Raw genomic sequence first — 115,343 nt, 5'->3', positions numbered from 1 at the left:
TCGTCTTTCTCCGTCCAGACCCCATAGAGTGTCACCTTCGGCAGCCGTACCACCCCGAACTGCATCGCCAGGGAGTACAACGCCTCAGCCACCGTACGCCAGGAGACGCTCGTCCGGTGGGGCAGCGTGGATTTAAACGCCAGGCGTTGGGCTGCAAGACCGGCCTCCGTTGCCTGGTTGATGAAGCCGCGATCGTTGCTGAGCAGGAGTGGCTCCTTGTAGTGAGCCTCGTCGTAGCGGACATACCCATCGACGATCGCGCTGTCACCCTTCTCACTATGGACGAGATCGACGTTCCGGGTCGCGATGAGTGACTGATACGCGCGGATTCCGAGTCGCCCAGCTCGCTTTGCCCCACCCGGCTGCTCCGCGAGCCGCTCGAACTCGTCGCCAAACGCGGCGACTAACGCATCCGCGTGGTGTTGGGTGTACTGCCAGCGGAGTTCCTCTACGACGCCATTCGAGAGTGCGTAGCCGTTTGTCGGGGTTCGGCCCTTGGCATCTTCCGCGCCAGTTACGTGGTCGATTCCCAACTGCTCGGGAAACCCCCAGGGGAAGATATTCGCGTCAATACCGATCATCAATGGCGCGTCGCCGGCCTCGATCGCCGGGTAGCAAACCTGCTCAAGGTATTCATCAACCGCTTCGCGATTGGCGAGCTCAACCAGCCCACAGCCGGTGAGCGCGGCCACGAACTCGTGCGGGTCGGGCAGATCGCTGTATGGAGCATCCCCATGCTCCAGTTGGATCTGTTCGCGTGTCTCGCGATACTCATCCAACGGTGTCGGGAACCGGACCGTTGCGGTCGCGTCATCGCCCAGGTCGATCCGGAGTAACGTGTCGATCTGGGGGCTCGGATGCTCGACTGTGAGTGTAGTGACGCCCTCGCTGTAAAGCGCGTTCAGCAAGGTCATGAGGTGCTGGCGACGGAGATGCATGGGTTAGTCGAACAGCTCCTGGAAGTCGATGAGGTCGGTTGCTGAGCGGGGGATCGTTGAGTAGACCTGCCCGAAGTAGTCGCCCGAATCGAGGTGGAGATAATAGACGTGATCAGCGCCGAACTGGATGCCGGCCTGAAACGCGATGGCCGACATGAATTTCCGGCCTGGTGTGACGTCCACGGCGACAGTCGGGCCGTCGTCATCCTCGTCGGGGATTGGGTCGCGAAAATGGTCGACGATCCGTTTGAAATCAGTCTCTGTTTCGAGCTCAGTGATCGCTATGTCCGTGTTTTGACGGCCGTAAGCAGTCGTGACGGCTGCAAACAGCTCACGAACAGTCGCAACATAGCCTTCGACACTGGGGTTTGAGAGCAATCGAATCTCGGTTGGAACGTAGCCGGCTTCGCAGGCAGCAATGAGTGGGTTGACCACTGACTCCGGGTGCGTACTCATCGTCGTTACCCAGAGTCGAGCCATGGTGATGCCACCGAGGCGTGTGTCAAGAAGGTTCGCTCTGTGGTGATGGATTTCCGATCTGGCCCCGGCGGATTCCAGGCAGTGCTCGAGGATCTCGTAGGTAGCTTCGCATCGACCCTAATTCTGCATGGGAGTGAATCACGGGCTATCTCCGAGTTTGCCCCGAACAACTCTTCGAAGAATGAGAGCGGAAGCAGTCCTCACCGGCGGGCGTCGATGAACCGTATCGTCAATGCCTAGAAGGCACCACGGTCACATACGGTAGTGAATGATTTTAAACGGTCTGTGGAGAAAATTATACCATGGCGAACGCCTGGGTGGTCCGACCCAAACCCCACGGAATCAACCGACTAGATGAGTTTCTCGATCAGGATATCGTCGCTATTGGCTGGAACTCGGTCGGCGATCTGAGTGAGGCCACAGAGGCTGAGATCCGGAGCCGGATCGAGGACGCCTACGATTGGAGCGTCTACAAAGAGGGCCAAGCTGTTGGTCAGGTCAACCGATTCGCCAACGAGATCTCAAAGGGCGATCACATCTTGGTTCCATCCGGTGGTGACGTGTATATCGGCCAGGTAACCAGCGAGTACCGGTGGGAACCGAGTCAGGAAGCGGGCAAGGGCTACCCTCATCAGCGAGATGTCGAGTGGCAGTTTGATGGCGGCGCCGTCAGTCGCTCCTCGCTTCCCGGACGGATCCACGACAGTCTGAAAGGCAGGCTAACAGTGTTTTCTGTGGATGGGGACCGTGTTGCTGACCTCGTTGAATCTGAGCTCGTCGTCCGCGAGCGGGACCGGTTCGGCGAGCTTCAGCAGGAGTATCTCGAACGACTTCAGGACGGAGCTATCCCTGGCATCAATGCAAATAGCTTCGAAGGAGCGGTCGTGAAGACGGTGCTGGACAACTACTTCCCCAGTATCTCACGCGAAGCGACGACCAGTGATGAGTCCGGGGATACTGACCTCCTCGCAGAGCTTCCTGGCGATGTCACGATCAGAGTCCAGGTGAAACATTTCTATCCGGATCGGGGCGAGCTGGGTGCTGGTGCTGTCGAGCAATTGGCTGCCTCGATGACTCCTGGAGATCATGGAATCGTCGTTACGAGCACCTCTGTCAGTGAGGGGGCGGAAGCGGCTGCTGCTGCGTCCGACCATCATATCGGTATCATTGACGGAGAGGAGTTCACCGAACTCCTGTTCGAAGATCTCCAGAACTACACTGAGCAGGAACTCAACCAGCTCGGCCTCGAAATACAGCCACCTGCTATCAAACCCGCCTGAAGCGACCGTCACCGAGAGCGGAGCGCGATGGGCCCGATATCACCTGGCGGTTATTTCTCCACGCGGAGGAACGAGAGCATACACTCCTGGGGCAGGAGCCCGCCATGGTAGTACCGCCGCGCATCATAGCCCTGCTTGCTGAAGTGCTGGCGTGGATCGGTCAGCAACCGGAGATTCGTGTCGAGGTAGTTCGCTCCCGGCGTACTCGCCTCGACTAGTACCCCGCTGCCACCGCTCTCGACGGCATCACCGGCGACCCGTCGGTACTTCACTTCCATCTCCGACTCGGCATTGGCATCGATCGATTCCATCGTGGGCTCATCGGGGAACAGGACGAAGCCGTGATCGGTGACAACGTAGATCCGGTCCCAGTTCTCTGTTTCCAGTTTGTGCTCGATGAGGTCGTGAAGATCGTCGATGTAGCCGCGGAAGTGGGCCTCGATATCGCCGATCTCCCCCTCGCCGACATCGTCGAGTTCCTTATCGTAGTAGGCGATGCGGTGGTGCTCCCAGCCGCCTTCGGCCTCGGTGGGGACTTCCCAGCCCTGCTCTTCGAGCGCTCGGACGCGGTTGGGCTTGAGCCCCAGCGACCGCCCACCGCGATCGACCGAGAGCGTCCCGTCATCCATGCCGACGCTGAATCGGAAGGCCTTCCCGGGAGTGAGTGCCGCCATCCCGAATCGCGTCTCGGACGGGAGCACCGAGAGGCGGGTCTCACGTCGGACTTCGTACTGATCGTCCAACCGGCCGGCGAGTTCCTGGGCCAGGTCATACCGCAGCGCATCGATGAGGAGGACCGCGACAGTCGCTGTCTCATCGAACTCCGGCGCCATATCGCTCCACCAGCGGAAGGCCAGCTGCTGGTCGTCCAACGGGTTGCCGAGTTGCATCGCCGTCTCGACCTGGTCACCAAGGGTCTCGAGGTAGTCCCGGTACCGCTCGTGAAGCAGGGTCGAGCGCGTCTCAGGGAGCCACTCAGTCGCCGGGTGCGAATCGTTGAGCCCGGCTTCGGGAGTGCCGGTGAGCTCGAGGCGGAGAATCTGGTCGTCGATCCGCCAGCTCCCATCCTCTGGATCGGCATAGGTTGCGAACGGGTCGGCACCGGTCGCGCGCTGCTCCCACTCATGCAGATACTGCTGCAGTTGAGCGAGATGTGCGGCTTGGTCCCAGAGGCCGACCCAGGCGCTTTCAGTGGAGTAGAGCGCTACCGCTGCCTGCCGTCGCTCCGCCGCCTCGATGCACTGCTCGAAGTCCTCGGCTTCGAACCACTCGACCCACTCCGTCCAGAGCGCCGCATCGAGCGCGCCATCGACCGGGCACTCAGCGTATGCCCAGGGATCGTCGAGTCCGTCGATGATCGCCGACCAGTACGGGCCCCCAAGGTAGATATCGGCGGCCGCGGGCGAGCCACGAGTCCGGAGCAGACTCTGCAGTGGGTTCGGGGCCTCGTCGGTGAGGGCCATGGCGTCCGGGAATCGAGCAGCCGGAACGCCGGCGTCGATGAGCCAGCAAGCCACTGCCCACCGACGGACAGTGTCCGTGATGGCTTCCGGAGCTGCATCAGCAGCGACCGGGATGCCGCTCTTTTGCAGCTGCTCGATGGCGGTCGCAATGGTATCCGCATCGCGGTCGATATCCGGCCAGCCCCGCCGGAGCAGATGGTCGAGCAGCTGGCCTTTCCCCTTGGTAAGAATCTCTCCGCGGAGGTCATCTAAACGCGGAATTCCCATGCCATCGAACCGGTCGAGGATGATGTTTGCAACCTCGTCACGATCGGCTGGATCGTGTCGCTCCGCGTCGAAGATATCCCACGGGTCGACGTCGTAGAGGGCCGCGGTCAGCCCCTCGATACTGGTCGTCACCTCGCCGCCCGTCTCCCGAATATCACGGAACCAATCCCGGCCCGCCTTGGCCTCGCCGATGTACCAGACCTGTGGTGTGGCCCCGTCGTGTTCCTCAGCGACGGCTCCTGTCCGAAGGTCTAACGGGAATTCCTCGGCAGCGCGGAATCCGATCTCGCCGCCGATTGCCTCGGTTGCCCGCCGGACGATCTCCTCGAGGTACCCACCATCGTCCCACCAGACAATCCGGACGGGGCCGGCATACTGATCGGGGAAGGCCTGTTCAATGCGCTGGGTCGCCAGTTCAGTCAGCGTGGTGTTCGGTTGCTGGTTCATCGAGCATCGTCCTCCGTGTCGATGACGACGATCGTTCCGTCGTCATGAGCCGCGACGGAGCGCCAGAGCTGCTCGTGCGGCGCCTCGTCGCCTGGTTCCTCGTCATCGCCCTCACTGTCGAGCAGTGACCGCGCCTGTGTCAGCAGCCGGCGTGCGCGTTCCGGCGCTGGAATGGCGGCCCCGGTGAGTGCGCGTTCGAGTTGGCTGGTGGCGAAGGCATCCGGGTGTGATTCCACAAGGTCGTCATAGACGGTCTGCAGCTCTGCGTAGAGTGAGCCCTCCGTGCCATCAGCCCTGAGTAGCTGCCGGGCGGCCGCCAGGGTTGCAGCCTCGGAATGAACCTCCTCAGCCGCCAGTGTGGCCTCTGTGAGGGCATCTTCGGCATCGCGAGCCTGCGCCGCAAGCGACCGAAGGGCTTCGAATGAAACCGTCTCGTATCGCTCGGCGATGGTATCGAGCGTGCTCGGCAGGTCTGAGTCGGCGAGCGCGGTGGTTACCTCCGCTCGGAGGGTGTCGAGATCGGCCGTGTTCGTCTCCGTGCCGGTCAGCTGCCGGTAGCGGTCCTGGAGCTTTTCGACCCGAAGTTCGGCGACGGCAGCCAGTTGGGATTCGACCGTCTCGACGTCCGGGACCTTGTTGCCAACCGCGTAGGGGCGCATCTGCTTGACCTCTGTCGCCGTCGGATAGAGATCCTCGACCGTCTCGTAGGTTGCCTGATACTGTTCCCAGAGCGTATCGCCCCCGGTCTCGGTCGTGAACAGCGGGGCGACCGTTGCGTAGAGGTTGGCCTGGTCGACGATGGTCGGATTGCTCAGGAGATCCGCATCGAGCTCCTCGCCGGAGAGGGCCGGCTCAAGTGCGGTCTCGAGATTGCCCAGGGAGGTGCCGGCGCCGAATGCCATGTTCGTCCGGGCAACGACCGATCGTATTGTCGACCCGTTGGCTGCGGCCCAGTCTGCGATCTCTGAGCAGAGCACGGCTGTATCGTCCGTCGACGGTGACGTGCCGAGCAGGGCCGTGTAGACCTCGTCTAATCCTTCGGCTGGTGGCTCAGGATCGAAGGTGATGAGCGCATCTCTGAGTCGCCCGCGCGCCATCAGGGTCTCGCCGATGGTCTGCGTGTCGGTCAGTCGCTCGCCGTCGACCCGGACTGCGATGCGATCGGCCGCGACGAGCACGAACAACAGCGCGTGCAGGGCGTTCTCTGGGGTGCCGAGGAACGCTCCCCGACGGCCTTCGATGGTCTCGAGGATACGATCACCGTGCACCCGGTCTTCGTCGGCGAACAGATCGAGGAAGGTAGCGGCCCAGCCCTCATCAGCGATCGCGTGGGTGACGGTCTGAATCCCGAGTTCCTCAGCATCAGCGCTGCTGAGCGGCCAGCCCCCATTCTGGTCGAAGAACTGGCTGAGGGCTTCAAGATCCTCACGCTGAATGGGGGTCTCGATACTCCGACGATTGGGGAACTTCTCCTCGACCCGTCCGGCGACGGCATCATCGAACGATTCCAGATAGGTGCCGTAGGGCTCTGCGCGGTTCGGAAGATACACTGCTGCGGTCTCGAGCTGTTCGGCGAGCTTGTCCTCGATGGACTCTTCTTGGGTCTGGCGCTCGAGTCGGAGCTCTGGCCGAGGATCAGCCATCGTCCCCAGAACCTCTCGCATTCCCATGAGGCGTCGGATTTGTCGCCGGGTTCCTTCGGGGAGCTCGACGGCGACCAGGAGTTCTTCGGTCCCTTGTGGACCGCCATGGGTCTCTTGCCACCGCTGCCGATCAGTGCCGATATCATCGCCATCCGCCACGAGCAGTCGCGCGACAATGGCATCGTACCGCTCGGTCGTTGAGTCGGGGATCGACTGGTCAATGGTGTACCGGACGGTGTATGGGACCTCATCATAGTCGCCGAAGTCACGGATTACCGTCGAATCATCCCCGGTCAACCGATCATCCCCGAGCTCACGGAGGTACTCTCTGACCTGGGCACGGAACTGGGGGTGGGGGATATCGGCCGCTGCCTCACCGACCTGCTGCCAGAACTGGATATCCTCCTCCGAGAGAATCGTGTATTGTGTGGGCTCGGTGTCGACATCCGAGCGGATGAGGTTCCGGTCCTCCAGCTCCTCCAGTTGCGCCTCGACGTCGTCGGTGAATGCGTCGAGATCGGTCGTTACATCAGCGACGAGGAGCCGCGCGACGGTCTCGGCGGTCCGGGTGAGCTCCTCGACTTGACTCAGCAGGAACAGCGCCTTGGCCGTCCGGACGGCGAGGGCGTCCTCAAGACTGCTTTCGACCCGTTTGATGAGATCACGGGCCCAGCTCGGGATGAGCCCGGTATCCGAATCAAGGACATCGTAGAGCACGTCCCATGGGACGATAGCCCCCGGGGCCCGTTCGGCCCAGCCATGAGTGGCGAACACTGAGCGAACCCGGACCAGGAGGGCGCGGCCCTGGACGTACTCCCGGTCGGCAGTTCGATCGCCTTCGATGAGGCCCTGCATCGCTGCCCGAAGCAACCAGAGATCTCGGTCACGGAACGGATAGGCCTCGGCCGGGTTGTCATGGACGGTGATATCCGCGTCATCGGGAAGCGGCGGTTCGAGCGACGGCGCCTCGGCAAGCAATTCCGAGTCGATATACTCCGCCCCGGCGGTGGATTTCTGGAGCCACCGCTTCCGGACGATCGTCTCGGTGTCTGCCCCCTCGAGCTGGACCTCGTTGGTGTACCAGGCATCCTCGTCGACGTCGCCGATGAAGTCTCGCTGCATGTCCCGCATCGGCCACTGCCCGGTTGCGATGATCGGTGCGCCAAGCTCCTCCAAGAGCGCCTCGATGGTCGCGACGACCTCGTCGTATCGACGGGGTTGGTCACCGACATAGATGGCGACTTCATCGAGCGCGATGAGGAACTCGTGCGTCGCCTCGGGCTGTTGCATCTGGGATCGAGTCCGGGCGAGGCGATCAACGATGTCGTCGGGGCCGAACGCGTCGGATGCGACCGCAGCGGTGGCCGTCTCAATGGCGGCATCGACATCGGCACCTGTCGCAAAGCCGGCGTCGGCCGCCCCATCGAGAGCGGGAATGACGGCTCGTAGCCAGGCTCGCAGCGACGCCGGGCGATCAACGATGTCGTTGAAGCTCAACCCCTCATGGGTGGCCGCCTGGAGTGGCTCCCACAGGTCATGCACGATATCCAGCCGCCAGCAAAACTCAAGCAACCAGGGTCGATCGGTCGGGTATTCTCGTCGACGACCGAGCTCCTCGAACAGGAGGAGGGGAAGCCCAGCATCCGGCCGATCGCGGTCGAGGAGGTTCATCAACAGCGGGTGCAGCTGGTCGATGCCTGACTCCTCGAGCGTCTCTCTGAAGGCTCCAAAGCGTGGGATCTCGGTCGCGAGCTTATGCGTTGCGGCCTCGAGCCCGTCCATCGCCCCGGTCGCGACACCAATGAGTTTCAGGAGGTGTGACTTCCCGGAGCCGAACGTCGCATGGATGTACAGGAATCGCTCCTGGAGTCCGGGTGAGATGATCTCCTCGGTCGCCTCGAGGACGGCTCGGACGCTCGGTGTCTCATAGAATTCCTCGATGTCTCGTTCGATCTGATCGACTTGATCGACCTTCTGGATCGGTTCGAGCGGGCGAGTCGGGTGACGGCCGGCCGGGAAGAGGTCGGCGATCGTCTCGAACTCAGACATCGGTCAACACCCCCGCCACGATCTGTTCATCGATACGGTGCGCTGGATAGTAGTGCCGTGCATCTTCATTGAAGAAGCTGAGTCGGCCGCCGATGACCGAACCCGGGAAGGGGATGCCGACGGTTGTATTCACGTTCCGGCGGTCAAGCGCGTCTAGGAGCTCCGATGCCCGAGTGAAGGGGTAGAGCCCACCCAGCCCGAGCAGCACCAGCACGGAGGTCTGTTCGTTTACCACACCGTTGGCGCCGAGTTCGGTGCTGATGAGTTCGGAGACCAGCTCCGAGGCGAGATTCCGTTGGAGGGTCCGTTCTACCGCCTCCGTGTCGACGCTGTCGAGCGGCCCAAGGTCCGTACAGGTGCCGAATACCGATGTGTCCGGCAGGAGGCCATCGAGGCGGACGCTGGTCACGGTGATGGGAGTGCCACTAGCATCGGTGACTGCCTCCCAGTCAGCCAGTCTGCCGGGCTCACCATGCGCCGCCCAGCGCTCAAGCCGGGTGATGACACGTCGCTCGATCGGCGGGTCGACCGGGACCATCACGAACGGGTTCCGGATCCCGCGGCGCTCTCCACCGGCGAAATCGACCAGCTCCTGTGTGAATCGCGCTAACGGGTTCCCACTGGGCGCACTCATTGGATGAGCACCCCCTGGCCATCACCGACCGTTACGACCTCGGGGCGATCCTCGCTCAGATCGAGGCGCTCAAGCTGGGCTTCAAGCGCATCAGCATCAGTATGGAGCACCCCGATGCCGGTCACCTCGCTCGGTGTTCGCTCGCCGACGACCGATTCGAGCGTGGCTGCGAGCTCGCGCTGGGTGTCGGCGGTCGCCGTCGTCGCCGCTGCCCAGTCGAGATCATCGAGCCGGCCGAGGGCCTCAGTGAGGCGCTCCTCGTCATCGGCACGCGGCTCTCGCTCAGTGAGGGCCTCGATGGCGGCCTCGATACGCTCGAGGGCCGACCGGGTGTTTCGGAGCGGGTCGAGATACTGCACCCGGAAGCCGTCATGGACGCTCCGATCGGGCAGCTCCATCGGGTCAAGGAGCCACGGGTGGCCGGCCAGGGTCTGTCGTAGTGCCGGGAGCTCCGCGGCTTCCTGTTGGGCTGTCCAGGAGGCCTCAAGCGATTCAATGGCGGTTTCGCGGGCATCTAGACTCCGGACCAGTTCGCGCCAGCCCTCCTGGGTCCACCATTCAGTCTCGGCCTGCGATGTGAGCTGCTCGGTCAAAGCCTCGATCGCCTCGGTATAGGCGTCATCGAGCCACGCGATATCATGTCGACCAAGCCGGACGAGCCCCTCGAGCTGGAGGAGGTATGCCATCTGTTTCGTCCAGCGTTCCTGGGCGGTTTCGAGCCAGGCAGCGTCGTCAGTAGCGCCAGCAACGAGCTCCTCGAGCTCGGAGACATCAGCGGCCGATGCAGTGCTGCGCCGGGTTGCTGCCCGCTCACCGACGCCCTCCGCTGCCTCGGCCAGCGCCTCGACGAGCGTCGACAGGGTGTCGGTCTCGAAGGTCGTCTCTGCCTGGACCGTCACGTCCTCGGCCAGCGTCGCAGCGCGCCGCTCAGTCGTTTCGAGGAGGGTATCCAATTCGAGATAGCCACGATTCTCGCTGCCGGTCGGAGGGATGAGATCATGCTCGACGAAGACCTCCTTCGCCCGTCGCCCCGGCGTAACCGGGCGGAGTGCCAATTCGGGGTGTGTTCCGGTATCGAGCAGGTCATCGACCGATGCGGGGTCGCCCTCGATCGTCACGACGCGGAAGACGCCGGCGCGGCAGAGTCCCCAGAGCACGGCCAACAACGCGGGTGATGGGTGCTGTTGCCCGTTCGTTTCAACCGCGAACAGCGGCTCGGACGCCGTCACACGATCGAGCGTGGTTGCAAGGTCAATCTCTCCGGCAGCGCTCTGGAGCTCGCTCCCGACGAGCTTGCGGACCTGAAAGCCGATCTCGCTAATGTCAGCGATATCGGCCGACGCTGGAGGGATGCCGATTGTTCCCGCCCACTCCGGCAGGGCGTCATCATCATCGAGCCGTTCGAGTTCCCTGAGGTGGCTCTCGTCGATCCGGAGCAACTCGGGATGGAAGTAGTCGGGATAGGCCTCATCGATGTAGTCCTCGAGCGCCGCGTCGAAGCCGCTGAAACTGGAGGCTTCAACGCGGAACGTCGCTGCTTCGAGGGCAGCGACGAGCTTGCTGATGGCGCTGGTGGCCGCGTCATCGAGATCGCGCGCGACGGATTCCGGTGGCGTCGTCGCTTGGGTGGCCTCCCAGAGGGCCCACCAATCAACGAGCTGCGACCGGAGCTCATCGAGCCCATCCCCTTCAAGCAGCCAGTAAAGTGTCTCTTCGGCGATCGTATCGGTGTCGACATCGGGGCGCAATCCACGGATGACGACATCGACTGCGAAGACCGCGTCCTCGTCGGTCCTTGTCGAGAGTGGCTGCCCATCGATCGCAAAGCCGTAGCCGACCGGGTAGGCGCTCGCATCGGCCGCATCGTCATAGGTGTACGTCGAGGGGAGATCCAGCTCCGCGATGATCTCCGCCCATAACTCCTGGTCGACCGCCTCGATGATGGCGTCCCAGTCCGGGTCGGTTTCGCGCTCGCGGGCGTCGGCCAGCATCCGCTGTTCATCGGGCGTGCTGATACGGAGCTTGGCGCCGTCCGTCGCCGTATCGGGTCGGATATACCGCTCGAGCTCCCCATCCAGCGCCTCCCGCACCTGGGTCCGAACCTGCGCGCGTGGAGCGCCGTCGAGATCATCCATCACCGCGACAGCCAGGTTTGCCTCGTTTTGGGGGACGAGGTCCGGAACATACGACAACAGCAGGACCGCCTTCGCGACCTTCAGGTCGAACGCAGAGGTAGCGGGATCCTCAGCAATGGTCTCGATGACTTCGGTCTCATCGGGGATGATGTCTTCCAGCTCGTATCGAATGAGATCATAGAAGTCGACCAGGCTGACGATCGGCAGCTCGCGGTCCGTACGAGCCATCTCTTCGCGGAGCCCGGCGACGAGCGCGAGGATCGCGCGGGCGGTGCCGGAGAAGATGGACTTGCTGCGATCCGCCAGTTCGGTCCGGAGATTCGAGAGGATCTCCAGAAACAGCGCGGGCTGGTATGGGAGCAGCGGATAATAGTCGATGAAGTCCGCCTGATCGATGTCGTCCAGCGGCGGCGTCGTGTTCTGGTTCCCGTCGTTGTACACCAGCATCGTTCGTGGGCGGACCGTCGCCTCGAGAGCGTTCGTCCGGACCCAGTCCGCGCCCGCTGGCGACTTCGCCAGCAGTCGCTGCTGGACGATCTCCCCGACATGCCGGCTCGGCAGTGCGTACTGTTGTGGGAAGCGGTCTTTGAGCCAGCCGATCTCGTTGGTCTTCGTCGCTGTCCCGGGTTGGGCCTCCTCGATCGCTGACTGGGCGGTCACCACCGACAGGATGTCACCGCCAACGCTCTCGATGCTCTCTGCCAACGCGTTCAACTCCCCGATCCGGCGGTCGTCATCGCCCATGAACAGCGTCACCTCGTCCATCAGGAGAACGAGCTTCGTCGGCCGGTCGTACCGTGCTGCCAGCTCCTGCCGGTACTCCTCGAGCGTCCGCACCGCGAGCTCCTGGCCGATGTTTTTCGCCTGGATGTCGGCGAGGTTTTCGGTCATTCCAGTCGCTCGCTCGGTCATCCCCTCGAGGACGAGATCCGAGAGGATGCGATACCGCTGGACAGCTGCCCAGTCGTACTCCGGATCGGAGACCCCCGCCTCGCGGAGGATCTCGTTAACGAGCTGCTCGCGATCCTCCCAGACCGCCTGCGTATCGAAGAGGCCGCCGGGGCGCTGGAACTCCTCTTCGAAGAACGCGACATCGAGCCGATCGGAAAACCCGCGGCGCTGATAGATGGTCTGGAGGATGATCTCGCTGAAATTCTGCTCGCGGACGCCCTGATACCGCAATAGGTTGATCGGCACCGGGACGATGAGATACTCCTCGTGAAGCGACCGCCAGGTATCGGCCAGGCTGTCGCTCGCGTCGGCCCGGCTATCGAATCGATTCCAAACGGTCGCCATGTCCTCCTCGGCGAGGGCTGCCGAATCAAGGAGCAGATCAAGCGCGGTCAGCAGGTGGCTCTTGCCGCTGCCGAAGTAGCCGTAGAGCCAGTGATTGAGTTCCTCTGAATCCGGATTGTCGTCCTGGATGCGGGTGAACAGGTCTTCGAGGAAGTCGACCGACGCATCGGTGAGATGGTACGTATCGAGGTATCGCTCGTACCGGTATTCACGGCGCTCTGCGGGGGCCTCCGTGTCGAAATCGCGATCAATACGGATGGATTCCTCGAAGCCCGGATCGGGCTCGGCGAAGAGCTCAGTGTCCTCGATCATCCCTCGGCCCCCGCGAGCCGCGCGTGGAAGTCGTCGGCGGGCTCGTACCAGCGCCGGCCATGGGCCTGATGTGAGGTCCAGCGCGTTGAGCGAGTCAGTCGCTGACTCTGTGGCTCCCAGAAGGGTTCCGGCTGGAAGAGATACCGCCAGCCAGTGGGATGTACTAACCACTCATCACCGTGGGTCTGCCAGGACCAGTAAGCAGCCACTTCGAGCGGAATATCGCCGATGGAGGGGATTTCAGCAGTCATGCTCTGTTTGGACGGGATCACACCGATCGAGCGAAGGACGGATCGGTAGCCCTTCGCCCAGCGCCCCCGCGTCGATTCTGCGGCATCGAGGGGGGCGCCGGTATCGAATCGGAAGTCAGTGAGCAGGTCGTCGATGGCCGCATCAGCAAACTCCAGCTGCTCGATACTACCCCTCGCGAGCCGTCGGAGTTGCTCGTGGAGGACGTAGCGAAACAGGCCGTCATCAGCGACGAGATAGCAATAGAGTACCTGGTGTCGATCGCGGTCCTTCCGGCAGGCATCAAGGATTCCAGGGAGGTGCCGGAGCGGTGGTAGCCCACCGCCGGCCTGCTGCAGCCGTGAGCGGATGACGACGAACGTGCGGCGTGCACTCCCCCGTGTCGAGCGCTCGGCGTGTCGCTCCTCGAGCCAGACCTCCTCAACTCGATTCCAGTCTTCCTCCTGAAGATAGAGCTCCGCGATCGCGCGAGTCTGCTCGAGGAGGATCCCGGCCGCGTTGAGGTCGAGGGAAGCCTCACCCTCGGCGAGGCTTCCGTTTAGCGAGGGAAGCTCCTGGTCGAGCCCCCCGTTCCGACCAGCGGACATGGCCCGAATCCCGACGGGTGGCCACTTAGAGGTTCGCGTCGAACCCCAGATGGAATCGCAAGCGGGTGCCGGGACAAGGTTGATGTTGGCCCCCTTGGTGAGGGGCGGTATCGATATGTCTCTGGGGGATTCATCGCGGAAAGCGCAGCTCGATAAGGCAGAGCGAGAGCAGCTCGAGGACGTCGTCGTTGATCTTCGTGAAGCTGTCGAAGAGGAGATCGAATACGAACTGGAACACCGGTACGACCTGACCGACCGGGAGGGGGGCGAAGATCTCTCAGAGGAGATGCGAGCGACCCGGGCGCGGCTCGCCGAGGCGATTGATTATGAGGATCCAGGGGGCAAATCCTGGGCATGGTGTTATGAGCAGTACATTACTGGCGTCGGATATACCATCGTCAACCGACTGGCTGCCTTCCGGTGTATGGAGGTCCGTGATTTCATTGACCTGCCGGTCACGCAGGTCGGAGATTCCGGACTTACTCCCGCGGCAGAGCAGTCGCTGACCGACCGATTCGATTTGGGACGGGAGGAGGCCCTGATAGCGGCCTACCACGAAGAATGCGAGGCGATGGCCGAAGAGATTGAGATTCTCTTCGATCCCGAGTCACGCTACAGCGTCATCGACCCTGACCCCGACCTCTTTCGGGAACTTATCGCCAAGCTGGACGAGATTTCCGATGATGTCTGGCGGGCCGACGACGTCCTGGGGTGGGTATACGAGTACTACAACAGGCCGGTTGTAGAGCGGCTCGACGACAAGAATTCGCTTGAAGCCGAGGAAGTCGCACCAGCGAACCAGTTCTACACCCCTCACTGGGTTGTTCGGCTCCTGACCGACAACAGCCTCGGCCGACTCTACCTGGAGAAGAAAGAGGAGGTGGACGAAGTCGTCGAAGCGCAGTCTGGTTTAACTACCGACGAGCGGAAGAAACGCCCCACCACTTTCGCGGAGACAGACAGTATCGCGGACTTTTGCACGTACCTGTTGCCCGATCAGAAATCAGGAGAACCGACGGAATTCGACCATCCTGAGGAACTTCGAGTCTTTGACCCTGCCTGTGGGAGCGGTCACTTCCTTCTTTATGCCTTCGACATACTGGAGCGAATTTGGCACCGGGAATGTCCCGAATTAGATAGCGGAGAGATCCCACGGAAGATACTAGAGTACAATCTGTTCGGTGTTGATCTCGACCTCCGTGCCTGCCAACTAGCGACATTCAACCTCTATCTCAAAGCTCGTGGCCGCGCTGAAGCTGAGGGGAATACTGACTTTGATCTGCCACGGATGGGGATCGTCACGGCGGATGCCAAGGTAACTAACACAGACAATATTGGCGAGATTTTCGAGGAACTCTCTGGGGACCATGATGAGCTCGAGGAAGCTCTTCAGACTATCTTGGATTCGTTTGAGAATATCGAAGCACTTGGGACTCTGTTAGATGCCAAGGGTACCCTTGGGGAAGTGTTCGATACCGGAAAACAGCAAACGCTACTGGAGTCAATAAATGGGACCGGTGATTTGCATTCGGTCCTTGAGAATCTCCGCCAAAACGTTGATGATCGATTTGATGATGATTCGTTCGATGCGCAGGAGCTCAGGAGCTTCCTGCGGCTTCTGGTGATTCTCACTCAGGAATACGATGTTGCCCTGATGAACCCGCCGTATGGGGCCCAATCTAGAATGCCAGAGCCGGTGCGTGAATATGTGGACCGGCAATGGAAATACCCCGCAGAGTATTATATTAATTTCTTTGAAGTATGTAACCAGCTATCAAAAAGGAACGGCCGGGTGGGAATGTTGGTGAAAAGAGAGTTCATGTTCAAAAATAAACTCGCTCCCTTCAGAGAAGATTTCATAGGACAACAAGGTACATTCGATTTCCTAGCCGAATTTGGAGAAGGGGTACTGGATAAGGCAAAAGTCCGTAACGCAGGGACAGTGGTTCGGATTGATACAGAATCCGAGATAGAGACAGATGGTACGTTTATTCGCCTCCATGACGTAGAGAAAGACAAGAAAGAAAGTGTACTGTTGTCATCTCTATATGACCGAACGAGTAATGAAATAGAAAGAGTTTACAGCAAAAACCTTCGGCATTTTGATAAAATTCCGGGCAGTCATATGTCTTACTGGATGCCGGAGGAGATAAGAGACTTATTCGATTCGGATATTGTTTTTGATTCTGGGAATTGTAATGTTGACAAACCTGGGCAGGGTGTTGTTAAGCAAGGGCTCATAACTGGATACAATGATAGATTTACTAGGCAATTCTGGGAGACAGATTCAGATATTTGGGTTCCATTTGCAAAGGGGGGAGAGGATGCTTGGGCTGTTCCACCGGTGAACCTTGAGGTACTCTGGGAGGAAGATGGGAGGGAGATTAGGGCTACAGGCAAAGGTCGACCTCAGAATACGCAGTATTACTTTTCTGAGGCGCTGACTTATACCTATATGAAAAGTAGTGGAAAAAGATTCGGTTATCTTCATCCAGATTCGATATTTGGCCGTGCTGGAAGTGTTTTCATCCCTGAGTCAGATACGTGGTCAATTCTCAGTTATGGAAATTCTAATTTGGTAACATATTTGATGACTGGTCTTGACCCAGGTCGCCACTGGGAAGTCGGAAATGTCGCTAAATTACCCTGGTACCCCGAAATTACGAATGATTCCCGGCTAGAGGATCATGCTCGCGCAATTGTTGGTCTCGTGATCTATAGACGTATGTCTAACTTCGACTCTCCGTATTATGTAGCACCGCAGATACTACGCCTCGTCGTTGATGAGACTCCTTTGCCACACTATGCATCTCATCCCCACCGAGAATTGATTGCCGATTCTAGGGTGCCAGATTTCGATACAGAATTTGATCCTACCTCCACCCTATATGAATTGGCGTTAGGTGCCTCGAAAATCGATAACAAGATCGATTCAAAACTTGAGCGCCATGCCCACAACATTGATAGTATCATTTTCGATTATTTTGATCTCGATACTGAGATTCGAAAAGAAATATTAAAAGAGGTATCGCTCAGGACTAATGAGAACCCAGAGTTCGAGCCAAACTTCGATATAGAAGACCCTGATGAACCGAAGGAGTATGAAGGACTAATTAAAGACCTGATCCTTCATTTTGCATTACAATCTGTTCTGGAATCAGACCATGGTATCGCCCCTATACAGTCAAATCAAGAGGAATATGATTCATTAGTAGAACTCATAATACGCCACTTTGAGCGGGTTTGGGGCGGTCATGCCCACGAACGATTGGAAGAGGCTGACGACCAGCTTGGCGATCAGGAGGTAACAGATGTCGCGTATCCAAATCTGCGACGATGGATTCGGGAGGATCTGTTTGAGTATCACCTCGACCAGTTTGAGAACGTCCCTATACTATGGCGATTGACCAGCCAACGGTTGACCTCTGATGGTGACACAGAGGGGTTCGGCTGCTACATCGACTACCACCGGTTCGATCAATCAACCTTCGATCGTATTCAGTCCGACTACCTCGAAGAGCGTAAGAGCGTTCTAAACGACCTCCAGTCGTCTGCGAACCGGCGGCGGAATGATGAATCGCTGGCTAGCACCGAACGCGCCGCTGCTCAGGCAGAGTTTGACCGATATGAGAACGAGCGACGCCAAGTTGACGCGTTTGAGGACCGGCTGTTAGAACTTACCCGGTCACGAGAGCGGGAATGTAGCCCGGAAACTCAAGAGTTCGCGAGCGAACTATCAGAGGACATCGAACTCCTCAGGGCGCGACTGGCTGATCGAATGGAAGCATTCGAAGAGCTAGTCGAGATATCTGGTGAGGAATGGCTCGCTGACACGTTCACCGACACATTCACCGACTACGTAATAGACGAGCAAGAGGAGTGGTTCACGGCCCTCGATTGTGGTATTAAGGCAGCGGGGGGGTACGCAGAGAGTGTCGATACTCCTGTGGAACCCCATCTCTACGATTATCTCGGCTACTGCGAAGACAACATCGGCACCACTTCCTACCACCGGAACGGTCTGCTCTTCCTGCATTATTACTTCGGCGACGACGAGTTCCGAGGACTGGTCGAGGATGGTGAGCCACGGGAGGGGATGGACGAACAGGAGACGCTCCTGGCTCGCCTTGCCGCAGGTATTGACCGTGATGTGGAAATCGGCAACCGAGTCAAAGAGCAGTGTAAGGAACTCCAATCGATGGTCGAAGTCACCTGGGACGAAGGCTGCTCCTCGGACTGGGAGGGACGGGCACTGGATGAGATCATGACTGACGGGTACGATCCTGTCACGAAGCACGGCGTCGCAGTCAATATCCGCCCCCTCGCGGTGCAGAACATCGTCCCCGAAATCGTCGAGGAGGACGTGCTGCTGTAAGCTCATGGTGATGGACCTCGAACCGGGCCAGCAGGTCCGCATCGACGGTCAGCCGGCGGAGGTCATCCGCACGTACAGCGTCGGCGATATCGACTACCTCCGGGCGTATATCGAAGACACTGGCGTGAAGACGGTCTCACTGGCTGACGTGACCGTCGAGCCGGTGACCGATCAGGCCGATACGCTGGTCGCACAGGCCGAGGAACTCCACCCACGCCACGAGGCCGTCGCCGCCGACCGGTTCGACCTCCGGATGGAGGCCCTGAATCTCACCATCGCCCACGAGCAGGGCCAGCTCCTCTCGATCTCGAACTCGCTGGTCCGGTTGGAGCCCTACCAGCTGGATTGTGTGAACGAGGTGATGCAGTCACTGCGACAGCGCTACCTCATCGCCGATGACGTTGGGCTGGGCAAGACCATCGAAGCCGGGCTGATACTCAAAGAGCTCCGGGCGCGGAACCGCGCTGAGGGCGTCCTGTTCGTCGTCCCCGCCCACCTGCAGAAGAAGTGGATCCGGGACATGGACCGCTTCTTCGGCATCGACCTGACCGTTGCTGACCGGGCGTGGGTCGAGGGCGAGCGCCGACGGCTCGGCGAGGCGGCCAACATCTGGGCGCAGGACGACCTGCAGCTCGTCACGAGCATGGCCTTCCTCCGGCAGGACGAGTTCCAGCCCGCCCTCGAGGAGGCCTTCTGGGACATCGTCATCGTCGACGAGGCCCACAAGGCCGCCGGCCGGGGCGACGACAGCTCGAAGACCGCCCGGATGGCCGAACGGGTTGTCCAGAACTCAGAGTCACTGCTGCTGTTGAGTGCGACACCCCACGACGGCAAGGGTGAGGGCTTTCGCTCGCTGATCTCGTACGTCGACCCGTTCCTCGTCGCCGAGGACCAGGACCTCACCCGGGAGACCGTGGATCGGGTGATGATCCGTCGGGGAAAGACCACTATCTACGATGATGATGGCGAGCGGATCTTCCCCGACCGTGATGTCCAGACCGTTCCGGTATCGATGTCACCGGCCGAGCAGGAACTGTATGACGGCGTGACCGAGTACGTCCAGGAGGTGTACAACCGCTCCGCGGAGCTCAACAAACCTGCAGTCGGCTTCGCGATGGCACTGATGCAAAAGCGGCTGGTCTCCAGCGTCGGCGCCATTCGTGAAACGCTTCGCCGGCGCCTGCGCGCCCTGCTGGAGCAAGGGGGCGCCGATGGCGATCTAAGCCAGGATGCCCGGGCCTACCTCGATGGTGAAGATCTCGAAGAAGACGACCGCGAAGCTGCCGAGCACGAACTCGAGCGGCTCACCGTCACCGAGGGCGATGCGGAGCTCCAGCGGGAGATCGATACGCTACAGGACCTCGTCGCTCTTGCCGAGGACCTCCCGGTCGATACGAAGGCTCGGAAGGTGAAACGGTATATCCAGCAGCTGTTCGACGAGCATCCCGAGGAGAAGCTGCTACTGTTCACCGAGTACCGCGATACGCTGGAGTACCTGCGCGGGGAACTCGCCGATCAACCCTGGGCTGATGAGATCCTCGTCATCCATGGGGACGTCCCGAAAGACGAGCGCCAGGCCATCGAGGATGCGTTCAATCATGGCGAGGAACGACTCTTGCTCGCGACGGATGCCGCAAGCGAAGGGATTGACCTCCAGCACAGCTGCCACATCATGATCAACTACGAGCTGCCGTGGAATCCCAACCGCCTCGAGCAGCGGATCGGCCGTATCCATCGCTACGGGCAAGATCAAGAGGTGAAGGTGTGGAACTTCCAGTTTGACGGCACCCGGGAGAACGAGATCTTCGAGCTACTCCAAGAGAAGGTCGAGGCGATTCGGTCGAAGGTCGGCTCGACGGCGGACGTCCTCGGCATGCTCGACGATGTCGACCTGGATGGGCTCATCATGCGCTCGGTCCGGAACGACGAGCCGCCCGAGGCGACCGCCGATGAGCTCGAGGAGCTGCTCGCCGAGCGCGAGCAGACACTGATGGAGTGGTACGAACGGAGCCTTATCGACCCGAGCACGTTCGACGCGGAGAGCCGCCGGCGCATTCAGGAGGTGATCGACGATTCCGCCGACGTCTTCGGGACGCCCGCTGATATCCGTCGGTTCGTGGAGCGTGGGCTCGAGTCATTCGAAGGCCGCCTCGAGAAGACGGGCAATCAGCTCTATACCGCCCATTTGCCGGCGTCGTTCAGTGCATCCGGATCGGCGACCGAACGTGGCCCGGTCACCTTCGATCGCGAGTTCGCTATGGACCACGAGGGGATCGAGCATCTCTCGCCCGATGATCAGCTGGTCCGGCAGCTCCGCGAGCGACTCCTCGCCGACGATCAGGGGCGACTTGGTCTGAAGCTCGTCCCCAGCGTCGAGCAGCCGGGGATCACGTTCGTCTATCGTGCGGGATTCGAAGACGGGACCGGTGAGCTGATTCGCGAAGAGCGGATTCCCGTATTCGTCGACCAGGCACAGGCCAACCCACAGCGCCCGGTGGGTGAGCAGGTACTACAGGCCGAGAGCGTCCATGCTATGCCCGACGGTGCGACGGTTCGGCAGCTCCTCACGGATCGCGACCGGCTTGAGACTGCGGCCGAGCAGTATCTCGCCAACGTCATCGATGCCAGCCGCGCCGAGATCCGCGAGCGTCGGTTGGTTGATATCGAGCAGAAACGGAGTGACCTCGAGGCCTATGCCGCCGCTGAACGCGAGCGCATTGAGGCGTTCATCGAGGACTACCAGTCACAAGCCGCCAGTGGCCAGGACATGGATATTTCCATCCGGAATCAGCGCCAGCGCCTCGACCAGCTTGAATCGCGTAAAGAGCAGCGAATGGCCGAACTCGAGCGCCGTGGAAAGGTTATCTCGCTCGCACCGGAGCTGGCTGGCTGGTGTCTCACCCTCCCAGTTGGCGATGGCCAGTGAGGTGTTGCCAGCCACACTACGAAGGATGTTCTGAGAGGCGTGCCAGGGTCAGTGGCTCCGGTCAACGAACACCACAACCCCGTCATGATCGAAGCCTTCTGTCTGGAGTTGGCCGATTAGCTCTGGCAGGCCGTCAAGATGGACCGTTAGGTCAACCGCTCGACCGTCCGGTTCGACACCGACCAGCTTCCAGTCTCCCTGGTATCGGCGATTCGTGCCAGCAGCTTTGTCGAGGCAGACACTCTGATAGACCGCAATTTGATTCCCCGAAAGGTGGACCTTTACCGTATCTTCTCTCTCTGTTTGCCCTGGCAGGGCCTTGATCTCGTACCGAACGGCCATGATTTCATCTCCGTCCGACTCCAGTCCGAGGAGATCGTAGCCAGCACCATCCCAAACATTCGAGATATGTAATCCATCTGCGAGGGCATCTAAATCACGACTTTCCTCCCACCCTTGCCGGCCCCGTTTCAGGCTTTTTGCTGTCGCCCCATTCGACGGAATCGCAGCCTCCAGCTTTGCCCAGGCTTGCTCAACTCTGCCCTCTTCCTGAGCTGTCTCAAGACAGGTTGCTGTTTCCGTTGTCACCTTCTTCAGTGCGGCTTGTTCTGCTTCCTCTCCAACGGCGCTCTGTGCGTGCATCCTGCTGGCGACATCGGACGTGTCGACAGTTCCTGTTTCGTCTTCTGATGGCCCTGAATCGGCCAACCTTGGCTGATCCCATTCCAGATCTTCTGCTGAGTCGATCCTCTCGACGGGGTCGTACAGGGGAGAGTACTCACTAACCTCATCCAGGAGCATCTCCTGGGTCGGAAGTTCCTCGTTTGGAATTGGTTCGCTCTTCAACCACTCAACAACTGCCCCCTCTGGATCGAAGGCAAGACGTGGACACCGTCGATCTCGAACGTACACCTCGAGATCTTCAGCGAGATCGGATTGATCGGTATCCTCTTTCCCGTCGGATTTGTGGAGATGGAGTAGGTATGGGAGAAGTCGATCCTTGATTTGGTCGAACCAGGAGTGCCACTCAGCCAGATGCTTCTGCTTACATGAGAACTGCGGCCGAAACGAGTCTTGGGTCTCGCTGAGTTCGAGTTCTTGGAACGCCTGGTTGATGCGATTCTCTGTGAGGCTCGATGATGCATGTGGCGCTTCGATGTCGTCCGGCCCCAAATTACAGAGCTTGGTAAGGCTCATCGAGTCATCACGGAGCTCGAGCCCTAACTCATCAAGTGCCTCTGTGACTTGGCGGCGAAGGTCAGCTTCTTCAGCTTCATCAAGTGGCTTGAAGAGTCGGCGATACGGTTCAACGAGGCTCATCGCATCTTTTCGCTCAGTAAATCGTTGGAGGCGCCCTTCGCCGTCGCCCTCCTCGCCGCGAGCTCGCTCGTAGTCGCCTAGCATCCTCGCAAATAGTGACCCAGCGCTCTGGCTGTCATCATCGAGCAGCAACCGTGCCAGTGGCTCGCCAAACTCGGCCAATGGTGGGAGTTCATGCTGACCAGGGGGCGTATCAAAGATAATTGCTGGGGGCCTCTGACTCCGGAAAAACGCATCATTGTACATGCTCCGGAAGCGGGTTGCAGTTCGAGTCTCGCGACCCAGCTCAACCTGGAATTCGATCCATGCATCGTGCACGTGCTGCACGTCTGCCTGCCGCCATCGTCGAGCTGCCTTCGTCGGATCGACGTTTATCTGATGGGTTGTCCCGGCTACCGCCAACAAGTACGGAATTGCGGGCTCCAGTACCTCGGCAAACTCTGTAACGAGCGTTGATTCTCCGTCCTTGTCGACAACTTCGTCACGGCGGACAGTCGGGATGACCTCGACTCCGCGATCCGATAACGGTGCAAATCCGGAGATAGTTCCCGAGCCGACAACTGCCGTGATGAGGCGGACGTCCGGGAAATGTCGGCGAATTCGCTCACGAGTCGCGTTATTCGTGGGAAGCCACGCGTCACCGTGATCAGAGTCGACCCATTCGAGCTGCCGCTCTTCGAGGGCTATCGATTCGTGCGTCGGTGCATACGTCAACAAGGGTAGCCCAGTGGTCGGTGATTCGTCAGCGGATTCGCGGGCGATCGTATTGAGAAGCCGATTGAAGAGACTGATAAGCCCCTGCCTTGCCATCGGTGTTCTCTGGACGACGTCGAGATTGAGTTCCCGGAGTTGGCTCAGGAGGTGGATTGCAGGGGCTGCCCCATCCTGACTGAGCGTGTCCTCGTCAGTCCCCGGGATGGCTCCGAGAGCCTCAAGCAACTCTGTATCATCGGAGTCGCGCGGCACGGTCCAGAGAACCGCAGGGAACTGTTGCTGCCGGCGTGATACGATCGTCAGCCGGTTCGGTTCAATCCGACCACCTCCCTCGTTGCCTACTTTTGGCGGCCGTGCCTCCGTTTCATCCGTTCCAACAGGATACCACGGTCGCGTTTGTAGCGCCTCAAGGAGGTCCGTTCTGATCGCTTGCTCCCCGGTCTCTCTGGCGGCCTGTTCTGCGGCGACCAGTGGTGCCAGCCAGTCATCCCACGCTGCTCGGATTCCCGCACGCCACTGGTCTGCTGTATAGGTTGTGTGCGTTCGATCAGTAGCCGGAAGCTGTCCAAGCGTAGGCCGTTTCCCTCCACCCTGACCGGCCGCTGCTAATGCCGGTGGGGCGTCTCGTGGCGCGACCTTCCCTCGTTCGCCCCCTTCAATAAGGGTCAGTTTCGGCGCGTCAGCCGGCGTTTCAGGGGCGACTCCAAGGAACTGGAGGAAGTCATCGATATCGATCGAATCGGGAAGAGTTCCCAGCCGGTGATCGTCGATTTCCTCTCGGGACAGTTGCCGTGCCGGTGCCCACTGGTTATTCTCCGTGGGGAGGAATAACGTCGCAATCGAACGCCCGGCCCTCCGCGCATCCTGGGGATAGAGCTTTCCTTCGAGAACCCGCCACCCTGTCTTGTATCCATCTACGTCTGCGGGCGGGTTGCTATTCCCGCCGAAGTCGGCACGATACAGGTCCGCGGCGAATCGGATCAGGCCGCGCTGCTGTTCTGCAGCTACTTCCGGGTCGGAGGCTAACGGCTCGTATCTCCCTCCATCCAGCGAATCCGGGAGCTGCCGAAGCTCTGCGAGCACCTCCCATCGCCTGAATCTACTGGCGCCAAGCGGTTGTGGAGGTCGGTTTTTGAATGCCGACGGGAACTCGAACGCCGTGACTGCACGATCGGCTTCACGAAGTGCTGTTGGAAGTGTAAATGACGCAGTATCAGTATCACGGATGAATAGGGTCTCAGAGTGCCGCTGTGCTCCCCCACCTTCTGCCACGGTACTCCCTTGTGGTGCCAGCAGCACGGCTGGCACCTCCACTTCGGCGCCAGGATTACGCCGTTCAGTCACGGGAGCGACGTGGACTCCGTGCTCTCGAAGAGCATTACAAAGGGCCGTCGCAGTCTTTCGCCAATTCTGGCTACTGTCACTATAGGTAGCGAAGCGATCAACCCAGCCTTTCGAGGCACGCCAGAATTCGTTGTACGTCTCGATAGGCCAGCGGTCCCGAGATGAGAAATATGAATCCGCTAATGCCGCCCATCGATCGTACCGATCCGATGTCCGGCTGTGGGCATCCTTGAATAGCAGTGACGCGACGTGTTCGATTGCTACCTTTGCGGCGGCAGAGGTCCCGGAATGGGGGTTCAGAAACCTCCAGAGGTCTGCTCTGAGTGTCTCATCTGCTGAACCACCAGCACTCTGCGCAGTTTCACAGTCAACCCATTTCCAATCGATCGTTGCTGGCTCAATTTCGGGCGCCTGGATACCTTTCGTGTGGACGTGCTGCAGAAGTTTCAGCAGGTGCAGCTCAGCAGCCGCCTCCAATAGCGCTGTATTGTAGTCCCCGACAAGGTCATCATCCAGTTTCAGTCCCGTCCGATCAGTCCGTAACTGAAAGTCACCGTGGAGATCTACTCCGAACGGCCCGTCGACCAGCGTAGGCAAATACCCATATATCTGTCCACTCCGGGAACAGGCTGCGCGCTGCTGTGGCCCCCGCTCTGGGGGCCAAGCGACTGCTGCACCCGGTGCTGACAGCTCATGTTCAGCCTGTGCGGCCAGCGAGTACAGCTCCGGGGATTGCCAGTGAGTAAGCGACCATCCCTCATCGGCCTCTGCGGTCGAGGTTTCTGGCCAAGTCCCCCGCCGGAACGCATCATCTGGTGTCTCGAACTGCACGTCGAGGTTGCGTCGGTCAGGGAACAGTCCGACAAAGAGGAGATGGCTTGATTCGAACTGTTGGATGGAATCGATCAGGGACTGGTAGTGTTCGTCCCGGATGGGAACTACAACAGCAGTTTCAACATCGTCGAGTCCAGCGATCGGGGCCGGAGAATTCTCCGAATAGATCGGGAGCGGGAAATGAAAGCTCGGACGTTTCTCACCATCTTCGAGCAGTACTTCAGGTAGTTCCAGTAACTCTCGGAATCCCTCCCCAACAGCGGCTGTCTCCATCCGGCTCTTCCAGGTCGCACTACTGATCGGTGAGTGCATCTCCAGGCCCCACCACCCTGGCTCGTCGGCGAATCGACTCCAAACACGGACATGGTCGCCGAGCGAAAATACCGATCGGAATCCAACCCCCTTGTTGCCGACGCTCTCCTCAGGTGACTTATTCGACACGTGCAGGGTGCAGAGAGCATTGAAATCGGGTCGCTTCCCATCCGAAGTCTCAGGTGGATCCTGATAGTCATACTCTGGATCTGCGCGCAGAGGGTCGCCGTCATTCGTCACTACGAGCGCGGGCTGGTGGTCTGCGTCTTCCCCTCCGATAACTCGTACCCGTACCGTCGAATCGGCACGATCGAGGGCATTCTGGAGCAGTTCATACAGAACCCGGCCTGAGTACTGTCGCCGTATGGATGCTTCATCCTGCAGCTGTTGGTATGCCACTTCCCCGCTCGTTTCCTTGAAATGGCGGTAGTGGTTCCTGAAGACAGCCTTCAGATCCGTACTAGTGGGGACGCTACCTGGCGCACTCGACTCGCTGGTCTCTCTCACAGGTTCCCCCGTGCAGAATCCGGTGATAGTACTCCATTGACAGATAATCTCTTCAGATGCCGGCCATCACTCCAGTCCCAGTAGGTGCTAGGACTGATTACTTGATCGTTAGATGACACCTCCAATTTCGTGTCCCCCCGTAGACCCATTATCATCCTCTAGTAGTCAATGGGGAAAAGCGAAGTGGCAAGTCAGAACTGGATAATCGGGAAGTGGACGCCTCGATAGGGCTGATCGAATTGATGAACATCTGTAGCGTTGATCCCCTTCTGAGCTTCTTGTTACAGCACGCTTTCCCCATACTCTCGAGGACGGTCAAGCAATTGGGGTTCACTGGTCGTTACTCTCCATCTCCCGTCAACATATCATGCACATTCTGGTAGTGCCGAACGATGGCGTCGAACACTAACTCATCGTCGGCGATCTGAATCATCTCGCCGAACTCATGACATTCGGTCTCATCGGCGTCCGGGTCGACAAACGTTGAGACCGTCGTTGTTCGCCGCATTTTATTGACGATAGATATTCCTGGAAGATATAAAGCTATTCCTCGAGCCCATAGCCGGAGGCTTCCCATCGAGTCACTCACCGCTTATCATCGCGCAGTGGCCCGGCTGCTGTCGGAGAGCCACTCCATACTCCCGGCGCCGCTATCTGGGTCCACGCCGTACGAGCACTACCCCGTCGGATACGGTCCGAGATGCAGGACCGTGGTGTCGAGCGCTTCAATTACGAGCGTCGTCGCCGTTCGCTCATCGACTCGGAATGCGGGATTCGCCTCGAGATAACTCTCTAAGTCGTTTCCATGAATGAAGTCTCGATAGCGATCAAGGCTGGGCAGTTTCGTGCCTGGCTGATCGGCAATCGGGACGGCTTGTCGCCGCTTGCCAGTCGAATCGGTGATGAGCTGCTGGAGGCCGTTCGATTGTCGATCATATGAGAGCTCCGTGCTGAGCGCGGCCGAACCATAGGTTGCTGGCCCATTCGCGATCGAGCACTGCAGGAGCAGTCGGGTTGTGTCCCCGACATCGAGATGGCGCCCAAACAGCGGAATCAAGAATAGCTGCTCACCACTATAGACGGGATACCGCTGTGACGTGTCGTAGCGGTCATCGCCGACTGTGACGCGCATCTCGATCGAGCGGTCTGGCCCCAACACGACACTCGGCCGAAGGATCTCATCGGCCTCGAACGCGAGCCAATTCGCGTGGGCATCCGCGCTGAGCGCATCGAGATCGATCGCAGAGACAGCCCGTGAGTCAGGCGTGGCGCCGCTCGCGAAGACCTGCTGATTGACCTGGAACTCATTCGGCGGTGTATGGAAGGTGACTGCGTGGCCTGCAAGCTCGGTTGTGAGGGAGCCACGATAGACGATCCGGCTGTGGGCACTTACCGGTGTGATCGTCTCCTCGAGCGACATCCGTGTCGGCGGGGCGTACGTGCCGCCGCGCCGGTTCCAGTCAGCCCCCAGCTGAATGGCATCCTGCTCGTTGAGCGCCGCAATCTCCGGTGGCGGTGTAATCCCAACGGGGACCCCAGGTGTGATATACGCCTCGGCAGTGTCGGTGTCAGTGCCCGCCTCGGAAAGACGGGGGTGGTGGGAGAATTGATAGGTGGGATCCCGATGCAGGGTGCGTAATTGCGTAGCTGTGGACGAGATCTCCGGGGGACACTCCACGGTCACCTGCCGGGGAGCCTCGTCATAATACGCTGCGTATGGCTCTTTTAGCGTCGCCGTGACGGTCTCGCCGGCGACCGAACTGTCGACGAAATACGTGAGTCCCTGGTCCGTGGCCGCATAGCCGAGCCAGTCAATGGCACCAGTTTCCTCGCTGGTGAACACGAGCATGTCATAGTCCAGCTGGATCCCCTCGACAGGCGTGATCGTGATTTGGCAGAGCCCGCCAAACCGGTCGGTCTCAATCGCCGATGCAGAACTCGCTGCAATGGGCGCGTCGGGGAGGTGTGGCTGTGCTGGGGCCACAACAGTGGGCCGAAACACGCGCGGCTCGCCATCGAATTCCTGTCTGATTCGCAGTGTGTCGATCTCCGGCACGGAGGGCCATTCACCAGCCGCTCCTCGGATGATGTGCTCGTCATTCACCACGATTTCAGCCGCCGTGATCTCCCGCGTCTCCAACTCAGCAGTCACAGCCTGGCGTGTTTCGTCGATCGACCCGGGTGTCACCAGTTCGTCCAGTCCACGATCCGAGAGGGTATACTCGATCGGCCGGCAGCGGGTGGTTACGGCGAGCTGAATCCGATCGATCACCCAGCCCGGGTCAAGCTCACCGGGGTCGAAGTCACTCACGAATTCAGTCCCCTCCCGGACAAGCGTCGTTGGTTCGTGCCGCGTGTCGGTGCCGGCCACCTCTCGAAGGAAGATCGTCGCTTCGAACGTTGAGAGCGTCGGCTCAGTCGATGCCCAGTCAACGACGATGCCTCGCTTTTCGACCCGCAGTCGGTCTGTCAGGCGATCCAGGATCGACGACTCCGTAAGCAGATCCGTCATCGATTCAAGCCGCTCAACCGTATCGAAGTCAGTCTGGTTCGGCCGTGAGTAACACCGGCTCAGTTGAGTCCCAAAGAACTCGGCGAGGGGGGCTGCGACGGTTGGATCTCGGACCCACAGCCCGAATTCGAGCTGGGTGGCACCTGGCCGCCAGGCATTGGCAGTCAGGTTTGCCGAGGTAAACAGGAGCTCTGTGTGATCCTCGCCCTGGTGATCGGTATAGGAGAGCAGGAGCAGCTTGAAATGCGCAAAGCCAGAGCGAAGTGTCTCATTGCCGGGGAGTGTCTCACCAGCCGTCCCCGAGGCTCGTGCTTGGAGATCGACTGATCCGTAGGTGTGATCCAGCGCGTCGAGTTCCTCCTGGCTCAAATACGTCGACTGACTATCGACTTCGGTGATTCGACAGGTCCGAATCTGAATGTGGCGCTCGTCAGGCGGGATCTGTTCAGGGACGGCCTCAGCAAGGAACTCGACGCCGGATTGATTCACGAACGGGGTGTAGTAGGTCAGGGAGACCGCTCCGTCGGCACGGTCCAATGCAGTCTCAACAGCTGCATGCAGGCCGTTTGGCCCGGGAGTTGCACCGTTCGTGAGGGCGATCGGCCCCGCCTCACGAGCGGTGTTGCGATAGTCGGTCGCAAGCGTCGGTTCTGAGGCGGTGAGGACCCCCATGACAAGTGCCAGGACTTGCTGGAGGAGGCTATCTGTCGTGACCGCAGCTGGGTCACAGGTTCCATCCTGGAGCTCCTCCAGCGACAGCGACGTGTCCAACGGCGCTTCCTGAACGACAGCCCATTCCAGAGTATCTCGCAGCGCGCTCGGCGTGAGATTGAACGACCCCACCCAACAGCGAAGCCGGTCTTCGCCCCACATGAGGTAGCATTTTGCATGTGAGTCGAGATACTCCCAGGAGAGATTCGGCTGGTCAAGGCCTTCGACTGTTTCCCCGACGCTGTCTGGTCCACAAATGACGACCTCGTCATCGGCAGCGAATCCCCGCAGGTAGTCTGCGTCGACACTCCACGTCAGGAAGAGATATTGGGAAAACCGCTCTGTCTGGAGGTCATCCTGAAACTCCTCCTCAATCGCGCCGAGGATCGACGGGGCCGATTCACTCATGGGTGGCCTCCATGAGTTCTGCTGCGTAGTCTTCCATTGACCCGACGCCGTAGAATGTCGCCGACGATTCAGTTGACGGGGACCGAAGCACCTTGTATGTCTCTGGCGCGAACTCGAACGGCTCCAGAACACCACGATCCGTGAGCAGGTCAATGAGCAGCGCTGCTGGTGACCGGCCTTCGGCTACGCCTCGCTCGAGGATCTCAAGCACTGCGACGACATCCTCATCCTCCCCTGTGTCCGCATATCGCTCGATCAGCCACGGGAGATACGTTTCGACTGGCGCTTGCCAAGCGACGAATCGTTCATATTGATCAATCGGCAGGTCACCGCGGCGTTCCTCGAAAAACTCCTCGACAGCTTGGAGCGAGATCTGCTGGGAGTGCTCTGCAAGGAGCTTCCGGGCGATCGTCTCCGCTTCGGCCAGGATGTAGTTTACCTCATAGACAAAGCTCGTCTCGATGATCTCTTCGCTGATCTGTGGATCGAAGGTATACGAATAGTGCGTCGCAGCTCCCTCGATGAGTGCCGTCGGTTGCGCCCGGCAGAGCGCGAAGATCTCCCGGACCGTATCTGCATCGGTGTGGTCCGCCCCGAGATAGCCGAAGAAGATGAACGAATGCAGCATTCGGCGCCCCTGTTCGAATTGCTCAAGCAACGAAAAGAGGGCCGTCACATCGGCCTGAGTGATCTGGACCGTGTCGTTTGCCAGTGCTGTGCCCTCGGGCGCGGCGGCCGCCCACAGCATGTTCGAGATATCGAATGGCTGGTCGATCGGGGTGGTGTTATGCCCCTCGTGCAACGATTGATTCGCGTTGAAGATCTCCCCAAGCACTGTCGTAAACGCCGCCAGAGACGCCTCGAATCGAGCCTGCTCAGTTTCGTACTCTGCCTGCACTGCCGGCGCTAGTTCGGCCTCAAAACGTGCTGCGAGATCGATGTCTGCCTCTTCACACCGAGTCCGAAGCCAGGGGGCGATCACCGCCTCGACGAACGCTTCCCCATCGACACTGGCTGGCGCATCCGCTAGCGCGTCCAGTTTCCGGACCGCCGTTGCATAGTGATCGACCCCGGAGGGTTGTTTCGCAAAGATCCAGCCTTTGGTGATATTTCGCCCCGGGATATTGCTCGCCGATTCATTCGCATACACCAGCAAGAGTGAATAATAGAGGGCTCCAGCGGCTGGTTCGATCGATCCATCAGACTGCTCCACCCACAGTAGGAGCTCCGACTGCGCTGTGGGATCCAGCCCCTGTGCTTTGAGCCAGAGGCCGTATTTCACCCAGAAAAAGCCGTACATGATCATGCCGACGTTGGGTGTGGCGTACTCATCGAGCATCCGTGGCCGCAGTAGCTGGCTTCGCTCCCCGCTCGTGGGCTGCCCGGAGAAAATATAGCGCGGTCCCGTCACAGTAGAACTCCCTCAGCCTCGGCGGGATGAGGATAAATAGCTTCGGCTGGCTGGTGTGCGAGCGGATAGCTTCGTTGTGTGGTGCTACTTCTGCATGGCTCTCTGGGACTACACGGCCCTGACCGACCGCCGAAGATCACGATCCAGCATCCCTCTCAACACCGGATAACGAACCGGGGGCGCAATCACGATGGGTGCAAGTTACTAAGTACTACCGCCCGGAATCATCCCTGTGCCCGTTCTTCACAAGCGAGCCGGTGGTGGGGGATACTACGTCAAGGGCCGATTGGATGGGGGGTTTGTCACGCTACAACTCGTCCAGCCGGCACAGGCCTTGCTCAATACTCGCCTTGGCTACGAAGACGGTGACGCGATCCCGTGGAAAGTGATGACACCACTCTGTATGCTTGGGCATGCATACAGCAAGAGTGGTGGGGGACCAGGAGGTGATGCGACCGGGGACGATCTCTCGACGGCGGTGCAGAAGCTGTCGGCGGCACAGAAGCGGCAGCTTCGGAGTTATCTGGCCTCCTATGAAGGGTATACACCGACCGAACGGGACTGGGTCAACAAACACGTCTTCAATGGGCAGGGGCGAGTCTCGCGGAACCAGCTCACCGAGCACCCTGGAGCAAGGGGGGAACCCGATGACAAGGTAAAGGAGCTCGCCTCGATCTGGGATGATGTGACAGCGGGGAGTGATGATGCTGACTCGACGATGTCGGGGAAGGAACCAACCACCCGCTTCGACACCGACGCTGCGACTACCGGCTCGGCAAGCGTGTCGTCCGAGGGGACATTCGATCCGACCGGTGTCGATGTGGGATCAATCGTGGAGGCCCCCGTCGATCGAATCAGCAACGGTGGGAATGTAATCGTCGAGTTGCAGGGGCGAGGGCATCTGAATCTCGGGACGATTCCAGCGGTGGAAGCGGGTGATCGTGTGCCGGTGAAACTCGTCTCCAACGCTACGGACGGTGAGGTCGAGGCGGTGCATGTGGCAGCGGCCGAGCGGACTGACCCCGGACCGGATGATGCTGGGTTGTGGCAGTCGTTCGTCAGCAAGCTGCGAGCTGTGTTCTAAGCTCGTCGGCTGATCGGCCCAGGTAGAGTAGTCATCTTACCGGAATTTTCAGCCCAGTACTTGTGCGCTGCTGAAGTGGTCCCCATCACACTCCCATAATGCTCACCTGTCGTCGACCTCGTCCTGCCGCTGCCGATCGGCGTCGGTGAACCCACCAGCCTCGCCAGTCTGCCGTGCTTCCCGGACGTTCCGCGAAGTGGACTCGTAGGCCGCCTGGGTTCCCTCCCCGCTGTGGGCCATGTCCAGCGACTTGTCGGCCTCGATGCCCATCTCCGTCGCGGTCAGGACCGCGTCCTGGTTCGCGCCGATGAAGAGGAATTCCCAGTCGTGTTCCTCCCGATACTGCTCGATGAGCTCGCGCACCCGGTCCTGCGGCGTTTCGGAGGCATTCTCCTTCCCGTCGGTCAGGACCACCACGATGACGGTGTCGGGCTGGACCGTCGCGGGTTGCTTCTCGATATGACCGTCGGTCTCGGTGACGGCCGTCGCGATGGCGTCGTGTAGCGCCGTCTGTCCGCCCGGCGTGTACGTCTCCGTGTCCAGCTCCGGAGCGTCCGCCAGCGGCGTGCCCTGATAGACCTGAGAGACGCTGTCGCTGAACTCGTACAGCGTGACCGACGCGCGGCCGGGTTCCTCCCGCTGGTCGGCGAGGAACGTGTTGAAGCCGCCGATGGTGTCCTCGCGGATCTTCGACATCGAGCCGGACGAGTCGAGTACGAACGTGATGTGTGTGGTTGTGTCGGGTGACATTGTTGGGTTCTCTCGGGTGCTGCGTTGTTCGATCGGCTGTGCAAGTCCGGGGTGCTGAAATCGTTTCTCAGGCCACCCCCTCGATCCGCGAGACGGCCCACTGGGCTCGCTCGCGGACCTCCTCGTCCTCGTCTTCCACGGTGACGGTCCGCAGTACGTCGAGCGCTTCCTCGTCGGCCAGGTAGCCCAGAGCCCAACAGGCGTTCCTCCGCACCAGGTGATGCTCGTCGTTCAGCAGCGGGCGTACCTCGGCGACGTGCCCTCTCGCAGTCTCTGGCAGGTCCTCGGCGGCCCGTGCCAGCACCGCCGAGGCGTTGACCCTCGTCAGGTTGTCGTCGGCTGACAGTAGCTCTGCGACGGTGTCGAGGTGGGGCTCGACCCGGTCGGCGTGTAGCCGGGAGATTTCCCACAGTAACCCTGTCGCGTTGTTCCGGAGCTTCGGGTCGTCGGCCCCAAGCAACGCCGCGACCTCGTTGACGAGGTCGAGCGCGATAGTTGGGTCGTGGTTCGCGACCCGACCGAGCGCTGCCGTCGCGCTAAGGCGCGTGCCAGTATCCAACGATTCGTCAGTAACTGCGTCGGCGAGTGCAGGCACCGCCGGTTTGACCGCCGTCGGGTCGGCCTCCGCGACGACCGATAGAGTGTGCGCAGCGTGGTGAGTCGCCACCCGGTCCTCGAGCAACGTCGCTAGCGCTGACACTGCCCCAACCGCATCGGTGGGATCAGCCGTCGCAATCTTCGTCATACAGCCCGCGGCCTGCCGACGCACGTCGTCATCGTCGTCCGTGAGGTACGGGGTGATGACTTCGACCAGCGGCGCGATATCGGCGGCATCCGTGCCGCCGATGGATTCGAGCACCGCCAGCGCATCCACCGGTGCGGTGCAGCCCTCGGCCAGTAGCGACCGGAGGATGGGCAGCGCCGGGGTGCAGTCCCTAGGTCGCACCGCCGCGACCTGCCGGAGTGCCGCGAGCGCTGCTTCCTGTGGGGTATCATCCTCACGGTCGAGCAGCGCCAACACCTGCGAGACCTCGACGGAGAACGGGTTGTCTGCCGCGAGGTCAGCGAGTGTGGCTGCTCGCTCAGCCGGATCGTCCGTAGCCGGAAGGAAGGCCTCGGTCGGCGGTTTGACGGCACTCACCTGCTGGATGTCGGTGATACCGACAGTGAACGATTCCTCATCGGGGGCAGCCGGTTGACAGCGAAACACCGGCTCGACAGCTCGGCTCATCGTCTTCCGGATGACCGAGATGTCCCGACAGAGGTCGACTCGCTCCTCCCCATCATCGGTGTATTCGATTTCGTATGCGGGCGTGCCGGTCTGCTCCTTGAGCCACGTGTCGAGGTGTTCCGCGTCTGCTGGGATGATGCCGGCAGACGTGGGATACCCCCCGTCAGTGGTCGGTTCGCGGACGAACGGCAGCTCCGGATGGATCTCACCCCGCTCGGCTGCCGGGACGAAGTCCCAGGCGTGGTAGTGATTCCACCCGGCCGCGTCGCTCAGGTCGAGGTCGTCGACGACGATGTAGCCGTCGGCCTCCGGATGGAGGTCCTCGATGAGCGCCAGTCGCTCACGCCGCTCCGGGAACCGCTCGTAGTACCCGTCGGGCCGCTTCCCTCCCAGCCACCGGTCCCAGTCGTCGGGGTGCATCCCCACGATGTCGACGACGCCTGGGATGGCCGCCTCCTCGGCGAGGTCCTGATTGCCGATGGCGTAGACCGCGTGCTCTGTCTCGTGGGCGAGCTCCCGTACCCACCCGAGCGGCACCGCCTGCCGGCTCGGGTGCGGGTTCACGTCCACGGTCCAGTCACGGTCGAACGCGAACACCAGCATCAGGCGACCACCTCCGGCACAACCGAGTCGGGCCGGATGGTCGTCGCTGCTGACCTACGCCGAGTCCCTCCCCCCTGGAGCGTGTGAGTCCTCATCTGATCTCGTGTCGGGCGTCACTCCCCCGGACGCCCAGCAGGCGGTCCCCCCTCGATGCCCCTGAATGTCGCAAGTCGACATCGCGGCGTGCCTTTCAGGCACCCCGCACGCATCAGTATGCACTTTGAAGCCATAAACCCTTCGCCAAAACAGATAGAAATGTGTTAATATCGTCTTCTAAGTACATCTTGATGTTCTTTCTATCCGTCCAACCGCTGTCTGTGCGCTGAGATTCGGTACTCAAAAGCTAGGAACAGGCATCGCGGAGCACGTTTCGTAGCCAGAACATCCATTACGGTGCCCGCCATGGCCTCTGTAAGATATGTCGTTCGACGCGGGCGGAGACGCGCTCCTCCGAGCGCTCGGCGAGCACAACCCTTGGTGGGACTCCGGGGCGGATACCATCGAGTTGCCCGCCCGCACCAAGAGTGACTTCTACCATCTGGCCCGGCCCGATCAGCCCGACAGCCAGTTCGAGGATCAGCGACTTCTCGGGCTCGTCGGCCGTCGTGGTGTCGGCAAGACCACGCTTATCAAGCAGTTCATCCACCATAGTATCGACCAAGGAGCGGCCCCGGAGCAGTTCTGCTACATACCCTTCGACGCGGATCCACTCTACCAGCTCCGGTCCGATGAGGGCCTCCGACAAGCCATCCGCTACTACGAGAGCCGCATCCTCGGCCGGGCCGACGATCCGACACCACAGTTCGTGTTCCTCGACGACGTCCACCTCGTCGAGCATCCAAGCAAACCGACCGTAGAGGGCTGGGGGACACCGGTCGCGGATATGCTGGCTGCAAGGCCCGAGCGGCACATCGTGGTGACCGCCAACGCCGGTATCCAGATCGACCGCGAACTCGACCGGGTCGACATCGCCGACTCCGACTATGCAACCCAGCCGATCCTACCCGAGAAGTTCCGAGATTACATCTACACACTGTATCCGGAGCTCGAGGACGGCGACACCCGTGTCAGTCCGACACCGATTCGCGAGGGCGAAGGGAGTCTGCCGAAGGCCCTCGACAGTGGGAATCTCGATAATCTCGTAGCGACCCTCCAGGCGCAGTACGACCGGGTAGCCGATGTCGAACGACGCATCCAGTCACAGGTGGTCCACTACCTCGCTATGGGCGGCACAATCAGTTACGCGCTCGACGGCCCGGTCGAATCCGCAGCGGCTCTCGATGCGAGTGCGTACACCGAACTTCGAGAGGATGTCCGGGACGCGCTCTACCAAGATGTCCCGGGTTTCGATTCGGTCCAGACCATCGCCGATCTGGAGCGGCTGTGTGCGCTGGCCGCCCGCAACCACGGTGCCGAGCCGGTCCGGTACCAGCGGTTGGCGGACCTCTTCGATGTCGACCGCCGGACGCTCACGGACAGCTACCTCCCTGCCCTCGAGGAACTCTACCTCCTGACCGGCGTCACCGAGTACGACAACAGCCGTCCCAGATCAGTTCGCCTCTACTTGCGCGATACGGGGCTGGTCACGGCGCTTACTGATGGGGGCGCAGAGACGGTACTACGTGATTTCGACCGCGAGGCTGCGCTGGCTCGCGTCGCCGCGTTCGATCATACGATGCGGTTCGCCTACGGAATCGATGCCGCACAGGGAGGCGAGAGCACGCCCGCGGTCAGCTTCTGGCGGGCACGCGACGGCACGGTCGACTTCGTCTTCGAGGTCGACGGCACGCCCGTGCCCGTCGGGCTGGCCTATCGCCCACCAATGGACGAGGCTACGGCACCCATCCGTGAGTTCGTCGACAGCTACAACGCCCCATTCGGGATCGTGCTCACCGGCGATACAGTCAGCGACGACCGAGCGATTGCCGTCGAGGATGGGGTGATACACCTGCCATACTGGTTCTATCTGATGCTCTGCTGAACGCACTCGCGTGCCTCTGTAAGTCGCCCCCCGACGACGAGGACTACATGCACGAGCACCGGGCGCAGATGGCCGTCGGCCAGGATGCCGAGCTGGCGGCGCTTCCGGACGTAGTCGAACGGACTCAGGAGTGTCTGGACGATATCTTAGCGGGCGAAGAGCTGGAGACCATCCGGGGGGCTCGGGTAACGACACTTGAGGACGCGATCGACGTCCTCTGCTGGCCGTTCTCCGACGGGCTGGTCACGGAGACCCACGTCCGGGAGACGCTCGAAGGGTACGGCGAGGAAGGTGTCGACGAAGAGCGGCTCCTACGGGAGGCACTCCACATCTCTGAGGTGTGGGACGGCGCGGGATTCGACCTTGTCGGGCTCAGTCTCGACAGCCATGGGCGATTGCAGCCGGCGCGGTACGAGATCAAATCCGTCTCGGGTGACGGGGCCAAGCGTCGGGTCCATCTGTTGAAGAACCAGTTCGCGGTGTACGAGTCGGTCCATCGCGAGGATACGGGGCGGACGTTCGCCGGTGACTGGCAACTGCTCGGGATCCAGTCCGACGGGAGCGCGATCAACCTGACAGCGTGGCTCGCGGACCTCCCGACGGATGCGCTTGCTGCCCTTCGCAACGAGGGGTTCGAACACGACGGGCTGGTGCTGGAGTTCTTGCGTGACGCCGGGGTGGAGTAATCAGTAACGTCTCGCCTTGCCGTAGCAGTAATCGAACACCAGTTCCGGAGTGACGGTACCGTTCCGTCGGAAGCCTGTTTCAATGCGATCAGTGATTCGGTTCAAGTCCTCATCCTCCTCGTTGGGTGGGGTGATCAGGAGGAACATCTCCATCCCGCGGGCGGCCTCGACGAAACCCAGTCGTTCGGCATAGAGGTCATCGATTACCGTCTCGAGGTCGCAGGCGTCCGGGAACGGGATGTCTTCGCTGGCCATTCGCCAGAGTACGTCCACCCGACCCATCCACTCATCAAGCTCGCCCGGTAGTTCGAGGAACCGGATATTCTCGAGCCCTGCAGTCTCGGTCGAGACGACGATCTCCGAGCAGAATCGGGCGACTGAGTCGTAGAGATACCCGAGTTCGAAGAGGTTCAGGATCGGCTCCGTCTTCGGGACTGGCTTCACGAATCGGTGGACGAAGTGATCCTTTTCCAGCAGCGTCTCGATATCGTTCCGGACGTGCTCGGTCATGTCCGTCCAGCGGCCCATCGGCTCACGGGTGATGGACACGCGATCCGAGTTCGCCGCTGCGAGCGGAAGCACCTGCTCGAACGTGGCCGGGGAGTGACGCTCCTCAAGATCTGTCTTGAGGTTGCTTTCGCGTGCTTCGACTAGGATCTCCCGCCACGCCTCTTCGAAGGTGAGGTCATCGACGGTCGACATGGCCCTGTTGCTGTCGCTCTCTGCGTGATCGAGCGACGGGTTCGTAACCTCGGTAGCACCGCTTGGCATAGGCTTTGACCAATACTCCGGCCGATTGGTGTTTAGGTTGGTGGGGCGATGTTGTACCTTGACAGCATGATTTGAGCGCGGTTCACGCGGGGGTGACGATCGGAGCCGGAATCCCCGGTATTTCAACGCCCTTTTCGAACAATTACTGCAGTATCGTGTCCTAGTCCGCCTCCGGATTATCAGACGTATTCGCGGGGGGAGCAAAGGCGATGCGAGAGTTTATTTGGATGGATGGCTAATCTTCGGTTGAAACATGACCCTCGATCAGGCCGTCGACGAGGCACTCGCGGCGTACGACATGTCGCCTAGCGAGGAGGCCGAAGAGACGGGACGGATGGTCGCAACGCTGCAGGACTGACCAGCCGTCATTCGAGGTCCCGTATCGCAGCGGCGAACTCCGTTTTCGACATCGCTGGTGTCTGCTTCAGTTCCGTGTGTCCAACCCTCTCTACGGCTTCCTCCACGAAATCGATCCAGAGGTTCTCATGCTCTTCAGCGTAGATTTCCTTTGCCTCGCTCGGGTGCATGTCCAACTCGTACGCCGAGAGGTCGATTTCGATCCCGTGCTTGCGTTCCAGCGTCGTTGCCCCGAACCCCTGAAGATGCTTGAACAGGACGTTTTTCCGACGAACCGTCAGTAGCCGTTTCGATTCGTTGATGTACGAATTCACCCACTCTCGCCAGTCGTACGTCTCGGGGTCAACCTCCACGTAGGTCTCCGGCATCGAGAACTCCGGGTCCAGACGGCGGAGGTAGAACTGGATCAGTGCCACACCGGTCCGATGGTTCGCGTTCGGAAGTGCGTGCTTCAGGATTACGTTCGAAGCGAGCCGTCCAGCGACATCTGTTGCCGATCCGGTCCAGGTAACCTTGTCGAGTGCATCGGCGAGCTCTCTGACATCTTCCTGCTTGTACGCTTCTACGGGTGTTCCCTTCTCCTCCTCGTTTTCAGAGACGATTGTCCGATAGGTGTCCATGAGCCGGAGGACGATGGTACTACTAGCGTCACCGACGGATTCGAGCGCTGCGTTCAGATCGAATTCCATCTCCCGAACCGGCGTGCCGCTGAACGTGCGGGTCGTGTAGATCGCGTAGAACGATTCCTCTAGGTCATAGGCTCGTACCTTCACCGCGATCTCCTCGTCGTAACCTACGACCCGGGAAAGGGCCTCATCAGAGTCCGGATGCACGAAGTCGAGCGAGAACTGCTTGTCACCCGGGTGGTGGTAGTAGACGTGTCCCACAGTAATCACCATCTGTTCGGATACGGATATCAAGTTACTGGGATCGAAAGATGCTCAGTTTGGATTCCTAGGCTCTGGTGAATCGCCAGACTGCAGTCGGATTGGTCTGTTGAGTTATGAACATTGAGTCGAACAATTACCACATATCAATCAGCAGGATGATTTGTTCAGGTAACGTCGTGAACAGCCATCACAGAGAGACGATTACGGCCACTCAGCAACAGCAGAAACCGCTGCCCTATGGCGATTCACCAAACTCGAACTAGTTTTGTACGGGCCCTCTGGACCACTCCGGTCCTCCTCCGCCGAGCTACTATCATCGTCGGACTTCGGGGAATCATCATCATCAGCTGTCATCCCCTGGAACAGGCCTGCCAACTGGCTGATTTGTTCGAGAGGATTCAACACGTCGCCAGATTCCGATTACAGGACCAGCACGCTGAAAAGAGCCTCCCATCCCTGTTTGGTGAGAGTGAGACGAGGATTTACCCTAGTCCCCATCACCTCCTCAACCCTGATCTCGAGGAGTCCCTCGTTCTCTAGGATTATTGCACGATTCAATTCAATCGATGGAGAATCGATATTCGTGGAACGATGCACCTGTGATATCGAAGCCTCACCTCCAAGCTTGCCAACCCCTTTCAGGATCTCTACGTCGCGCTTGTGAAGTCCGGTGCTTCCCATGAGACATATTCGGCTGTTTGAAACTTAATTCTGGTGTATTTAGATTAAAAATAATAATTAAGTACCAACTGGACACGTTACTGTAGTATATCCCATCCGTATGCTAGATACCACGGTCAGATGGGTTGATACTGTTTAAATAATATCGGCCCAGAAACGGCAAAATTTTCTGCGATAGCCCGCTCAGATACAACCACTTGCTGCCGGTGAGAGCCCCCGTGCCGCCCTCAGCAGAGCATGAGGTAGAACCAGTACGGCAGGTGAATCAACCCATCCTCGAGAACTGGATATAGTGTGTAGATGTAATCCCGGAACTTCTTGGGCAGAATCGGCTGGGTCGCATAGTCGGAGTTGGAGACATCGACCCGGTCGCCAGAGTCCAGACTGTCGTCGACCAGTACATACTCGACGTACTGGGTAGTACTGGGCTCCTTGAGATCAGCACGTACGGTTACACCAACCCGCCACCACCATCGCCACCCGACTCAGATATAACATCTAACAGCCCTCTGAGATTGCGGATCTCCTCGTCAGACAGCTCTAACTCCCTAGAAGACGGATTAGAGCCCACAACCTGTTCACGGAGTTCCGCTAACTCCTCCTCTATCTCCTTTTGCTGCTCCCTGATCTCTTCCTGCTTCTGTATAATCTCCTGTTCGGAACGAAGGCGGCCACTGACCCTCGCATGGGCCTCAGAGAGGTCATCAACTCCACCCTCCAAGGCATCGAACTCGTCCCTCAGATCCGAAAACTCCTCTTCAAGTTCCGAGATTCTGTCTTCTTCTGTCTTCACCTCTTTTTCATCCACCTCAACCCGGTTGAGAACATTCTGTCCTTTCCCAGTCATCTGGATATCCCGCGGGTCGTTGTTCGAATTAGGATTCTTATGCGTCTCAACGCATCCAGCCTGTTTGAGTCTCCTGATTCGGTGTCTGACTTGATTTGAATTTGCCCCCTTGAGTTTTTTGTTAAGTTCTGATGTATCAAGTTCCAAGAGTTCCTCCCGCCCCAGTAGGATGAGAGCCTTTTGCGCCATTTCATCGAGTGGGACATCGTCAACACGGATTGTACCCATACACACTGGAACTACGTTCTACTCTGCAATATATTGTATCAGTTTACTTTTAGATAGTAGTGAACAGCAGGAGAGACTTCTGTCCCGGTAGAAATTAATTACGGTGCTCGGACCAAACTGCACCGCTCACGGGGATGCCCAGCAAAATGATTGGGTACTGATATAGAGCAATTGCAGGCCATAATTCTGCCCATAAATCTGGCCAGATATGGCCAGAACTAGACTACGTCAGACTACACATGGAGGCCCCGCTACGGGATATTTATCAAAAAATTGGTGTAATGGTTCAGACCATATCAGAGGCGGCCTACCGAGTTTGCCCCTACTCTACGTCAACCACCGAGAGGTGAATGTCGGTCATCGGTTCGAGCGGTGGGCGCAGGGCCCGTGCCTGCGTGATGTTGTGACCGACCGTCCGGTCATCGAGTCCGACTATGTCGGCGATTTCCGACTTCGTCATGCCGGACTCGAACATCCGCCGCATGACCTCGTTTCGCGCGTACCGCGCTGCGCGGGCGGACTTCTCCGGCCACCGGCCGACAGCGGACCGGCTGACCTCCTCGGCGAAGTCCCACTTGCCATCGAGGCGTGGGGCGACAATGTCGTCGACCGTCAGCGCGTGGAGGCGCCGCCGCACGGTCGGCTCACTGAATCGGACCACCTCCTCGAGTTCGGGCGGGGTGGATGCTCCGACCTCGGAGAGCGCCTTGATAATCGCGAGGTCGCTCTGGGTCATGTCGACCCGGGCCTCTTCTGGGTCGAGTGGGACCTCCTCTTCGCGCGTGCGACTGTGGACCAGCGTGTGGCACCGGTCACAGAGGGTGAGGAGGTTCTCGGGGTCGTCACTACCACCGTCTGACTGCGGGGTGGCATGGTGGACCTCGAGTTGGCGGTCGGCGGCACCGCAAATCCGGCACTGGCGACCGTCGCGCTCCAGCACCTCATCGCGGTTATCCACGCTCATGACCGCACCTCCGTGGGCCGCATGTTGGTTGTGTTCTCTGCCTCTACCGCGTCGTGGCCGACAGGACTTTGTCGGCGAATTGCTTCTGACTTCATGCTGCTTAGATGGCAGCCGGGTGGTCGGTGCCTATACACCGGCCGTCCGCTTCCGAGGGACGGTCTCCCGGTCTGCACATCAGGTTCTCTGTGATACATCGACATAAAAGGTCACCCGGCAGCAGTTGAGAGGCAGCAGGTGCTGCCTGTTACTTATAAAAGATTTCGCTCACGCAGCAGTTACAGCGTCGGCCAGAGACTGTCGTCGCGTGACGCACACGCGTTACTGGTCCCAGTAGTCGGAGTCTGGGGCCTCCCAAATCTGGTTCGCGCGGTCTGCAAGCCACGCGCCTCGATCCGCAATCGTCTCCCCGTTCCACTCTTCGGGCCAGTTCTGGACGAGGGGCTTGTTCAGCCGGAGTACCGTGTGTTCTTGAATCGCCTCGCGCTTCTCCTCCCAGCCAGCGTTCGAGACAGACATGTCCTCGTGCGAGCTGTTGTCGGCCTCGGAGATGTGTTCGTAGAGACTCGCGTATCGGCGATCTGATCTGCGACCCCAGGATTTCCAAGCGGGTAGACCTCATCCGGAGCATAGTCCCACTCCGTACACGCCGCAGCGAGCGGGTTCACCACCGCCTCGGGATTCGTGCTCCCCGTAGTCACCCAGCACTTCGACATGACCAAGGCGAGGGGCGACTGTGTGTTAGTCCTTGTCGTAATATTGGATGAGATTATCCTGTACTCTACTCCTTTTGGACTAAGCCGGCACTCACAGCGGCGAGGTATACCACATATTAACAGAATTTTTATATATTTTTCGCACGGGCAGCTCGGGATGGCGTAAATACTCACTCTGAGCCATATTTTGGCGGATTAGAAGAAACATTCATTACCCCACCAAACAGTCAACTATTTTAAATATATCCGTCTGGAGCGCGTGCGTCCCGTGCAGAATGGACAACAAATCAGGAACCACTGAACAATCAGATTTCGAACAACAATTCGTCGTTGTTCGCTGGCGGACCCACGCGTGCGACAATACACTGGAGGGTCACAATGAGTGAGCGCGTTCGTGACCTACCCCAATCCGGGGAGACTCCGGTTGGTAACTGTGGGAGTCTCGTCCCCCTATGCCAGGGACCGCAAGGAGAGGTTGTCGGGGTAGCGATCTTCTTGAGTACAGCTCAACTCCTCCGTCTCGGGGTTGAGCCGGAGGAGAGCGACGCAATAGTCGTCCAGGTGGTTAATCGAGAACTGCACCTGGAACCTCACAGTCTCGAGGGATCGGACCGCCCCTAACCAGCTCAGATGACCGCTCTCAGACCATGACGGAGACGAACCAGGTCGCGACCTACCCCAGTGACGAGCAGATGGAACGCTGGGAGTCGCGATGCGAGGAACTGGGGTTCCGCTCTCGGTCCGCCTTCGCCGAGGCCATGATTGAAGCTGGACTGAAGAAGTTCGATGCTCCCGCTACGGCAGAAGGGGACGAGGTCCGAGAGTTACGGAAGCAGCGCAATAACCTCCGAGATGAACTGAAGCGCGCTCGTGAACGGATTCAGGAGCTCGAGGATGCGCTCTACAGAGACGAACAGCAGGAAATACTCGAGTACATCGGCGCCAACCCTGGAGCCTCGTACGAAGAGATCGTCCAGCACGTAATCAACACGGTCCCTGGTCGAGTGACGGAGCACCTGGAAGAGCTGGAAGGACTGAAGCTACGTCAGACTGGTGACGGCTATCACCTCGCAACAAACAGCCTAGAGGAGAGCCAGCAGTGACGGGGGAAACAGCGCGTACGCTCTCGCAAGATGTCAAGGACCGGATGGGGGTCTACAAGCGCCTCGAGCAGGTGCCACAGCGGTACCAGCTCGCCAACTACGCGGGGGATTACGCTGGTGAGGACACCTGGGCGGAGTTCGCCGAAGTCAAGACAGAGAAATTCGATTCAGATGCGACACGAACCCGGTACGAGAAAGCGGGTCGGTATCTTGCAGACCACCTGAGCGACATCGACCGGCACCACGCCCTCTGCGATCCTGAGCACGTCGCTGGCTTCCTCCGGGCGCTGCGTGACGGTTCTATCGGGCGGCAGAGCCACACACGGAAGCTCCAAACGGTCTACTTCGAGTACTTCCAGCCGATAGAGGAGTTCTACTCCTGGCTGCTCTGGCATACCGAGCATCCCCATGTCTATCATCCAGTACACATGGCGGTCGTCGAGTACGACTACCCCAGCGAGGTCTGGGCGAAGAAGCTCTCACAGAACGACAAGCGATAACCATGACTGACAAAACACGCAGAGAAATCGCAGAGAAATTCGGTCAAACAATCGATCCACTCGAACAGTATGATCAGAAGTTCCGCGAACTCAAGAAGGACGCATTCGCGCCGTTCTTCGAGAACGATCTCGAGCCCAGCGGGCCGGCGGATGATACGATAAGAGGCTACGAACGAGTCATCCAGCAGTGGAAGGAGTTTATGGCTGAGCAGGGTCGGCAGCCGACCTGTCCGAACGAGGACCACGTCAAACGGTTCCTCGAAATCGAACTTGAGGAGCGCGACAACGCTCCACGGACAGCGAACAAGAAGCTGACTCGACTGAACCGAATCTACCGGTACTGGCAGGACGATTCCGTATTCCCGCATTCGGTCGATTACAATCCATTCAAACTGGCTGAGCGCCAGGTCGACCTCTCGACTGGACGCGTGAAAGAGCCTCCACGGATATCCTTAGACCGACTTCGTGAGATTCTGGCCGACGTGGACCATATCTTCGACCAGGCGATTATCGCGGTGCAGTTGAAGCTCGGACTGAGGGCCAGTGAAGTTGCGAATATCAAGATCAGCGAGATCAATATCCGCCAGCAGGAGGTACAGGAGCATTACGACCGGATGGGGAGTGCACCACGCGTCAGTGAGTACGATGATGCCGTCTACATCCCCCACGACAGATCGGGGAACAAGTCAAAACGTCCCCGTGTCCTCCCGATAGACGACGAGCTGCGACGGATTCTCATTCGATACCTCCTCATCCGGCCCGATAACGGCGAGCCATGGCTGTTCCTGAGCCAGCGGAGCAATACACAGACCGACGATGAGGTCATGAATACGGCATGGAAACGGCACTTCAGACCAGAGTACGATGAAACCGAACAACATCAAGGGGTTACATCGCACTTCGGACGACATCGATTCACCACGTTTTGGCGTGTTCAGGAGGACATGAACCGTGAATTAATCCGATACATGAGGGGAGACACCGTGGGAACTAGTGGATGGGAGTCAGCAGGCGGCATCGACTACTACATCCACAGTTACTACGAGGACGTCGAGTCGGAGTATCGCGATCGGATTTTCAAACTGGGTCTCTGAATTGCTGAGGGTCGTATCTGATTGCTATCAGGTTGGGAATATCGCATGGTGTCATAGCGAATACATCGCTACGACTATCGGCCGAGCAACCGGGAGAGCAACCCGCCACCGCTGTCCTCCGACTGGTCGCTCTGTGCCTCCTCAGGGCCGGTTTCTTCTGGCTCATCCTCGTCTTCACCAGCCTGTTCGGCGACCCCTTCGAGTAGTTCGTCCACGGAGTAGCCTACCCACTCGGCGAACGCCTCGGGGTCACCGATGAATACGTCGCTGCCGGATTGATCCGACATGAATCGCTTGCTCAGGCGCTTTTCGTAGTCGAACACCTCGTACTTCTCTCGCTTGAACTTCGCCTCGATTCCGTCGGGCTCTGGCTCGAAGGTGACCCTCCCGCCGCGGATGTCTCGCTGCCACTTCATCCGACCAGTGTCGTACGTCTTCTCGGCTGGCTTCTCGGCGGGGAAGTAGTCGGGCTTGGGGCGGTCTGCTTCCTCGTAGAAGTCGTTGAGGATGTGCCGGACATCTTCAATCGTGCCCGTGCCGTCGGTCCACGGTTCCTCCCGAACCATCCGACGTGCGACGTATGAGAAGATGGGGTTCTCCTGCTCCAGCACCTCGGACAAGTCCTCCTGCGCCTCGTGGAAGCCCGGGTCCTCCGGGTTCGATGGGAAGGAGACATCCATGTTCAGGATCTTCATCCGATTGCGGAACTCCGACTTCGGGAGTGCGTCGTTCGTGGTGAAGATGAGGCAAGGCTGGTCGACGCTGGTTGGGGTCCAGTCACTCCAGTAGTTCCGGATCGCTCCCCAGTCCTCGATGCGGTCCTTCTCCGCGTCGATGATAGCGTACGGGAAGCAAGTGTCCCACTCTCGGACGCCCCGTACTTCCTTCACTCCGATGCTGTCACCATCGACTCCAGAGGTGACCATGTTGTCCGAGAGCAGTCGAAGGATGTACTCGGTGAGCTTGTCCTTTCCGGCGTCAGACTTGCCCTGGATGTAGAGGTGCTGGAGGACGTTGTCGAGGGTCCGTGACGGCGATGAGAGGCTCTCCGCGTACTGGTTGGCGAACGGCGCCCAGAACCCGTAGAGGAACGCCTCGTACATCTGCGCCATGATGGCCTCGGAGTTCTGTGTGTAGCCGTGGTCATCGACTGTCTCGAGGTACTCCTCTATCGTCGATAGGCAGTGGTCCAGAACCTCCGGATCGGGCGACTCCGTCGCAACTAGGATCATGTCCTCTTTCTCCCCGATGACCACCTGATTCGATTCCGGTAGCACCGTCATCGTCGGAATCTTCGTGGACTCCTTGACCTGCTGGTTGTAGGCACTGAGTGGCGCCATGATGGAGTGATCCTCGACGGTTGCGCCCTTGTCCTGAAGGCTGGCCCCGAACTCGTCAGCGGTGTCTGGGTCGACCCGGTTCGTCCCGATACGGACGCGTCGGTCGGGGGCACGAACGCGTGGACGGTCGAGGGAATCACCCAGCCCCGTCTCGTGTGCCGACTCGACCAGCCCGATGTCGGGAGACTCCGCCGGCTCGTTTCCATCTGAAGCAGATTCTGGTTCCCCGTCGTTGGCTTCACCAGAATCGTCGTCGGTAGACGCCTCAGTTGTGCCGTCGCCGTTGTCCGCTCCCGATGGTTCGACGACAGACCGGTCGGCGTTCTCCGGTTCTTCCACGAACGCGACCGTCTCGTCGGCCTCGTCGGGATCCTCTACGACGGCGGTCACGTGGTCCGCTACCTCCTCGAGGTCCTCGATAGCGTCCTGATTGAGGGCGGCCGTGTCGCTTAGCTCGAGGTCGCCAGCTCCGACCCAGTACTCGATGCGTTCCTCGCGCTCCTCGTTGGAATCCGCCTCCTCTAACGCCTCGACGAGTCCCTCGAGTAACGTTTGGCTGCTGTACGTCTCGCGGTACTCGTCGATAAACTGGAGGAACTCCTCGTCCAGTTCGGTTCCGACTTCCGTCGTGATGACCGAGATCTGGTTCGTGTGGTACTGCCAGGAGTTAACCGAGAGGTTGGCCGAGCCGTGGATGAGTTTCACCGTCTCGTCCGGCATCACCACGCGGTACATCTTCGAGTGAACCGTCTTCTGGTTCTTGAGGCGGACGGTCAGCCGGTCCTGCTGGCGGAGGTCGACCAGTTCCCGGGCCGTCGCCACCTCATTCACCTGTTCGGCGTAGTCATCCGCGTTGCCCACGAGGACGTCCAGGGAGCCGATGTCGTACTCCGTGAGCATCCGCACCATCAGCTCGGGCGTATCGGCGTAGGTGATGGCGTCGACGTGGGCGGCCCCCTCGAAGATGTCAAGGAAGTCCTCGCGCCGCTTCACCATCGCGAGCCGGTAGCTGGCTGCCCCGGAGCCGTAGAACTCCGGCATGTCCGCGAACCGGTCGAACGATATGTTGGCGGTGACCTCTTCCATGGCGTAGTTCTGGGTGAATGCGCGGAAAAAACCGTGCCGCGGGCTGGAACTGTTAGTTCCGATTCCCCTGGTGGACACCATTCACTCTCTTCTCGCTGAGACCTCATACAGTAGTCCAGTCGGGTACCGACCGAAACCACGGATATACGACGGGAATTAGGCGGCGGCCAAACACTCAATAGCCGAGTTGTCCAACGTCGAACATGGCCACCATAGAAATCGATGACGAGGTATACGAGGCGCTCCAACTTCCCGAGGGTGAGCGCTCCGAGGTGGTGAAGCGGGAGCTGGCGGTGTCGCTCTACTCCCAGGACGTGCTCTCGTTCGGCAAGGCCCGCGCGTTGGCCGGGATGTCGAAGCGAGAGTTCCAGCAACTCCTCGGCGAACGCGAGATTCCCCGCCACTACGGTGAGTCGGAACTCGCCGAGGATGTCGAGTATGCGCAGTGACGAGCTCATCGTTGCCGACACGTCTCCACTACTGAACCTCGCGCTCATTGGCCGATTGGATCTTCTCGAGTCACAGTTCTCAGGTATCACCGCCCCAGAGCAGGTCTGGACCGAACTCACAGAGGGTGAGGAGGGACTGGAGGCGCTCCAAGAGCTACGCGAGCAGGGGTTCCTGACGATCATTCCGGTCGATCGGTCCGACCTCTTCGTCGAGATTGTCCACGAACTCGATATCGGCGAGACAGCAGCAATCTGCTACGCCGTCACCGAGGGGGCAGGTTTGCTCCTGATCGACGAGCGGGATGGTCGCCGTGTCGCGCGGCGGCACGGCCTGTCCGTGACAGGCGTGATCGGTATCCTTCTTCGCGAGGCAAAGCACGGCAACCTCGATATCGAGGCCGAACTCGATGCCCTCCGCGAGGCGGGGTTCTGGATATCCGACGAACTTCGTGCGGATGTCATCGCTGCAGCGGACGACGAATCCTGAACCCCGAATATCGGATATCTGTCACCATCACCATCCCACGTTTATATACCTAATCCAAATTCAGTGGATCGGGCCGGATGAGAAGAAGTTCTTTCAAGCATAGTGGACGATGGGGCGGCTATGCCTATCTCAGACGGAGAATTGGAGGAACACTATCACGAGTTTACCGAACAGGCTGGAGAGGCGTTCACAACTGAGCGTATCGAGAAGAAACAGGAGTTCCCGGATCTCGTCTCTGAAGAGCGCGTCACCGATTTTAATGAGGGCGATATCCGGGAACTCGTCCGGAACCTCTGGGCCTTCCGTGGGTGGACGAACAAGGACTACCTCGTTGGGGAGATCCTCGAAGACGGAATCGAGAACGTACGGTCACGTTTCCACGAAGCGCTCTATGAGACGGACGATATCGCGAAGAAATTTGACATCCTGACCGAGGACGTGAATATGCTGGGTCCGGCAAGTATCACGGAGATTCTTACCTTCCTCTATCCTGATGAGTGCGCGATTTATAATCGGCGGGCCCGTGAAGCATTACAGCATCTCGGCTACGACGTTCCCTCGCGACTTTCCAGTGGTGACCAGTACATCGATTTCCTTGAGACAGTAAATGAGGTGAAGGAGCGATTAGACGAGATCGAGACAGAATCTGGAGGCGTGAAAATCGAGGATTTGATCGATGTTGACTACTTCCTCTTTTACGTCTCTGAGTTGGATCTCGATGAGGAAGATGGTGAAAAGGAGAGCGAGACCCAACCTATCCAGGACTTCGACCATGAGGAGTTCAAGGGGAAGCTTCTGGAAATCGGTGACGGCCTCGGCTTCGATGTTGAAGAGGAGTATGAAGCAGGGCCCGGCGCCCGACTCGACGTGCGGTGGAGTACTCGCGTCGCAAATCTCGGGGTTATCGCCTACGCTTTCGAGGTCCACCGGAAGGGGAGCCGTGATTCTGCGTTACTCAACCTGATGAAAGCACAGAACTCCGATCCAACGCTCCAGAAGCTGGTGATCGTCTCAACACAGGACGAGATTGATAAATTCAAAGATGAGGCCGATGCGATTTCTGCGGATCTCGCGAAGTCGTTAGCCTATTTTGAGGCTGGCCAAGTGCAGAAGGCGGAGGAGCACCTCGCTGATCTCAAGGACATCCTCCAAACAGCAGAACTGATGGTCGACGTGTAGATTGCAGGAGAGGGGATTGTATCTTTATCTAATAGGTCGCACAGAAATGGACTTGTTCGATGGATATTGCGCCGGATGGATAGCTGCGACACCACAATTCGACTATTCGAGTCTACAACAGTCCGGACATCTCTACGCTACTGGACTACTCGACAGAGTGCGTTAACCATGGCTGCCGGTTCCCTGCGCCAGTATGAACCCGTCTCCAATACGTCTATGTGACCCACCGCGCAACGACGCGCCATGGACGGCACCGCTTCCTCGGACGAAGGCTGGTTCGAGGGGATCGACCGCGACGACGAGGAAGCAGCCGCTGAGGCCATCCGTGATGGCACCGCGGACACCCCAGATGACTGGCCAGCACGCGCGGTCGAGTCGGGATTCGCTGCCGACGAGAACGATTATTACGAAATCTTACACGACGCGAGCATGGCCGCGACGCGGGCCGCGGTGCAGGAGTACGAACGGTCGGATGACCGACAGTTGCAGCATAGTATTCGGGCGATGGACGACTGCGAGCGGGTCGCGAACGAACTCGCCGAGCGCGTCGCCGAGTGGGGAAGTTCACTGGTCGCTGACCCGGGCGCCGGCATCGAGTTCGCCCGCGAACTCGCCGAGCGCGACCCGGAACCAGACGAGCGCCGCGTAGTCGAACTCGCCCGGCGCGTCCGTGACCTCGACGACGAGGCAGCCGACCTCCGTGCGAGCATCGAGCGAACCGCCCCGGAGGTCGCGCCCAACCTCTCGGCACTCGCGGGGCCCGTGCTCGCCGCGCGGCTCATCGCGCTCGCCGGTGGACTGGAGACGCTGGCGCGCAAGCCCTCGGGGACGCTTCAGGTACTCGGCGCGGAGGAGGCACTGTTCGCGCACCTCCGCGGCCGGGCGCCGTCGCCGAAGCATGGCGTCATCTACATCCACGAGGCCGTGCAGAACACACATCCCGACGACCGCGGGTCGGCGGCGCGCGCGCTCGCCGGCAAGCTGGCTATCGCCGCTCGCGCCGACCACTACACCGGCGAGCGCCGGCCGGTACTGGACGAACAGCTCCGTGACCGCATCGCGACCATCCGGGCGCGGAAGGGCGACGACGGTGACGACGCAACGACCGGAGGTGACGACGAGTGACGCCGACCCTGCCCGAGGGGGTCGAGCGCCGGCCGTTCGACGGCGAGGAGCGGCTCGCCACGCGCGGGCCGCCGGTCTACGGGGAGCCGACCGACGGCGACTGGCGCGCGTGGGACACCGGCCGGTCGAAGCTCGGTGCGATGCTCGGCCGGGGACTGGACACGGGACTGGCGGGTGGCGAGACGGTCCTCTACCTCGGCGCGGCCGCGGGGACGACCGTCTCACACGTCGCCGACTTCGCTGGCCCCACCTACGCCGTCGAGTTCGCCCCCCGACCCGCACGTGACCTGCTGGACGCCGCCGAGCCCCGGCCGAACCTCTTTCCGCTGCTGAAGGACGCCCGCGAACCGGAGACGTACGCACACGTCGTCGAACCCGTCGACGCCCTGGTGCAGGACGTGGCGACGCGCGGGCAGGCAACGGTCGCGCTCCGGAACCGCCGGTTCCTCCGCGAGGATGGCCGGCTCCTGCTCTCGGTGAAGGCCCGGAGCGAGGACGTGGTGGCCGACCCGGACGACGTGTTCGACCAGGTGCTGTCCGACCTCCGGAAGGGGTACGAGGTGCTGGAGACCGAACGGCTGGACCCCACCCACGACGACCACCTTGCCGTTGTTGCGCGTCCGCTGAGCGAATAACAGATGGAAATGCCAGGTTAAGTCAGGAAGAGTTATGTTCAAAACCTATGCCGAGGATTTGCCAGTAATATTCTGCATTTCTGGATAATATGGCCGCGAACACCAGTCAGTCCAACCGGCGCGTGCTGGCGGCTGTGCCGAAGGCCAGCCGCCTCTAAGCACGCGAGGGCCGAGAAGCGTCGTCCGAGAGAGCGTCGCTCTCTCGTGATCTCGAAAATCTTCGATTTTCGGCGACAGAGCGGGACTCCGTACCGCTTGCAGTCGGACGTAGTCCGACGACAGCGTCAGCGAGCATCACAGGCGGCTGGGGAGGTGAGAGGCCCACGGCTGCTGACTGACCAACGCGCGGCCCTGGCGGAATCGAAGGGCGAGCGCTCTCGGCCCGGTGAGACGAAGCAAGCACCGCAGCCGAGCGACCGAAGGGAGCGAGGCGAGGAGCACAGCGAGTCGCAGCCGGTCGAGAGCGCGAGGGCTTCGTAGATGCCCCGGTCGTCGCTGTCAGCATGAGAGAGCGCGAGGGATTCAGAATCAAAACGCTCGTGTCCGTACCGCGTCGCCGACGGTGAGATTTAACCGCCCGGGTCGTCTCGATGCGAGCGATGGAGACGGGCGACGACGCCGGGGCCGACGACCAGAAGCAGGGAGCGACGGGTTCGGCCGACGCGTTCGACCGGCTCGGAACGCTCGGCATCGAGGAGGAGTTCTACGTCGTCGACGAGGACGGCCGGCCGACATCGGGGACGGACACGCTCGTCTACGACTCGACACCCCCCGAACTCCTCGAAGGGCGGCTCGACCACGAACTGTTCAAATGCGTCATCGAGACGCAGACCCCGACCTGCGAGTCGCTGTCGGAGGCACGCGAACAGGTCCGCGCAGTCCGGGCGGCGCTCGTCGAGCACGCCAAGGCCCACGGCTACCAGATCGCGGCGGCCGGACTCCACCCGGCCGCGAAGTGGCGCGAACTGGAGCACGCCGAGAAGCCCCGATATCGGTCGCAGCTCGACCGTATCCAGTACCCACAGCACCGTAACACGACCGCGGGACTGCACGTCCACGTCGGCGTCGACGACGCGGACAAGGCGACCTGGATCGCCAACGAACTCCGGTGGGATCTGCCCGTCCTGCTGGCGCTGTCGGCGAACTCGCCGTACTGGAACGGATTCGACACCGGACTGGCGTCGGCGCGCGCGAAGATCTTCGAGGCGCTCCCGAACACGGGCATCCCGACCGCCTTCGGCTCGTTCGAGGAGTACCTCGACCTCGAGCGGCGGATGGTCGAGCTGGGGAGTATCGAGGACCGGGGTGAGCTCTGGTACGACGTGCGCCCGCACTCGGCTCACGGGACCGTCGAGGTCCGCACCCCGGACGGGCAGGCCGACCCCGAGCGCGTCATGGCGTTCGCCGAGGCCGTCCACGCGCTGGTGCTGGACCTCGCCGAACGGTACGCCGACCGGTCGGACCCGTGGGCGGCCTACCGTGGTGGGAGTCAGAGCACCGACGCGGCCGCGAGCGACGAGACACCCGGCCACCGCCGCGAGACGCTGGACGAGAACAAGTGGCGGGCCATCCGTCGGGGACACGGCGCCTCGTTCATCGACCGCGACGGCGATGGGACCATCGGCCTCGGCGAGGCGACCGACCGGCTGGCCGACCGACTCGGCGTCGAGGGCATCCGGCGGCTGTACGAGTCCGAGAGCGGCGCCGAGCGGCAACGCCGACTCCGCGAGGAGGAGGGACTCGATGCGCTCTGTGCGGCACTGCTGCTGGATCCGGACGAGTGAGGGGAGGGCTCCAGGAGCGGCAGCCAGCGGTCCATACCGGCAGAGGGTGGCACCCGCTGAATCGCTCCTCGGGTCGTAACTCCCCTCAGACTCGGGATTCCACCCGTGGCGCCGAGACAGACGTTGGCTTTTTATCCGGTGATTCCCTCGCCTCGCGATAGACCCGATATGTCTGCCGAAGAGAGCCCTGACGACGGGGATATCCCAGAGGACGGGGAGGTGGCGGTCCGGGACGCGCTCGAGGAGCGGAGCGCCTCGTTCGACGACGGTATCGTCGACCTGCTGGCGTGGGTCCTCGACACCGAGACACGGGCCCGGATATACCTCTATCTCCGACAGCATCCGGACAGCACCTCCGAGGAGATCGCGACCGGAACCGGACTCTACCCGTCGACGGTCCGGGAGGCGCTGGCCGAACTCCACGAGGATGGGAAGGTCGAGCGCCGCAAGCGCGAGGCAAGCGGCGCCGGCAACAACCCCTACGAGTACACCGCCCAGGCGCCCGCCGACCTCGTGACGAGCATCGTCGACGGCGTACAGAACGAACTCAACACGGTGTTCAATCTGGACCGCCACCTCGGCGAGGCCGAGGCCGAGGCCGATGACGAGCGGGGCCCTGTCACCATCAGCGTCGGTGTGGAGGGCGAGGCGAACGCGGGCACCGAGGCGGGTACCGAGGCGGACGACGACTGACCGCCGCAATGAACCTGTTGGGGAACGACTAAACCGCCGGCACGCCACTCGCGGCGTATGCAGGTGGTGCTGGGCGGCACGTTCGACCCGATCCACGACGGGCACCGTGCGCTGTTCGAGCGGGCGTTCGAGCTCGGCGACGTGACCGTCGGACTCACCAGTGACGACCTCGCCCCGAAGACGCGCTCGCAGGAGCGCTACGTCCGCCCGTGGACCGAGCGCCGGGCGGACCTCGCCGCGGAACTGGCGTCGTTCGCCGCCGAGTACGACCGCGAGTACACCATCCGCGAGCTGACCGAGCCGACCGGCGTCGCCACCGAACCGGGGTTCGACGTGCTCATTGTCTCGCCCGAAACCCGGGACGGCGGCGAGCGCGTCAACGAAATCCGCGAGGGGAACGGGCTCGACCCGCTCGACATCGAGGTGGTCGACCACGTTCCCGCGGAGGACGGCGAGGCCATCTCCTCGACACGCGTCGTGACCGGCGAGATCGACGAACACGGGAACCTCACGCCCGAGCGCGAGGGGCGTGCGAGTCCGGCCGATGCCGACGTCGAGACCAGCACGGACGCCTCCGAGGACTGACTCACCAGCCCGGCGGCTCCAGCCCGGCCTCCTCCAGCAGTGACTTCCACCGCCCCTGGACCGTCAGCCGCGAGCACCCCACCGCGTCGGCTACCTCGGACTGCGAGCGCCGGTCGCCGGCCATCAGCGCGCCCGCGTAGACGGCCGCCCCGAGGACGGCCCGCTTCGACCGGTCGGTGTCGGGGTTGACACTCAGGAACAGGTCCGCCGCCCGACTCCGCGCGTCCGTGCCGAGGCCGAGCCGGTCGGCTGCGGTCTCCAGCTCGGCCAGCCACTCCTCGTTGTCCACCTCGTCGGACGCGCGGTACACGGACGCCTCTCGGTCGCCGGCGTACTTGAATCTCCGGCCCCGGTCGCAACTCGACGCTCGCTCCCCACGGATGGGAACGGACACGGTGTTTTATCTCCCGGGCACGCACCCGGTCATCTATGATCGAAGAGACGCTACCAGAGCGGCCGTTCCAGCGCTTCGTCCTGCTGGCGGTCGCCGACCTGGCGCTGGACGACCGAGAGCCGGTCCACTCCTTCGTCGTGCGCGAGCGATGTACGGCTCGCACGGCGGACGTGACCTGCGCGGAGGGTGGCGTCGAGCGTGCGGCCGTCCTGCGCGTACTGGAGTCGATGACCGGCGACGGCCCGCTGACCGAGGTGGAGGCCACCTCCCCCGTCGGCAAGGGTCGCCCGGGCTACGAACTGGACCCCGACCCGACCGCGGTCGTCGACGGGCTCGTCCACGACAGCACGGTCGGCGACTACGCCACGTCGCTGCGGGACTGAACCGGCTATGGGGGCGTGGTAGCCGGGGCGCGAACGCCTGGCCCGCGACGCTTTTGCACGCGCGGACTCTCGAATCCGTATGGACGGCCACGTCGAACGCATCCGCATCGCCGGCGAGGACTCGGCGCCGATGGAGTCCGTCGAATCGGTGGAAGCCCGCCCGGGCGGCCTCGTCGGTGACCGCTACTACGAGGGGACCGGCTACTACTCCCCGTACGACGTCTGCGAGGTCACGTTCGTCGCGGCCGAGGCGCTGGAGACCATCCGCGAGGAGTACGATATCGACCTGACCGACGGGCGCCACCGCCGGAACGTCGTCACGCGAGGCGTCGACCTGCACGACCTGCTGGACCACCGTTTCAGCGTCGGTGAGGTCACCTTCGAGGGGACCCGACCGCGGCCGCCCTGCGCACACGTCGAGCGCGTGGCCGACGAGGAGGGCGTGATGGAGGCGCTCACGGAGGGGCGCGGCGGTATCTGCGCGGACGTGGTCGACGGCGGCGAACTACGCGTCGGTGACGAGTTCGGCGTTCCCGAACCCGCGAACCCGGAGCCGTCGAGCATCGCGCGGGCGATGCGTGAACGCGCCGACGAGCGGGCCGAGAAGCGCGTGGAGTGACGGCGGAACGTCAGGTTCTTGCCGCCCTCCGGCAGAGATGGAGGTGCGCGCGGGTAGCCAAGCCAGGAAACGGCGCAAGGCTTAGGACCTTGTCTCGTAGGAGTCCGCCGGTTCAAATCCGGTCCCGCGCACTGAGCGAGGGAGCGTAGCGACCGAGCGAAGGAGCAGGGCCGATTTGAACCCTGGAAGACGCGCGCAACGAAGTGAGCACGTCTTCCTCCGGTTCAAATCCGGTCCCGCGCATGACCGTCTCGAAGAACGTGAGAGACGTGTCTGGGCACGGCCGGATTTGCAACCCTGCAAGTCACAGCCCGGAACGGCGCGAAGCGCCGCCTGCCCGGAATGTCTTGATCCGGTTCAAATCCGGTCCCGCGCATCGGGCGACCCTACGCCAACGTCAGGTTCCCGTAGTAGACGGTGAACTTGAAATCGCTCTCACTGGCTGCGTTGTGATAGTAGATATCGTCCTCGTTTCGGATATATATCTGGAATCTCCACGCCGAGGAATACTGCTCCCGACTCATCTGCCACGTATGTGCGTTACTTCGAATCCTCCCGTCGAACGCGGTGTTGTCGGGGTGTGAGCGCCGGCTACTCCCGAAGACGTAGCTGAACGAGAGGTCGTCCCCGGCATCGGCCCACACCTCGTCGACCGTCAGGGAGACGGTGGTGTCGTCGGAGACGACGAGTTCGTCCTCGACCGAGACCGTATGGCTCGCCTCACCACCGTCCGCCGCATCCCAGACGAACGTATGCCCGAAGTTGTCGGTCACGCGCCGTATCTTCGGCATCTCGCTCTCACCGACGATCTCGGCGTTGTTCTCGCCGGGCGGGTTCGTCGTCCCGGTAGGGGTCGGCTGCCCCGACGAGACAGTCACCTCGAATCTGGAGTTCAGGTCCCCCTGTGGCGCTACTCCGTACGTGGCAGTGTTGTCGAAGACGAGGAAGTACGTGCCGGGAGAGACCTCGATACTGCTGTCGATGGTGTCGATGTCGGTCGCGGTCAGGGCCCCGGTGGGGAGGGGTTGCTCCCCCGACTGATAGCTGGCGAAGACGCTCTCCGAGCGAAGGAGGAAGACATCCATCCGGGCCGTACTCTCCCCCGTTATCTCGAGTTCACTTGGGGCTTCGATGCGCAGTTCGCGGTGTGCGTACTGGCCGGCTTCGAGGACGACCTCGAACGAAACCGCCGTCGTCGACGTGGTCTCGGTTCGGTTCAGTTCTCGGAACGGGTCGTCCGCCTGTTCGTGTCTGCGCGAGGGAGCCTCGGTCGTGACCGGTGTGTCGGTCGCTGTGCCGGTCGACGTATCTGGCGGCGTCGCATCCGGGCGTCCCGCTGGCCCACCAGTGCACCCGGCCAGCCCTGTCGCGAAGACGCCGGCCGAGAGACCCAGGAGACGGCGGCGGGTTGCTCTCACCGGCTGGTTCTCGCTGCTAGCCGACTCGTGGTTCATCTACTACGTGCAGGTTCGACCACCGCACACTAACCGTTTGCGCGCCCCGGTCGAACCACCGGGGCGTCCGGTGTGGCTTTCCGCGCGGCACAGCGCGTCCAGCTCGGACCCGAAAGCCCTGTCTGCCGAGTGAATCCGTCGCGCGGAGTGGGACGGAGCTTCCGTATCGTCTAGTCACTCCGCGACGCCAGCCCCTCCAGCGCCTCCGTCGGTACCTCGGAGTACTCCGTGACGTGGGGCTGGCGGTCGGTCGGCGCGCGGCCGACGATCTCCTGGGACTCGTAGTCGATGGCGACGACCTCGTTCCGGCCCCTGACGGGGACGAACGCGCGGTCGCCGGTCGGGCCGGTCTGGACCCAGTACGGGTGCTCGCCGACGGGGATGGTCGCGAGCAGTTCGAGGTCCGAGCGGCGGACGATGAACACGACGTAGGAGGTCGTTCCCGCGACGGCGATGTACTCGTCGTCGCCGGAGAGCCCGATGCCGTGGTGAGCCGACTGGAGCGGGTAGTCGCTCTTGCTCTCGGGGACGTGCTCGGTCTTCGGGAGCTCGACCGTACCCGTGATCTCGTCTCTCACGATGTCGTACTCGTAGAAGCCGTGGAAGTACGACTCCTGGACGTATATCTTCCGGCCGTCGCCGGTGATGGCGATGGGGCGGACGCCCTCGTCGAACTCGACCGTCCGAAGCGGGAGCATCGTCTCGGGGTCGATGAAGGTGAGCCGATGGCCCAGCGGGTCGCCCGTGCTCGAATCGTCGACGACCATGTTCCCGAGGCTGCCGTTGACCAGCACCGGGTTGCCACCGAACGCTGGCAGCTCGTGGTAGTGGTTGCCGTGTGGGAAATCGCGGGCCGGCGCGCGGCCGACGACGGTCCCGGTTCGGGTGTCGATCTTGTCGATATGGTCGGTCGTGAGGTCGGAGGTGAACAGGTAGCGCCCGTCCGTCGAGATGACCTGGTGGTCGGCGCGACCGCCGTCCATCTCCGTCTCCCAGAGCTTCTCCCCGGTGGCGATGTTGACCGCGACCACGTCGCCCGCGTGGCCACGGGCAGCGTAGACGGTGCGGCCGTCGGGCGAGACGTTAGCGTGTTCGAGGTAGTTCGTCCGGGCGAAGGAGTTGACGAAGCGTGGCTCGATGTCGTCGACGACGTCGCTGGCCGGGTCCTCGCTGCCCGGGTCGGGATAGACATCGACGGTGCCGTACGTCTCCAGCGAGTGCGCGTCGATGAGGGTGACGGAGCCGTCCCGTGCACAGGACGTGAACATCACGTCGCGCGTGTCCTGTCGGGCGCCCTCGGCTACGCCGGGGACCGCTCGGCGGCCCGCGGCCGTTCCCGCAGCCACCCCGACTGCGAGGGCACCCGTGGTGGCTCGCAGGACGCCCCGGCGGGTGGTACCGCGGTGAGAATCGTCTCCGGTATCGTCTGTGCGGTCTGTGCGTCGCTCGTCGGCCGTCGCTGTCGACTCGTGCATGGATGCGTTCGACCACGAGGGACCACGCCGTGTGGCCACCCGCAGTTCTCGACTCGAACATCCCGGTATCGCAACCTATCCGTTCCGCCCGGTATCCGGGAGCGTTTATATCACACCGGAGTCCCGACTCCCGGAGCGAGTCGGGCCGAATGCTCAAATCGACGATGTATTCAGGAGACGCCCACAAAAACAACCGCCAGTAGCCGGCGCTTGTGAACTTTTCTGGAACATACGCGCACCGATTCCAAAATATCAAAATGAATATGTATCTGTGGCCAGGTCGCCGCCCGTCCCGGGTATGAAGCCACTCCCGGACGGAGCGCATCGACTCGCGATGGCCCTGGTACTGCTCGTCGGAGCCGTGGCCGGCCTACCACTGGCTGCGGCCGACCCCGGGCACACCGGCCCGCACGGCCCCGGGACTGGACCGGACACCCCGACGCCGCCCGGTGAGGAGATGGCCGACCCGGACGAGCGGGACAGGGGAGCACCCGAGCGGACGCGGGAGCCGGAACCGCCGCAGCGATGCACGCCGCCATCGACCGGATGACCGCTGTCCGAGAGAACCTGCTGGTCTGAGTACGCGAGGGCGTGTCAGCCGCAGTAGCGCCCCGATACTTTTGCGGATTCCGTGCTATTAATTCACACATGGCTATTGCACGCCACGGCGCTGGTCCGACGGCTGGACTCCAGGCGCTGGGCTCGCAGGTCCATCCGGTGTTCATGCTGCCGCCGCTGGCCGCCAGCGCGTTCGGTGCCGTCCTCGCCGGAACAACCCGTCTCGGTGCCACCGACGTGACGCTGGCTCCACTCGCGCTGGTCGCACACCTCGTGGCGGTCTTCTTCGGCCTCTACACCGCCCACCTGAAGGACGGCTACGTCGACTTCCACATCCGGAGCGAGGACGACGACCACCCGCTCACGGCCCGTGGCTGTCGACTGGCGCTGGCCGGCGCGACGGTCGGGTTCGCGTTCGCGCTGGCCGGAGTGGTCGCGGTCGCCGGCCCGGTCGCGGGACTCCTGACCCTACCGGGATGGGTCATCGGCTACCTGCACGCGCCACAGTTCGACACCAACCCCGTGACCGCCACGGCAGGCTACCCCACCGGCGTGGCGCTGGCACTCCTCGGCGGGTTCTACGTGCAGGCGGGCACGCTCTCGCCGGCCGTCCTCGCGTTCGCCGCGGTGTTCGTGGTCGCGCTCTCCGGCGTGAAGGTGGTCGACGACACCAAGGACGTGCTGTACGACCGGTCCATCGGGAAACGGACGGTCGCGGTGGCGCTGGGGCCCCGCCGTGGGCGCGAGATCGCCTTCGGGTTGATGGGGCTCGGGATGTTCCTCGTGGTCGCGTTCGCCATCGACGGCCTGTTTCCGACGGGTAGCGTACTCGCGACGGTTCCGTTCGTCGTCGTGGCCGCGCTCGCGACCCGCGGGGACCCGGAACTGGCGACGATGCTGCTCATCCGGGGTGCGTATCTCTTCCTGGCCGTCCTCGTGGCGGCGGTCTGGTTCCGGCCGCTCGCGGGCGTCCCCTTGCCGGACATCGGCGTGCTGGGGCCGTACACCTATCTCGCGACGGAGGCGCTCTTCGGCACGGGCGCGTTCGCCCTGCTGTGGCGGGCGGGCGCGTGGCGGGCGGCCGCCCGGACGGTGGTCGTCCTCTACCCGCTCGCGTACCTCTGGGACTGGTACACGCTGGAGGTCGGCGTCTTCGCGATTCCGCTCCGAACGGGCGTCGAACTGCTCGGCATCCCCCTCGAAGAGCACCTGTTCATGCTGGTAGTGCCGGCGTTCGTCGTCGGGGTCCACGAGTCGCTACGACACGACACCGACGGGTGAGAACTGGACAACCCCGGACCTCCGGAACAACCCCGGCGCACTACGGGTCGGGGTCGACCATCTGCTTCACGAACACCAGACCGAACAGCAGCACGCCGAGGCCGAACGCCCCCTCGACGAGGGAAAGTGCGGTGAACCGGTCCAGCACCACCGCGAGCCCGAATCCGAGGAAGACGACCACCGGGACAATCATCCCGCTGATGACCAGCGGCAGGTCGGTCTCGCGCTTCAGCGCGACCATCGTGAACATCGACATGCCGAGCGAGACCGCTGCCGGGGCCGCGACCGGGAGCGGCAGCTGCCGGATGACGGCCAGGAGCGGCGCCGGCGCCACGAGTAGACCCGCGAGGCTAGCCTCCCCCGCGATGCCGACGGCGACGCCGGCGAGTGCGGCGACGGCGGCGACTCCGAGCTTCCGCATAGCCGGGGGTTCGGCCAGGGGATTGTAACCGCTTGCACCACCGTGACACCGTCCAGTGCCGGTCACGCTACCGTGACACCGTCCGGCGCCGGTCATCCCACCGACACGCCCTTGCCCGCCCCCCGCATCCGCCGAGGTGATGACGGACGACGACGGTAGGGACGCACCGCCGAATCACCCCGACCCCGACGCCGACGCCGACGGGACCGACGAGGGCTCGGCAGCCGCTGGTGGGCCGTACGCTGCGGTCCACGCTCGTCCCGAGGGGGACGCGACGGTCGCCCGGATGGCCCTGACCGCGGCCGAGTCCGGCTACGCCGGCGTCGTCGTCCGTAACCACGGGGACGCCGACGCGACGCCGGTCGAGGAGACGCCCGAGGACCCCGGTGGCGGCGCCTACGCTCCCGACCGCGTCATCGACGCGTACGACATCGACGTGGTGCCGGCCGTCGAGATACGGACGGACGACCGCGGGCAGGCCGGCACGCTCCTCTCGCGGTACCGGGACGAGCGCGTCATCGTCTGTGTCCACGGGGGGTCGCTGAACCGCTGGGCGGTCGAGGATCCACGCGTGGACGTGCTGGCGCACCCGACCCGCGGTGAGGGAGACCTGAACCACGTGCTGGTGAAGGCGGCGGCGCGGAACGGCGTCCGACTCGAGTTCGACCTCTCGCGCGTGCTCCGACGAACCGGGGGCAAGCGGGTGCAGGCCGTCAGGGGGCTCCGCAAGCAACGGGAGATCGTCGCCCACTACGACGCCCCGTTCGTCGTGAGCGTGGACCCGGCCTCGTATCTCGAACTCCGGTCGCCACGCGACCTCCGGGCGGTGGGCGAGGTCGTCGGGTTCGACCCCGAGCAGGTGGCGGCGGGGCTCCGCGAGTGGGGGCGACTCACCGCGCGCAACCGCGAGCGACTCGGCGAGGATTTCATAGCCCCCGGCGTCCACAGGGGTCGGTATGAAGAAGTCGATTGACGAGCACGCCGCGCGGTTCGACGAGGCGGCCGACTCCTACGACGCGGACAAGTCGGCCGAGTACGAGGCCTGCGCGGGGCTCGTCGTCGAGCACGCTCGCGGCACCGCCGAGAGTGCGATGCGCCCGGCACGCCCCCTCCGCCCGGACGACGTGGTGCTGGACCTCGGGACGGGGACGGGCGCCATCGCGCTCGCGCTCGCGGGCCACGCCGGCCGAGTCGTCGGTCGCGACATCAGCGACGGGATGCTGGCGAAGGCACGCGAGAAGGCGGACGGGCAGGGCGCCGACAACGTCAGCTTCGGCAACGGGACCTTCCGGGAGCCGGGCTACGAGGGTCCCGTCGACGTGGTCGTCTCGAACTTCGCGATGCACCACCTCTCGGATGCGGAGAAGCGCGAGGCCATCGACATCATCGCCGACCTGGCCCCCCGGCGCATCGTCCTCGGCGACGTGATGTTCTTCGGCGAACCCGACCCCGACGAGCCGTTCTACAGCCCGGAGGTCGACGACCCGGCCACCGTCGGGGTGCTGTGTGACGCGTTCACCGACGCGGGCTACGCCGTCACGGCCGTCGAGCTGGTCCACGAGCAGGTGGGGGTCCTGGTCGCCGACCGGCTGGAGACCGACGCCGCCGCCGACGAGGGGTTCTCGGACGAGCCCGTCGGGATGAACGAGGACTGAGCGGCCCGTGAAGCACCTCCCGAAACACCTCCGTCCGCGCTGGCGCTACCTCGCCGTCGAGCTGGAGTCGCACCCGGAGGCGACGTTCGGCCGCGAGGCGCTCCAGCGGGCCATCTGGTACGCCGCGGGCAACCTGCTCGGCGACCCGGGGAGCGCCGACGCCGACCTGTCGGTCGTCCGGTTCGCGCGGGGACGGCCGGAGGCGGACGAGGACGGTCACGCCAGGGACGAGGCGGGCGCGGAGGCGATCGCAATCGTGCGCGTTCGCCGCGAGGAGGTCCAGCGCGGCCGGGCCGTGGTCGCCTGTCTCGACGCCGTCGAGGGGGCGCCGGTCCGGACGCGCGTCCGCGGTGTCAGCGGGACCGTGCGAGCCAGTGAGGAAAAGTATTTGAATCGGCCGCGAGCAGGAACAGGGGACCGAACGGTCGCGTTCGCGGGGGCCGACCGCCGGGCGTGGACCCGTGGCCGACGGGTCGACGTCGAACTGGCGGGCGGGCACGCTGGCGCGACGGAACTCGACTACCAGGGCTCCGACGGCTGACGACGCGCGGCATCTCCCGGTACCGACCTCGGAGCCGAGACACCCCACAACGACACACCACACAGAACATGCAGGGACAATCACAACAGCAGGCGTACGACCGCGGTATCACCATCTTCTCGCCGGACGGCCGGCTCTATCAGGTGGAGTACGCCCGCGAGGCGGTCAAGCGTGGCACGGCGAGCATCGGCGTCCGGACGGAGGGCGGCGTCGTCCTCGCCGTCGACAAGCGTATCCGCTCGCCGCTGATGGAGCGCAACTCCGTCGAGAAGCTCCACAAGGCCGACGACCACATCGGTATCGCGAGCGCGGGCCACGTCGCCGACGCCCGCCAGCTCATCGACATGGCCCGTCGCCAGGCGCAGGTCAACCAGCTCCGCTACGGCGAGCCCATCGGCGTCGAGACGCTCACGAAGGAGGTCACCGACTTCATCCAGCAGTACACGCAGGTCGGCGGCGCACGCCCGTTCGGCGTCGCGCTCATCGTCGGGGGCGTCGAGGACGGCGAACCGCGCCTCTTCGAGACCGACCCCTCCGGGACCCCCTACGAGTGGCAGGCCCTCGCCATCGGCGCGGACCGCGGCGAGATCGAGGACTACCTCGAGGAGAACTACGACGAGTCCGCGGACCTCGACACCGGCGTCGGGCTGGCGCTCGGCGCGCTCGCGTCGGTCAACGACGGGAAGCTCACCCCGGAGGGAATCGGCGTGGCCGTCATCCCGTCCGACACCGCCCAGTACGAGGACCTCGACGACGCGCAGGTCGAGTCGTATCTGGACGAACACGGGCTGCTCGACACGGGCGAGGAGGACGAGGAGGACGAGGAGGACGAGGAGTAAGCCGACTCGCACCACCTTTCTGCGACGCCCGCGGCGTGTTCTCGGAGAAACAGCGACGCTGCACGCTCACCCGTCAGTCCAGTGGGCGCGCGCTGGCGGCCGTGCCCGCAGGGCCGGCCGCCGCCCAGCGCGCGAGGGCTGAGCATCGAAGCGAGCGAAGCGAGCGAGAAGCGCAAGCGGGTGGGGAGGCGTGAGGTCCACGACTGCCGACTGACAAACTGCGGGCCTTGGCGGACTCGAAGGGCGAGCGCGCTCCGGGTCAACTGACGACGCAAGCACCACAACGGAGAGAGCGGAGCGACCGGAGTGAGGAGCGCAGCGAGTCAGGGGCCCGGAGCGGGCGAGGGCTTCGGAGGCGTCTCCGTCGCCACTGTTGGCCACATTGAGATACCACTAGGCATAAAATCAAAAACTCCACGATAACACCACAAATCTATTTATAAGAATGCAGAGAGTTGATTACGTACCCAAGGTTAGATATACCATAGAGATCGAGAGCTTCTACTCGCCTAGCACCGCTCCTCGCAGATGCGGTCGAAGATACGCCCCGTCGACAGCAACTCGCCCTCGAACCGTGGTTCCCGGCCGCTCGCGCGTCGCACGTCACAGTCCAGCCCCCGACCATCCAGCGCCGCGCGCACCCCGTCAGCGTCGTGGTGCTGGTCGTGACCCAGCAGGATGCAGTCCGGGTCGATGCGCTCGATGGGGACGAAGAAGTCCTCCAGATGCCCGAGATGCGCTTCGGTCACTGGCTCCAGCGCGTCGACCATCTCGCGGCGCTGCTGGTCGTCCAGCACGGGCGGTTCCTTGTGGGTCACGTTCTCCGAGCGGGCGATGATGACGTGGACCTCCTCGCCCAGCGCGGCCGCCTCGCGGAGGTAGTGGAGGTGGCCCGGGTGGAGGATATCGAAGGTCCCCTGCGCGACGACGCGCTCGTACTGAGGGAGCGTCTCCGCGTCGCGGGCGTCGCCGTCCGTGCCCGCGCCGTCGCCACTCACCAGCCATCCCCCCCGTCGAAGCGGGTGTCGCGCTCGTCGGCCTCCTCCCGGAGCTCCTCGTCGATGTCCGCCTGCGTGAAGTCGAAGAACTCGTCGTCGGGCAGGTCGACGTCGAGCACCTCCAGGTCCCGGGGCTCGCCCTCGCGGTCGAACGCCTGCCAGTCGTGGCGGCCGTACGGATAGCCGATGATGATGTGGACCTTCCCCTTCCCGAAGGTCATCAGGTCGGCGTCGGAGGGTTTGAGGACGCCGTTCGGGTGGGAGTGGACGGACCCGGCGGACTTGATGCTGTTGGGGACCATGTACTCCTGGACGGTGGCGCTCGTGGGGTTCGACTCCGTCCCCGGGATCACGAGCACGTCCGTGATGACGGTGCCGTCCCGGTCGAGGCCCAGCCGCGAGGCGTCCTCGCCCCGGAGGAAGCCCATGTACTCGTTGGGGTGGGCGTCCTCGGAGGCCTCGAGCGCGAACTCGAGGGCGTCCTCGGCGATGCCGATGACCCCGCTCGACCGGAACAGGCGCATACCCGAGGTCCGGTCGGCCGATGATTAGGCGTTTCGATGCCCCGGACCCCACCGCGGGCGAGTGGGTGTGACCGGAATCCACCGTCTGAGCGGCCAGCAGCCCGTGACGCGTCGGAGCGGCGGTTCCACAGTTTGACAACTCTTAAACGGCAACGGGACCGAAACCCATTACATGTCTCATTCGCCCGACGCCGACGAGGAGGTCGGCGCCGATTCCGATGCTGACGGGGTCCCGGACCGGGGGACCGTCGTTTATCGCCTCGCGGACGCCTGTACGGCCGATGCCCTCGAACAGGGCGAGCACTACCACGCGACCGTCAACGGCGTGGTCGAGTACGGGGTCTTCGTCGACGTCTCGGCCAGCGTCTCCGGACTCGTCCACGATTCGGAGCTGCAGGGGGCGTACGACGTCGGTGACGAACTCATCGTCGAACTCATCGAGGTACGCGAGAACGGCGACCTCGCGTTCGCCGAGCGCGACATAGCGGAGTTCGAGACCGAGGAAGTCGCGGCCGGCGCCGAGGTCGCGGTCGCCGAACTGGACGAACACGTCGGCGAGATCGTCAACGTCGAGGGCGTCGTCGTGCAGGTCAAGCAGACCGGCGGCCCGACGCTGTTCCACGTCGCGGACGGCGAGGCTGTCGTCCCCGGCGCCGCCTTCGAGTCCGCCGGCGTCCGCGCGTACCCGAGCGTGGAGGTGGACGACGCCGTCCGTATCACGGGCGAGGTCGAGCACCGCGAGGAAGCGCTGCAGATCGAGGTCGAGGACCTCTCGCGCCTGCGTGGTGAGGCCGCCGAGGAGGTCCGCGCCGACTACGAGGAGCGACTGGCGGCCGCCGCCGAGCCGCCCGAGGTCGAGCCGCTGGTCGAGTGGGAGGCGTTCGAGTCCATCCACGAGGAACTGCGCGAGGTGGCCCGTCACCTCCGCCGGGCCGCACTCGCCAACCGCCCCATCCGGATGCGCCACCACGCCGACGGTGACGGGATGTGCGCCTCCGTGCCGCTCCAGACCGCACTCGAGCGGTTCATCGACGACACCCACGAGGACAACCAGGCCCCGCGACACCTCCTGAAGCGGCTCCCCTCGAAGGCGCCGTTCTACGAGATGGAGGATGTCACGCGCGACCTCAACTTCGCACTGGAGGACCGCGAGCGCCACGGGCAGAAGCTCCCGATGCTGTGTATGCTCGACAACGGGTCGACCGAGGAGGACGTTCCCGCCTACCGCGCGATGGCCCAGTACGACGTGCCCATCGTCGTCGTCGACCACCACCACCCCGACCCGGAGGCCGTCGAGCCGCTGCTGGAGGCCCACGTCAATCCGTACCTCCACGGCGAGGACTACCGCATCACGACGGGCATGATGGGTGTCGAGCTCGCGCGCCTGGTCGACCCCGACATCACCGAGGAGGTCCGCCACGTCCCCGCCGTCGGCGGCCTGTCGGACCGCTCGAAGGCCGAGGCGATGGACGACTACCTCGAACTGGCCGAGGAGGCCGGCTACACCGAGGCCGACCTCCGCGACGTGGGCGAGGCGCTCGACTACGCCGCCCACTGGCTCCGCTACAACGACGGCAACGGCTTCGTCAACGACCTGCTCGACGTGGGCACCGACGCCGACCGGCACGACGACCTCGTCGAGTTCATGGCCACCCGCGCCGAGCGCGATGTCGACCGCCAGCTCGAGGACGCCCTCCCGCACGTCGACCACGAACGACTCGACAACGACGCCCACCTCTACCGGCTCGATGTCGACGAGCACGCCCACCGATTCATCTACCCCGCTCCCGGGAAGACGACGGGCGAGGTCCACGACCGGAAGGTCGAGGAGACCGGCGACCCCGTCATCACCATCGGTTACGGGCCGGACTTCGCGGTCCTCCGGTCGGACGGCGTCCGGCTGGACATCCCCGAGATGGTGACGGAGTTGACCGAGGAGCTGCCCGGCGCAGGCGTCAGCGGCGGCGGCCACCTCGTCGTCGGCTCCATCAAGTTCGTCCCCGGCAAGCGCGAGGCCGTCCTCGACGCGCTGGTCGAGAAGATGGCCGACGCCGAGCTCGACGAGGAGCTGCGGAGCACGCTGGTCCGCGACGACTGACGGCGCGGGCTCACGGCCACGAACCACCCGACAACTTATCTTCCCGCGTTCCTCCGGTCGACATAGACCGCCGTCCGGCGGAAATCGAGTCATGGCAGACGGACACCAGCAGCCGGGGGAGCGTCGAGATACGAACGGACCGTCGGGTGCGGCGCTGCTCGACGCGATTCCCGGTCCCGCGTTCGTGCTGGCGACCGACGGGCGCATCCAGCGGACGAACGAAGCCGCAGCCACGCTGCTGGCCGGAGACGAGCCGGACACGTTCGACACGCTGGCTCGCCCGGCACACCGCGAACGCGCCCGCGAGGCCGTGGCTGCGGCTGCCGCCGGTGACACGACGACCGTCGAGGTGGACGTTCAGGCCGGGAGCGGAACGCGGCGGTTCGCATTCGACTGTTCGGCCATCGAACTGGAGGGCCGACCGACCGCCGTGCTGGCCGTCGGTCGGCCGAGCGGGACCGAGGAGGCAGAAGAGCAAGAACAAGCGAAGGAGAAGGTGGAGGAGGAGGACACGACCGCGACCAGGCTCCCGGATGAGGGAGCCCCCGACGACACCGTATCCGGAGCTGCCGATGGCACCGCATCCGGGGCCACCGACGACGGGCTCGCCGCCGGGAGTCTGCTCCAGCGGGCCGACATCGTGGAGGCCGTCGGGGATGGGGCGTACGTCCTCGACGGCGACCGCCGGCTCGCCGCGGTGAGCGACCGGCTCGCGGCGACGCTGGGACGCGACCGCGATGCACTGGTGGGTCAGCGGCTCCGGGCGCTGCTCGCCGACGATTCCCAGGCCGCAGCGGTCGGCCTCCACGAGGCACTGCTGGCAGGGGACCGCGAGACGGGAACCGTGGAGTTGACGGTCGCGAGCGCCGGCGGGGATATCCCCGCCGAGATCCACGCCACGGCCGTCGCCGACGGGGACGACCGGGTGGTCGTCGGCGTCCTCCGGGACGTCTCCGACCGCCGGCGCCGCGAGCACCAGCTCGCACGCCACCGGGACCAGCTGGCGACGCTGAACCGCATCAGCGAGGCCGTCGAGGGGGTCGTCCAGGGGATCGTCGAGTCCGCGACCCGCGAGGGTATCGAGGAGACCGTCTGCGAGCGGCTGGCTGCCTCCGACCTCTACCGGACGGTCTGGGTCGGTCGCATCGCCGCGGGCGGCCTGGAGGTGACGGCGAGCGCTGGTGAGCCCCCGCTGTTCGCGAGCCAGCAGACATCCGAGAACACGGCCGAGGCGGACGCCGCCGATGTCGCCACGGCGGCCGGGACCCACCAGGACCACCCGGCGAGGGTCGCGTTCCGGACGGGGGAGCCGTGTATCCGACGCGACGACTGGATGGGGGGCGACCACCCGACCGAGCACGGGCTGGCGGCCGAGCACGGCATCCGGGCGAGCATGGCGCTCCCCATCACGCACAACGACACCGCCTACGGCGTCCTCTGCCTGCAGTCGCCACGGGCTGACGCGTTCAGCGACCGCGAGCAGGCCGCGCTGGAGCGACTGGCGCGCGTCGTCGGCTTCGCCATCAACGCCGCCGACACGGAACTCCTGCTCCACTCGGGCACCACGACGGAACTCGTGTTCCGCGTCCGGGGGGAGAACTGCTTCCTGGCGACGCTCTCGGCCGAGGCCGGGCCCGTCGGCCTGCGCTGGACCGTCCCCGAGGACGATGGTCTCCGGCATTTCCTCGAGGTCGAGGCCCCCGCAGAGGCGGCGGTCGCCGGCGCGGAGGCCGCCGGCGCCCTCGAGGTGGCGGTGGTCAGCGAGCGCGAGGGCGACGACGGACCCACGACGACCATCATCGAAGCGATAGCGCCTCGGAGCGTCACCGCCCGCCTGAGCGATGTCGGGGCCGTGGTCCAGCAGGGGAGCGCCGAGGGCGGCACCGCCGAGTTCACCGCCCGCATCGCCGGGCAGACCAGCACCCGGACCGTCGTCGAGGCGTTCCAGGACGAGTTCGAGGCGTCGCTGAAAGCCAAACGACGGGTCGAAGAGCCCGTCGAGACGGCTCAGGACCTCCGGCAAGCGGCCGACGAGCGCCTCACCGACCGGCAGAGCGACGTCCTCCGGACCGCGTACCTGATGGGCTACTTCGAGTGGCCCCGCGTCCACAACGCCGAGGAGGTCGCCGAACGGATGGGCATCACCTCCGCGACGCTGCATTACCACCTCCGCGCCGCCGAGCGGAACTTCCTGGAACTGTTCTTCGACGAGTCGCCGACGAGCGAGTGACAGGGAGTGGCGGCCGGGAGCGGCCGGGGGCGGCCGGGGGCGGCCGGGGGCGGGGCAGGGGCGGTCCGGGACCGCCGGCGACAGCCGGGGATAGACTTAACCCCCGATGCGACACACGCGTTCACGATTGTCATGGAGCACCACGACGGCGGTCCCCTCCAGCACGCCGACGCCGTGCTGTCGATGGGAGCGCACCGATACGGCGAGAAGGACGCCATCGTCTCGCTGGAGTACGGTGAGGCACAGAGCTTCGCGGACCTGGACGAGCGCGCGAGTCGCGTCGCGAGCGCGCTGACCGAGCGCGGTGTCGAACCGGGCGACCGCGTCGGGCTCTTCCTGCCGAACACGCTCCAGTTCCCGGAGACCTTCTTCGGCACGATGCGGGCCGGCGCCATCCCGGTGCCACTCAACCTCCGGATGGACATCGAGACGCTGGGGTACATCTGCTCGGACGCCGACGTGGACCATCTCGTCACGTCGCCGCTGCTCGTCGGCGGGATGGAGACCGACCGGGCGACCGTCGCGGCGCCGGCCGATATCGCCGCCGAGGCGGGCATCGCGACCCGCTGGATCCCCGGGATGGGCGACCCCGACGGCGACGCGGACGGCGTGGTCGACTACGAGGCCGCACTCGAGGCCGCCGACCCTGACTTCGACCCGCCGGAGCGCGACACCGACGACGTGGCCGTCCAGACGTACACCTCCGGCACCACGGGGCGGCCGAAGGGGGTGCTGTTGAGCCACCGGAACCTGCTCTCGGTGCAGGAGTCGATGGCCACCTCCGGCCCCAGCCCCGACCCCGGGATGACCGGCCTGATGGTCCTCCCGCTGTTCCACGTTCCGACGCTGAACACCGTGATGGGGAAGTACCTCTACACCGGCGGGACCGTCATCCTGCAGGCCCGCCCCAGCGGCGAGGGGATGCTCCAGGCCATCGCGCAGTTCGACATCAACGAGGTACCCGCGGTCCCCGCGCTCCACACGATGATGTACCGGGCGTACAGCGAGAACCCGGACGCGTACGACGTGTCGTCGGTGGAGGCACTCGGCGCGGCGGCGGCCCCGCTCCCGGACGACACCAAGCGCAACCTCACGCGCGACTTCGACGTGTCGATGAGCGAGGGCTGGGGGATGACCGAGACCGCCGGCCTCGTCACGCTGCGCTCGCCCGCCGTGAACAAGGCCGCCGGCTGTATCGGCCAGCCACTCCGGAACCTCGAACTGGAGTTGCGCGACCCGGACACCCGCGAGACCGTGGTCCCGGCACGGGCGCTGAACCCCCGGAAGGCACCGACGGACCTCCCCGAGGACGAGGCCGAGCGTACCGGCGAGATCGCCGTGCGAGGCCCCCAGGTGTTCGAGGGCTACCACGGTCTCCCGGAGACGAACGAGGCGGTGTTCGACGACGAGGGCTGGTTCCACACCGAGGACGTGGGCCGCGTCGACGAGGACGGCCACCTCTGGATCGTCGACCGCGCCGACGACATGATCATCGCGGGCGGCGAGAACATCTACCCCGCCGAGGTCGAGGACGCCCTCTACGACCACCCGGACATCGCCGAGGCCGCCGTCGTCGCCGCACCCCACGAGGTGAAAGGCGAGGCACCGGTCGCGTTCGTGGTGCCGGAGCCGGACGCCGACCTCGACGAGCAGGCCGTCCGTGAGTACTCGCTGGAGAACGTCGCGAGTTACGCGCATCCCCGGCGGGTGTTCTTCGTGGACGAACTCCCGCGCTCGGCGACGCAGAAGGTCCAGCGGTACAAGCTGGAGGAGCAGGTCGAGGCGGAACTCGGCGGGGAGCCGCTGGCATCGAGCGAGCAGCTCTGATAGAGACGGGCGGGGACACACGCATATATTCTATATGTAACATATTTCTCACCTGTTCGAACCTTCCACCCCCAATCCCCTCGTCAAGTCAGTTAACATACATGTAAAATTCAACCTCCCGAACGCTCTCAGGCACCACCAGATATCAGGTCCGCTGCTCGCTCTGCGAGCATCATCGTCGGCCCGTAGGTGTTCACTCGCGGAATGGTCGGCATGACCGACGCATCAACCACCCGCAGCCCCTCGACACCCCGAACTCGACACGCCGGGTCGACCACGGCGTCCTCGCCGGCACCCATCCGGCAGGAGCCGACGAGATGGTAGTACGAGCCGGTGTGGTCGCGCACGTGCTCGCGGATGGACGCCTCGTCGGTCCCCGCGGGGAAGTTCCGCCCGTCGTACACGTCGGCGAGCGGCGCCGCCGCGGCGATCTCCTGGGCCTTCTCGACCCCTCGCACGAGTGCTTCGACATCCACCTCGGCGGAGAGGTAGCCGGGGTCGACGAGCGGGTCGTCGTCCGGGTCGGCCGACCGGAGCCGGACCCGGCCGCGGCTCTCCGGCGCGACGAGCCCGACACCGATGGTGAACCCGCTCCAGTCGTACTCGGCGAGGTCGCCGCCCTCGATGGTCGCCGGGGCGAACATGAACTGGATGTCCGGCGCGTCGAGGCCCTCACGTGAGCGCCAGTAGCCCACCGCCTCGGACCCGTTCGAGGCGAGTGGACCACGCTTCAGGAGGAGGTACTTCGCCACGTTCCACAGCGACTCGGCATCGTCGTACGTCTCCGTCGTGGCGCGGTAGTTGGTGTAGACCAGCGCGTGGTCCTGGAGACCCTCGCCGACCGGCAGGTCCGCTCGAACCTCGATGCCGTGCTCGCGGAGGTGGTCGGCGGGGCCGACGCCCGAGAGGAGCAGCAACCGGGGAGAGTTGATGGCTCCAGCGCAGACAATCACCTCCGCGTCGGCCTCGGCGATGCGAGTCACGCCGTTCTGGACGTACAGCACGCCCGTCACGCGGTCACCGTCGCCGTCGAACCGGAGCCGCCGGACGTGGGTACCCGTCTCGACGGTCAGCGAGTCTCGACTCATCGCCGGTTTCAGGTACGCGTCCGCGGCGCTGTACCGCTCGCCGTCCCGCTGGATGACTTCACAGAAGCCGACCCCCTCGGCGTCGCGGGCGACGCTCTCGGCCCGGCCGAGGCCGGCCGCGGCAGCCGCGTCGACCAGCGACGACGACACGGGATGCGGGTCGCGTATCGGTCGGAGATGCTGGGGACCACCCGAACCGAGGAACCCGCCCTCGCTGTCCTCGAGTCCGTCGTAGTATCCCGCGACGGACTCGGGCCCCCAGCCCTCGTCGTCGGTCGCCGCGGCCCACGCCTCGAAGTCCGTCTCGTGCCCCCGGAAGTACATCTGCGCGTTGATGGAACTGGAGCCCCCTAGCGTCCGCCCCTGCGCGAGCGTCACACGGCGCCCGTCCAGCCCCGCCTGCGGTGTCGTCCGGAAGTCCCAGTCGTACTCCGTCCCGAGGAGGTCGACGTGCGCGATGGGGATGGACATCTCCCGTTTCTCGTCCGGCTTGCCGGCCTCCAGAAGCAGCACATCGTTGTCCGCACTCAGCCGGTTCGCCAGCACGCACCCCGCGGACCCGCCACCCACGATGACGTAATCGTACCCCGCCATGGGCGTGCGTGTCTCCTTGCAGCGACAAAAAGGCCCGCCCGCACCGAGAATCGGTCCCGCGTCGTTACAGGTAGCCTTCCTCGGCCAGCCGCTCGACGCCCTCGCGCAGGCGCTCCTCGCTCGCCGCGTACGAGAGCCGGGCGAAGCCGGGCGTGCCGAAGGCGCTACCGGGAACTGTGGCGACGTGGGCGTCCTCGATGGCGCCCTCGCACCAGGACTGGTCGTCCTCCGGGACCGGGAGCATCATGTAGAACGCGCCCTCGGGAACGGCGACCTCCTTGCCGTGGTCGGCGAACAGGTCGACGAGCATGTCGCGGCGCTCGTGGAAGGCGTCGCGCATCTCCGTGATAGCGTCGTCCGTGTTCCGGAGCGCCTCGACGCCCGCGTGCTGGACGAAGTTCGTCGCGCACGTCACGGAGTGGGAGTGGAGTTTGCCGGCCTGGCTCACGAGGTCGCTGGGCGCCCCGAAGTAGCCCAGCCGCCAGCCCGTCATGGAGTAGGCCTTCGAGAAGCCGTTGAGCGTGATGGTCCGGTCGCCCATCCCGTCGAGCGTGCCCAGCGAGGTCGGGGAGACGCCGTAGGTGATCTCCTTGTAGATCTCGTCGGAGATGACCGCGAAATCGTGGTCGACAGCGAGGTCACGCACACCCTCCAGAGCAGCGTCGGAGTAGACGGCCCCAGTCGGGTTGTTCGGCGAGTTGATGACCGCGAGTTCGGTCTCGTCGGAGACGGCCTCGGCGAAATCGTCGAGGACGGGCTCGAGCTGGAAGCCGTGGCCCGAGGTATCCACGCGCGAGATGGAACCGCCCGCGAGCTTCGTCATCGCCTCGTAGCTGACCCACGCGGGGTCCAGCAGGACGACCTCGTCCCCGTCGTCGATGAGCGTCTGGAAGATCTCGTAGAGCGCCTGCTTCCCGCCCGGCGTGACGATGATCTCGTCGGTGCCGTAGTCGAGGCCGTCGCTCTCGAACTTGTCGACGATGGCCTCCTTCAGCGCCGGGATGCCGTTCGAGGGCGCGTAGCCCGTGTGACCGGCGTCCATCGCGTCCTTCCCGGCCTCGACGATGTTCGCCGGCGTGGGGAAGTCCGGTTCGCCCACCGAGAGATCGACGACATCGACGCCGTCGGCCTCCAGTTCCGCGGAGAGGTTGCTGATAGCGATGGTGGCGGAGGGCTCGACACGCGTGACGCGGTCCGCGAACTCGAAGTTCATGCTTCGACCCCCGTATCCGCGTCGTACGAATCGAGGTCGGCACCCGGCTCCGGGAGGTCGGCGGCAAGGTCGAGTGCGGCGTCGACGGCGTCGGCGCCGACGTGGACGCGCTCGTCGGCTTCGGCCGCCGACTGCCCCGGCCCCGTCACGCCGAGCGTGACCGGCGTATCACGGTCGAGTGCGACATCGGAGAGCTTCGGTGCGATGGCGTGGCCGATGACCTCGTCGTGGTTCGTATCGCCCGTGACGATGGCGCCCAGCACCGCGACCGCGTCGACATCCTCGCGGCGCGCGAGTCGGTCGGCGGCCAGCGGCGCGTCGTACGAACCGGGAACCGGGACCTCGGCGACGACGTCGGCGTCGCGCGCGGCCGCGGCCTCGCGGCCCCGCTCGGCCATCTCGTGCGTAATCGGTCGCTCCTTGTTGAACTGAGCGACCACCAGTCCGAGTGCTACCATACCCGGTCGCAGGCAGAGGGTTCTGATAGAACTGCCGCTTCGTGGGAATCGACCGGAACGACCACTAGGGATTTCGGGCAGCGTGCGCGCCCGTGCCCGGCCGCAGCCAGCACGGACTCGCGGCCACGAGTCGATGGGCGGCTTTAACCGGCATGCCGGAGTAGCGTCGGACAACTGATGGTCGGCACCGCGACGCTGGTGACACTCGTGATCGCGAGCCTGGCGAGCCTCTTCATGGCCTGGTCCATCGGCGCCGGCTCCTCCGGGTCGACCCCCTTCGCGCCCGCCGTCGGTGCGAACGCGATCAGCGTGATGCGGGCCGGCTTCATCGTCGGTATCCTCGGCCTGCTCGGTGCCATCCTGCAGGGTGCCAACGTGACCGAGGCCGTCGGCAAGGAGCTCGTCGTCGGGGTGACGCTCTCACCGGTGGCCGCGACGGTCGGCCTGCTCGTGGCGGCGACGCTGGTCGCCATCGGCGTCTTCGCGGGCTACCCCATCGCCACCGCCTTCACCGTCACCGGAGCGGTCGTGGGCGCCGGCCTGGCGATGGGCGGCGCGCCCGCGTGGGCGAAGTACCAGGAGATCGCGACCCTCTGGGTCCTGGTCCCGTTCGTGGGCGGCGGAATCGCCTACGGCACCGCGGTGACGCTCCGCGACGAGCGCGTTCCCGAGGGCGTCGCGGTCCCGCTGCTCGCAGGAATCGTCGGGCTCATCCTCGCCAACGTGGGGTTCGTGCTGCTCGGGCCCGCGGGCGAGGCCGCCTCCATCGCGGGGACCATCGCCGCCGAGTTCACCGGGCCACCACTCCTCGTCAGAGCCGCCGTCTCGCTCGTGCTCGCAGCCGCCGTCGCACTCGCGCTCGCACAGGACATCTCCCGGGACAAGGCCGCCGGACAGCGCCACTTCCTGCTCGCGCTCGGCGGCCTCGTCGCGTTCTCGGCGGGCGGTTCGCAGGTCGGCCTCGCGCTCGGTCCGCTGCTCCCGCTGCTGGACGATACGTCGCTGGCGCTGCCGCTCACCGGACTGCTGTTCGCCGGCGGACTCGGACTCCTCGTGGGCTCGTGGACCGGCGCGCCGCGGATGATAAAGGCGCTCGCGCAGGACTACTCCGCGCTCGGGCCGCGCCGCTCCATCGCCGCGCTCATCCCCTCCTTCGCCATCGCACAGACCGCCGTCTTCTTCGGCATCCCCGTCTCGTTCAACGAGATCATCGTCTCCGCCATCATCGGGTCGGGCTACGCCGCCGGCGGCGCCGGGGTCAGCCGCGAGAAGATGGTGAAGACGGTGCTGGCCTGGGTCGGGTCGCTGGTGCTGGCGTTCACCGTGAGCTACGGGATGTTCGTGGCGGTCGATGCGGTGCTCTGACCCGTCCACGACGAGCGGTCTTCTGGACGGGTTCGTACAGAGGGTGGGGAGCCGCAGGCCGCCCGGCGAGGGCACCCGCCGAGCAGGAAGTTTCCGGTCAGTCCGTCGCCACTTCGTCGGCCTCGGCCTCCTCGTCCTCGACGCCGTACTCGTCGGTGACGGTGATGCGCGCTTTCATGATCCGCGTGTTCTCGACCTCCTCGACACGGATGTCGACGCCCTCGTAGGAGATGACCTCACCCTCCTCGACCAGGCGGCCGGCGCGGTTGAAGATGAAGCCGGCGATGGTCTCGAACTCCTCGCCCTCCGGCAGGTCGATGTCGAGCGCCTCGTTGACCTCCTCGATGTTGAGTTCGCCGCGGACGAGGGCGGTGTCCTCGTCGAGGAAGTCGATGGGCTCCTCCTCCTCGCCCTCGAGGATCTCCCCGACGATCTCCTCGGTGAGGTCCTCCATCGTCACCAGCCCCTCGGTGGTCCCGAACTCGTCGATGACGATGACCATGTGCATCCGGTTCTGCCGCATCTCGGCCAGCAGTTCGTCGACGTTCTTCGACTCGGGGACGTGGAGCGTCGGCTCGATGATCGATTCGAGCGTGAGGTCCTCGGACTCGTTCTCGCCGTAGTTGAGGTCGCGAACGAGGTCACGTACGTGGACGACGCCGATGATGTTGTCCAGCGAGCCCTCGTAGACGGGGATGCGGGCGTGGCTCGACTGGACGGCGGTCTCCAGAGCCTCCTCGATGGAGCCGTCCTTCGAGACGGCGGTCATGTCGAGCCGCGGGGTCATCACCTCCTTGGCGATGGTGTTGTTGAACCGGAAGACACGATGGAGGAGTTCGCGCTCGTCCTCCTCGATGACGCCCTCGCGCTCGCCGGTCTCGATGATGTCGCGGATCTCATCGCGGGTGACGTAGGAGGTCTCGATAGCCGACCGGCCACCGGTCACCTTGTTGACGACGCGGGTGAGGTAATCGAAGGTGACGACCAGCGGGAGGAGCGCCAGCTCGGCGATCTGGAGCGGGCGGGCGATGCGCAGCGCCCACGATTCGGTGTTCTCGACGGCGTAGGACTTGGGCGCGCTCTCACCGAACAGCAGGACGAGCGCCGTGATGCCGAACGTGGCGGCGGCCACGGCTGCCCCCTGCGAGAGGTAGAGTGCGAACAGCCCCGTCGCGATGGAGGACATCGCGATGTTGACGATGTTGTTGCCGACGAGGATGGTGACGAGCAGGCGATGCGGGTCGGATTTCAGCTCTGCCATCGCCTCCGCGCCGGGCACGTCGTCCTCGACGAGCGACTCGACGCGGTGGGGCGCGAGCGAGAACATCGCGATCTCCGAGGAGGAGAAGAACCCGGAGAGCGCGATGAGGAAGACGATGGTCACGAGGCCGAGTACGGTCAGGGTGGTGGTATCGACCGCCGGGAGCACCGACTGTGCCTGGAGGAGAGTGCCGCCGCTGAACAGCGAATCCGCGAGCAGCGGGCTGAGGAGGCGTATACCCATCGAGTAGTCCGTGTTGACTCGCCACGGGATTAAGGGTTTGCCATCTCCCGCCACGAGGGGTCCGGCCGTTCCGGACCGTGCCGGTCATGCACGGCCCGCTTCCGCGGGCGATACGCTTACCGGTCGGCCATCCGTATCCGAACGCATGAGCGACCCGACAATCACACTGTACCGGCTGCAGGCCTGCCCGTTCTGCGAGCGCGCCGTCCGGAAACTGGACGACCTCGGGCTCGACTACCACTCCCGATTCGTAGAGGCACGCCACTCCCGGCGCGACGTGGTGAAGCGACTGACCGGCGCACGCACCGTGCCCGCCCTCGTCGACGAGCGGACCGGCGTCACGATGTCCGAATCCGCCAACATCGTCGAGTACCTCGACGAGACGTACGGCGACGGCGACGGGGAGACGCCGGTCCACATCTCCGCCGACGCGGCGGGCGACGACGTGCAGGAACTCGAGTCCGGCAGCGAGGGCGAGGACACCGACGAGCAGGAGGTGGAGGCCTGATGGACCTGGGCTTCGAGGTTTCGGAACTCCCGCCAGCCGACGCACTCGGGGAGGGCGAGACGGCGCCCGATTTCACCCGCCCGCTCGTGAACGAGGAGTTCTGGGAGGACGTGGCCCTGTCGGACCTGACCGACGACTCGCCGGTCGTCCTCGTCTTCCATCAGATGGCCGGGGACTTCCCGCCGACCTACGTCTTCCAGCGCATCCGCGACGACGAGTGGACCGACTGGGACGCCGAGATCGTCGGCATCTCAATCTCCTCGCCGTACGAGCTGAAGGGGTTCATCCGCGAGTGGCGTGATTTCGAGCAGTTCCGGTTCTTCTCGGACCCGGCGGCCGGCGTCGCCGAGGAGTTCGGCATCGCGACCGACGTGGACGGGATGACCGGCATCCGCGAGCCCCGCCCCGCCGTGTTCGTGCTGGACGAGGACCGGACCGTCCGGTACACGTGGGTCGCCGGGGAGAACCCCGAGTTCCCGCCGTACTCGGATATCGAGGCGGCGGTCCAGGACCTCTGACCGGGGATGTCGACCGGGTCAGTCTCCGACGAAACCATCGAGGACGCTGCCGACCGTATCGGTTCGGGCGGACTGGTCGTCTACCCGACCGAGACCGTGTACGGGCTCGGCGCCGACGCGACCGACGCGGCCGCGGTCGAACGGGTCTTCGAGGCCAAGGGCCGGTCGCGTGACAAGCCGCTCTCGATGGCCGTCCCCGACCTCCCGGCCGCGGCGCCGTACGTCCGACTCGACGAGCACGAACGGGCCTTCTGCGACCGGTTCCTCCCCGGGCCGGTCACGGTCGTCGTCGAACGGACCGACCACGTCCCGGACGAACTCGTCGCGGGCGGTGACCGTGTCGGCCTCCGTGTTCCCGACCACGAGGTGGCGCGGCGGCTGGCCAGGGCCGCCGACCGACCGATCACGGCGACGAGCGCCAACCTGAGCGGCGAGGGGAGCGCCCGGGGCATCGGCGAGGTGGCACCGTCCATCCGCGACCGGGCGTTCGTCGTCGACGGCGGGCGGACGCCGGGCGGCGGGAGCACCGTGGTCGACGTGACGGCCGGGACAATCCACCGACGCGGGAAACGTATCGACGCCATCGAGCAGTGGCTGGCCGAGCACTGACCCGCTCGGACCGACGGAAGCGCTTCCTCAGTCCCCACCCAGCAGCGACCGGAGCGTCCGTGTCCGGGTTCCGCACTCGGCCCGGTACTCGCAGGGCTCGCAGCGGTCGTCGTTCTCGAGTCGGGGCGGCGGCCCGTCCATCGACCGCGCGACCCGGAGCGCGTGACGGTACGCGGCCGTGCGCCGTGTCCCGAGGGAGATGTGGCGGATCACACCGTGCGCCGGGTACTCGACGAAGGCATGGTCGACCGCCGTCTCGCGCTCCCACGCGAGCGCCTTCGCGGCCGCCACCGCGCGGACGGAGTCGGGTTCCCAGACGCCGCGCTCGGGCGGCTCGCCGGCGCTGACGACCGAGACGGTCGGGGGGTCCGTACCCGCCACCTCGCCGTCGAGGACCTTGTGCGCGATACCCCGGGCGTCCTTCCCCTCCAGCAGCACCTCCCGCCCCGCAGGGTCGACGAGCGCCCCCCACGCATCGAGACGCTCCTTCGCGGCCGAGAGCCGCGCCCGGAACTGCGTGGGCGTCGCATCGACCGGTTCCCCTCGCAGGTCGTGGGCCGGGTCGAGCAGCTCGCCGTACCGGAAGGCCAGCGCCCGGCGCTCGGCCGCCGGCTCCGGGACCTCGTGGTCGGCATGCTGTCGCCGGTAGTAGAGCTGTCGGGGGCAGTAGGCCGCCGTCGCGATGTCGGAGAACGCCTCCATCGGCGGTCCTGCCCGCGGCATCCGGTTTCAACTCTCGGGTGGACCGGCAGGCCGGACACCGGCCGGGCGCCGGCCGGACGGAACGCCTTTGCCCGTCAATCTCCCAGGGCACGAACGTGAGCGATGCCGAGGACGCCGAAACCGGGACCCGAAGCGGGAGCGAGGGCCACCCCGAGCCACCGTTCCGAACGACGGTCCACGACGGGAAGGAGGTCGTCGTGGAGTTCGACCCCTCGCTGACGTTCGAGTGCGTCGACGACTGTACCTGGTGCTGTCAGCACGGCGTCCTGCTGTACGAGAAGGACCTGCTGGAACTGGCCGCACGGGAGTCCATCAACGACCCCGTCACGCAGGCTCATGGCCGGGACTTCGTCCGCCGCGAGCGGAAGAACCGCGAGGAACACGTCGACCCGGAGGACGGCGCGGCCTGCTACTTCCTGCGCGACGATGGGCTCTGTGCGCTCCACGCCGAACACGAGTGGAAGCCCGCGCGCTGTTCGGTGTTCCCGCTGGAGGTCCACGTCGAGGCCGGCGACATCCACGTCTCCATCCGGGACAGCGCCCACGAGCACTGCGAGGGGCTCGACGTGAGCGAGCGCCGCGTCGTCGACAACCTGGAGGCGTTCCTGCCGGAGCTGCTGTGGGAACTCGAGGACCCGACGACCGAGGTCGAGCTGTAGCGACCCGCAGGGGGCGGGCCGCCCGGAGCCTCAGTCCTGCCGGACCCGGTAGTAGGTCCGGCGGCCCTCTGCGGTCTCGATGGTCTTGCTCTCGACGCGCCCCTCGGCCTCGAGTTCCTCGAGCGCCTCGCGGATGTTCCCCGAGCGCCGGAAGACGGTCCGGTTGACACGGCTCAGGAACCGCTCGAACATCCCGCCGTCGTCCGGGGCGTCAGGGCTGATTCCCTCCGGGTCCTCGCCGGCAACGGCGTCCCCGGCCACCTCGCGGGCGTACACCTTCGCCAGTTCGTCGGCCGTGTACGCGCGGTTCTCGTTCAGTTCGAGGTACTCCAGCAGTTTCTCCTTGACGTGGCCGCCCTCTGCACCCTGCTCCGTCCGGCCCTCGTCCCACTCGTCGGCATCGATGGGCATGCGCGTCCGTACTCGCGTGATGGATTATATTTCTCGGGGAGCGCGCGGCGTGGGGGCCGGCAGTCGGCGCCCCCCCACGCCGGGACAGCGACGCGTAGCGCCCTACGCGTACCGCTCCTCTTCCCAGGGGTCCGCCGTGACCGAGTAGCCGCGCTGCTCCCAGTAGCCACGCTCGGGTTCGGTCAGGAACTCGACGCCGGTCACCCACTTCGCCCCCTTGTAGGCGTAGCGGTGGGGCGTCACCACGCGGACCGGGCCGCCGTGGTCCGCCGGGAGGGTCTCACCGTCGAACCCCCACACCAACATCGTCTCCCGGCGCATGCAGGCTTCGAGCGGGAGGTCGGTCGTGTAGCCGTCGGCGGCGTGGAACATGACGTGGACCGCGTCGTCATCGACGCCGACGGCCTCGGCGAGCGTCGGGAAGGTGACGCCGGTGAACTCGCAGTCGAACTTCGACCAGCCCGTGACACAGTGGAAGTCCTGTCGCTGCGTCTCGCTGGGGAGGTCGCGGAACTCGTCGAACGAGAAGGTCGTCGGGTCGTCGACGGCCCCCCAGACCTCCACGTCCGGCTCCGACACCGACGGCGTCCCGGACTTCGACAGCACCGGGAACGCGCTCGTCTCGCGCTGGCCCGGTGGGAGCCGCTCCTCGCCGAACTCGCGGTAGAGGTCCGTGACATCCACGATATCGCCCATGCCCTGCCTCCGAAGCGAGCACCCGTATGCCTGACGTTTGCCGCCCAATCTATCAACCGAGTTCCAGTTCCTTACCGAACGGTAAAACATCCACGCCGAGCGCAAGCGAAAGTTCGTGATATCGAACTCGGGATTGTCGGATTCGGTACCGTCCCCGCCAGGTTTAAATCCCCGTCTGCCGAATCTTCCCACACTCAGATGCCGAAGGTACAAATCACCGTTCCTGAACACCTGGAGATGCAGATTGCCCAGCTCGTCGAGCGAGGCGAATTCGTCAACCGCGAAGAGGCCATCGAGGACCTCCTGTCGACTGGAATCCGTGCGTACAAGACGAGCGGCCCGATGGAGGACGAGGACGCCGGATTCGAGGACGACGGGATGATGGGCCACGAGGACGAGTACGTCTTCTGAGGACGCCCGCGGCGCCGAGCGGTTCTCTCCGCACTCCGAGGCCAGCAGCCCGTGGTATCTCCCCCCGCGCAACTGTTATGTCGGCGTACCGGCAACACGCTTCCATGCACAAGGACGAACTGCTGGAGCTCCACGAACAGATGGTCTCCATCATGGAGACGTTCGACGGGATGGACGATGTCGACTCCAGCGTCTTCGAGGAGTACAAGGGGCTGGACGTGACCCCGAACGACGTCCACAAGTCGAAGTCCGAGCACAAGCACGCCGTGTTCGTCCTCGGGAACGCCCTCGCGAAGGTCATGAGCGAGGACGAGTTCTCCGACGCCGGCCGCATCGGCAAGCGGATGGAGGAGCTGGCCGACGACGCCGAGCGAAAGCTCTGAAGGGGCGATAAGACCCAGACTCCAGCCATATCTTCGATATTTCCAAGATTTTCTGCATAAGCCACGGAGCGACCACATATCGGCAGTGCCCTCTCCGACCGTAGATTCAAGTACGAGAGCGGGACCACCGACCCCGTGACCTGACGGGAGTCGGCGAGGGGTTCGTACAGCGCGGCGCCACCCCTCGCTGTCGGTGCCGTGGCGCCGCCTGTTCGCCATCCATGGGCGTCCGTTCGCCATCCATGGGCGCCTGTTCGTCATCCACGGTCGGGTGTCTTTAACTCCGGCGCGGGCGGAGCGACGGTATGGAACCACACGGGAATCACGACCCGTCGCGAGGGTATCGGTCATCGACCCACGGAGGGAGCGCATCGTGAGCGACCGCACGCAGGGGTTCGCCCGCACGCTCATCATCGTCCTCGTCGCGGTGCTGAGCGTCGTCGCCGGCTACGTCCTGTTCGTCTGGTTCCCCGGCGACCTGGCCGAGCTGCTGGGCGTGGTGCTGGTGCTGGCGACGGTGGGGGCAGGCCTCCAGTTCGGCAGCCGCATCGCGGGCTCGCTGTACCCGACGTACAACGTCGCCGAGGTAGCTGTCGAGGGACCGATCACCCGCGACGGCGGGAGCAGCCCACTTCCCTCGACACCCACCACGCCGGGTGCCGACGATATCGTCGAGCAGATGGAGCGTGCGGACGAGGACGACGCCGTCGACGCCCTGCTCGTCAAGCTCAACACGCCCGGCGGCGCGGTCGTCCCCAGCGACGACATCCGGCTGGCCACCGAGGAGTTCGACGGACCGACCGTCGCGTACACCACGGACACGTGTGCGAGTGGCGGCTACTGGATCGCCTCGGGCTGCGACGAGCTGTGGGCCCGCGAGGGGTCGGTTGTCGGCTCCATCGGCGTCCGGAGCCCGCGGTTCACCGCGACCGAGCTGCTGGAGAAGCTCGGCGTCGAGTACAAGCAGTTCGTCGCCGGCGAGTACAAGGAGGCCGGCTCCCCGTTCACCGAGCTCGAGGCGGACGAGCGCGAGTACCTGCAGGGGATCACCGACGAGTTCTACGAGACGTTCGTCGAGACGGTGGCCGAGGGGCGCGACCTCGACGAGGAGTTCGTGCGCGACACCGAGGCACGCGTCTATCTCGGGGCGGAGGCCCACGACCTCGGGCTGGTCGACGACCTCGGTACCCGCGACGACGTGGAGGACCGGCTGGAGACGCTGCTGGGGACGGAGCCGCGCGTGTCGACCTTCGAACCCCAGCGTGGGCTGGGCGCCCGCCTCCGCGGCGGTGCGAGCGGCGTGGCGTACGCGCTCGGGCAGGGCCTCGCCGACGCGGTCACGCCCGACGACGAGGTCGAGGTCCGCGCCGAGCGGTGACGCCCGCGCCGCGACCCGCGAGTCAGCCTGAACCCTTTTACCCGGGCGCCACCACCTCTCGTCCGTGAGTACGCTCGTCGTCTGTGTGGACCGGAGGGGCGACCTCGCCGACGGTGAGCCGGTGGTGGGGCGTGACGCCATCGAATCGCTGGTGATGGAGATCGGCGTCGCGGACCCCGAAACCTCCCGCGTCAACAGCTTCCTCGAGACGCTCCGGGTCGCGGACGACATCGAGGCGGAGGGCGACGAGGCCATCGTCGCGGTGGTCTCGGGCGGCGGCGACGGCGTGGACGCCGACCGCGCGGTCGCGCGACAGACCGACCGGCTGGTCGAGGAGTACCGGCCCGATTCGGCCGTCGTCGTGACCGACAGCGCCGAGGACGAGCGGCTGGTCCCCATCGTCGAGTCACGTATCCGCGTCGACGCGGTCGACCGCGTGGTCGTCCGTCAGAGCCACGACATCGAGTCCACCTACTACGTCCTCAAGCAGTTCCTGGCCGACGAGGAACTGCGGGCGACGGTTCTGGTGCCTATCGGAGCGGCCCTGCTGGCGTTCCCCGTCCTGCTGTTGCTGGCGGACTCGCTGACGGTCGCGGTGTCGGCCATCGCCGCCGTCATCGGCGTGTTCCTCCTCTACAAGGGGCTGGGTGTCGACGACTGGCTGGCCGCGCTTCCGGGCGCCGTCCGCGACGCCTTCTACTCCGGACAGGTGTCGCTCGTCACCTACGTCGTCGGCGCGGGCCTGGCGATGGTCGGCCTGTTCGCCGGCGCCATCGACGTGTCGAACACGGCGGCGAGTCCGGTCATCCTCGGGATGCGGTTCGTCTTCGCGGCGGTGCCGTGGCTGGCGCTGGCCGCCCTCACCGCCTCGACCGGGCGGCTCATCGACGAGTTCCTCGCCGAGGAGCAGGTCCCGAACGCCTTCCTGAACCTCCCCTTCGGTGTGGTCGCGGTCGGACTCGTCGTCCGTGGGTTCTCGGCGTACTTCCTCGAACGGGCGGGCGAGATCCCGTCGGTGATGGTCCCAGCGACCGAACTGGGCCCCGTCTCCGTGGAGGGGTTCACCGTCACCGTCTGGACTCGGCTGGCCGTGTTCGTGCTGCTCGGTATCGCCATCAGCCTCGGCGGTGTCCGATTCACCTCCTACATCACCACCGAGGAGGGCGTCGAGGAGGAGTTCCCGGAGTCGTGAGTCGCCGCGCGCCACCACCGCGAGAGCGGTGTGGCTAAACCGGTCGCCTCGCTACCGCTGGTATGACCGACGCGGCTGACGCCGACGCGCTCCCCACGGACCGGCCCTGGGTGAGCCTCTTCTCCGGCGGCAAGGACTCCTCGTGGGCGCTCTACCGGGCCCTGGAGGCGGGGCTCCCGGTCGAGCGACTGGTGACCGTCCATCCGGAGGGGGACTCCTACATGTACCACACGCCTGCGACGGACCTGACGGCGCTGGCCGCCCAGAGCATCGGCATCGACCTCGTCGACGTCTATCCGGAGGACTTCGCAGCCGCCGAGGCGACCGACTCGGGGGCCCAGGGCGACCGTGAACTGGAACCCCTGGAGCGTGCACTCGAGGACCTGCGTGACGACCTCGGTAGCCTGGGCGGCGTCACCGCCGGCGCCGTCGAGAGCGAGTACCAGACCTCCCGCATCCGGTCGATGGCGGACCGTCTCGGCTGTGCGGTGTTCGCGCCGCTGTGGCAGGAGGACCCCCGCGAGCTGGCCGACGCCATGCTCGACGCCGGGTTCGACATCCGCATCGTGCAGGTGGCTGCGGGTGGCCTCGACGAATCGTGGCTCGGCCGGCGGCTCGACGAGGCGGCGCTCGAAGACCTCGAACGACTCCACGAGGAGTACGGCGTCCACATCCTCGGCGAGGGCGGGGAGTTCGAGACGTTCGTCGTCGACGGGCCGCACATGGCCCGGCGCATCAGCCTCGAGTTCGAGAGGGTGTGGGAGGGAACGCGGGGACATATCCGGGTCACGGACGCGACGCTGGAGTGAGGAACCGGCCGGGACATCGCGAGGACGGCAGTAGAGCGAGAGGGCAGGAGCGAAGCGTGCCCGTGCGTCACTCCCCGTTCGTCAGATGGGTGTGTGCACCCACGAGCGCGCCCGCGAGGTCGATGTTCTCGACGTGGGTCTCCTCGTCGATGATGGAGTCGTGGATCTCGCAGTCCTCGACGTGCGCGTTCGGGAAGACCAGCGACCGCTCCAGCGTCGCGTCCTCGACGTGGGCGCCCGACATGATGTGGACGTTCTCGCCGACCTCCGTGTCGACGACGGTGGCGTCCTCGGCGACGACGCTGTCGCCGTCCAGATACCACGCGACCGTCTCCAGATAGGACTCGGGGGTGCCGATGTCGAACCAGGCGCCGTCGAAGACGAAGGCGTCGACCTCGGTCCGCTCCTGGAGCCACTGGAGGTACCAGCCCGGTTCGTCGGGGTTGTTGCCGCTCTCGAGGTACTCCTCGAACCGGAGCTGGTCGCGGGGGAACGCGTAGCAGGCGATGGAGACGAGCGTGCTCTTGGGGTCGTCGGGCTTCTCCTGGAAGTCGACGACGCGGTCACCGTCGAGTTCGACGAGGCCGTACGAGCGCGCCTTCTCGCGCGAGCCGACATCGTAGGCCGCCAGCGACGGGGCCCCCTTCGCCTGGAAGAAGTCGATGAACTCGCTGAGGTCGAAGTCGACGAGGTTGTCGCCCGCCACGACGAGCAGGTCGTCGTCGATGCCCTCGCGGTCGACCAGCTGGCCCAGCGCCCCGACGACGCCGAACTTCTCGTCCTCCTCGGTGGTCTCCTCGACGGAGACGACGGGCTTCTCGAACTCGCTCTCGGCGAGGTGGTCGCGGAACTCGTCGGCGAACCGCTCGTTGGTCGAGACGTAGACATCGTCGATGCGGTCGTCGGACTCGAGCTCGCGGAAGATACGGTCGACGACGGTGGTCTCGCCGACCGGGAGGAACATCTTGGGTCGGTGTTTCGTGATGGGCCACAGGCGCGTCGCGTACCCACCAGCCAGGACGACAGCGTGCATACCGCGTGGCGTCGGTAGCCCCGTGCAAGTCAGTTTCCCTTCCCGACCCGCAGCGTGGAACGCGCCAGGGGGAAGGGATTTGCCACCCGGCCGACGACCTCCCGGCATGCAGGGCGTCGACGAACCAACCACTCGGGAGCGGATCGCGGACCACCTCCGGTCGGAGGCACTCCGGGCCAGCGCCATCGCCAGCGAGTTCGACATCACCACAGACCAGGCCCTCTCGCACGTCCGGCACATCGCCAGGTCGCTCGACGCAGCCGACGAGCAGTTGCTGGTCGCCCCGCCGGAGTGTCTCGATTGCGGGTTCTCCGCCTTCGACGACCCCGTGAACCGTCCCTCGCGGTGTCCGGACTGCAAGTCCGAGGCCGTCGAGGAGCCGGCGTTCCGCGTCGACTAGCTCCCCCGGCCGCCGATGGCCCGCTCCAGCCGGTGTCGAAGCTCGGCCGGCCCCTCGTCGGTCACCGTGATGCCGATGGAGAGTTCGTAGGCGCCCGTCGCCTCGTACACCACGTCCGTGTCCATATCCACGCGGAGGTGGAGTCGCAGGTCGGCCACCGTCGGGACGGCGACGACGGTCAGTCGCCGGACGCTCCCGACGAAGCTGCCGGACCGGGGATGGCAGTCGAACTGCTGGACGACCGGGTGGTCCCCGTCGACACCCGGGGCGGCGACCCGCTCGCCCTCGCCGGCCAGTGGGACGGCACGGTGAGGGACGAACCCCAGTTCTGCGAGTTCCTGCAGTGCCAGCCGGAGGCGCTCGCCCGGTTCGACGTGGAGGGCGTCCTCCGCGTGCGAGTCGACGCCCCAGTCGATGGCGAGGTCCGTATCGACCCATACCTCCGTCCCGTGCCGGGTGATGGGCGTCCACGGGGGGATGTCGACCGACGTCTCGAGCAGGCGGTCGGTCTCCGGTGTGACCTCGAGGTCCTCGGCCAGCGTCGTACGTGACACCTCGACCACGCGTTCCCCGTTTCCGGTCTCGGCCCGCGTGAGAAGGCCGACCACCAGTTCCTGGGCGTGTTGGCGGTCGCGCCCTCCCTCGATCTCGACACGGACGGTCACCGAATCCCCGGCCGTCACGCGGGTCGTCGGGAACACGGTGTCGACGGTCGCGTTCCCGATCCCGAGTCGCGAGAGCAACCCCATAGCCGGGTATTCAGGGCGGTGATGCATGAGCGTTTCCGCGCGCCGGGCGCGGCGAGGAGAGCCCTCAGGAACCAGTGAAGTCGATGCGGCCGCCCGGGGCGCCGGATGAGAGGTCACGGTCCCCGTCCGGCCCCGTCGAGTCGAACTCGTAGCGGTCGTCGGTCAGGTAGACGCCGCCGTCGTGGACCGTCACGTCCACCTCGTCGAGGACGGCACCCTCGCAGGGACCGTGCGTGCAGACGCCGTCGTCCAGCCGGAAGGTCGCGGCGTGCTTGTTGCACCACAGCTCGCCGTCGCGGACCCGGGCGCCACTGCCCTTGTCCAGACGCACGTCGGTCCAGTGCTGGCAGTAGTTCTTCCAGCAGGCGATGCCGGTGTCCTCGTCCACCGGGGCCGTGCCCCCCACCTCGGCGTCGCTCGACGGCGCGTCGCCACCGAACCGGACGAGCAGCGCCTCCCCGGTGTCGAACCCGTCACGGTAGGTGAAGAGGAAGGTCCCTGCCTCGGGAACGTCCTCCACGTCGCAGATCCGCTGGTCGTCGCTGACCTCCATCCTGCCCCGGCCTTGGCGGGCAGGCGATTCAACGCTTGCGATGGCAGGAGCCGGCGCGGCCGGCCGTATTCAGTTCGAACAGCGACCGCTTTCGAACTGAATCACGAATAGCAGCGCTCTTCGACGCGCTCATCGTAGAGCCGCTGGAGAAGTGACGTAATCGGCCCACCACCGACATCGATGCCGTCGATGGTGGCGACCGGGCGGAGTTCCCACGTACGGTTGGTGAGGAACGCCTCGTCGGCGCCGCGCACCGTGTCGAGGTCGTAGTGGCCCCGTTCAACGGGGAACGCCTCCGGGTCGGCCAGTTCGAGAACCACCTGGCGGGTGATACCGGGCAGCAGGTCGCCGGGTTCGGGCGTCTTCAGGGTGCCGTCGTCGACGAAGAAGAGGTTGCTCGTGGCGCCCTCCGCGACGTTCCCGTTGAAGTCGCGCATGAGCGCCTCGTCCGGGGCGTACGTGTCGCTGGTCGCGCGGCGGAGTTCCAGCCGGGCGAGCGTGCCGTTGAGGTAGTTGTGCGTCTTCGCGTCCGCCGGCAGCGCGGCGTCGGGGATGCGGCGGGTCCGCACCGTCTGCACGACCGCGGGGTCGTCCCAGACCGGTTCCCCACCGTGGTCGGGCAGACCGCCGCGCGGGAGCGGCTGGGCGACCACGACGACCGTCGGTTCGAGTTCCGATTCGGGCGGCGGGGTGAGTTTGCCCTGTGTCGGGCCGCGGGTGACCGAGACGCGGACGTACGCGTCGTCGAACGCGTTCTCGTCGATGGTGTCGGCCACCCGGACCGCGAGGTCGTCGGGGACGGCCGCGGCCATCCCGAGCGTCTCGCAGGTCCGTTCCAGCCGCGCCAGGTGGCGGTCCCAGTCGAGGATCTCGCCGCCGTAGGCCCGCATCGTCTCGAACGCCGCGTCGCCGTAGCGGAACCCTCTGTCCTCGACCGAGACCCGGGCCGACCCGCGGGGGACCAGCCGCCCGTTCACGTGGTAGATGCGCTCGCCGTTCCCGCCCGTATCCGTCATCGTGTCGGCGAACGGGCGGGGGGCGCTTCGCTCTTGTCGTGTCGAACCGATGGGCTCCGACGGTCGGCCACCGGTCGCGCGCGCCACGCCAACACTCATGTCCCGTCCGGCCCTTTCGGTGGGCATGGAGATCGAGCTCCGGTTCTTCGCGACGTTCCGGCAGGCCGTCGGGTCGAAGACCATCGAACGCGAGTTCGACGACGGTGCCGACGTCGGGACGGTGCTCCGGGCGCTCGAGGCCGAGTTCGACGGACTCGAGGGTGAGATACTGGACGACGCGGGCGAGTTACGGCCACAGCTCTCCGTCCTGAAGAACGGCCGCGAGGTCGTCCACATGGACGGGCTGGCGACGCCACTCGAGGACGGGGACGCGGTCTCGGTCTTCCCGCCGGTCGCCGGGGGGGCCGAGGGGTCCACCGAGGGCGAGCGCGAGCGCGTCACCCGGGAGAAGGCGTTCCGTGGTGTCTCCGAGCGGCTCGTGCGTCACTATCTCGTCAACCTCGGCGGCGAGGAGGTCGACGAGCACGTCGTCACGGGACCGGACTGGCGGGTCGAGACCAGCGCCGAGAAGGTCAACGTCGCGGGGTCGATGACGCTGACGGAGGTGACGGTCACGTTCGAGGGGCCGCCGGAGACGCTGGACCCGCTGATGGAGAAGTTCGGCCGGAAGGCCATGCGCGCCGGCGGCTGACCATGGCCGGCGACGGCGACCCGATGGACGGGCAGGTCCTGCTGCTGGCGGCGGCGAAGGCGAGCGTGAGCCCACAGCGACTCCCGGACCTCGTCGACCTCGCGCAGGCCCACCTCACCGACCGGCTCGCCGAGTACCAGCGCGCGTACGAGGTGGCCTTCGACGAGGGGGACCGCGTCGGCTTCTTCGTCGAGGCCGACCACTGGGACGAGCTCGGCGGGCGACTCGGCTTCACCGAGCAGGAGGCGGACGCGCTCCGCCGGGTCCACGGCGCGCAGCTCCGCCGCATCGGGACCGACACCGACCGGCGCGACGAGTTCGAGGCGGCACTCGACATCCGGGAGGCCGTCGTCATCGGCCGCTGAGCGCCACGGACGGTCAGCCGCGTACCGAGGCCGGCCCAGGCGATCAGGTGAGGGCCTGTTCCTTCGCCACACGCGCTGTGACAGGGCAGACCACGCCGTACGCTCCCCGACCCGCGGGCTTTTTGCCCCTGGGTAGCCGAACGGAACCGTATGGATATCTCGGTCGTGATACCCACCCTGAACGGGCGGGAGCGGTTGGCGGCCTGTCTCGACTCGCTCGTCGAGCGAGCGCCGGATGTCGAGACGGTGGTCGCCAACGGTCCTTCGGCGGACGGGACCAGCGGGATGGTCCGCGACCGGGACGACGTGGACGTGCTCGTCGAACTGGACGAGCGGAACGTGAACGTCGCGCGCAACGCCGGCGCGGCGCGTGCGAGCGGCGACATCATCGCCTTCCTCGGCGACGAGCTCGTGGTCGCGGAGGGCTGGCTGGATGCGCTCCGCGACCGGATGCCCGGCGGCGACGCCGACCCCGAGACGGGGGCGGGAAAGCAGGTGGCGACCGACGGCGGCGCCGAGATCGACGAGCACAGCGAAAGCGACGGTGACGAGAAGAGCGAGGCCGGAGCGGACGAACGCCCGGTCGGGGCCTTCTCCGGCCCGACGAACCGGCAGCTCCGGGCGGGACTCGCCACGGAGGAGGTCGAGACACGCCGCATAAAGGGTCGGTCGGTCACCTACGTCAACCCGCGCAACGTCGCGTTCACCCAGGCGGCGCTGAACGAGATCGACGGGTTCGACGAGTACCTCGAGGTCGGGGGCGCACGGGACGCGGCCCATCGGCTGGCCGCGACGGGGTACGAGGTCGACTGGCGGTCGGAGATGGCGGTCCGGTTCGACCCCGAGCACGGCCCGTCGACCCGGGCCGACGGCGGCGAGGAGGCCGAGTGGCGCTGGCGCTACCGGTCGCTGGCCTACCGGCTCGCGAAGAACTACGGCCCGCGACCGACCGTCGCGTACCGGGTCTGCCGGCACGCGCTCGGCGACGCGTGGACCGGGCTCCGCGAGGTCGGCCGCGGCGAGGGACGCCCCTCCGTCTGGCTCGGGAACGGCCGTGATGTCGCCCTGGGCACGGGGCGCGGGCTGGCCGACGGCATCCGGGCGCGCTACCGCGACCGCGACCCCCGGCGGAACCCCAACGGGCTCTCCTCGCGGACCAACCGGGCGGTCACCGTCTTCGACCGGCGCGGGTAGACGCCAGGGTGTCAGGGCGCCAGCGACGGCACCACCCGCGAGGGGTTGGCGTCGAACGCCCGGCGCATCGTATCCTCGGGAACCGAACAGGTCAGGAGTGTCATCACAGCCACGTTGGGGTGTGCCTCGCCGGCGCGGCTGGCGAACAGCACGCGGTCGGGATGCTCGCGGAGGGCACGCTCGAGCAGCGCCCGTGTCCGGACGGTTCCCGTATCGAGGTGGAGGTCGTCGTGACGGTCCAGCAGGTCGACGGCGGTCGCGAACAGTTCGTGGGTCCCCGGGTCGCCACCGACCCCGCCGAGAACGACGGGGAACCCGCGGCCACAGAGGTCAGCCACCCGCGAGGGCGGGAACCCGTGCCCCGCCGTCACCAGCACGGGGAGACCCACGTCACCGAGCGCGTCGAGCGTCTCGCGGGTCGGCAGGCCGTCCAGGGCCGGGTCCAGAGCGAAGCCGTGGAACCGGTCGTCGTACCCGTACTGGGCGACGGATTCGGCATCCGGATGATCGCCGGGGTGGGAGCGCTCGCCGGCCGGGGCGCCCGGCACGCGCGGGCCGGAGAGTCGGGCGAAGGGGACGAACGGGCGGTCGACCGAGCGGCGGGCGACGGCATTGTTGGCCGCGAGGTAGCCACCCTCGCTCGGCCGGGCGGGGGGCGTGACGACGGCCCGCACCACGCCCGCCTGCCGGAGTTCGCGCTCCAGCCGGTCGGGGACGACCGCACGCCCCCGGGACCCGCCCCGCTCGCCGGGCAGCGTCGCCCCGACGTCGACGACCCTGAACCCGTGCTCCAGTTCGAGCATACCGGTAGGTCGGAACGGGCCCGCAAAACCGTTCCCCCGACATCGGTCCGCGACAGTCGTGCCCGCGTCCGGACCGCCCGCGCGCCGGTTCGGCGCCGACACCGGTACGCGGCCGGCGGGCGGACGGCGGTCGTGATGGGAGAAACCCGGTGATCCGATCGCAGACCTGCCATATCGAATACACTAGACTGGAACCGACCCGGCCCGCGCCGGCCAGAGACATAAGTGGCCCTCCAATCACGGGGGGATACGTCGGTTATCGGTTCCGGCAACTTATGTCACCCGAGTTTGTATAAGGGGCCCTTAGTCACATAGCAGTGTACGTATTGTTTTGTCACACATATAGCGAGGCTTTACGGAAAGGTACGGGCCAGTACAGGTATGAGCACGACGCCGGAGGAGCAGACAGCCGAGTCGCCGCTGACAGACCCCGAGTTCCGCGAGCGGCTGCGCGAACTCCCGCCGAGCGCCAAACTGGTCGCGAAGGTGCTGGAGGATGCCTCGCCGCTCTCGCAGGGGCAGCTCGCCGAGGAGTCGCTCCTCCCCGACCGCACCGTGCGCTACGCGCTGAACCGGCTGGAGGAGGAGGACCTCGTCGGGTCGCGCTACTCCTTCCACGACGCCCGCAAGCAGGTCTACTTCCTCACCGAGTAACGCCGGCGTCCACCGCCCACGCTTTTCCGCCCCGCACCCGACCTGTGGGTATGGACTGTACCCGCGTCTCCCTCTCGGTCGCCACCCGCGCGCCCACGGGGCAGACCGCCGCCTACGTCCTCGGGAGCGACGGCGCCCTCCTGGTCGACCCGGCCGCCGTGACCGACACACTGGACGAGACCCTCGCCGAGCGGACCGTCGACCACATCGCCGTGACACACCACCACCCGGACCACGTGGGCGCGGTCGAGCGGTACGCGGCCGCCCACGACGCGACGGTCTGGTGCCGGTACGGCCGCGCGGCCGACTTCGAGACCGCGACCGGCGTGGAACCGGACCGGACGTTCGTCGACGGGACGACCATCCCCACCGCCGACGGCGACGTGACCGTCGTCGACACGCCGGGCCACGCGCCCGAGCACGTCGGCTTCCGGTTCACGGACGACGACGCCGGTGGCACCCCCGCGTATCTCGTCGGTGACCTCGCGGTCGCCGCGGGGAGTGTCGTCGTCGGGGCACCACAGGGGGATATGCGTGCCTACGTGGCCTCACTCCGCCGGCTCTGGGCCCGGAACCCGGAGACGCTCTATCCGGCTCACGGTCCGGTCATCGCGGACCCCCGCGAGACCTGTGCCCGCCTCATCGCCCATCGGCGCGACCGCGAGGACCGCGTCCGCGACGCCGTCCACGGCGGCGCCCGGACCGTCGGCGACATCACGGACGCCGCCTACGAGAAGGACCTCTCCGGGGTGCGCGACATGGCCGAGGCGACCGTCATCGCCCACCTGGAGAAACTCGCCGTCGAGGGACAGGTCTGCTGGGACGGGGCCGAAGCGACGCCTGCGTGATCGGAACACAGCGATTATCGCCCAATACCCCTCTCCGATAGTGAAATCGAACCACAATTGAGAAACGGATCCGAGACACCCACCATGTCACGATTTCCCACCACACAACGATTATACAGCCGCCTCCGGTAGCACCGGTCGATGTCGACACTCGTCTCGCTCGTCGCCGGTGTCGCCTTCGGGCTGGCGCTGGCGGCCCCACCGGGACCGATGAACGCCGTCATCGCCGAGGAGTCCGTTCTCCGGGGCTGGCTCTCCGGATTCCTGGCCGGGCTCGGGGCCGCCACGGCCGACTTCATCTTCTTCCTGCTCGCGGTCGCCGGCGTCGTGACCTTCGTGCGCCAGTCCGCGCTCGTGACGGGGGTGATGGTCGGTCTCGGCGGTATCCTGATGCTCTACTTCGCCTACGGGGCCGTCGCGGATGTCCGCGAGACGTTCACCGACGCCGACGCCGCGCTCGACGAGTCGAGTCGGGGGTTCCGGAAGGCGTTCGTGCTGGCGCTCACCAACCCCTACCAGATCGTCTTCTGGCTCACGGTCGGCGTCGGGCTTCTCGAACCCGGCACCCTGGACGCACTCGCGCCGCTCTCGGAGGCCCTGTCCGGGCTCCTGGTCGTCGAGACGGGGTCGCCCGCGCTGCTCGTCGGCCTGTTCGTCGGTATCGGGGTCTGGGTAACGGGCTTCCCGGCCGCGCTCGTGGGCGCCCAGCGCCGGGTCGACCGACTCGCCCCGGCCGTGGCTGGACTGAGTGCGCTGGTGCTGACCGGCTTCGGCGTCTTCTATCTCGTCCGGGCGGTCGAGACGCTGTCTGCGGTCTGAGTCCCGCGCCGCGGAATCGATTCCGGTTATCCAGACTCGTCCGTGGTGGGCGAGTCCATGTCGGCGATCTCGCCCTCCAGCCACTCCTTGAACCAGCGGACGCGTTTGAGCCGCTGGTGGGCGATGCTCTCGGCGGTGTCCGAGCGGACGCGCTGGGCGGCGTCCTCGCCGCGCTCCAGCACCCGACCCACCATCTCGTTGGCGTCCATGTGGGTGCGAGACTCGTAGCCCATCCGGAGCAGCATCAGGGCGGTACCGTTCGCGCCCACCTTGTCGAGCAGGTCGGCCTCCATCAGGCAGCGTGACTCCAGGGTCACGTCGTCGAGGTCGCCCTGGTAGGAGTGCTCGCGCACCGCGCGGCAGACCGCATCGACGAACGACTCCGGGTAGTCGCCGTGCGTATCGAGGTACTCCCGGGCGACGCGGGCGCCCTCCTCGGCGTGGACGTCCTGGTCGGCCTCCAGCTTCGAGATGTCGTGGAACAGGGCGGCCACCCGCGTCACGTCAACGTTGGCACCCTCCTCCCGGGCGATGTCGGCCGCCAGCTCGGTCACGTTGAGGATGTGGTTGAACCGGTACTCCGCGCTGTGCCACGGGTACCAGCGCATCCGCCCGCCCTCCTCCTCGTTCTCGACCGAGGCCGCGAGGTAGTCGTGGACGAACCCCTTCATCGCCTCGAACTCCGCGTCGGTGACGGGCGACTCCTTTATCTCAACGCCCATCGACCCACCTCCGGGACGGCGTTGCCGCACGAACGTCAGTCATGTTACGTAACTAAAGGTGGTTTCCAGTCTTAGGGATTATGGTACCGACCGCAGCAGGAAATCAACCACTGGCTGCATCTACAGCCCGATATCAGCCGGTTCGGCGCTCACGGAAGGTCGGTAGCCACCGGTCGGCTTTTACTGGCGGTTGACACCATCCAGCGGGGCGACACCGGCGACGGGGCGGCGGTACGGTGAGGGTTCTGTCGTGCGGTGGCGGTACGGTAACGCGGGGACAGTTCCGTGGTACGGTGGCCGTGCGGTGGCGCGATGGCGGCACGGTGGCGACAGGGCAGGAGCGACAAGGTCCTGGCCCGGGGTGGCGGGCGGCGGGCGCCAGGTGGACGAACTTCGAGTTCACCGCGCCAGCGAGGTGGTTTTATGCCGGGGCCCACCGTCATCGCCACGTATGCAGGTTCGAGAAGCGACACCGGCGGACGAGTCGGCGATTCGCTCTATCGCGAAGCGGTCGATGGAGGCGTCCTACTCCCTCTCCCCCGGAGCGATCGAGGAGGCCATCGAACGCTGGTACTCCAGCGAGACGTTCACCGAGAAACTCCAGGACGACGACGTGCTGTTCCTCGTGGTCGACGACGGCGTCGAGCTGGTCGCGTTCTCCGAGAGCGAGCTGGTCGACGAACACGGGGACATCAACTGGCTCCACGTCGACCCGATGCACCGCGGCGAGAGCATCGGCGGGGAGCTGTTCCGCGAGACGCGGCGCGCGCTCCGCGAGCGTGGCGCGGAGACCATCCGCGGACGGGTCCTCTCGGACAACACGGAGGGCAACAAGTTCTACGAGCGCCAGGGCCTGGTCAAGAGCGGCGAGGGCCGGGTCGAACTCGACGGCCCCACGTTCGTCGAGAACGTCTACACGGACGCCGAAACCGAGGACCTCGAGGCCACGACGGCCTCCACCGGTGACGAGGTCTACATCGACCACCTCGACACGGACCGGGGCTCGAAGGGCGCGTTCCACACCGTCTACACGGACGAGGACCGCGAGAACAAGTGGGGCTACTACTGCGGGAACTGCGAGACGTTCATCACGTCGATGGACACGATGGGCCGGATGGAGTGCGACGAGTGCGGGAACCAGCGCAAGCCCACGCGCTGGGACGCCGCGTACATGTAGCCCGACCGGGACGTTCGCTCAATCGAGATACTGCTCTTCCCAGTCACGCCGGGCGTCGATCTCCCTGCGACCGCGACGTGTCAGCGTGTAGTAGTTCGTTCGCCGGTCGTGCTGGCCCTTCTCGACGAGGCCCTTCTCGACCAGCGTGTCGAGGTTCGGATACAGCCGGCCGTGGTGGATCTCCTTCTCGTAGTAGTCCTCCAGCTCCTCCTTGATGGCGAGGCCGTGTGGTTCGTCGCGCCCCGCGATGACGTACAACAGGTCCCGCTGGAAGCCGGTCAGGTCGTACATGGACAGATACCTGCTGGGGACTTACTGTCGGTATCGAATAAGTATATCGCTTTCATCATGTCACTCCCCCAATCTGTGCGGACGGGGTACCCGCGCCGACGTAGGCGTCGTACAGGGCGTACGGTGACATCTCCGATCGCCACGAACCCCGATTCCACCAGAAGGTAGCGGTACGCCTCCGAAGTTTGACCTGTCGTGGATACCAGAGAGCGGCGGTACTGTCGCTCGTCGAGTGGTTCTCGGAAAGGAAAGCAAGGGCCGACCGGATGAAAAGGCCGGTCGGCCGTTGCCGCCCTGAATTGGTCCCCGCTGACGCTTCGGCCCTCCAAGCGAAGCGTCACCCGATACGAGTCGCCGTTTCTACTTAAGCCTACCGACCGAGGGAGACGCCTCACCGTCCGTTCAGATGTACTCCTCCTCGAGCACCCAGCCCAGGGCTCGCTTGTAGTAGGTGAACATCTGTCGGACCCCCTCGTGGTTCATCTCCTCGTCGTCGAGCTCGGCCTTCAGGAACTCGTACTGCTCGCGGATCTCGTCTTCGTCACGCATAGCCGCGCGTACGGGTGCCCGCCGGAAGAACCTGACCGTCGGGGCGGTCGCTGCCGGACAGCGGGCCATCGGTGCCGTCCCTCGGCCCAGCGCACGCCACCGGTGGGGGCGGTCGCACCGACCCGCGGGGGTTCAAGTGTCGGGACCCCAACCCCGCGGTATGGACGAGTTCGACGTCGAGGAACACGCGGACCCGGAGCTCGAGGACCCCGTACTGGTCGAGGGGCTGCCCGGAGTCGGGCACGTGGGCAAGCTCGTGGCCGAACACCTGCTCGAGGAGTTCGAGGACGCGGAGCTGGTCCGGCGGGTCTACTCGGAGCACTTCCCGCCGCAGGTCGCCGTCGACGACGACGGGACCACGACGATGGCCTCCGCGGAGTTCCACGCTGTCCGGACCGACGGCGCGGACATCCTCCTCCTGTCGGGCGACCACCAGGCCACCGATGCTCCCGGTCACTACCGCCTGACCGACTGCTTCCTCGACGTGGCCGAGGCGTTCGGCGTCGAGCGCGCCTTCGCGCTGGGTGGGGTGCCGACGGGCGAACTCATCGAGGAGTACGCCGTCGTCGGCGCGGCCACGGACGACGAGCAGGTCGAGGAGCTCGAAGCCGCGGGTGTGGAGTTCCGCGAGGACGAACCCGCCGGCGGCATCGTCGGTGTCTCGGGGCTGTTGCTCGGTCTCGGGGAGCGCCGCGACATTCCCACAGCCTGTCTGATGGGCGAGACATCGGGCTATCTGGTCGACCCCAAGAGCTCCCGCGCGGTGCTGGAGGTGCTACAGGAGGTCGTCGGCTTCGAGGTGGGCTACGCGTCGCTGGAGGACCGCGCCGAGGAGATGGAGGAGGTCATCAAGAAGATCCAGGAGATGGAGCAGGGCCCCCAGACCCCCAGCGACGAGGACCTGCGCTACATCGGTTGAGGCGGACGGAGCCGCTCGGTCCCCGTCCCGCGGTGTCGTCCGGGGCGCGGTGTCGCCCGTGGTTCAGTCGTCCGTGAAGCCCCGGGTTCCGGTCAGCGTGGACCCGGCGTCCGACCCATCGCTCGACTCGGCGGGCGCGCTGCCACTCGGGTCGCCACCGACAACGTAGAGCGTGTTCTGCCCACCGAACTCCGTGCCGCCGGCCGCGGCCGGACCGAAGGTGGCCTGTCCGTTGGTGTCGGGCACCTCGACGAAGTAGCGGAGCGTCACCGGGTCGTCCGTCTCGGGGTCGACCGGACCGACCGTGCCGAGGTCGACAGTGGCGCCGTTCTTCGTGCCGGCACCGCCCGCCTTCTCCCAGTCGGCCGACGGCAGCGAGTCGGTCACCGTCACCTCCTCGGAGAGCTCGGTGATGGTGAGTTCGACCTGATGCGTGTCGCCCGGCGTGTAGGGGTTGTTCGCACTGCCACGGGAGCCGGAGACGGTCGGACCGTCCGACCCACCGGAGCCACCCGAGCCGCCGGAGCCGGACCCGGTGTCCCACGAGTCGCCACGGCCGAAGCGGATCTCCTCGCGGGTCTCCTCGTCCCCGACGGTGCGCACCTGCTGGAAGCCCAGCGCGGAGGTGAACACGAGGTAGCCGAGGAACGAGACGGTGTAGTCGAGCAGGCCGAACGGGTGGAGGTTGGCCTGGCTCGCCGGCGGCAGCAGTGACCCGATGACATGGATGCCCGTCCCGTCCTGCGGGCCACGGGTGAGCGAGCCCGTCGCGACAGCCCCGTCGATGTTGCCGGCGACCGACGCGGTGGCCGGCCCGCTCGTGAAGGCACTCTCGGAGACGAGATGGCTCGGCGCCTGCCCCGCGACGTTGTAGCCCAGCGGCGCGACCTTCCAGAGCTGGTTCTGGATGGGACGCACGTCCGTCATCAGCGGGTGGTCGAGGTTCTTGCTCGTGTAGCGGGCCACGTCCTGCGTGGTGCTGGTGAACGGGTCCGAGCCGAACTGCTCGGCCCCGACGAGGTCGTTCTCGAGCTCGCCGAGCAGGTTGACACCCGTGTCCGTCAGGACGAGGTTGTTGCCGGCATCGACGAACGCGTCGAGCGCGTCGAAGTAGTCCGGATCGGCCGCCCCGGTACCGACGCGGTTGGCCGCGTCGATGTAGTCGTGGATGACGACCGCGTGGTCGTGGTCCGAGAGCGCGTCCTCGGTCGCAACCGCGTCGACGGAGACGAGCTCGACCGAGCCGGCGTCCTCGACGGCGGCGTCGTAGTCGGCGGCGAACCGGAACGGCGTGACCTCGTACTCGCGCTGCTCGTAGCCGAGCGCGTCCTTCGGGTCGGGGTTGGTCGAGTTCGACGACAGCGTGGCGAACTGCACGTCGACCTGCTTGGCGTCGACCAGGAGGTTCGACATGCGGACCGTCCACTCCCCGGGTTCGGGGTCGACGACGTCCCACTCGGGGAAGCCACAGCACTTCCCACCCACGCGCTTCTCCGTGATGCCCTCGAACTCCCGGACGACCTCGCCCGACGGCGAGACGAGTTCGAGGTCCATGATGGCGCTGTGTGAGTGCATGTGGACCTGCATGCTGTGCAGGTCGGCGGGGATCTCCTGGGAGACGGTAGCGATATCCGTCCCAGCGACCGTCGTCGACTGGCTGGTCCGGTCGCTGGTCGTGCCGCCCCCGCTGGTGCTGCCGGTGAACGACGCGGAGATGTCGTACTGCGCCGCGACGTTCGCGTACGTCTCGACGATGAACGTGTACTCCCCGGACTTCTCCAGCGGGACGTTGCTCATCGTCTCCGGGTTGCTCGCGGTGACGGCGCTCCCGACCTGCTTGCCGTCAGGGTCCTCGAGGAAGAACTCGAGGTCCTCGCCCGGCGGCGTCCAGCTCAGCTCGGCGTCGAGCGCGAACGGGTCGCCGTCGAGGTTCGACGTGTCGAACGGCTCCTCGACGGTTGTGGGCGCGACGCCCTCGCCGACGCCCGGCCCGATGGTACCCGAGGCCGAGAACGTGTCCACCTCGCCCGTCGAGGACGCGAAGTCCAGATCGTCGTCCGAGCGCGTGAGGGGGTCGCCCGCGGGGTCGAACTCGCCCTCGCTGTCGAAGAGGTCCGTCGGCGTGACGAACGCGACCGACTCGCCGTCCTCGTCGGTGTCCGTCTCCACCTTCGTATCGACGGTGGTGTCGAACTCGTCGTCCGTCGTGGGCGTGTCGGAGTTCTGGACGGCGAAGTTCGAGATGGTCCGGATGGCCTCACGATAGCCCAGCACCTCCATCCGCAGCAGTTCGGGGTTGTAGACGTTCCCGCCCGCCATGTGCGAGAACGACATCTCGAAGTCCAGCGTCGTCATGCCCAGCCCACCGAGGTCCTCGGGGTGGGCCATCCAGTCCAGCATGGCGCCGGAGACTGTGTAGCCGATGGTGTCGTAGATGGTCGCGTAGTCGAAGGCGTCGTCCGGGGGCGTGCCGCCGGCCAGCGGAATCGAGGGGTTGCCGAGCGCGTTCCGAAGTGGTTCGCTCAGGTCACCGGCGGTCTGCCACTCGACCAGCGCCTCGTCGAGGTTCTTCTTGATGACCTCGCACATCGCGTACACCTCGTGGGACTCCTCGAGGGTGTACTGGTCCTGCGAGATGAGCCCGAGCACGAAGTCCTCGAACAGCGGCCCGCCGTGGAGGTCCGCGCCGTAGTTGAGGTTCTCGTACGAGCGGAACTGCTGGACGATGGACACCGCGTCGGGAACCTTGTCGTGGATGTAGTCGGGTGCATCACGCGGCTCGGCGGGGTTGTGCGCGGTCGTGATGTAGCCGACCGTCGGGTACTGGCGGTTGGTGTCGAACACCTCGGCGTTGCCGCGCTCGAACAGCGGCGCGGCCGGAGCGCGGGGGAGCCCCGTCCCGGGACCGCCGAGCTGCCAGCCCGAGTCGTACTGCGGGTTCCGGACCGCCCAGCCGTCCGGGTTGGTGAAGCCGAAGATGAGGACGGCGTCCTCGAGCAGGTCCGGGAGGTCGCCCGCGTACTGGTCGCCGCGGGCGATGTTCTCGATGATGCGCGCGCCGGCCTCGGCACCGGCCCGCTCCAGCCCGTGTAGCGAACAGGAGAAGAACACCTTCTCCTTCTCCGCGAAGGACGCCTCGGAGGTGAAGTCGGTCACCTCGGCGAGGTACATCCCCTTCGGGTCGACGCGGTTGGTCGCGTTGTTCAGGTGGCCGGGTGACTGCCCGAAGCGCTTGATGCGGACCGTATCGGAGTAGCGGTCCTCCAGCTCGTGGAGGCCGTCCTTGAGCTGCTCGAAGCCGATCCAGTCGACGGCCCGCCGCGCCTCGGGGAAGACCCCGAACGGATAGTAGCCGATGCGCCAGAACGGGTTCGACCCCGGCGCGAACTGGAAGGAGTCGGCCTGCGGGAGTTCGGCCGCCGCCACCGCCGCCTCCGTGGCCGTCAGCCGCCCGTAGGCGGCCGGCTCGGGCTCGGTCGTCGTGACGGCGTTCGTGTCGAACGACTCCAGCACCGTCGGGTCGGTGCCGGACTCGAACCGGACCAGCGTCGGCACCGCGTGGTCCGCCGGCGTGTGGTTCTGGATGTACTCGTACTCCGCATCGAACGCGGGGGCGGACACACTCGCGGTGGCGTTGCCGGGCAGCGCGAGCGCCGCGCCCGTCGCCGCCGACAGCTTCACGAACGTCCGCCGGTCGATACCAGCGTCGTCGAACCGTCCATCGCTCCCGTCCTCGGATGTGTCGTCTCGTACCATTGTGGATGTGTGGACACCACGTACTCCGCGGTTGTCCGAGAGGGCGTTCCCGACGGGTAAACGGTTCTGACAGAACCGTCCAAACGGCCGACGGCGCGAGGGTCGCCGGCCTTCGTTCGTCCCCGGACACCCGGCCCGGTCCCGAGAGATACTTACTCCCACCACCCCTACGGGGCGTCGTGCCGAGCGAGGGTCTGTGGTTCGGGGTCCCGCGATGGATCGTCGTGGGACTGCTGCTCGGGTTCGCCGCGAGCTGTTGCGCCGCCGGGCTGTTCTACGTCGGAACACGCTGGTTCCCCGGCCGGGGCACCGGTGGTGGGTCTGGGTCGAACACGGACAGCGAACGCCGGACGGTCGAGATCCGCGAGTACCTCGACGCCATCGACGAGCCCTACGCCGAGAACCACCCCGTCGCCGGGACCAGCGTCGAGTTCTACCTTCCCGGCCGCGACGTGGCCATCACGTTCGACCCGCGGACGTTCTACCGCCTGGAGCGCACCGCGACCCACCCGGTGCTCGTCGAGCACGAGCTGCCGGGCATCCATCTGGGCTCGCGACTCCCGTTCGAGACGCCCGAGGTCGACCTCGGCCGCGACCCCGCAGAGCGGGACCTGAAGCCCTACGACGAGGCGTTCGCCGTCCTCGGGCTGCCGGAGGGCGCGAGCGAGTCCGAGGTCCGGGCGGCCTACCGCCGGAAGGTCAAGCAGGTCCACCCGGACCACGGCGGCGACGAGGACGAGTTCAAGCGCGTGCGCGAAGCGTACACGGCGGCCCGCGAGGCCGCAGCCACCGGGGAGGCCGCGTCGTGAACTCCCAGGTCGGAGGGGCCACACCGTGACCCGCGTCCCCATCACCGACGAGGTGCGCGAACAGCTCGCCGAGGCGCTGGCGTCCGAGGAGGTGGACCACCCACTCAATCGTGGTGCCGTCCAGTACGCGGCCTGGGAACTCGACCACGACGCGCTCGCGACGTTCGTCGGCGAAGCCGACGCGTCGACCTACTACGAGGCGCTCCGTCAGGTCGGCGTCGAGCCACGCGCGGGCGGCGAGAACGAGGGCGGGTACGACCCGGAACTGGACGGATAGCCCCCAACCGTCGCGGAGTGTATTGCTGACCAGACAGCCATATTAACTGCTAAATCGCTTCTGAAATAGCATAGTCGAGGATTCCGTAAGAAAGCCACCAGATACGGCAGCTGTCCATCTCGACCCCGGCCGCCGGGTCGCACCCGGGAACCCATCGCTGTCACCACCTTTTTCGCTCGCGCGCGAGTAGTCGCAGCCAATGTTGGACTCCGACACCTCGCTCGACGCGACGCTCGACCACACCATGATGCGGGTCGAGGACCTCGAAGAGTCGGTCGACTGGTACACGACCCATCTCGACTACGTGGAGGAGGGCCGGATGGAGGCCGACACGTTCACCAACGTCTTCCTCGCCCCCGAGGACCGCCACGACGAGGGCGCCGTCCTCGAACTCACCTACAACCACGACGACCGTACCTACGACTTCGGCGACGCCTGGGGCCACATCGCCGTCCGCGTCGAGGACGTCCACCAGGCTTACGAGGAACTGATGGACGGGGGCGTCGAGGACTACCGGGACCCGGAGTCCTGCGGGGGGCACTACGCCTTCGTGACGGACCCGGACGGCCACGAGATCGAGATCGTCGAGCGCGACCACGGCGCGCGCTGGTCCCTCGACCACACGATGCTCCGCGTCGAGGACGCCGACGCCGCCATCGGCTGGTACGCCCGGAAACTCGGCTACGAGATGCACCGTCGCGTCGAACTGGACGACTTCGCGCTCTACTTCATGCGGCCGGAGGGCGCCCCGGAGGAGGCGATGAGCGTCGAGCTCACCTACAACTACGACGGCCGCTCCTACGAGATGGGTGACGCGTGGGGCCACCTCGCCGTGCGGGCCGACGACCTGAACGACGCCTGGGAGACGCTGATGCTCCGGGACGCTGCGGACTATCGCGACCCCGAATCCTGCAACCAGATGTACGCCTTCACGAGGACCGACGACGGCCACGAGGTCGAGGTCGTCCGGCGCTGACGTTCGAGCGCGTTGCGCACCGCCGTCCGGCGCTATAGAATCCGTTTCCGCTCGCGAACACGCAACGTCCGTCTCCGGAGCCTGGGGTTCACCCTCTCTCGTGCGGGTCCGGAAAGGTTCCGACCATCGGATTCTCGTCGGCACCGTTCACCCCTCGATATACGCTGCGGGGCCTCACCTGCCCATGTATCAGATTGCCGACAACAGGAGAATGCTTTATTTCGTGTGCATATATCACACGCAATATGGTCCGGATCGCCGAGCGGGTACGGGGGAGCGGAGTGCTGGGGAACTGCCGCCGGATTTACGGCTGGCTGGGTATGGCTGCGAGCCCAGCCGTCCGCCGCCGCACTGCCACGATACTGCTCGCACTCGTCGTTCTGTCGAGCGGGTGTTCGATGCTGTCGGGGCCGCTCGCGTTCACCGCCTCGCCAGCCAGCGCCTGCGACGAGGCACTCTCGACGACGGGGTACACGAACGAACTGTCGCGCTGGGAGAACGTCTCCCGGACGCTGGAGGTCGGTGGGCAGTCCCGGAACGTCTCCTTCTCGAACTACGTGAACAGCTACGCCCGGGAGGGTCCGGACGGCGAGGGAGGGACCGAGTCGAAGGGCGGGTTCGCGGTGTTCACGACGCCACAGGCGGAGGCGGCGGGCCAGTCGCTGAACCCGGTCCGGACCTGGTCGCCCCGGGAGATGGTCGAGAACCTCGACTCGGGACTCGACGAGTACGGGTCACTGCAGGACCTCCAGCAGGAAGGGACCGACGAGGTGACCACGCTGGGGACGACGGCGACCCGAACGCGCTTCACCGCGACCGGGACCCAGGACGGTGATCCGGTCGACGTCTTCGTCGAGGTCGTGCGCGTCGAGCACGGCGGCGATCACGTCGTGCTGGGGAGCATCTACGAGCAGGCCAACACGGCCGAACGGTCCCGGCTGGACCGTCTCTACCGCTGCATCCAGCACGAGGGAACGAATCCGACGGTGACGGGAACGGCGTACCCGACACCCACGACCGAGTCGTCGCCCACGCCCGACGACCAGGAGGAGATCCCGACCGTGTCCATCGAGGAGCTGAACGAGGACCCCGAGCGGTGGACCGGCGAGCGGGTCCGCGTCCGGGGGGCGCTGCACAACAACCTCGTCGCGCAGGGCGAGGTCGACAACAGCGTGCTCGTCGAGAACTACAGCCGGGTCGCCCAGAACCGGGTGCTTCCGGCCGAGAGCACCCTGCTGCTCGACACGGCGGAGGTCCCATCGTCGGAGCGCGCGGAGTGGTCGGAGAGCTACCGCTTCGAGCTGGTCGGGCAGGTCGCGTCCAGTGAGGACGACGGCGAGGAGACACCCGAGGTCGAACTACAGATCGAGGAGTACGAGATTCTCGGTCCGAGCGACTACATCGAGTTCGTCGAGGTCCGCGAACGTATCGACCCCACGTACTTCCCCGACCTCGTGTACGACCGGGGGGAGTGCCGGTTCGCGGTCATCGTCACGGGAGGTGTCAACTCCGGGTCCAATTACCAGCGATACTGGAACGACGTCAGCTACACCTACAAGGCCATGAACGGCTCGTTCGGACTCCCGGACGACCAGATATTCGTCCATTACTACCGAGGAACCGGAACTGGGCACGCGACCACGGTCAACGGTCGTTCGATAGTGGACGGCAACGCCACGGAGTCTGCCATCAACACCTCGTTCGACCGGCTCGAATCACGGATCGAGGACTGTGGCGTGGAATCCCAGGTGATGCTGTTCACCACCAATCACGGGACCGACAGCGACCCCGAGGGGCTGAATCTGGTCGGCTGGTATGGTGACGACGCCAGGCTGACCCCGAGGGAGCTCCGGAGCAAGTTCGAGCGCCTCGAACGTGCAGGACTCGACGAGGCGTACGTGAACATGATGCAGTGCTACGCTGGGCAGTTCCTGAACGCCCGGAGCGACCAGCCGAACGTCGACCTCATGCAGCAGGGTGGGACGAGCGACCCGGTCGTGACCGCTATCTCGACGGCCAGCCCGAACGACGAGGTGTCCTACGGGACCACCGGTCAGAACGGCGTCGAACCGTTCGGGTATCACTTCGTGGCCGCGCTCGCCGGCACCTACCCCAACGGCACCAGCGTTCCGAGTGCCCAGGTCGATACGGACAACGACGGCGAGATCAGCTGGCACGAGGCCCACGAGTACGCGGTGGCCCACGACAGGTACGTGTCCGGTGTGAGGGCCGGCGGGAACTTCTATCAGGAGAACCCGCAGTTCGCCGGGTCGAAGACGGAAGGCCCCGGCTGACCACCGCTCCGGCGCCGCTACGACTTCGGGGCCCCGAGAACACGCTCGGAGACCACCACCTGCGGACTATCGCGACCCCGAATCCTGCAACCAGATGTACGCCTTCACGAGGACCGACGACGGCCACGAGGTCGAGGTCGTCCGGCGGTAGTGCCGCGACGCGCGGCCCGTTCGCCGCACGCGCCGGCAGACGACGGGTCGTCGTCAGCCGTCGGCACGCCGGACCAGCAGGGCGGCGCCGACCAGCACGACCAGTGCCACCACGGCGCCGAAGCCCGGCCCCGAGCCGGCGGTCGGGGTCCGGACCCCGGTTCCGGGGGTGCTGGTCCCGTCAGGTCCAGAGGGGCCGGCGGTCGTACCCGGCGCGGGGGTCGCCGTCGGTGTGCCACCAGGGTCGTCCTCGTCGTCACCGACCGTCTCCGCGTCCGTCGGGGGATCGGTGGGAGTCGAGCTGTCGGTCACCGTGGGCGTGTCGGGGCCCATCGCCGATGTCGGGGTCGGCGTGGGCGTCGCCGCCGCAGTGGCCCCGGGCGTCGGGGTGGGCGTGTCGGCCGGCGTCGAGCCGGGGGGTGAGGTCGTGGTCGGCATCGCGGTCGCCGTCTGATCCCCGCCGGACGGGGGGTTCGAGCGCGTGTAGTACTCGCCGTCCTGGGTCCGGCAGGTCCACTCCTTCGAGTCCCGGGCGAACTCGTCGGTCGGCGGGCAGGTCGTCGGCGGCGGGCCGAGTTTCTCGACCGCGTCCTGCCGGCTGTCGCAGTTCTCGCAGATGTAGACGTACTTCGCGGCCCCGTAGATGGTGTAGTCGGTGTTCGCGTCCATCTGCGTGGAGCCGTTGATGTAGCCGGTCAGCCGGTACCATCCGGGGTCGTCGGGGTTCTGCAGGCAGTTGGTCACCCGGGAGACGATCTGGTCGTTCACCGTGATGTTGACCGGTGACCCGCCGAGGCTGTCCTCCTTGAAGAACTGGACGTAGATACCGTCCTGCGTGTAGGTCACCGACCGGTAGGCGTTGAGGAGGCTCTGGTCGGTCTCCGTCCCCGGGTCGTCGTTCCCGCGGTCGATGCCGAACGCCGTGGCGTCCGTGGAGGTGCAGGTGTCCCAGCGGAAGTCCTCCTGCCGGACCACGTTCCAGTGCATCCGGATGTTCTCGCTGAACCCGACGGCGAAGATGTTGAACGAGTTCCCCGACCCGCCGGGCGCGTGGTTATCGATGCGGAACGACGTGTTCCCGGGGAACTGCTGGGACTCGTCGTCCTCCTGGCCCTGAACCGCCTTGCCGCCGGTACCCGGCGCGAGCCACGGGGTCCCCTCGTCCTGGAGCGAGGACCGCATCGTCCGCTCCTCCGCGTGCCCCCCGTCGGAGGGATGTATCCCTGCCGCCGCGGGCACGACCCCGAACACGACCACGCCGACGAACACGAGCGCGATTCCATGCGTCCGGTCCATGCGAAGGCCTTCAGATGACCCCGGAAGTGTTCTCTGCCGGAAACGCTCCGTATTTTAAATCAACCGGTTATTGAATGCATATTCATTAATACTCGGTCGCTCGCGAGGCGCTATCCGGGCCGTGGCTCATACGACGGCTGTCACGGGAGCGAGAGGAACAGCGAGACACTGCGGGCCGAACGGGAGGCCCGAAGCCTCGATCAGAACTTGTTGCAGACCGGAATCCCGACCGTGTCGTAGTCGCCCATGGAGGCGATGGTCTCGGGGACCTCGGACAGCGAGATGGTCTCGGAGACGATGGCGCCGGGGTCGATCTTGCCGTTGTCCATCATCCGGAATATCTCGTCGTACTCGTGGGGCGGCATCCCGTAGGAGCCGATGAACTCGCGCTCGTCCGTGACGATGTTGTCGACCGGCAGGGAGACCTCGCCACCCTCCTCACTGGTCGTCAGGCCGATCTGGAGGTGCTGGCCGCCCTTGCCGAGCGAGTTGACGGAGTTTCGGCAGGTCTGGGCGATACCCAGGGCGTCGACGGAGACCTCACAGCCCCGCGATTTGGGCGTCTTCTTCTTGACCGCCTGCGGCACGTCCTGTACGTCGTCCACCTTGATGGTCTCGTCCGCGCCGAGTTCCTCTGCCTTCTCGAGTGCGGCCTCGTTCAGGTCGACACCGATGACGTTCGCGCCGAGCGCGTTGGCCGTGTGGACCGCGGAGAGGCCGACGCCACCGCAGCCGTGGACGGCGACCCAGTCGCCGGGGTCGACGTCGACGCGGTGCGCGATGCCGTGGAAGGCGGTCGCGAAGCGACAGCCCAGCCCCGCGACATCGACCGAATCGACGCCCTCGGGGAGCTTGATGAGGTTGGTGTCCGCCGCCCGTACCGGATACTCCTCGGCGAAGGCGCCGGTCGAGAAGTTGACGAACCCCATCGGGATGGAGCGCTCACAGCGGTTCTGGTGACCCTTCTTGCAGTGGACGCAGGTACCGTCGGAGAGGTTGAACGGGTTGGTGACGCGGTCGCCCTCGCGGAAGTTCTCGACGTCGTCACCGACCTCGGCGACCACGCCGACGGGCTCGTGGCCGAAGATGAGGCCCTCCGTCATCATCATCCCGATCCACGACCAGTCGCCCTGCCAGGCGTGCCAGTCCGAGCGGCACACCCCGCAGGCTTCGGTCTCGATGACGACCCCGTCCGGAGGGCAGTCCGGGCGGTCGACCTCCTCGACCTGCATCGGCTCCTCCGGTCCCTGGAAAACTACGGCTCTCATTGCGTCCTGCGGAGAGTGCGTACGTCACAATAAAGGATTGGCAATTGTTCGCAGGCACCGTTAAACCAGGGGCTGCGAGGAGCCGTCGTGGGGCCGGCGTTCGCCATACGAGACACACGCGCGGCCACGACAGCCACGATGGCCACGACGGGGATACCCCGTCGGCCGATACCGCGAAATCATGCATTGCACTTAAACTGCGGGCCGACGAATCGGCGGGTATGAGCGAGGACGACGGCGGCCGGAAGAACCTCCGCATGCCGGACGATGACGAGGTGTTCGCGGTCGTCACGGAGATGCTCGGTGCGAACCGGGTGAAGGTCCGGTGTATGGACGGCCAGGAGCGAACCGCACGCATCCCGGGACGGATGCAGAAGCGCATCTGGATCCGCGAGGACGACGTGGTGCTGGTCGAGCCGTGGGACTGGCAGGACGAGAAGGGCGACATCACGTGGCGCTACGACAAGCAGGACGCCGACCAGCTCCGTGAAGAGGGCCATATCTCCGCCTGATGGCCGACCAGGACGTCGAGGTCGACCTGCTCGAAGCGGACGAGGCCGAGGGCTTCGGTGACGAGTGGGAGGAGATCGACGTCGCAGACACGGAGGCCGACCGCATCGCGCGCAAACGGGACCGCGAGTTCCTGGAGTTCCGCAAGCGCATCAAGGACGCCGACCAGTTCAAGGTCGAGGCGTCGGTGTTCGACGACGCCACGCTGGGCGCGCTGTACAAACTGGTCCAGGACGGCCACATCGACGCGTTCGGCGGGCCGCTCTCGACCGGGAAGGAGGCCAACGTCTACCTCGCGGCCGGGCCCGACAGCGAGGTCGCGGTGAAGATCTACCGCATCAACGCCTCTGACTTCCGCTCGATGCGGGCCTACCTCGAGGGCGACCCGCGCTTCGAGGGAATCGGCTCGGACAAGAAGAAGGTCGTCACGGCGTGGACGAAGAAGGAGTACGCCAACCTCCGGCGCGCCATCGCCGCCGGCGTCCGGGTGCCCGAACCCATCGCGGTCCAGCGCAACGTCCTGGTGATGGAGTTCCTCGGCACCGACGGCCAGCGCGCCCACCGGCTCAACGAGGTGAACGTCGAGAACCCCGAGACCGCGTACGAGGTGGTCCGCGAGTACACCCGCCGGCTGTACGACGCCGGCCTCGTCCACGGCGACCTCTCGGAGTACAACATCGTGGTCCACGAGGGGGAACTCGCGCTGCTGGACCTGGGACAGGCGGTGACGGTCCACCACCCCAACCACCAGGAGTTCCTCGAACGGGACTGCCGGAACGTCGCGGACTTCTTCGCCCGTGCGGGCGCCGACGCGGACGCCGACGAGCTGCTGGCGTACGTCACCCGCGCCCGCGACAGCGACGCGGCGGCCCCCGAGGACGCCCCCGATGTCCCGGGCCGGGACGCGGGCGACGGTGCCGAGGGGGAGAACCACCCGTGAGACTCCGCGAGGCCACACCCGAGGACGCCGAGGCCATCGCGGCGGTCGCCGCGGACGCCTGGTGGGCGGCCTGCGCCTCGGCGCTGTCGGCCGATGCCGTCCGGACCGCACTCGCCGACCTCTACGACGAGGCGTTCCTCCGGGAGGTCGCCGCCGAGGCCGCCCAGGAGGAGGAGTTCCGGTTCCTCGTCGTGGTCACGGACGAGGAGGGCGAGGGAGACGAGGGGGGAGACGAGGGAACGGTCATCGGGTTCGCCAGCGCGGCCCGCGAGTGGGCCGACGAGGCCGAGCTGTTCACCCTGTACGTCGACCCGGACCACTGGGGCGAGGGCACCGGGACGGCGCTGCTGGAGGCACTGGAGGCGTGGGCCGCCAACCGCGGTGCCGAACGGCTCGTCTGCTCGGCGCTCGCCGGCAACACCGTCGCCGTGGCGTTCCTCGAATCGCGGGGGTTCGAGCGGGTGCGCGAGGTCGAGGCGGAGGTCGGCGGCGAGACCGTCTCGGAGTACGAGTTCGAGAAGCCGCTGTCGGGGTGAGCCGGCGCGCCAGGGCGCTCGGGGCTACTCCCGCGGGTTCTTCTCGTCGATGCTCGCCAGGATCTCCGGATCCGTCCGGAACTTGAGGACGTTGTGGATGACGGAGTTGCGGATGTTCTCGACGACGGGGCCGTGCTCCTTGTAGAACTCGTGGATCCACTGTGACTCGTGCTGTCGCGAGGAGAACATCATCACGGACTTCCACTGGTACTCCCCGTCCGAGAGGAAGTAGAAGAGCGTGTTCGGGGAGTCCCGGATGTACTCCATCGCGTCGCGCCAGCCCTCGGCGAAGTTCTCGGGGTTGAGCTTGAACTCGAACAGGCCGAAGATGAAGTACTCCTCGTTGGGGATGACGGCCTCGCGGAAGACCCCGTGCTCGCGCATCCCGCGGATGGACTCGCTGACGGTGACGTGCGAGACATCGATGTCGTACTTCTCCTCGAGGATGCGGGCCAGGTCCCGCGAGGAGAGCTGCGGGTCCCGTGACAGCTCGCGGAGGACGTAGACATCCCGCGGCTTGAACTCCCAGTCGGGCGCGTCGTTGCTCATACCCCGGTCGTCACGGGGTGGGTACGTGCCTTTTTCGGACACCCACCACCTCGCCGGCTTCCGGCCGCGCTCAGGCGCTGAGGAACTCGCCCAGTTCCTCGCGGTACTCGGCCCCCACGTCCTCGGGCACCCAGTGGTACGCGCCGGACAGCCGGACGACCTCACCACCAACGTCGTCGGCGAGTCGCTCGCCGTACTCGATGGGCTGCATCACGTCGTCCTCGGCCCAGAGGCAGAGCAACTGGGCCTCGATGTCGCCGTAGTCGATCTCGGTGGTGTGGTTCGTGTTCGTCGCAACCGCCGCCCGGGCGATGGCACGCTGGCCGCTCTCGCCGAGCCAGGGCGCCTTCATCCCCTCGACGAACGCCTCGTCCGGTTCGTCCGCGGCCGCCCCCTCTGCGAACGCGAAGTCCAGTTGCCCGACGAACTCCTCGCGGTCCATCTCCTCGGTCCGCGGGAGCCCGAGGTTCACGATGAACTCGACGGGCCAGGAGTCGTAGCAGACGAGGTTGGAGGCGACGAAGCGGTCGACCCGTTCGGGCTGGTGGGCGGCGAACCGCAGCGCCGCCCCACCCCCGATATCGTGCGCGACGAAGCTGAACAGCTCGATGCCGAGGTGGTCCAGCAGGCCGTCCAGCGCCTGCTCCTGGGCACGGATGGAACGATCGAACCCCTCGCGGAACGAGGAGTTGCCGTAGCCGACCATGTCCGGGACGATGACGCGGTACTCGTCCTCGAAGGCCGGGGCGACACGGCGCCACAGGTAGCTCCACGTCGGCACGCCGTGGACGAACACGAGCGTGTCCCGGGGCTCGTCCCGGTCGGTCGGGCCCGCGTCGCGGTAGGCCATCCTGACCGAGTGGCCGTCGACGGTAACGGTCGTCTCCGCCTGTTCGGCGCTCCACTGCTCGTGGTCCATCGGGTCGATGTCGCGCATGGATGAGCCGGCGCGCGCCGGCACTGTGAAACCACCGGCAGTAAGCGGCTCCGGTCGCGCCGGTCACCAGCAGCGTTTCCGTGACTTTATCACACACGGGTGAATCCCGACGGGTATGGACGTCGAGGAAACCAAGGAGTCGCTCGGTGATGTCGGACAGAAGGGTGTCGTGGCGCTCGTGCTGGGCCTGCTCGTGGTCGCTCGCGAGAACAAGGTCGCCGCGCTGGGCGTCGCGCTCGTCGTGGCCGGGATGGGGATGGTCGCCCGCGGGCTCGTCGAGTCCGCGATGGAGGAGATGGGCATGGGCGGGATGCTCTGAGGCGGCGCGACCGTACTTCTCCCTTCGACACTCGTTCACCCGAGAGTGACCACGCCGGGCCGCGGCCCGGGTCAGTCGCTCTCGGATGGCCGGTCGGCGCGGTGCTCGCTGATGATCTGGTCGACCATCTCGGCGTTCTGGTCGCGCCGCCGGTCCTCGGCCCGGTCCGCCCAGTCCTCGATGACGGCCTCGACCTCGCGCTCGCGCGCCACGGCCAGCTCGTCGACCTCCTGGACGGTCACGTCGTCGGCGGGGCCCTCGGGGATGTCGTGCTCGAACAGGACCCGGTCGGCCTGTTCCGAGAGGTTGCCGTGCCGGAGGACGACCCGGGGGTCGGTCTCGGCCAGTCGTTCGGCCGTCGTCCGGCCCGCTCCCGAGGCGTCCCGCAGGAGGACCACGTCGTCCGGGGCGAGGCCGTATGACTCCTGAGCCTCCTCGATGGCCGTCTTGGTGAACTGCGCGACGGGTTTGACCGGGACCAGCCCTGACTGTTCGTCGGCCACGTCCGCGAAGTCCGAGTGGTCGAGCCGCCAGAGCGCCTTCAGTCGCTCCAGTTTGTCGGCCAGTTCCTCGGAAGCCTCGCGCTCCTCGGCGAGTTCGCGTTCGAGGCGGTCGTTCTCACGTTCGAGGCGCGCGACCTCGCGGCGCTCGCGGGCCTCCTGGCGCTCCTCGCGACGCGCCTCGCTCAGCTCGTCCTCGTACTCCGCGATACGTTCGTCCTTCTGCTGGACCGTCTCGCGCAGCTCCTCGACGTGGTCCTCCAGCCGCTGGACGCGGGCCTCCAGCCGTTTTATCTCCTTCTCCTCGGCCGTGAGCTCCCGGGGCTCGTGGGTCGACTCCTCCTCGTCCTCGCCGGGGTCGTCGGTCAGGTCGTCGATGACCGCCTCGACGGACTCCTCGTCGGCCACGACCCGCTTCGTGACCTCGCCGCGGTCGAAGCCCGCGGGCACCTTTCGTGCGATGCGCTGGAACTGGTCCTCGTGGGCGTCGAAGGCGTGCAGCGCGGCGGCCATCGCGTCGCGCTCGTGGTCGTTGTCGTACGCTTCCTCCCGCGTGCGGTGTTGTTTGGTGTCGACCGGGAGGTCCGTCTCGGGGACCCAGCCGGCGGCGTCGAACGAGCGGCGGAT

Annotated in this window: 100 protein-coding genes, 1 tRNA gene and 4 pseudogenes (2 of these 105 running past the window's edge); 58 read left to right on the top strand and 47 right to left on the bottom strand. The window is 64.9% G+C overall.

Annotation, left to right across the window (positions count from 1 at the left end):
- Positions 1-914, bottom strand: the 5' portion of a protein-coding gene (locus NL114_RS16090; protein WP_254821932.1) for a hypothetical protein. It extends 115 nt beyond the left edge of the window; the window shows 914 of its 1,029 coding nt (coding positions 1-914); the start codon lies at positions 912-914; the stop codon falls past the left edge of the window.
- A gap of 27 nt (positions 915-941) precedes the next feature.
- Positions 942-1,418, bottom strand: a complete 477-nt coding sequence (locus tag NL114_RS16085; RefSeq protein WP_254821931.1) for a CRISPR-associated ring nuclease — start codon at positions 1,416-1,418, stop codon at positions 942-944.
- 302 nt (positions 1,419-1,720) lie between these two features.
- Between NL114_RS16085 and NL114_RS16080 the strand changes: the two genes are divergently transcribed.
- Positions 1,721-2,698, top strand: a complete 978-nt coding sequence (locus NL114_RS16080) for a DUF8426 domain-containing protein (RefSeq protein WP_254821930.1) — start codon at positions 1,721-1,723, stop codon at positions 2,696-2,698.
- 50 nt (positions 2,699-2,748) lie between these two features.
- Here the strand turns inward: NL114_RS16080 and pglZ are convergent, their stop codons facing one another.
- The 5 genes from pglZ to NL114_RS16060 are packed head-to-tail and all read right to left on the bottom strand — an operon-like array spanning position 2,749 to position 13,780.
- Positions 2,749-4,875 (bottom strand): BREX-5 system phosphatase PglZ, encoded by a 2,127-nt coding sequence (pglZ, locus tag NL114_RS16075; protein ID WP_254821929.1) that lies wholly within the window; start codon positions 4,873-4,875, stop codon positions 2,749-2,751.
- Complete coding sequence (locus tag NL114_RS16070; protein WP_254821928.1) at positions 4,872-8,567, bottom strand: hypothetical protein; 3,696 nt, start codon at positions 8,565-8,567, stop codon at positions 4,872-4,874. The genes pglZ and NL114_RS16070 overlap by 4 nt, the downstream gene beginning before the upstream one ends.
- Positions 8,560-9,201 carry a BREX protein BrxB domain-containing protein gene (locus NL114_RS16065; protein ID WP_254821927.1) on the bottom strand — a complete coding sequence of 214 codons (642 nt, stop codon included), beginning with the start codon at positions 9,199-9,201 and terminating at the stop codon, positions 8,560-8,562. Before NL114_RS16065 ends, NL114_RS16070 begins: the two co-directional genes overlap by 8 nt.
- Positions 9,198-12,944, bottom strand: a complete 3,747-nt coding sequence (locus NL114_RS21770; RefSeq protein ID WP_350355435.1) for a hypothetical protein — start codon at positions 12,942-12,944, stop codon at positions 9,198-9,200. Before NL114_RS21770 ends, NL114_RS16065 begins: the two co-directional genes overlap by 4 nt.
- The gene (locus NL114_RS16060) at positions 12,941-13,780 is read right to left on the bottom strand and encodes a BrxA family protein (RefSeq protein WP_254821926.1); all 840 of its coding nucleotides are present in this window, start codon (positions 13,778-13,780) and stop codon (positions 12,941-12,943) included. The genes NL114_RS21770 and NL114_RS16060 overlap by 4 nt, the downstream gene beginning before the upstream one ends.
- On the opposite strand from NL114_RS16060, the gene pglX reads away from it, so the two are divergent.
- Both pglX and NL114_RS16050 read left to right on the top strand, forming a co-directional pair.
- Complete coding sequence (pglX, locus tag NL114_RS16055; RefSeq protein WP_254821925.1) at positions 13,779-18,155, top strand: BREX-5 system adenine-specific DNA-methyltransferase PglX; 4,377 nt, start codon at positions 13,779-13,781, stop codon at positions 18,153-18,155. The two genes, NL114_RS16060 and pglX, sit on opposite strands and share 2 nt — an antisense overlap.
- A gap of 4 nt (positions 18,156-18,159) precedes the next feature.
- Positions 18,160-21,081: a helicase-related protein gene (locus NL114_RS16050; RefSeq protein ID WP_254821924.1), complete on the top strand. Its 2,922-nt coding sequence runs from the start codon at positions 18,160-18,162 to the stop codon at positions 21,079-21,081.
- A gap of 48 nt (positions 21,082-21,129) precedes the next feature.
- Here the strand turns inward: NL114_RS16050 and NL114_RS16045 are convergent, their stop codons facing one another.
- From NL114_RS16045 to NL114_RS16030, 4 genes are all read right to left on the bottom strand, one after another.
- Positions 21,130-26,112, bottom strand: coding sequence for a sacsin N-terminal ATP-binding-like domain-containing protein (locus tag NL114_RS16045; protein ID WP_254821923.1), 4,983 nt, complete (start codon positions 26,110-26,112; stop codon positions 21,130-21,132).
- 340 nt (positions 26,113-26,452) lie between these two features.
- A complete protein-coding gene (locus tag NL114_RS16040) occupies positions 26,453-26,620 on the bottom strand; it encodes a hypothetical protein (RefSeq protein ID WP_254821922.1) in 168 nt (55 codons plus the stop codon).
- Between the two features lie 168 nt (positions 26,621-26,788).
- Complete coding sequence (locus NL114_RS16035; protein WP_254821921.1) at positions 26,789-29,743, bottom strand: phospholipase D family protein; 2,955 nt, start codon at positions 29,741-29,743, stop codon at positions 26,789-26,791.
- Positions 29,736-31,082 (bottom strand): hypothetical protein, encoded by a 1,347-nt coding sequence (locus NL114_RS16030; protein WP_254821920.1) that lies wholly within the window; start codon positions 31,080-31,082, stop codon positions 29,736-29,738. The genes NL114_RS16035 and NL114_RS16030 overlap by 8 nt, the downstream gene beginning before the upstream one ends.
- A 304-nt stretch (positions 31,083-31,386) precedes the next feature.
- Between NL114_RS16030 and NL114_RS16025 the strand changes: the two genes are divergently transcribed.
- Positions 31,387-32,238 carry a hypothetical protein gene (locus NL114_RS16025; protein WP_254821919.1) on the top strand — a complete coding sequence of 284 codons (852 nt, stop codon included), beginning with the start codon at positions 31,387-31,389 and terminating at the stop codon, positions 32,236-32,238.
- Positions 32,239-32,340: 102 nt separating this feature from the next.
- On the opposite strand, the gene NL114_RS16020 is transcribed toward NL114_RS16025, so the two are convergent.
- Together NL114_RS16020 and NL114_RS16015 are read right to left on the bottom strand one after the other, a co-directional pair.
- On the bottom strand, positions 32,341-32,988 hold the full coding sequence (locus NL114_RS16020; RefSeq protein ID WP_254821918.1) for a vWA domain-containing protein: 648 nt from the start codon (positions 32,986-32,988) through the stop codon (positions 32,341-32,343).
- A gap of 67 nt (positions 32,989-33,055) precedes the next feature.
- Positions 33,056-34,822: a HEAT repeat domain-containing protein gene (locus NL114_RS16015; RefSeq protein ID WP_254821917.1), complete on the bottom strand. Its 1,767-nt coding sequence runs from the start codon at positions 34,820-34,822 to the stop codon at positions 33,056-33,058.
- A gap of 418 nt (positions 34,823-35,240) precedes the next feature.
- Between NL114_RS16015 and NL114_RS16010 the strand changes: the two genes are divergently transcribed.
- Both NL114_RS16010 and NL114_RS16005 read left to right on the top strand, forming a co-directional pair.
- Positions 35,241-36,803 (top strand): ATP-binding protein, encoded by a 1,563-nt coding sequence (locus tag NL114_RS16010; protein ID WP_254821916.1) that lies wholly within the window; start codon positions 35,241-35,243, stop codon positions 36,801-36,803.
- Between the two features lie 47 nt (positions 36,804-36,850).
- Positions 36,851-37,489: a hypothetical protein gene (locus NL114_RS16005; RefSeq protein WP_254821915.1), complete on the top strand. Its 639-nt coding sequence runs from the start codon at positions 36,851-36,853 to the stop codon at positions 37,487-37,489.
- Here NL114_RS16005 and NL114_RS16000 read toward each other — a convergent pair whose 3' ends face one another.
- The 6 genes from NL114_RS16000 to NL114_RS15975 form a co-directional block, all read right to left on the bottom strand.
- Entirely contained in the window at positions 37,490-38,260 is a 771-nt protein-coding gene (locus NL114_RS16000; protein WP_254821914.1) for a hypothetical protein, read from the bottom strand.
- A 365-nt stretch (positions 38,261-38,625) separates the two neighbouring features.
- Positions 38,626-39,504, bottom strand: coding sequence for a DUF8172 family protein (locus NL114_RS15995; RefSeq protein ID WP_254821913.1), 879 nt, complete (start codon positions 39,502-39,504; stop codon positions 38,626-38,628).
- 423 nt (positions 39,505-39,927) lie between these two features.
- On the bottom strand, positions 39,928-40,188 hold the full coding sequence (locus NL114_RS15990; RefSeq protein ID WP_254821912.1) for a hypothetical protein: 261 nt from the start codon (positions 40,186-40,188) through the stop codon (positions 39,928-39,930).
- A 451-nt stretch (positions 40,189-40,639) separates the two neighbouring features.
- On the bottom strand, positions 40,640-41,263 hold the full coding sequence (locus tag NL114_RS15985; RefSeq protein WP_254821911.1) for a hypothetical protein: 624 nt from the start codon (positions 41,261-41,263) through the stop codon (positions 40,640-40,642).
- Between the two features lie 322 nt (positions 41,264-41,585).
- Positions 41,586-42,227 carry an HNH endonuclease gene (locus tag NL114_RS15980; RefSeq protein WP_254821910.1) on the bottom strand — a complete coding sequence of 214 codons (642 nt, stop codon included), beginning with the start codon at positions 42,225-42,227 and terminating at the stop codon, positions 41,586-41,588.
- Between the two features lie 318 nt (positions 42,228-42,545).
- Complete coding sequence (locus NL114_RS15975; protein WP_254821909.1) at positions 42,546-42,743, bottom strand: DUF1524 domain-containing protein; 198 nt, start codon at positions 42,741-42,743, stop codon at positions 42,546-42,548.
- Positions 42,744-43,587: 844 nt separating this feature from the next.
- Here NL114_RS15975 and NL114_RS15970 point away from each other — a divergent pair.
- Genes NL114_RS15970 through NL114_RS15960 form a run of 3 tightly spaced genes read left to right on the top strand, consistent with a single transcriptional unit; the run spans position 43,588 to position 45,637 of the window.
- Positions 43,588-44,043, top strand: a complete 456-nt coding sequence (locus NL114_RS15970) for a hypothetical protein (protein ID WP_254821908.1) — start codon at positions 43,588-43,590, stop codon at positions 44,041-44,043.
- A gap of 44 nt (positions 44,044-44,087) precedes the next feature.
- The gene (locus NL114_RS15965; protein ID WP_254821907.1) at positions 44,088-44,543 is read left to right on the top strand and encodes a hypothetical protein; all 456 of its coding nucleotides are present in this window, start codon (positions 44,088-44,090) and stop codon (positions 44,541-44,543) included.
- A 2-nt stretch (positions 44,544-44,545) separates the two neighbouring features.
- A complete protein-coding gene (locus NL114_RS15960; protein WP_254821906.1) occupies positions 44,546-45,637 on the top strand; it encodes a tyrosine-type recombinase/integrase in 1,092 nt (363 codons plus the stop codon).
- Positions 45,638-45,711: 74 nt separating this feature from the next.
- Here NL114_RS15960 and NL114_RS15955 read toward each other — a convergent pair whose 3' ends face one another.
- Positions 45,712-48,063 (bottom strand): restriction endonuclease PLD domain-containing protein, encoded by a 2,352-nt coding sequence (locus NL114_RS15955; protein ID WP_254821905.1) that lies wholly within the window; start codon positions 48,061-48,063, stop codon positions 45,712-45,714.
- A gap of 203 nt (positions 48,064-48,266) precedes the next feature.
- On the opposite strand from NL114_RS15955, the gene NL114_RS15950 reads away from it, so the two are divergent.
- From NL114_RS15950 to NL114_RS15915, 8 genes are all read left to right on the top strand, one after another.
- The gene (locus tag NL114_RS15950; RefSeq protein WP_254821904.1) at positions 48,267-48,512 is read left to right on the top strand and encodes a UPF0175 family protein; all 246 of its coding nucleotides are present in this window, start codon (positions 48,267-48,269) and stop codon (positions 48,510-48,512) included.
- Positions 48,502-48,999: a PIN domain-containing protein gene (locus tag NL114_RS15945; protein WP_254821903.1), complete on the top strand. Its 498-nt coding sequence runs from the start codon at positions 48,502-48,504 to the stop codon at positions 48,997-48,999. Before NL114_RS15950 ends, NL114_RS15945 begins: the two co-directional genes overlap by 11 nt.
- Positions 49,000-49,119: 120 nt before the next feature.
- A complete protein-coding gene (locus tag NL114_RS15940; protein ID WP_254821902.1) occupies positions 49,120-50,178 on the top strand; it encodes a hypothetical protein in 1,059 nt (352 codons plus the stop codon).
- A 243-nt stretch (positions 50,179-50,421) separates the two neighbouring features.
- A complete protein-coding gene (locus tag NL114_RS15935; RefSeq protein ID WP_254821901.1) occupies positions 50,422-51,303 on the top strand; it encodes an NOP5/NOP56 family protein in 882 nt (293 codons plus the stop codon).
- On the top strand, positions 51,300-51,938 hold the full coding sequence (locus NL114_RS15930) for a fibrillarin-like rRNA/tRNA 2'-O-methyltransferase (protein WP_254821900.1): 639 nt from the start codon (positions 51,300-51,302) through the stop codon (positions 51,936-51,938). The genes NL114_RS15935 and NL114_RS15930 overlap by 4 nt, the downstream gene beginning before the upstream one ends.
- Positions 51,939-52,537: 599 nt before the next feature.
- The gene (locus NL114_RS15925) at positions 52,538-53,722 is read left to right on the top strand and encodes a glutamate--cysteine ligase (RefSeq protein WP_254821899.1); all 1,185 of its coding nucleotides are present in this window, start codon (positions 52,538-52,540) and stop codon (positions 53,720-53,722) included.
- A 168-nt stretch (positions 53,723-53,890) separates the two neighbouring features.
- The gene (locus NL114_RS15920) at positions 53,891-54,415 is read left to right on the top strand and encodes a winged helix-turn-helix transcriptional regulator (RefSeq protein ID WP_254821898.1); all 525 of its coding nucleotides are present in this window, start codon (positions 53,891-53,893) and stop codon (positions 54,413-54,415) included.
- 57 nt (positions 54,416-54,472) lie between these two features.
- Positions 54,473-55,000, top strand: coding sequence for a phosphopantetheine adenylyltransferase (locus tag NL114_RS15915; protein WP_254821897.1), 528 nt, complete (start codon positions 54,473-54,475; stop codon positions 54,998-55,000).
- Position 55,001: 1 nt separating this feature from the next.
- Here NL114_RS15915 and NL114_RS15910 read toward each other — a convergent pair whose 3' ends face one another.
- Positions 55,002-55,310, bottom strand: coding sequence for a transcription initiation factor IIB family protein (locus tag NL114_RS15910; RefSeq protein WP_254821896.1), 309 nt, complete (start codon positions 55,308-55,310; stop codon positions 55,002-55,004).
- Positions 55,311-55,429: 119 nt separating this feature from the next.
- Between NL114_RS15910 and NL114_RS15905 the strand changes: the two genes are divergently transcribed.
- The 3 genes from NL114_RS15905 (at position 55,430) to NL114_RS15895 (ending at position 56,527) form a co-directional block, all read left to right on the top strand.
- A complete protein-coding gene (locus tag NL114_RS15905; RefSeq protein WP_254821895.1) occupies positions 55,430-55,777 on the top strand; it encodes a hypothetical protein in 348 nt (115 codons plus the stop codon).
- Positions 55,778-55,856: 79 nt separating this feature from the next.
- Positions 55,857-56,396 (top strand): MOSC domain-containing protein, encoded by a 540-nt coding sequence (locus NL114_RS15900; RefSeq protein ID WP_254821894.1) that lies wholly within the window; start codon positions 55,857-55,859, stop codon positions 56,394-56,396.
- A 47-nt stretch (positions 56,397-56,443) separates the two neighbouring features.
- A tRNA-Leu gene (locus NL114_RS15895) sits at positions 56,444-56,527 on the top strand.
- Positions 56,528-56,782: 255 nt separating this feature from the next.
- On the opposite strand, the gene NL114_RS15890 is transcribed toward NL114_RS15895, so the two are convergent.
- The gene (locus tag NL114_RS15890; protein ID WP_254821893.1) at positions 56,783-57,850 is read right to left on the bottom strand and encodes a hypothetical protein; all 1,068 of its coding nucleotides are present in this window, start codon (positions 57,848-57,850) and stop codon (positions 56,783-56,785) included.
- A 170-nt stretch (positions 57,851-58,020) separates the two neighbouring features.
- A complete protein-coding gene (locus tag NL114_RS15885; RefSeq protein WP_254821892.1) occupies positions 58,021-59,325 on the bottom strand; it encodes a YncE family protein in 1,305 nt (434 codons plus the stop codon).
- Positions 59,326-59,623: 298 nt separating this feature from the next.
- On the opposite strand from NL114_RS15885, the gene NL114_RS15880 reads away from it, so the two are divergent.
- Both NL114_RS15880 and NL114_RS15875 read left to right on the top strand, forming a co-directional pair.
- The gene (locus NL114_RS15880) at positions 59,624-59,875 is read left to right on the top strand and encodes a hypothetical protein (protein ID WP_254821891.1); all 252 of its coding nucleotides are present in this window, start codon (positions 59,624-59,626) and stop codon (positions 59,873-59,875) included.
- Between the two features lie 98 nt (positions 59,876-59,973).
- Positions 59,974-61,164: a lycopene cyclase gene (locus NL114_RS15875; protein ID WP_350355378.1), complete on the top strand. Its 1,191-nt coding sequence runs from the start codon at positions 59,974-59,976 to the stop codon at positions 61,162-61,164.
- A gap of 40 nt (positions 61,165-61,204) precedes the next feature.
- Here NL114_RS15875 and NL114_RS15865 read toward each other — a convergent pair whose 3' ends face one another.
- Entirely contained in the window at positions 61,205-61,585 is a 381-nt protein-coding gene (locus NL114_RS15865; protein WP_254821890.1) for a hypothetical protein, read from the bottom strand.
- 286 nt (positions 61,586-61,871) lie between these two features.
- On the opposite strand from NL114_RS15865, the gene NL114_RS15860 reads away from it, so the two are divergent.
- The 4 genes from NL114_RS15860 to psmA all read left to right on the top strand — a co-directional run bounded on the left by NL114_RS15860 (position 61,872) and on the right by psmA (position 64,620).
- Positions 61,872-62,558, top strand: coding sequence for an RNase P subunit p30 family protein (locus NL114_RS15860; RefSeq protein ID WP_254824725.1), 687 nt, complete (start codon positions 61,872-61,874; stop codon positions 62,556-62,558).
- The gene (locus NL114_RS15855) at positions 62,542-63,240 is read left to right on the top strand and encodes a class I SAM-dependent methyltransferase (RefSeq protein ID WP_254821889.1); all 699 of its coding nucleotides are present in this window, start codon (positions 62,542-62,544) and stop codon (positions 63,238-63,240) included. The genes NL114_RS15860 and NL114_RS15855 overlap by 17 nt, the downstream gene beginning before the upstream one ends.
- Positions 63,241-63,247: 7 nt before the next feature.
- A complete protein-coding gene (locus NL114_RS15850; protein ID WP_254821888.1) occupies positions 63,248-63,781 on the top strand; it encodes an Rpp14/Pop5 family protein in 534 nt (177 codons plus the stop codon).
- 68 nt (positions 63,782-63,849) lie between these two features.
- Positions 63,850-64,620: an archaeal proteasome endopeptidase complex subunit alpha gene (psmA, locus tag NL114_RS15845; RefSeq protein WP_254821887.1), complete on the top strand. Its 771-nt coding sequence runs from the start codon at positions 63,850-63,852 to the stop codon at positions 64,618-64,620.
- A gap of 509 nt (positions 64,621-65,129) precedes the next feature.
- Here psmA and NL114_RS15840 read toward each other — a convergent pair.
- Entirely contained in the window at positions 65,130-65,525 is a 396-nt protein-coding gene (locus tag NL114_RS15840; RefSeq protein WP_254824724.1) for an FAD synthase family protein, read from the bottom strand.
- A gap of 89 nt (positions 65,526-65,614) precedes the next feature.
- A complete protein-coding gene (locus tag NL114_RS15835; RefSeq protein ID WP_254821886.1) occupies positions 65,615-66,142 on the bottom strand; it encodes a JAB/MPN domain protein-containing protein in 528 nt (175 codons plus the stop codon).
- Positions 66,143-66,314: 172 nt separating this feature from the next.
- Between NL114_RS15835 and han the strand changes: the two genes are divergently transcribed.
- The 3 genes from han to NL114_RS15820 all read left to right on the top strand — a co-directional run bounded on the left by han (position 66,315) and on the right by NL114_RS15820 (position 72,297).
- On the top strand, positions 66,315-68,240 hold the full coding sequence (han, locus tag NL114_RS15830; protein WP_254821885.1) for a Hef-associated nuclease: 1,926 nt from the start codon (positions 66,315-66,317) through the stop codon (positions 68,238-68,240).
- 91 nt (positions 68,241-68,331) lie between these two features.
- Entirely contained in the window at positions 68,332-70,470 is a 2,139-nt protein-coding gene (locus NL114_RS15825; RefSeq protein ID WP_254821884.1) for a bacterio-opsin activator domain-containing protein, read from the top strand.
- A gap of 132 nt (positions 70,471-70,602) precedes the next feature.
- Complete coding sequence (locus NL114_RS15820; RefSeq protein WP_254821883.1) at positions 70,603-72,297, top strand: class I adenylate-forming enzyme family protein; 1,695 nt, start codon at positions 70,603-70,605, stop codon at positions 72,295-72,297.
- A 128-nt stretch (positions 72,298-72,425) separates the two neighbouring features.
- Here NL114_RS15820 and NL114_RS15815 read toward each other — a convergent pair whose 3' ends face one another.
- The 3 genes from NL114_RS15815 to ribH form a co-directional block, all read right to left on the bottom strand.
- Positions 72,426-73,979 carry a GMC family oxidoreductase gene (locus tag NL114_RS15815; protein WP_254821882.1) on the bottom strand — a complete coding sequence of 518 codons (1,554 nt, stop codon included), beginning with the start codon at positions 73,977-73,979 and terminating at the stop codon, positions 72,426-72,428.
- 64 nt (positions 73,980-74,043) lie between these two features.
- The gene (locus tag NL114_RS15810) at positions 74,044-75,192 is read right to left on the bottom strand and encodes a pyridoxal phosphate-dependent aminotransferase (RefSeq protein ID WP_254821881.1); all 1,149 of its coding nucleotides are present in this window, start codon (positions 75,190-75,192) and stop codon (positions 74,044-74,046) included.
- The gene (gene ribH / locus NL114_RS15805) at positions 75,189-75,650 is read right to left on the bottom strand and encodes a 6,7-dimethyl-8-ribityllumazine synthase (RefSeq protein WP_254821880.1); all 462 of its coding nucleotides are present in this window, start codon (positions 75,648-75,650) and stop codon (positions 75,189-75,191) included. Before ribH ends, NL114_RS15810 begins: the two co-directional genes overlap by 4 nt.
- Before the next feature lie 177 nt (positions 75,651-75,827).
- Here ribH and NL114_RS15800 point away from each other — a divergent pair, with 177 nt between their 5' ends.
- Positions 75,828-77,015: an inorganic phosphate transporter gene (locus NL114_RS15800; protein WP_254821879.1), complete on the top strand. Its 1,188-nt coding sequence runs from the start codon at positions 75,828-75,830 to the stop codon at positions 77,013-77,015.
- A gap of 97 nt (positions 77,016-77,112) precedes the next feature.
- Here the strand turns inward: NL114_RS15800 and NL114_RS15795 are convergent, their stop codons facing one another.
- Positions 77,113-78,519, bottom strand: a complete 1,407-nt coding sequence (locus NL114_RS15795) for a hemolysin family protein (protein ID WP_254821878.1) — start codon at positions 78,517-78,519, stop codon at positions 77,113-77,115.
- A gap of 145 nt (positions 78,520-78,664) precedes the next feature.
- Between NL114_RS15795 and NL114_RS15790 the strand changes: the two are divergent.
- The 3 genes and pseudogenes from NL114_RS15790 to NL114_RS15780 all read left to right on the top strand — a co-directional run.
- Positions 78,665-78,919: pseudogene (locus tag NL114_RS15790) on the top strand (glutaredoxin family protein); the annotation flags it as partial.
- Between the two features lie 107 nt (positions 78,920-79,026).
- The gene (locus NL114_RS15785) at positions 79,027-79,545 is read left to right on the top strand and encodes a redoxin domain-containing protein (protein ID WP_254821877.1); all 519 of its coding nucleotides are present in this window, start codon (positions 79,027-79,029) and stop codon (positions 79,543-79,545) included.
- Positions 79,546-79,551: 6 nt separating this feature from the next.
- Positions 79,552-80,154, top strand: a complete 603-nt coding sequence (locus NL114_RS15780; protein WP_254821876.1) for an L-threonylcarbamoyladenylate synthase — start codon at positions 79,552-79,554, stop codon at positions 80,152-80,154.
- 27 nt (positions 80,155-80,181) lie between these two features.
- Here the strand turns inward: NL114_RS15780 and NL114_RS15775 are convergent, their stop codons facing one another.
- The gene (locus tag NL114_RS15775; RefSeq protein ID WP_254821875.1) at positions 80,182-80,856 is read right to left on the bottom strand and encodes a CRISPR-associated protein Cas4; all 675 of its coding nucleotides are present in this window, start codon (positions 80,854-80,856) and stop codon (positions 80,182-80,184) included.
- A 218-nt stretch (positions 80,857-81,074) separates the two neighbouring features.
- Between NL114_RS15775 and NL114_RS15770 the strand changes: the two genes are divergently transcribed.
- A complete protein-coding gene (locus NL114_RS15770) occupies positions 81,075-81,536 on the top strand; it encodes a YkgJ family cysteine cluster protein (RefSeq protein ID WP_350355434.1) in 462 nt (153 codons plus the stop codon).
- Positions 81,537-81,566: 30 nt separating this feature from the next.
- On the opposite strand, the gene NL114_RS15765 is transcribed toward NL114_RS15770, so the two are convergent.
- Complete coding sequence (locus NL114_RS15765; RefSeq protein WP_254821873.1) at positions 81,567-81,947, bottom strand: hypothetical protein; 381 nt, start codon at positions 81,945-81,947, stop codon at positions 81,567-81,569.
- Between the two features lie 102 nt (positions 81,948-82,049).
- A complete protein-coding gene (locus tag NL114_RS15760; protein ID WP_254821872.1) occupies positions 82,050-82,643 on the bottom strand; it encodes a sulfite oxidase-like oxidoreductase in 594 nt (197 codons plus the stop codon).
- A 198-nt stretch (positions 82,644-82,841) separates the two neighbouring features.
- Here NL114_RS15760 and NL114_RS15755 point away from each other — a divergent pair, with 198 nt between their 5' ends.
- The 5 genes from NL114_RS15755 (at position 82,842) to NL114_RS15735 (ending at position 86,816) form a co-directional block, all read left to right on the top strand.
- Complete coding sequence (locus NL114_RS15755; RefSeq protein WP_254821871.1) at positions 82,842-83,054, top strand: ribbon-helix-helix domain-containing protein; 213 nt, start codon at positions 82,842-82,844, stop codon at positions 83,052-83,054.
- A 104-nt stretch (positions 83,055-83,158) separates the two neighbouring features.
- Positions 83,159-83,437: a UPF0058 family protein gene (locus NL114_RS15750; RefSeq protein ID WP_254821870.1), complete on the top strand. Its 279-nt coding sequence runs from the start codon at positions 83,159-83,161 to the stop codon at positions 83,435-83,437.
- A gap of 373 nt (positions 83,438-83,810) precedes the next feature.
- Complete coding sequence (sppA, locus tag NL114_RS15745) at positions 83,811-84,815, top strand: signal peptide peptidase SppA (RefSeq protein WP_254821869.1); 1,005 nt, start codon at positions 83,811-83,813, stop codon at positions 84,813-84,815.
- A 64-nt stretch (positions 84,816-84,879) separates the two neighbouring features.
- On the top strand, positions 84,880-86,007 hold the full coding sequence (locus NL114_RS15740) for a DUF373 family protein (protein ID WP_254821868.1): 1,128 nt from the start codon (positions 84,880-84,882) through the stop codon (positions 86,005-86,007).
- A gap of 62 nt (positions 86,008-86,069) precedes the next feature.
- Positions 86,070-86,816 carry a diphthine--ammonia ligase gene (locus NL114_RS15735; protein WP_254821867.1) on the top strand — a complete coding sequence of 249 codons (747 nt, stop codon included), beginning with the start codon at positions 86,070-86,072 and terminating at the stop codon, positions 86,814-86,816.
- A 67-nt stretch (positions 86,817-86,883) separates the two neighbouring features.
- Here the strand turns inward: NL114_RS15735 and NL114_RS15730 are convergent, their stop codons facing one another.
- Positions 86,884-87,849, bottom strand: coding sequence for a nucleotidyltransferase family protein (locus NL114_RS15730; RefSeq protein ID WP_254821866.1), 966 nt, complete (start codon positions 87,847-87,849; stop codon positions 86,884-86,886).
- Positions 87,850-87,955: 106 nt separating this feature from the next.
- Here NL114_RS15730 and NL114_RS15725 point away from each other — a divergent pair, with 106 nt between their 5' ends.
- Complete coding sequence (locus tag NL114_RS15725) at positions 87,956-88,249, top strand: transcriptional regulator (protein ID WP_254821865.1); 294 nt, start codon at positions 87,956-87,958, stop codon at positions 88,247-88,249.
- Here the strand turns inward: NL114_RS15725 and NL114_RS15720 are convergent.
- The 3 genes from NL114_RS15720 to NL114_RS15710 form a co-directional block, all read right to left on the bottom strand.
- Positions 88,246-88,998, bottom strand: a complete 753-nt coding sequence (locus NL114_RS15720) for a sporulation protein (protein ID WP_254821864.1) — start codon at positions 88,996-88,998, stop codon at positions 88,246-88,248. The two genes, NL114_RS15725 and NL114_RS15720, sit on opposite strands and share 4 nt — an antisense overlap.
- A 64-nt stretch (positions 88,999-89,062) precedes the next feature.
- Positions 89,063-89,551 (bottom strand): Rieske (2Fe-2S) protein, encoded by a 489-nt coding sequence (locus tag NL114_RS15715; RefSeq protein WP_254821863.1) that lies wholly within the window; start codon positions 89,549-89,551, stop codon positions 89,063-89,065.
- 101 nt (positions 89,552-89,652) lie between these two features.
- Positions 89,653-90,567 (bottom strand): aminotransferase class IV, encoded by a 915-nt coding sequence (locus tag NL114_RS15710; protein ID WP_254824723.1) that lies wholly within the window; start codon positions 90,565-90,567, stop codon positions 89,653-89,655.
- A gap of 124 nt (positions 90,568-90,691) precedes the next feature.
- Here NL114_RS15710 and NL114_RS21765 point away from each other — a divergent pair.
- From NL114_RS21765 to NL114_RS15695, 4 genes and pseudogenes are all read left to right on the top strand, one after another.
- Positions 90,692-90,970 (top strand): annotated as a pseudogene (locus NL114_RS21765) (ubiquitin-like small modifier protein 1); the annotation flags it as partial.
- Between the two features lie 33 nt (positions 90,971-91,003).
- A pseudogene (locus tag NL114_RS21760) lies at positions 91,004-91,258 on the top strand (MoaD-like domain-containing protein); the annotation flags it as partial.
- Between the two features lie 2 nt (positions 91,259-91,260).
- Positions 91,261-91,623 carry a DUF8048 family protein gene (locus NL114_RS15700; RefSeq protein WP_254821862.1) on the top strand — a complete coding sequence of 121 codons (363 nt, stop codon included), beginning with the start codon at positions 91,261-91,263 and terminating at the stop codon, positions 91,621-91,623.
- A 150-nt stretch (positions 91,624-91,773) separates the two neighbouring features.
- On the top strand, positions 91,774-92,817 hold the full coding sequence (locus NL114_RS15695; protein WP_254821861.1) for a glycosyltransferase: 1,044 nt from the start codon (positions 91,774-91,776) through the stop codon (positions 92,815-92,817).
- An 11-nt stretch (positions 92,818-92,828) separates the two neighbouring features.
- Here the strand turns inward: NL114_RS15695 and NL114_RS15690 are convergent, their stop codons facing one another.
- On the bottom strand, positions 92,829-93,620 hold the full coding sequence (locus NL114_RS15690) for an amidohydrolase family protein (RefSeq protein ID WP_254821860.1): 792 nt from the start codon (positions 93,618-93,620) through the stop codon (positions 92,829-92,831).
- A gap of 381 nt (positions 93,621-94,001) precedes the next feature.
- On the opposite strand from NL114_RS15690, the gene NL114_RS15685 reads away from it, so the two are divergent.
- From NL114_RS15685 to NL114_RS15675, 3 genes are all read left to right on the top strand, one after another.
- On the top strand, positions 94,002-94,274 hold the full coding sequence (locus NL114_RS15685; protein ID WP_254821859.1) for a winged helix-turn-helix transcriptional regulator: 273 nt from the start codon (positions 94,002-94,004) through the stop codon (positions 94,272-94,274).
- A 50-nt stretch (positions 94,275-94,324) separates the two neighbouring features.
- A complete protein-coding gene (locus NL114_RS15680; RefSeq protein WP_254821858.1) occupies positions 94,325-95,122 on the top strand; it encodes an MBL fold metallo-hydrolase in 798 nt (265 codons plus the stop codon).
- Positions 95,123-95,263: 141 nt separating this feature from the next.
- Positions 95,264-95,941, top strand: a complete 678-nt coding sequence (locus tag NL114_RS15675) for a LysE family translocator (protein ID WP_254821857.1) — start codon at positions 95,264-95,266, stop codon at positions 95,939-95,941.
- 26 nt (positions 95,942-95,967) lie between these two features.
- On the opposite strand, the gene NL114_RS15670 is transcribed toward NL114_RS15675, so the two are convergent.
- Entirely contained in the window at positions 95,968-96,663 is a 696-nt protein-coding gene (locus NL114_RS15670) for an HD domain-containing protein (RefSeq protein ID WP_254821856.1), read from the bottom strand.
- A 451-nt stretch (positions 96,664-97,114) separates the two neighbouring features.
- Here NL114_RS15670 and NL114_RS15665 point away from each other — a divergent pair, with 451 nt between their 5' ends.
- A complete protein-coding gene (locus NL114_RS15665; protein WP_254821855.1) occupies positions 97,115-97,840 on the top strand; it encodes a GNAT family N-acetyltransferase in 726 nt (241 codons plus the stop codon).
- 18 nt (positions 97,841-97,858) lie between these two features.
- Here NL114_RS15665 and NL114_RS15660 read toward each other — a convergent pair whose 3' ends face one another.
- Positions 97,859-98,131 (bottom strand): PadR family transcriptional regulator, encoded by a 273-nt coding sequence (locus NL114_RS15660; protein WP_254821854.1) that lies wholly within the window; start codon positions 98,129-98,131, stop codon positions 97,859-97,861.
- A 402-nt stretch (positions 98,132-98,533) separates the two neighbouring features.
- Complete coding sequence (locus NL114_RS15655; RefSeq protein WP_254821853.1) at positions 98,534-98,680, bottom strand: DUF8555 family protein; 147 nt, start codon at positions 98,678-98,680, stop codon at positions 98,534-98,536.
- A gap of 160 nt (positions 98,681-98,840) precedes the next feature.
- Here NL114_RS15655 and NL114_RS15650 point away from each other — a divergent pair, with 160 nt between their 5' ends.
- On the top strand, positions 98,841-99,599 hold the full coding sequence (locus NL114_RS15650) for a proteasome assembly chaperone family protein (protein ID WP_254821852.1): 759 nt from the start codon (positions 98,841-98,843) through the stop codon (positions 99,597-99,599).
- Positions 99,600-99,662: 63 nt separating this feature from the next.
- On the opposite strand, the gene NL114_RS15645 is transcribed toward NL114_RS15650, so the two are convergent.
- On the bottom strand, positions 99,663-103,355 hold the full coding sequence (locus NL114_RS15645) for a M14 family metallopeptidase (protein ID WP_254821851.1): 3,693 nt from the start codon (positions 103,353-103,355) through the stop codon (positions 99,663-99,665).
- A gap of 179 nt (positions 103,356-103,534) precedes the next feature.
- Between NL114_RS15645 and NL114_RS15640 the strand changes: the two genes are divergently transcribed.
- The 5 genes and pseudogenes from NL114_RS15640 to NL114_RS21755 form a co-directional block, all read left to right on the top strand.
- Positions 103,535-104,164 (top strand): J domain-containing protein, encoded by a 630-nt coding sequence (locus NL114_RS15640; protein ID WP_254821850.1) that lies wholly within the window; start codon positions 103,535-103,537, stop codon positions 104,162-104,164.
- Positions 104,165-104,189: 25 nt separating this feature from the next.
- On the top strand, positions 104,190-104,441 hold the full coding sequence (locus NL114_RS15635; RefSeq protein ID WP_254821849.1) for a hypothetical protein: 252 nt from the start codon (positions 104,190-104,192) through the stop codon (positions 104,439-104,441).
- A gap of 199 nt (positions 104,442-104,640) precedes the next feature.
- Positions 104,641-105,417, top strand: a complete 777-nt coding sequence (locus tag NL114_RS15630) for a VOC family protein (RefSeq protein ID WP_254821848.1) — start codon at positions 104,641-104,643, stop codon at positions 105,415-105,417.
- Positions 105,418-105,662: 245 nt separating this feature from the next.
- A complete protein-coding gene (locus NL114_RS15625; protein WP_254821847.1) occupies positions 105,663-107,711 on the top strand; it encodes a DUF6517 family protein in 2,049 nt (682 codons plus the stop codon).
- Positions 107,712-107,775: 64 nt separating this feature from the next.
- Positions 107,776-107,862: pseudogene (locus tag NL114_RS21755) on the top strand (VOC family protein); the annotation flags it as partial.
- Between the two features lie 53 nt (positions 107,863-107,915).
- Here NL114_RS21755 and NL114_RS15620 read toward each other — a convergent pair.
- On the bottom strand, positions 107,916-109,157 hold the full coding sequence (locus NL114_RS15620; protein ID WP_254821846.1) for a PGF-CTERM sorting domain-containing protein: 1,242 nt from the start codon (positions 109,155-109,157) through the stop codon (positions 107,916-107,918).
- A gap of 200 nt (positions 109,158-109,357) precedes the next feature.
- Positions 109,358-110,425, bottom strand: coding sequence for a zinc-dependent alcohol dehydrogenase family protein (locus NL114_RS15615; protein ID WP_254821845.1), 1,068 nt, complete (start codon positions 110,423-110,425; stop codon positions 109,358-109,360).
- 221 nt (positions 110,426-110,646) lie between these two features.
- On the opposite strand from NL114_RS15615, the gene eif1A reads away from it, so the two are divergent.
- Genes eif1A through NL114_RS15600 form a run of 3 tightly spaced genes read left to right on the top strand, consistent with a single transcriptional unit; the run spans position 110,647 to position 112,411 of the window.
- Positions 110,647-110,937, top strand: a complete 291-nt coding sequence (gene eif1A / locus NL114_RS15610) for a translation initiation factor eIF-1A (RefSeq protein WP_254821844.1) — start codon at positions 110,647-110,649, stop codon at positions 110,935-110,937.
- On the top strand, positions 110,937-111,875 hold the full coding sequence (rio1, locus tag NL114_RS15605; protein WP_254821843.1) for a serine/threonine-protein kinase Rio1: 939 nt from the start codon (positions 110,937-110,939) through the stop codon (positions 111,873-111,875). Before eif1A ends, rio1 begins: the two co-directional genes overlap by 1 nt.
- Positions 111,872-112,411, top strand: coding sequence for a GNAT family N-acetyltransferase (locus NL114_RS15600; RefSeq protein ID WP_254821842.1), 540 nt, complete (start codon positions 111,872-111,874; stop codon positions 112,409-112,411). The genes rio1 and NL114_RS15600 overlap by 4 nt, the downstream gene beginning before the upstream one ends.
- Positions 112,412-112,435: 24 nt before the next feature.
- Here the strand turns inward: NL114_RS15600 and NL114_RS15595 are convergent, their stop codons facing one another.
- The gene (locus NL114_RS15595) at positions 112,436-112,960 is read right to left on the bottom strand and encodes an Lrp/AsnC family transcriptional regulator (protein ID WP_254821841.1); all 525 of its coding nucleotides are present in this window, start codon (positions 112,958-112,960) and stop codon (positions 112,436-112,438) included.
- Between the two features lie 70 nt (positions 112,961-113,030).
- A complete protein-coding gene (locus NL114_RS15590) occupies positions 113,031-113,897 on the bottom strand; it encodes an alpha/beta fold hydrolase (protein ID WP_254821840.1) in 867 nt (288 codons plus the stop codon).
- 115 nt (positions 113,898-114,012) lie between these two features.
- Here NL114_RS15590 and NL114_RS15585 point away from each other — a divergent pair, with 115 nt between their 5' ends.
- The gene (locus NL114_RS15585; RefSeq protein WP_254821839.1) at positions 114,013-114,216 is read left to right on the top strand and encodes a DUF7470 family protein; all 204 of its coding nucleotides are present in this window, start codon (positions 114,013-114,015) and stop codon (positions 114,214-114,216) included.
- A 71-nt stretch (positions 114,217-114,287) separates the two neighbouring features.
- On the opposite strand, the gene NL114_RS15580 is transcribed toward NL114_RS15585, so the two are convergent.
- Positions 114,288-115,343, bottom strand: the 3' portion of a protein-coding gene (locus NL114_RS15580) for a DUF460 domain-containing protein (RefSeq protein ID WP_254821838.1). 927 nt of this gene lie beyond the right edge of the window; the window shows 1,056 of its 1,983 coding nt (coding positions 928-1,983); its start codon lies beyond the right edge, outside the window; it ends in the stop codon at positions 114,288-114,290.

This window comes from Haloglomus halophilum (assembly GCF_024298885.1).
Classification (GTDB): domain Archaea; phylum Halobacteriota; class Halobacteria; order Halobacteriales; family Haloarculaceae; genus Haloglomus; species Haloglomus halophilum.
Note: the sequence above shows the minus strand (reverse complement) of the source record. Positions and strands in the feature narration are given on the sequence as shown.

Bases quoted from the DNA above. Each gene is read 5' to 3' on its own strand.
- NL114_RS16085 (WP_254821931.1), bottom strand. From the start codon at position 1,418: ATGGCTCGACTCTGGGTAACGACGATGAGTACGCACCCGGAGTCAGTG.
- NL114_RS16080 (WP_254821930.1), top strand. From the start codon at position 1,721: ATGGCGAACGCCTGGGTGGTCCGACCCAAACCCCACGGAATCAACCGA.
- pglZ (WP_254821929.1), bottom strand. From the start codon at position 4,875: ATGAACCAGCAACCGAACACCACGCTGACTGAACTGGCGACCCAGCGC.
- NL114_RS16070 (WP_254821928.1), bottom strand. From the start codon at position 8,567: ATGTCTGAGTTCGAGACGATCGCCGACCTCTTCCCGGCCGGCCGTCAC.
- NL114_RS16065 (WP_254821927.1), bottom strand. From the start codon at position 9,201: ATGAGTGCGCCCAGTGGGAACCCGTTAGCGCGATTCACACAGGAGCTG.
- NL114_RS21770 (WP_350355435.1), bottom strand. From the start codon at position 12,944: ATGATCGAGGACACTGAGCTCTTCGCCGAGCCCGATCCGGGCTTCGAG.
- pglX (WP_254821925.1), top strand. From the start codon at position 13,779: ATGGCCCGAATCCCGACGGGTGGCCACTTAGAGGTTCGCGTCGAACCC.
- NL114_RS16060 (WP_254821926.1), bottom strand. From the start codon at position 13,780: ATGTCCGCTGGTCGGAACGGGGGGCTCGACCAGGAGCTTCCCTCGCTA.
- NL114_RS16050 (WP_254821924.1), top strand. From the start codon at position 18,160: ATGGTGATGGACCTCGAACCGGGCCAGCAGGTCCGCATCGACGGTCAG.
- NL114_RS16040 (WP_254821922.1), bottom strand. From the start codon at position 26,620: ATGCGGCGAACAACGACGGTCTCAACGTTTGTCGACCCGGACGCCGAT.
- NL114_RS16035 (WP_254821921.1), bottom strand. From the start codon at position 29,743: ATGAGTGAATCGGCCCCGTCGATCCTCGGCGCGATTGAGGAGGAGTTT.
- NL114_RS16030 (WP_254821920.1), bottom strand. From the start codon at position 31,082: ATGCTCGATGAGTACGCCACACCCAACGTCGGCATGATCATGTACGGC.
- NL114_RS16020 (WP_254821918.1), bottom strand. From the start codon at position 32,988: ATGTCACCCGACACAACCACACACATCACGTTCGTACTCGACTCGTCC.
- NL114_RS16015 (WP_254821917.1), bottom strand. From the start codon at position 34,822: ATGCTGGTGTTCGCGTTCGACCGTGACTGGACCGTGGACGTGAACCCG.
- NL114_RS16010 (WP_254821916.1), top strand. From the start codon at position 35,241: ATGTCGTTCGACGCGGGCGGAGACGCGCTCCTCCGAGCGCTCGGCGAG.
- NL114_RS16005 (WP_254821915.1), top strand. From the start codon at position 36,851: ATGCACGAGCACCGGGCGCAGATGGCCGTCGGCCAGGATGCCGAGCTG.
- NL114_RS16000 (WP_254821914.1), bottom strand. From the start codon at position 38,260: ATGCCAAGCGGTGCTACCGAGGTTACGAACCCGTCGCTCGATCACGCA.
- NL114_RS15990 (WP_254821912.1), bottom strand. From the start codon at position 40,188: ATGGGAAGCACCGGACTTCACAAGCGCGACGTAGAGATCCTGAAAGGG.
- NL114_RS15985 (WP_254821911.1), bottom strand. From the start codon at position 41,263: ATGGGTACAATCCGTGTTGACGATGTCCCACTCGATGAAATGGCGCAA.
- NL114_RS15980 (WP_254821910.1), bottom strand. From the start codon at position 42,227: ATGAGCGTGGATAACCGCGATGAGGTGCTGGAGCGCGACGGTCGCCAG.
- NL114_RS15975 (WP_254821909.1), bottom strand. From the start codon at position 42,743: ATGTCTGTCTCGAACGCTGGCTGGGAGGAGAAGCGCGAGGCGATTCAA.
- NL114_RS15970 (WP_254821908.1), top strand. From the start codon at position 43,588: ATGACGGAGACGAACCAGGTCGCGACCTACCCCAGTGACGAGCAGATG.
- NL114_RS15965 (WP_254821907.1), top strand. From the start codon at position 44,088: ATGGGGGTCTACAAGCGCCTCGAGCAGGTGCCACAGCGGTACCAGCTC.
- NL114_RS15960 (WP_254821906.1), top strand. From the start codon at position 44,546: ATGACTGACAAAACACGCAGAGAAATCGCAGAGAAATTCGGTCAAACA.
- NL114_RS15955 (WP_254821905.1), bottom strand. From the start codon at position 48,063: ATGGAAGAGGTCACCGCCAACATATCGTTCGACCGGTTCGCGGACATG.
- NL114_RS15950 (WP_254821904.1), top strand. From the start codon at position 48,267: ATGGCCACCATAGAAATCGATGACGAGGTATACGAGGCGCTCCAACTT.
- NL114_RS15945 (WP_254821903.1), top strand. From the start codon at position 48,502: ATGCGCAGTGACGAGCTCATCGTTGCCGACACGTCTCCACTACTGAAC.
- NL114_RS15940 (WP_254821902.1), top strand. From the start codon at position 49,120: ATGCCTATCTCAGACGGAGAATTGGAGGAACACTATCACGAGTTTACC.
- NL114_RS15935 (WP_254821901.1), top strand. From the start codon at position 50,422: ATGGACGGCACCGCTTCCTCGGACGAAGGCTGGTTCGAGGGGATCGAC.
- NL114_RS15925 (WP_254821899.1), top strand. From the start codon at position 52,538: ATGGAGACGGGCGACGACGCCGGGGCCGACGACCAGAAGCAGGGAGCG.
- NL114_RS15920 (WP_254821898.1), top strand. From the start codon at position 53,891: ATGTCTGCCGAAGAGAGCCCTGACGACGGGGATATCCCAGAGGACGGG.
- NL114_RS15915 (WP_254821897.1), top strand. From the start codon at position 54,473: ATGCAGGTGGTGCTGGGCGGCACGTTCGACCCGATCCACGACGGGCAC.
- NL114_RS15905 (WP_254821895.1), top strand. From the start codon at position 55,430: ATGATCGAAGAGACGCTACCAGAGCGGCCGTTCCAGCGCTTCGTCCTG.
- NL114_RS15900 (WP_254821894.1), top strand. From the start codon at position 55,857: ATGGACGGCCACGTCGAACGCATCCGCATCGCCGGCGAGGACTCGGCG.
- NL114_RS15890 (WP_254821893.1), bottom strand. From the start codon at position 57,850: ATGAACCACGAGTCGGCTAGCAGCGAGAACCAGCCGGTGAGAGCAACC.
- NL114_RS15885 (WP_254821892.1), bottom strand. From the start codon at position 59,325: ATGCACGAGTCGACAGCGACGGCCGACGAGCGACGCACAGACCGCACA.
- NL114_RS15880 (WP_254821891.1), top strand. From the start codon at position 59,624: ATGAAGCCACTCCCGGACGGAGCGCATCGACTCGCGATGGCCCTGGTA.
- NL114_RS15875 (WP_350355378.1), top strand. From the start codon at position 59,974: ATGGCTATTGCACGCCACGGCGCTGGTCCGACGGCTGGACTCCAGGCG.
- NL114_RS15865 (WP_254821890.1), bottom strand. From the start codon at position 61,585: ATGCGGAAGCTCGGAGTCGCCGCCGTCGCCGCACTCGCCGGCGTCGCC.
- NL114_RS15860 (WP_254824725.1), top strand. From the start codon at position 61,872: ATGGCCCTGACCGCGGCCGAGTCCGGCTACGCCGGCGTCGTCGTCCGT.
- NL114_RS15855 (WP_254821889.1), top strand. From the start codon at position 62,542: ATGAAGAAGTCGATTGACGAGCACGCCGCGCGGTTCGACGAGGCGGCC.
- psmA (WP_254821887.1), top strand. From the start codon at position 63,850: ATGCAGGGACAATCACAACAGCAGGCGTACGACCGCGGTATCACCATC.
- NL114_RS15835 (WP_254821886.1), bottom strand. From the start codon at position 66,142: ATGCGCCTGTTCCGGTCGAGCGGGGTCATCGGCATCGCCGAGGACGCC.
- han (WP_254821885.1), top strand. From the start codon at position 66,315: ATGTCTCATTCGCCCGACGCCGACGAGGAGGTCGGCGCCGATTCCGAT.
- NL114_RS15825 (WP_254821884.1), top strand. From the start codon at position 68,332: ATGGCAGACGGACACCAGCAGCCGGGGGAGCGTCGAGATACGAACGGA.
- NL114_RS15820 (WP_254821883.1), top strand. From the start codon at position 70,603: ATGGAGCACCACGACGGCGGTCCCCTCCAGCACGCCGACGCCGTGCTG.
- NL114_RS15815 (WP_254821882.1), bottom strand. From the start codon at position 73,979: ATGGCGGGGTACGATTACGTCATCGTGGGTGGCGGGTCCGCGGGGTGC.
- NL114_RS15810 (WP_254821881.1), bottom strand. From the start codon at position 75,192: ATGAACTTCGAGTTCGCGGACCGCGTCACGCGTGTCGAGCCCTCCGCC.
- ribH (WP_254821880.1), bottom strand. From the start codon at position 75,650: ATGGTAGCACTCGGACTGGTGGTCGCTCAGTTCAACAAGGAGCGACCG.
- NL114_RS15800 (WP_254821879.1), top strand. From the start codon at position 75,828: ATGGTCGGCACCGCGACGCTGGTGACACTCGTGATCGCGAGCCTGGCG.
- NL114_RS15795 (WP_254821878.1), bottom strand. From the start codon at position 78,519: ATGGGTATACGCCTCCTCAGCCCGCTGCTCGCGGATTCGCTGTTCAGC.
- NL114_RS15785 (WP_254821877.1), top strand. From the start codon at position 79,027: ATGGACCTGGGCTTCGAGGTTTCGGAACTCCCGCCAGCCGACGCACTC.
- NL114_RS15780 (WP_254821876.1), top strand. From the start codon at position 79,552: ATGTCGACCGGGTCAGTCTCCGACGAAACCATCGAGGACGCTGCCGAC.
- NL114_RS15775 (WP_254821875.1), bottom strand. From the start codon at position 80,856: ATGGAGGCGTTCTCCGACATCGCGACGGCGGCCTACTGCCCCCGACAG.
- NL114_RS15765 (WP_254821873.1), bottom strand. From the start codon at position 81,947: ATGCCCATCGATGCCGACGAGTGGGACGAGGGCCGGACGGAGCAGGGT.
- NL114_RS15760 (WP_254821872.1), bottom strand. From the start codon at position 82,643: ATGGGCGATATCGTGGATGTCACGGACCTCTACCGCGAGTTCGGCGAG.
- NL114_RS15755 (WP_254821871.1), top strand. From the start codon at position 82,842: ATGCCGAAGGTACAAATCACCGTTCCTGAACACCTGGAGATGCAGATT.
- NL114_RS15750 (WP_254821870.1), top strand. From the start codon at position 83,159: ATGCACAAGGACGAACTGCTGGAGCTCCACGAACAGATGGTCTCCATC.
- NL114_RS15735 (WP_254821867.1), top strand. From the start codon at position 86,070: ATGACCGACGCGGCTGACGCCGACGCGCTCCCCACGGACCGGCCCTGG.
- NL114_RS15730 (WP_254821866.1), bottom strand. From the start codon at position 87,849: ATGCACGCTGTCGTCCTGGCTGGTGGGTACGCGACGCGCCTGTGGCCC.
- NL114_RS15725 (WP_254821865.1), top strand. From the start codon at position 87,956: ATGCAGGGCGTCGACGAACCAACCACTCGGGAGCGGATCGCGGACCAC.
- NL114_RS15720 (WP_254821864.1), bottom strand. From the start codon at position 88,998: ATGGGGTTGCTCTCGCGACTCGGGATCGGGAACGCGACCGTCGACACC.
- NL114_RS15715 (WP_254821863.1), bottom strand. From the start codon at position 89,551: ATGGAGGTCAGCGACGACCAGCGGATCTGCGACGTGGAGGACGTTCCC.
- NL114_RS15710 (WP_254824723.1), bottom strand. From the start codon at position 90,567: ATGACGGATACGGGCGGGAACGGCGAGCGCATCTACCACGTGAACGGG.
- NL114_RS15700 (WP_254821862.1), top strand. From the start codon at position 91,261: ATGGCCGGCGACGGCGACCCGATGGACGGGCAGGTCCTGCTGCTGGCG.
- NL114_RS15695 (WP_254821861.1), top strand. From the start codon at position 91,774: ATGGATATCTCGGTCGTGATACCCACCCTGAACGGGCGGGAGCGGTTG.
- NL114_RS15690 (WP_254821860.1), bottom strand. From the start codon at position 93,620: ATGCTCGAACTGGAGCACGGGTTCAGGGTCGTCGACGTCGGGGCGACG.
- NL114_RS15685 (WP_254821859.1), top strand. From the start codon at position 94,002: ATGAGCACGACGCCGGAGGAGCAGACAGCCGAGTCGCCGCTGACAGAC.
- NL114_RS15680 (WP_254821858.1), top strand. From the start codon at position 94,325: ATGGACTGTACCCGCGTCTCCCTCTCGGTCGCCACCCGCGCGCCCACG.
- NL114_RS15675 (WP_254821857.1), top strand. From the start codon at position 95,264: ATGTCGACACTCGTCTCGCTCGTCGCCGGTGTCGCCTTCGGGCTGGCG.
- NL114_RS15670 (WP_254821856.1), bottom strand. From the start codon at position 96,663: ATGGGCGTTGAGATAAAGGAGTCGCCCGTCACCGACGCGGAGTTCGAG.
- NL114_RS15665 (WP_254821855.1), top strand. From the start codon at position 97,115: ATGCAGGTTCGAGAAGCGACACCGGCGGACGAGTCGGCGATTCGCTCT.
- NL114_RS15660 (WP_254821854.1), bottom strand. From the start codon at position 98,131: ATGTACGACCTGACCGGCTTCCAGCGGGACCTGTTGTACGTCATCGCG.
- NL114_RS15655 (WP_254821853.1), bottom strand. From the start codon at position 98,680: ATGCGTGACGAAGACGAGATCCGCGAGCAGTACGAGTTCCTGAAGGCC.
- NL114_RS15650 (WP_254821852.1), top strand. From the start codon at position 98,841: ATGGACGAGTTCGACGTCGAGGAACACGCGGACCCGGAGCTCGAGGAC.
- NL114_RS15645 (WP_254821851.1), bottom strand. From the start codon at position 103,355: ATGGTACGAGACGACACATCCGAGGACGGGAGCGATGGACGGTTCGAC.
- NL114_RS15630 (WP_254821848.1), top strand. From the start codon at position 104,641: ATGTTGGACTCCGACACCTCGCTCGACGCGACGCTCGACCACACCATG.
- NL114_RS15625 (WP_254821847.1), top strand. From the start codon at position 105,663: ATGGTCCGGATCGCCGAGCGGGTACGGGGGAGCGGAGTGCTGGGGAAC.
- NL114_RS15620 (WP_254821846.1), bottom strand. From the start codon at position 109,157: ATGGACCGGACGCATGGAATCGCGCTCGTGTTCGTCGGCGTGGTCGTG.
- NL114_RS15615 (WP_254821845.1), bottom strand. From the start codon at position 110,425: ATGAGAGCCGTAGTTTTCCAGGGACCGGAGGAGCCGATGCAGGTCGAG.
- eif1A (WP_254821844.1), top strand. From the start codon at position 110,647: ATGAGCGAGGACGACGGCGGCCGGAAGAACCTCCGCATGCCGGACGAT.
- rio1 (WP_254821843.1), top strand. From the start codon at position 110,937: ATGGCCGACCAGGACGTCGAGGTCGACCTGCTCGAAGCGGACGAGGCC.
- NL114_RS15595 (WP_254821841.1), bottom strand. From the start codon at position 112,960: ATGAGCAACGACGCGCCCGACTGGGAGTTCAAGCCGCGGGATGTCTAC.
- NL114_RS15590 (WP_254821840.1), bottom strand. From the start codon at position 113,897: ATGCGCGACATCGACCCGATGGACCACGAGCAGTGGAGCGCCGAACAG.
- NL114_RS15585 (WP_254821839.1), top strand. From the start codon at position 114,013: ATGGACGTCGAGGAAACCAAGGAGTCGCTCGGTGATGTCGGACAGAAG.